The organism is Nocardioides sp. S5 (assembly GCF_017310035.1).
Classification (GTDB): domain Bacteria; phylum Actinomycetota; class Actinomycetes; order Propionibacteriales; family Nocardioidaceae; genus Nocardioides.
The window spans coordinates 3,794,295-3,907,281 of sequence record NZ_CP022296.1 but is presented as its reverse complement, the minus strand read 5'-3'; the positions used below and the strand labels follow the sequence as shown (position 1 = coordinate 3,907,281).

109 protein-coding genes, 1 tRNA gene and 1 riboswitch (1 of these 111 running past the window's edge) are annotated in these 112,987 nt (G+C 71.9%); of the genes, 77 read left to right on the top strand and 33 right to left on the bottom strand.

All coding sequences use genetic code 11. The features are described from left to right. The 15 genes from CFI00_RS19300 to CFI00_RS19230 form a co-directional block, all read left to right on the top strand. Positions 1-327 carry the 3' end of a hypothetical protein gene (locus CFI00_RS19300; protein WP_207082595.1) on the top strand. 366 nt of this gene lie to the left of the window's left edge, so the window shows 327 of its 693 coding nt (coding positions 367-693); the start codon falls outside the window, past its left edge; it ends in the stop codon at positions 325-327. Between the two features lie 132 nt (positions 328-459). Then, positions 460-1,302, top strand: coding sequence for a glycosyltransferase (locus CFI00_RS19295; RefSeq protein ID WP_207082594.1), 843 nt, complete (start codon positions 460-462; stop codon positions 1,300-1,302). Continuing rightward, positions 1,299-1,928, top strand: a complete 630-nt coding sequence (locus CFI00_RS19290) for an acyltransferase (RefSeq protein WP_207082593.1) — start codon at positions 1,299-1,301, stop codon at positions 1,926-1,928. Before CFI00_RS19295 ends, CFI00_RS19290 begins: the two co-directional genes overlap by 4 nt. Beyond that, positions 1,925-2,995 carry a Gfo/Idh/MocA family oxidoreductase gene (locus CFI00_RS19285; RefSeq protein ID WP_207082592.1) on the top strand — a complete coding sequence of 357 codons (1,071 nt, stop codon included), beginning with the start codon at positions 1,925-1,927 and terminating at the stop codon, positions 2,993-2,995. The genes CFI00_RS19290 and CFI00_RS19285 overlap by 4 nt, the downstream gene beginning before the upstream one ends. Further along, positions 2,992-3,993 (top strand): NAD-dependent epimerase/dehydratase family protein, encoded by a 1,002-nt coding sequence (locus tag CFI00_RS19280; RefSeq protein ID WP_207082591.1) that lies wholly within the window; start codon positions 2,992-2,994, stop codon positions 3,991-3,993. The genes CFI00_RS19285 and CFI00_RS19280 overlap by 4 nt, the downstream gene beginning before the upstream one ends. Further along, positions 3,990-5,141 (top strand): DegT/DnrJ/EryC1/StrS family aminotransferase, encoded by a 1,152-nt coding sequence (locus tag CFI00_RS19275; protein ID WP_242532512.1) that lies wholly within the window; start codon positions 3,990-3,992, stop codon positions 5,139-5,141. Before CFI00_RS19280 ends, CFI00_RS19275 begins: the two co-directional genes overlap by 4 nt. Then, on the top strand, positions 5,129-5,782 hold the full coding sequence (locus CFI00_RS19270; RefSeq protein ID WP_242532511.1) for a NeuD/PglB/VioB family sugar acetyltransferase: 654 nt from the start codon (positions 5,129-5,131) through the stop codon (positions 5,780-5,782). Before CFI00_RS19275 ends, CFI00_RS19270 begins: the two co-directional genes overlap by 13 nt. Then, a complete protein-coding gene (locus tag CFI00_RS19265; RefSeq protein ID WP_207082590.1) occupies positions 5,779-6,936 on the top strand; it encodes a DegT/DnrJ/EryC1/StrS family aminotransferase in 1,158 nt (385 codons plus the stop codon). Before CFI00_RS19270 ends, CFI00_RS19265 begins: the two co-directional genes overlap by 4 nt. Then, positions 6,933-7,946, top strand: a complete 1,014-nt coding sequence (locus tag CFI00_RS19260; protein WP_207082589.1) for a glycosyltransferase — start codon at positions 6,933-6,935, stop codon at positions 7,944-7,946. The genes CFI00_RS19265 and CFI00_RS19260 overlap by 4 nt, the downstream gene beginning before the upstream one ends. 103 nt (positions 7,947-8,049) lie before the next feature. Then, positions 8,050-12,831 (top strand): DUF4082 domain-containing protein, encoded by a 4,782-nt coding sequence (locus tag CFI00_RS19255; protein ID WP_242532510.1) that lies wholly within the window; start codon positions 8,050-8,052, stop codon positions 12,829-12,831. Between the two features lie 134 nt (positions 12,832-12,965). Continuing rightward, positions 12,966-14,018 carry a glycosyltransferase gene (locus tag CFI00_RS19250; RefSeq protein ID WP_207082588.1) on the top strand — a complete coding sequence of 351 codons (1,053 nt, stop codon included), beginning with the start codon at positions 12,966-12,968 and terminating at the stop codon, positions 14,016-14,018. Continuing rightward, positions 14,015-15,514 (top strand): oligosaccharide flippase family protein, encoded by a 1,500-nt coding sequence (locus tag CFI00_RS19245; RefSeq protein WP_207082587.1) that lies wholly within the window; start codon positions 14,015-14,017, stop codon positions 15,512-15,514. The genes CFI00_RS19250 and CFI00_RS19245 overlap by 4 nt, the downstream gene beginning before the upstream one ends. Continuing rightward, the gene (locus CFI00_RS19240) at positions 15,501-16,334 is read left to right on the top strand and encodes a hypothetical protein (protein WP_207082586.1); all 834 of its coding nucleotides are present in this window, start codon (positions 15,501-15,503) and stop codon (positions 16,332-16,334) included. The genes CFI00_RS19245 and CFI00_RS19240 overlap by 14 nt, the downstream gene beginning before the upstream one ends. 62 nt (positions 16,335-16,396) lie before the next feature. Next, positions 16,397-17,809 (top strand): O-antigen ligase family protein, encoded by a 1,413-nt coding sequence (locus CFI00_RS19235; protein WP_207082585.1) that lies wholly within the window; start codon positions 16,397-16,399, stop codon positions 17,807-17,809. Next, positions 17,806-18,738, top strand: a complete 933-nt coding sequence (locus CFI00_RS19230) for a glycosyltransferase family 2 protein (RefSeq protein WP_207082584.1) — start codon at positions 17,806-17,808, stop codon at positions 18,736-18,738. Before CFI00_RS19235 ends, CFI00_RS19230 begins: the two co-directional genes overlap by 4 nt. Here the strand turns inward: CFI00_RS19230 and CFI00_RS19225 are convergent. Next, entirely contained in the window at positions 18,722-19,396 is a 675-nt protein-coding gene (locus CFI00_RS19225) for a polysaccharide deacetylase family protein (protein ID WP_207082583.1), read from the bottom strand. The two genes, CFI00_RS19230 and CFI00_RS19225, sit on opposite strands and share 17 nt — an antisense overlap. A gap of 120 nt (positions 19,397-19,516) precedes the next feature. On the opposite strand from CFI00_RS19225, the gene CFI00_RS19220 reads away from it, so the two are divergent. The 8 genes from CFI00_RS19220 to CFI00_RS19185 all read left to right on the top strand — a co-directional run bounded on the left by CFI00_RS19220 (position 19,517) and on the right by CFI00_RS19185 (position 28,268). Then, the gene (locus CFI00_RS19220; protein WP_207082582.1) at positions 19,517-20,374 is read left to right on the top strand and encodes a hypothetical protein; all 858 of its coding nucleotides are present in this window, start codon (positions 19,517-19,519) and stop codon (positions 20,372-20,374) included. Between the two features lie 40 nt (positions 20,375-20,414). Further along, positions 20,415-22,007, top strand: coding sequence for an acyl-CoA ligase (AMP-forming), exosortase A system-associated (locus tag CFI00_RS19215; protein ID WP_207082581.1), 1,593 nt, complete (start codon positions 20,415-20,417; stop codon positions 22,005-22,007). Then, a complete protein-coding gene (locus CFI00_RS19210) occupies positions 22,004-23,224 on the top strand; it encodes a pyridoxal-dependent decarboxylase, exosortase A system-associated (protein ID WP_242532509.1) in 1,221 nt (406 codons plus the stop codon). Before CFI00_RS19215 ends, CFI00_RS19210 begins: the two co-directional genes overlap by 4 nt. A 51-nt stretch (positions 23,225-23,275) precedes the next feature. Continuing rightward, positions 23,276-23,542 carry a phosphopantetheine-binding protein gene (locus CFI00_RS19205; protein WP_207082580.1) on the top strand — a complete coding sequence of 89 codons (267 nt, stop codon included), beginning with the start codon at positions 23,276-23,278 and terminating at the stop codon, positions 23,540-23,542. A 25-nt stretch (positions 23,543-23,567) separates the two neighbouring features. Next, positions 23,568-24,275 (top strand): hypothetical protein, encoded by a 708-nt coding sequence (locus tag CFI00_RS19200; protein WP_207082579.1) that lies wholly within the window; start codon positions 23,568-23,570, stop codon positions 24,273-24,275. 243 nt (positions 24,276-24,518) lie between these two features. Further along, positions 24,519-25,961, top strand: coding sequence for a DUF4082 domain-containing protein (locus tag CFI00_RS19195; RefSeq protein ID WP_207082578.1), 1,443 nt, complete (start codon positions 24,519-24,521; stop codon positions 25,959-25,961). Then, on the top strand, positions 25,961-26,902 hold the full coding sequence (locus tag CFI00_RS19190) for a hypothetical protein (protein ID WP_207082577.1): 942 nt from the start codon (positions 25,961-25,963) through the stop codon (positions 26,900-26,902). The genes CFI00_RS19195 and CFI00_RS19190 overlap by 1 nt, the downstream gene beginning before the upstream one ends. Positions 26,903-27,005: 103 nt before the next feature. Continuing rightward, positions 27,006-28,268: a glycosyltransferase family 1 protein gene (locus tag CFI00_RS19185; RefSeq protein ID WP_207082576.1), complete on the top strand. Its 1,263-nt coding sequence runs from the start codon at positions 27,006-27,008 to the stop codon at positions 28,266-28,268. A 105-nt stretch (positions 28,269-28,373) separates the two neighbouring features. Here the strand turns inward: CFI00_RS19185 and CFI00_RS19180 are convergent, their stop codons facing one another. The 8 genes from CFI00_RS19180 to CFI00_RS19145 all read right to left on the bottom strand — a co-directional run bounded on the left by CFI00_RS19180 (position 28,374) and on the right by CFI00_RS19145 (position 37,734). After that, positions 28,374-29,186, bottom strand: coding sequence for a 2OG-Fe(II) oxygenase (locus tag CFI00_RS19180; RefSeq protein ID WP_207082575.1), 813 nt, complete (start codon positions 29,184-29,186; stop codon positions 28,374-28,376). Between the two features lie 152 nt (positions 29,187-29,338). Beyond that, positions 29,339-30,355, bottom strand: a complete 1,017-nt coding sequence (locus tag CFI00_RS19175; RefSeq protein ID WP_207082574.1) for a PD40 domain-containing protein — start codon at positions 30,353-30,355, stop codon at positions 29,339-29,341. A gap of 7 nt (positions 30,356-30,362) precedes the next feature. Further along, complete coding sequence (locus CFI00_RS19170) at positions 30,363-31,622, bottom strand: MFS transporter (RefSeq protein WP_207082573.1); 1,260 nt, start codon at positions 31,620-31,622, stop codon at positions 30,363-30,365. 3 nt (positions 31,623-31,625) lie between these two features. Beyond that, positions 31,626-32,390, bottom strand: a complete 765-nt coding sequence (locus CFI00_RS19165; RefSeq protein WP_207082572.1) for a hypothetical protein — start codon at positions 32,388-32,390, stop codon at positions 31,626-31,628. Positions 32,391-32,444: 54 nt separating this feature from the next. After that, positions 32,445-33,752, bottom strand: a complete 1,308-nt coding sequence (locus CFI00_RS19160) for an exopolysaccharide biosynthesis polyprenyl glycosylphosphotransferase (protein WP_207082571.1) — start codon at positions 33,750-33,752, stop codon at positions 32,445-32,447. Between the two features lie 643 nt (positions 33,753-34,395). Continuing rightward, entirely contained in the window at positions 34,396-36,150 is a 1,755-nt protein-coding gene (locus CFI00_RS19155) for an asparagine synthase-related protein (RefSeq protein WP_207082570.1), read from the bottom strand. Next, a complete protein-coding gene (locus CFI00_RS19150; RefSeq protein WP_207082569.1) occupies positions 36,147-36,833 on the bottom strand; it encodes a response regulator transcription factor in 687 nt (228 codons plus the stop codon). Before CFI00_RS19150 ends, CFI00_RS19155 begins: the two co-directional genes overlap by 4 nt. After that, positions 36,808-37,734, bottom strand: a complete 927-nt coding sequence (locus tag CFI00_RS19145) for a HAMP domain-containing sensor histidine kinase (RefSeq protein ID WP_207082568.1) — start codon at positions 37,732-37,734, stop codon at positions 36,808-36,810. The genes CFI00_RS19150 and CFI00_RS19145 overlap by 26 nt, the downstream gene beginning before the upstream one ends. A 446-nt stretch (positions 37,735-38,180) precedes the next feature. Between CFI00_RS19145 and CFI00_RS19140 the strand changes: the two genes are divergently transcribed. Together CFI00_RS19140 and CFI00_RS19135 are read left to right on the top strand one after the other, a co-directional pair. Next, positions 38,181-38,972 carry a LuxR C-terminal-related transcriptional regulator gene (locus tag CFI00_RS19140; RefSeq protein ID WP_207082567.1) on the top strand — a complete coding sequence of 264 codons (792 nt, stop codon included), beginning with the start codon at positions 38,181-38,183 and terminating at the stop codon, positions 38,970-38,972. Positions 38,973-38,981: 9 nt separating this feature from the next. Then, positions 38,982-39,752, top strand: a complete 771-nt coding sequence (locus CFI00_RS19135; protein ID WP_207082566.1) for a 3'(2'),5'-bisphosphate nucleotidase CysQ — start codon at positions 38,982-38,984, stop codon at positions 39,750-39,752. Between the two features lie 12 nt (positions 39,753-39,764). On the opposite strand, the gene CFI00_RS19130 is transcribed toward CFI00_RS19135, so the two are convergent. Further along, positions 39,765-40,079, bottom strand: coding sequence for a multidrug efflux SMR transporter (locus CFI00_RS19130; protein ID WP_207082565.1), 315 nt, complete (start codon positions 40,077-40,079; stop codon positions 39,765-39,767). 12 nt (positions 40,080-40,091) lie between these two features. Continuing rightward, positions 40,092-40,157: riboswitch (guanidine-III (ykkC-III) riboswitch) on the bottom strand. A gap of 17 nt (positions 40,158-40,174) precedes the next feature. Between CFI00_RS19130 and CFI00_RS19125 the strand changes: the two genes are divergently transcribed. After that, entirely contained in the window at positions 40,175-40,585 is a 411-nt protein-coding gene (locus tag CFI00_RS19125; RefSeq protein ID WP_207082564.1) for a VOC family protein, read from the top strand. 4 nt (positions 40,586-40,589) lie between these two features. On the opposite strand, the gene CFI00_RS19120 is transcribed toward CFI00_RS19125, so the two are convergent. Both CFI00_RS19120 and CFI00_RS19115 read right to left on the bottom strand, forming a co-directional pair. After that, positions 40,590-41,264: a hypothetical protein gene (locus tag CFI00_RS19120; RefSeq protein WP_207082563.1), complete on the bottom strand. Its 675-nt coding sequence runs from the start codon at positions 41,262-41,264 to the stop codon at positions 40,590-40,592. Positions 41,265-41,370: 106 nt separating this feature from the next. Then, positions 41,371-42,069 (bottom strand): hypothetical protein, encoded by a 699-nt coding sequence (locus CFI00_RS19115; protein WP_207082562.1) that lies wholly within the window; start codon positions 42,067-42,069, stop codon positions 41,371-41,373. A 274-nt stretch (positions 42,070-42,343) separates the two neighbouring features. On the opposite strand from CFI00_RS19115, the gene mfd reads away from it, so the two are divergent. From mfd to CFI00_RS19045, 15 genes are all read left to right on the top strand, one after another. Beyond that, positions 42,344-45,850 (top strand): transcription-repair coupling factor, encoded by a 3,507-nt coding sequence (gene mfd / locus CFI00_RS19110; protein WP_242532908.1) that lies wholly within the window; start codon positions 42,344-42,346, stop codon positions 45,848-45,850. 4 nt (positions 45,851-45,854) lie between these two features. Further along, positions 45,855-46,547 carry a hypothetical protein gene (locus tag CFI00_RS19105; RefSeq protein WP_207082561.1) on the top strand — a complete coding sequence of 231 codons (693 nt, stop codon included), beginning with the start codon at positions 45,855-45,857 and terminating at the stop codon, positions 46,545-46,547. A gap of 13 nt (positions 46,548-46,560) precedes the next feature. Then, the gene (locus CFI00_RS19100) at positions 46,561-46,983 is read left to right on the top strand and encodes a MazG nucleotide pyrophosphohydrolase domain-containing protein (RefSeq protein WP_207082560.1); all 423 of its coding nucleotides are present in this window, start codon (positions 46,561-46,563) and stop codon (positions 46,981-46,983) included. A 30-nt stretch (positions 46,984-47,013) separates the two neighbouring features. Then, positions 47,014-48,324, top strand: coding sequence for a reprolysin-like metallopeptidase (locus tag CFI00_RS19095; protein ID WP_207082559.1), 1,311 nt, complete (start codon positions 47,014-47,016; stop codon positions 48,322-48,324). 80 nt (positions 48,325-48,404) lie between these two features. Then, on the top strand, positions 48,405-49,682 hold the full coding sequence (gene eno / locus CFI00_RS19090) for a phosphopyruvate hydratase (RefSeq protein ID WP_207082558.1): 1,278 nt from the start codon (positions 48,405-48,407) through the stop codon (positions 49,680-49,682). Between the two features lie 18 nt (positions 49,683-49,700). Then, on the top strand, positions 49,701-50,306 hold the full coding sequence (locus CFI00_RS19085; protein WP_207082557.1) for a septum formation initiator family protein: 606 nt from the start codon (positions 49,701-49,703) through the stop codon (positions 50,304-50,306). Between the two features lie 56 nt (positions 50,307-50,362). Further along, a complete protein-coding gene (locus CFI00_RS19080) occupies positions 50,363-50,878 on the top strand; it encodes a DUF501 domain-containing protein (RefSeq protein WP_207085620.1) in 516 nt (171 codons plus the stop codon). 130 nt (positions 50,879-51,008) lie between these two features. Beyond that, complete coding sequence (locus CFI00_RS19075; protein WP_207082556.1) at positions 51,009-51,929, top strand: Ppx/GppA phosphatase family protein; 921 nt, start codon at positions 51,009-51,011, stop codon at positions 51,927-51,929. Continuing rightward, positions 51,926-52,738 carry a uracil-DNA glycosylase gene (locus CFI00_RS19070; RefSeq protein WP_207082555.1) on the top strand — a complete coding sequence of 271 codons (813 nt, stop codon included), beginning with the start codon at positions 51,926-51,928 and terminating at the stop codon, positions 52,736-52,738. Before CFI00_RS19075 ends, CFI00_RS19070 begins: the two co-directional genes overlap by 4 nt. A 4-nt stretch (positions 52,739-52,742) precedes the next feature. Further along, the gene (locus CFI00_RS19065; protein WP_207082554.1) at positions 52,743-53,261 is read left to right on the top strand and encodes an ACT domain-containing protein; all 519 of its coding nucleotides are present in this window, start codon (positions 52,743-52,745) and stop codon (positions 53,259-53,261) included. 9 nt (positions 53,262-53,270) lie between these two features. Then, positions 53,271-53,828, top strand: coding sequence for a peptide deformylase (gene def, locus CFI00_RS19060; RefSeq protein ID WP_207082553.1), 558 nt, complete (start codon positions 53,271-53,273; stop codon positions 53,826-53,828). An 18-nt stretch (positions 53,829-53,846) separates the two neighbouring features. Beyond that, positions 53,847-53,920: transfer RNA gene (locus tag CFI00_RS19055), tRNA-Leu, on the top strand. A gap of 32 nt (positions 53,921-53,952) precedes the next feature. Next, positions 53,953-54,405: a transporter substrate-binding domain-containing protein gene (locus CFI00_RS19050; RefSeq protein ID WP_242532508.1), complete on the top strand. Its 453-nt coding sequence runs from the start codon at positions 53,953-53,955 to the stop codon at positions 54,403-54,405. A 9-nt stretch (positions 54,406-54,414) separates the two neighbouring features. After that, positions 54,415-54,840 carry a hypothetical protein gene (locus tag CFI00_RS23715; protein ID WP_242532507.1) on the top strand — a complete coding sequence of 142 codons (426 nt, stop codon included), beginning with the start codon at positions 54,415-54,417 and terminating at the stop codon, positions 54,838-54,840. 81 nt (positions 54,841-54,921) lie between these two features. After that, a complete protein-coding gene (locus tag CFI00_RS19045) occupies positions 54,922-56,382 on the top strand; it encodes a hypothetical protein (protein ID WP_207082552.1) in 1,461 nt (486 codons plus the stop codon). 20 nt (positions 56,383-56,402) lie between these two features. Here the strand turns inward: CFI00_RS19045 and CFI00_RS19040 are convergent, their stop codons facing one another. Then, positions 56,403-56,774 carry an SdpI family protein gene (locus CFI00_RS19040; protein WP_207082551.1) on the bottom strand — a complete coding sequence of 124 codons (372 nt, stop codon included), beginning with the start codon at positions 56,772-56,774 and terminating at the stop codon, positions 56,403-56,405. Positions 56,775-56,983: 209 nt separating this feature from the next. On the opposite strand from CFI00_RS19040, the gene CFI00_RS19035 reads away from it, so the two are divergent. Beyond that, positions 56,984-57,868 carry a Bax inhibitor-1/YccA family protein gene (locus tag CFI00_RS19035; protein ID WP_207082550.1) on the top strand — a complete coding sequence of 295 codons (885 nt, stop codon included), beginning with the start codon at positions 56,984-56,986 and terminating at the stop codon, positions 57,866-57,868. An 80-nt stretch (positions 57,869-57,948) separates the two neighbouring features. Here the strand turns inward: CFI00_RS19035 and CFI00_RS19030 are convergent, their stop codons facing one another. Next, the gene (locus tag CFI00_RS19030; RefSeq protein ID WP_207082549.1) at positions 57,949-58,977 is read right to left on the bottom strand and encodes an SGNH/GDSL hydrolase family protein; all 1,029 of its coding nucleotides are present in this window, start codon (positions 58,975-58,977) and stop codon (positions 57,949-57,951) included. Positions 58,978-59,039: 62 nt separating this feature from the next. Between CFI00_RS19030 and CFI00_RS19025 the strand changes: the two genes are divergently transcribed. The 5 genes from CFI00_RS19025 to CFI00_RS19005 are packed head-to-tail and all read left to right on the top strand — an operon-like array spanning position 59,040 to position 63,324. After that, the gene (locus CFI00_RS19025; protein WP_207082548.1) at positions 59,040-60,449 is read left to right on the top strand and encodes a cystathionine beta-synthase; all 1,410 of its coding nucleotides are present in this window, start codon (positions 59,040-59,042) and stop codon (positions 60,447-60,449) included. After that, positions 60,446-60,859 (top strand): hypothetical protein, encoded by a 414-nt coding sequence (locus CFI00_RS19020; protein ID WP_207082547.1) that lies wholly within the window; start codon positions 60,446-60,448, stop codon positions 60,857-60,859. The genes CFI00_RS19025 and CFI00_RS19020 overlap by 4 nt, the downstream gene beginning before the upstream one ends. A 1-nt stretch (position 60,860) precedes the next feature. Continuing rightward, a complete protein-coding gene (locus CFI00_RS19015; RefSeq protein WP_207082546.1) occupies positions 60,861-61,640 on the top strand; it encodes a TSUP family transporter in 780 nt (259 codons plus the stop codon). A 35-nt stretch (positions 61,641-61,675) separates the two neighbouring features. Next, positions 61,676-62,689 (top strand): YihY/virulence factor BrkB family protein, encoded by a 1,014-nt coding sequence (locus CFI00_RS19010; protein ID WP_207082545.1) that lies wholly within the window; start codon positions 61,676-61,678, stop codon positions 62,687-62,689. Next, positions 62,686-63,324, top strand: coding sequence for a YigZ family protein (locus tag CFI00_RS19005; protein ID WP_207082544.1), 639 nt, complete (start codon positions 62,686-62,688; stop codon positions 63,322-63,324). The genes CFI00_RS19010 and CFI00_RS19005 overlap by 4 nt, the downstream gene beginning before the upstream one ends. On the opposite strand, the gene CFI00_RS19000 is transcribed toward CFI00_RS19005, so the two are convergent. Continuing rightward, positions 63,317-63,667 carry a YchJ family metal-binding protein gene (locus tag CFI00_RS19000; protein WP_242532506.1) on the bottom strand — a complete coding sequence of 117 codons (351 nt, stop codon included), beginning with the start codon at positions 63,665-63,667 and terminating at the stop codon, positions 63,317-63,319. The two genes, CFI00_RS19005 and CFI00_RS19000, sit on opposite strands and share 8 nt — an antisense overlap. A 98-nt stretch (positions 63,668-63,765) precedes the next feature. Here CFI00_RS19000 and CFI00_RS18995 point away from each other — a divergent pair, with 98 nt between their 5' ends. From CFI00_RS18995 to CFI00_RS18985, 3 genes are all read left to right on the top strand, one after another. Then, positions 63,766-64,302: a DUF664 domain-containing protein gene (locus CFI00_RS18995; RefSeq protein ID WP_207082543.1), complete on the top strand. Its 537-nt coding sequence runs from the start codon at positions 63,766-63,768 to the stop codon at positions 64,300-64,302. A gap of 62 nt (positions 64,303-64,364) precedes the next feature. Beyond that, entirely contained in the window at positions 64,365-65,024 is a 660-nt protein-coding gene (locus CFI00_RS18990) for a response regulator transcription factor (protein ID WP_207082542.1), read from the top strand. Positions 65,025-65,105: 81 nt separating this feature from the next. After that, positions 65,106-65,693, top strand: coding sequence for a hypothetical protein (locus CFI00_RS18985; RefSeq protein ID WP_242532505.1), 588 nt, complete (start codon positions 65,106-65,108; stop codon positions 65,691-65,693). Between the two features lie 81 nt (positions 65,694-65,774). On the opposite strand, the gene CFI00_RS18980 is transcribed toward CFI00_RS18985, so the two are convergent. Together CFI00_RS18980 and CFI00_RS18975 are read right to left on the bottom strand one after the other, a co-directional pair. Beyond that, positions 65,775-67,349 (bottom strand): GAF domain-containing sensor histidine kinase, encoded by a 1,575-nt coding sequence (locus tag CFI00_RS18980; protein WP_207082541.1) that lies wholly within the window; start codon positions 67,347-67,349, stop codon positions 65,775-65,777. A 39-nt stretch (positions 67,350-67,388) separates the two neighbouring features. Beyond that, on the bottom strand, positions 67,389-67,832 hold the full coding sequence (locus CFI00_RS18975) for a pyridoxamine 5'-phosphate oxidase family protein (protein ID WP_207082540.1): 444 nt from the start codon (positions 67,830-67,832) through the stop codon (positions 67,389-67,391). A gap of 159 nt (positions 67,833-67,991) precedes the next feature. Between CFI00_RS18975 and CFI00_RS18970 the strand changes: the two genes are divergently transcribed. From CFI00_RS18970 to CFI00_RS18960, 3 genes are read left to right on the top strand one after another with little or no spacing between them, the layout of a single operon-like run. Next, a complete protein-coding gene (locus CFI00_RS18970; protein WP_207085617.1) occupies positions 67,992-69,416 on the top strand; it encodes a sigma 54-interacting transcriptional regulator in 1,425 nt (474 codons plus the stop codon). Further along, positions 69,409-69,945: a GNAT family N-acetyltransferase gene (locus CFI00_RS18965; protein WP_207082539.1), complete on the top strand. Its 537-nt coding sequence runs from the start codon at positions 69,409-69,411 to the stop codon at positions 69,943-69,945. The genes CFI00_RS18970 and CFI00_RS18965 overlap by 8 nt, the downstream gene beginning before the upstream one ends. Further along, positions 69,942-71,936: a VWA domain-containing protein gene (locus tag CFI00_RS18960; RefSeq protein ID WP_207082538.1), complete on the top strand. Its 1,995-nt coding sequence runs from the start codon at positions 69,942-69,944 to the stop codon at positions 71,934-71,936. The genes CFI00_RS18965 and CFI00_RS18960 overlap by 4 nt, the downstream gene beginning before the upstream one ends. Here the strand turns inward: CFI00_RS18960 and CFI00_RS18955 are convergent. Together CFI00_RS18955 and CFI00_RS18950 are read right to left on the bottom strand one after the other, a co-directional pair. Next, positions 71,933-72,349, bottom strand: a complete 417-nt coding sequence (locus tag CFI00_RS18955) for a nuclear transport factor 2 family protein (protein WP_207082537.1) — start codon at positions 72,347-72,349, stop codon at positions 71,933-71,935. The two genes, CFI00_RS18960 and CFI00_RS18955, sit on opposite strands and share 4 nt — an antisense overlap. A 210-nt stretch (positions 72,350-72,559) precedes the next feature. After that, complete coding sequence (locus tag CFI00_RS18950) at positions 72,560-73,909, bottom strand: AarF/ABC1/UbiB kinase family protein (protein ID WP_207082536.1); 1,350 nt, start codon at positions 73,907-73,909, stop codon at positions 72,560-72,562. A gap of 105 nt (positions 73,910-74,014) precedes the next feature. Between CFI00_RS18950 and CFI00_RS18945 the strand changes: the two genes are divergently transcribed. Together CFI00_RS18945 and CFI00_RS18940 are read left to right on the top strand one after the other, a co-directional pair. After that, a complete protein-coding gene (locus tag CFI00_RS18945) occupies positions 74,015-75,487 on the top strand; it encodes a S8 family serine peptidase (RefSeq protein ID WP_242532504.1) in 1,473 nt (490 codons plus the stop codon). Between the two features lie 134 nt (positions 75,488-75,621). Continuing rightward, positions 75,622-75,906: a DUF1905 domain-containing protein gene (locus CFI00_RS18940; protein WP_207082535.1), complete on the top strand. Its 285-nt coding sequence runs from the start codon at positions 75,622-75,624 to the stop codon at positions 75,904-75,906. Here CFI00_RS18940 and CFI00_RS18935 read toward each other — a convergent pair whose 3' ends face one another. Continuing rightward, positions 75,907-76,635: a CDP-alcohol phosphatidyltransferase family protein gene (locus CFI00_RS18935; protein ID WP_242532503.1), complete on the bottom strand. Its 729-nt coding sequence runs from the start codon at positions 76,633-76,635 to the stop codon at positions 75,907-75,909. It abuts the gene before it with no gap. Positions 76,636-76,779: 144 nt separating this feature from the next. Here CFI00_RS18935 and CFI00_RS18930 point away from each other — a divergent pair, with 144 nt between their 5' ends. After that, positions 76,780-77,328 carry a hypothetical protein gene (locus tag CFI00_RS18930; protein WP_207082534.1) on the top strand — a complete coding sequence of 183 codons (549 nt, stop codon included), beginning with the start codon at positions 76,780-76,782 and terminating at the stop codon, positions 77,326-77,328. Positions 77,329-77,343: 15 nt separating this feature from the next. Here CFI00_RS18930 and CFI00_RS18925 read toward each other — a convergent pair whose 3' ends face one another. Then, the gene (locus CFI00_RS18925; RefSeq protein WP_207082533.1) at positions 77,344-77,685 is read right to left on the bottom strand and encodes a YciI family protein; all 342 of its coding nucleotides are present in this window, start codon (positions 77,683-77,685) and stop codon (positions 77,344-77,346) included. A gap of 79 nt (positions 77,686-77,764) precedes the next feature. Then, positions 77,765-78,415: a peptide-methionine (S)-S-oxide reductase MsrA gene (gene msrA, locus CFI00_RS18920; RefSeq protein ID WP_207082532.1), complete on the bottom strand. Its 651-nt coding sequence runs from the start codon at positions 78,413-78,415 to the stop codon at positions 77,765-77,767. Positions 78,416-78,567: 152 nt separating this feature from the next. Between msrA and CFI00_RS18915 the strand changes: the two genes are divergently transcribed. From CFI00_RS18915 to ilvA, 6 genes are all read left to right on the top strand, one after another. After that, positions 78,568-79,344 carry a hypothetical protein gene (locus CFI00_RS18915; protein ID WP_207082531.1) on the top strand — a complete coding sequence of 259 codons (777 nt, stop codon included), beginning with the start codon at positions 78,568-78,570 and terminating at the stop codon, positions 79,342-79,344. 98 nt (positions 79,345-79,442) lie between these two features. Next, positions 79,443-80,603: a cystathionine gamma-synthase gene (locus tag CFI00_RS18910; protein ID WP_207082530.1), complete on the top strand. Its 1,161-nt coding sequence runs from the start codon at positions 79,443-79,445 to the stop codon at positions 80,601-80,603. Between the two features lie 5 nt (positions 80,604-80,608). Continuing rightward, positions 80,609-80,932: a DUF202 domain-containing protein gene (locus tag CFI00_RS18905; RefSeq protein WP_207082529.1), complete on the top strand. Its 324-nt coding sequence runs from the start codon at positions 80,609-80,611 to the stop codon at positions 80,930-80,932. After that, the gene (locus CFI00_RS18900) at positions 80,929-82,341 is read left to right on the top strand and encodes a glutamate mutase L (protein ID WP_207082528.1); all 1,413 of its coding nucleotides are present in this window, start codon (positions 80,929-80,931) and stop codon (positions 82,339-82,341) included. Before CFI00_RS18905 ends, CFI00_RS18900 begins: the two co-directional genes overlap by 4 nt. 5 nt (positions 82,342-82,346) lie before the next feature. Then, a complete protein-coding gene (locus CFI00_RS18895; protein WP_242532502.1) occupies positions 82,347-83,744 on the top strand; it encodes an AI-2E family transporter in 1,398 nt (465 codons plus the stop codon). Then, entirely contained in the window at positions 83,741-84,949 is a 1,209-nt protein-coding gene (gene ilvA, locus CFI00_RS18890) for a threonine ammonia-lyase (RefSeq protein WP_207082526.1), read from the top strand. Before CFI00_RS18895 ends, ilvA begins: the two co-directional genes overlap by 4 nt. A 163-nt stretch (positions 84,950-85,112) precedes the next feature. Here ilvA and greA read toward each other — a convergent pair whose 3' ends face one another. Both greA and CFI00_RS18880 read right to left on the bottom strand, forming a co-directional pair. After that, on the bottom strand, positions 85,113-85,604 hold the full coding sequence (gene greA / locus CFI00_RS18885; RefSeq protein WP_207082525.1) for a transcription elongation factor GreA: 492 nt from the start codon (positions 85,602-85,604) through the stop codon (positions 85,113-85,115). 175 nt (positions 85,605-85,779) lie between these two features. Beyond that, a complete protein-coding gene (locus tag CFI00_RS18880; protein WP_207082524.1) occupies positions 85,780-86,169 on the bottom strand; it encodes a DUF4307 domain-containing protein in 390 nt (129 codons plus the stop codon). 38 nt (positions 86,170-86,207) lie between these two features. Between CFI00_RS18880 and mca the strand changes: the two genes are divergently transcribed. Next, complete coding sequence (gene mca, locus CFI00_RS18875) at positions 86,208-87,107, top strand: mycothiol conjugate amidase Mca (protein ID WP_207082523.1); 900 nt, start codon at positions 86,208-86,210, stop codon at positions 87,105-87,107. 23 nt (positions 87,108-87,130) lie between these two features. Continuing rightward, the gene (locus CFI00_RS18870) at positions 87,131-87,364 is read left to right on the top strand and encodes a hypothetical protein (RefSeq protein ID WP_207082522.1); all 234 of its coding nucleotides are present in this window, start codon (positions 87,131-87,133) and stop codon (positions 87,362-87,364) included. Here the strand turns inward: CFI00_RS18870 and CFI00_RS18865 are convergent. From CFI00_RS18865 to CFI00_RS18850, 4 genes are read right to left on the bottom strand one after another with little or no spacing between them, the layout of a single operon-like run. Beyond that, the gene (locus CFI00_RS18865; RefSeq protein ID WP_207082521.1) at positions 87,361-87,981 is read right to left on the bottom strand and encodes a class I SAM-dependent methyltransferase; all 621 of its coding nucleotides are present in this window, start codon (positions 87,979-87,981) and stop codon (positions 87,361-87,363) included. The genes CFI00_RS18870 and CFI00_RS18865 overlap by 4 nt on opposite strands. A 35-nt stretch (positions 87,982-88,016) precedes the next feature. Further along, complete coding sequence (locus CFI00_RS18860) at positions 88,017-90,143, bottom strand: alpha-galactosidase (protein ID WP_207082520.1); 2,127 nt, start codon at positions 90,141-90,143, stop codon at positions 88,017-88,019. Further along, positions 90,140-90,955 carry a DeoR/GlpR family DNA-binding transcription regulator gene (locus CFI00_RS18855; protein WP_207082519.1) on the bottom strand — a complete coding sequence of 272 codons (816 nt, stop codon included), beginning with the start codon at positions 90,953-90,955 and terminating at the stop codon, positions 90,140-90,142. Before CFI00_RS18855 ends, CFI00_RS18860 begins: the two co-directional genes overlap by 4 nt. Next, entirely contained in the window at positions 90,955-92,970 is a 2,016-nt protein-coding gene (locus CFI00_RS18850; RefSeq protein WP_207082518.1) for a beta-galactosidase, read from the bottom strand. Before CFI00_RS18850 ends, CFI00_RS18855 begins: the two co-directional genes overlap by 1 nt. 166 nt (positions 92,971-93,136) lie before the next feature. Between CFI00_RS18850 and CFI00_RS18845 the strand changes: the two genes are divergently transcribed. The 3 genes from CFI00_RS18845 to CFI00_RS18835 are packed head-to-tail and all read left to right on the top strand — an operon-like array spanning position 93,137 to position 96,342. Next, a complete protein-coding gene (locus CFI00_RS18845; RefSeq protein WP_207082517.1) occupies positions 93,137-94,462 on the top strand; it encodes an ABC transporter substrate-binding protein in 1,326 nt (441 codons plus the stop codon). 3 nt (positions 94,463-94,465) lie between these two features. Then, positions 94,466-95,401 carry a sugar ABC transporter permease gene (locus CFI00_RS18840; protein ID WP_207082516.1) on the top strand — a complete coding sequence of 312 codons (936 nt, stop codon included), beginning with the start codon at positions 94,466-94,468 and terminating at the stop codon, positions 95,399-95,401. Then, on the top strand, positions 95,398-96,342 hold the full coding sequence (locus CFI00_RS18835; protein ID WP_207082515.1) for a carbohydrate ABC transporter permease: 945 nt from the start codon (positions 95,398-95,400) through the stop codon (positions 96,340-96,342). Before CFI00_RS18840 ends, CFI00_RS18835 begins: the two co-directional genes overlap by 4 nt. On the opposite strand, the gene nagA is transcribed toward CFI00_RS18835, so the two are convergent. After that, positions 96,317-97,462: an N-acetylglucosamine-6-phosphate deacetylase gene (gene nagA, locus CFI00_RS18830; protein ID WP_207082514.1), complete on the bottom strand. Its 1,146-nt coding sequence runs from the start codon at positions 97,460-97,462 to the stop codon at positions 96,317-96,319. The two genes, CFI00_RS18835 and nagA, sit on opposite strands and share 26 nt — an antisense overlap. Then, on the bottom strand, positions 97,462-98,451 hold the full coding sequence (locus CFI00_RS18825) for a YihY/virulence factor BrkB family protein (protein WP_207082513.1): 990 nt from the start codon (positions 98,449-98,451) through the stop codon (positions 97,462-97,464). The genes nagA and CFI00_RS18825 overlap by 1 nt, the downstream gene beginning before the upstream one ends. A gap of 211 nt (positions 98,452-98,662) precedes the next feature. Between CFI00_RS18825 and CFI00_RS18820 the strand changes: the two genes are divergently transcribed. Genes CFI00_RS18820 through CFI00_RS18790 form a run of 7 tightly spaced genes read left to right on the top strand, consistent with a single transcriptional unit; the run spans position 98,663 to position 107,187 of the window. Beyond that, the gene (locus tag CFI00_RS18820) at positions 98,663-99,946 is read left to right on the top strand and encodes an extracellular solute-binding protein (protein ID WP_207082512.1); all 1,284 of its coding nucleotides are present in this window, start codon (positions 98,663-98,665) and stop codon (positions 99,944-99,946) included. 40 nt (positions 99,947-99,986) lie between these two features. Then, positions 99,987-100,982 carry a sugar ABC transporter permease gene (locus tag CFI00_RS18815; protein WP_242532501.1) on the top strand — a complete coding sequence of 332 codons (996 nt, stop codon included), beginning with the start codon at positions 99,987-99,989 and terminating at the stop codon, positions 100,980-100,982. Further along, positions 100,979-101,818, top strand: coding sequence for a carbohydrate ABC transporter permease (locus tag CFI00_RS18810; protein ID WP_207082511.1), 840 nt, complete (start codon positions 100,979-100,981; stop codon positions 101,816-101,818). Before CFI00_RS18815 ends, CFI00_RS18810 begins: the two co-directional genes overlap by 4 nt. A gap of 14 nt (positions 101,819-101,832) precedes the next feature. After that, the gene (locus tag CFI00_RS18805; protein ID WP_207082510.1) at positions 101,833-102,900 is read left to right on the top strand and encodes a LacI family DNA-binding transcriptional regulator; all 1,068 of its coding nucleotides are present in this window, start codon (positions 101,833-101,835) and stop codon (positions 102,898-102,900) included. Continuing rightward, positions 102,897-105,239 carry a glycoside hydrolase family 3 N-terminal domain-containing protein gene (locus CFI00_RS18800; RefSeq protein ID WP_242532500.1) on the top strand — a complete coding sequence of 781 codons (2,343 nt, stop codon included), beginning with the start codon at positions 102,897-102,899 and terminating at the stop codon, positions 105,237-105,239. Before CFI00_RS18805 ends, CFI00_RS18800 begins: the two co-directional genes overlap by 4 nt. Next, positions 105,236-105,919, top strand: coding sequence for a polysaccharide deacetylase family protein (locus tag CFI00_RS18795; RefSeq protein ID WP_207082509.1), 684 nt, complete (start codon positions 105,236-105,238; stop codon positions 105,917-105,919). The genes CFI00_RS18800 and CFI00_RS18795 overlap by 4 nt, the downstream gene beginning before the upstream one ends. Then, positions 105,916-107,187: an FAD-binding protein gene (locus CFI00_RS18790; protein ID WP_207082508.1), complete on the top strand. Its 1,272-nt coding sequence runs from the start codon at positions 105,916-105,918 to the stop codon at positions 107,185-107,187. The genes CFI00_RS18795 and CFI00_RS18790 overlap by 4 nt, the downstream gene beginning before the upstream one ends. A 1-nt stretch (position 107,188) precedes the next feature. Here CFI00_RS18790 and CFI00_RS18785 read toward each other — a convergent pair whose 3' ends face one another. After that, positions 107,189-108,322, bottom strand: coding sequence for a glycosyltransferase (locus CFI00_RS18785; protein WP_207082507.1), 1,134 nt, complete (start codon positions 108,320-108,322; stop codon positions 107,189-107,191). Between the two features lie 51 nt (positions 108,323-108,373). Here CFI00_RS18785 and CFI00_RS18780 point away from each other — a divergent pair, with 51 nt between their 5' ends. Then, positions 108,374-109,318: a DUF1353 domain-containing protein gene (locus CFI00_RS18780; protein ID WP_207082506.1), complete on the top strand. Its 945-nt coding sequence runs from the start codon at positions 108,374-108,376 to the stop codon at positions 109,316-109,318. On the opposite strand, the gene CFI00_RS18775 is transcribed toward CFI00_RS18780, so the two are convergent. Together CFI00_RS18775 and CFI00_RS18770 are read right to left on the bottom strand one after the other, a co-directional pair. Further along, on the bottom strand, positions 109,305-109,697 hold the full coding sequence (locus CFI00_RS18775; protein ID WP_207082505.1) for a hypothetical protein: 393 nt from the start codon (positions 109,695-109,697) through the stop codon (positions 109,305-109,307). The two genes, CFI00_RS18780 and CFI00_RS18775, sit on opposite strands and share 14 nt — an antisense overlap. Before the next feature lie 96 nt (positions 109,698-109,793). Then, positions 109,794-110,519, bottom strand: a complete 726-nt coding sequence (locus tag CFI00_RS18770; protein WP_207082504.1) for a hemolysin III family protein — start codon at positions 110,517-110,519, stop codon at positions 109,794-109,796. A 95-nt stretch (positions 110,520-110,614) separates the two neighbouring features. Between CFI00_RS18770 and CFI00_RS18765 the strand changes: the two genes are divergently transcribed. Together CFI00_RS18765 and CFI00_RS18760 are read left to right on the top strand one after the other, a co-directional pair. Beyond that, entirely contained in the window at positions 110,615-111,394 is a 780-nt protein-coding gene (locus CFI00_RS18765) for an isoprenyl transferase (RefSeq protein WP_207082503.1), read from the top strand. A 218-nt stretch (positions 111,395-111,612) separates the two neighbouring features. Continuing rightward, positions 111,613-112,953: a PhoH family protein gene (locus CFI00_RS18760; protein ID WP_207082502.1), complete on the top strand. Its 1,341-nt coding sequence runs from the start codon at positions 111,613-111,615 to the stop codon at positions 112,951-112,953. Positions 112,954-112,987 lie beyond the last annotated feature (34 nt).

Sequence of the window (112,987 nt, the reverse complement as noted above, 5' to 3'; positions counted from 1 at the left end):
GCGTGGTCCGGCCGTCGCATCGATCACCTGATCGCCATCGACTGGACCACGTTCGTCCAGCTGGCCGACGTCAACGCCGTCGACCCCTCCTACGTCTACGGATCCGGGCCCGCCGCACAGCACGACTTCCTGCGCCGCGTCATGGAGGGAACCCTGCACGCCGAGCTGCGAAGGCAGCCGCTCGACCTGCTGCAGGTGCTCAGCACCACCGCCGACGGGACGGCTGTCGACGACGAGTGGTCGGTCGTGGCACTCGACGCGGTCCTGCTGTCACTGCGCAACCTGAGGTCCCACGAGATCACGTTCTCGATGGCTCGTCCGCGATGACATCCGGACCCGGCTCGACCCTGCTCACCAATATTGGCGAAAGGGTCCGACGGGCGTCCGCGCAGCCATCCGCGATCCCCAAGATCTGATCGTGTCGGTCGTCCGACCGGTACACGACTTGGGGGAGTGGGGATGGCGGTTGCCAGCGTCATCATTCCGGCGCACAACGAGGCAGCGGGCATCGGCCGCAACCTCCGTGCTCTCCGTCGGGGCACTCGCGACGAAGACCTCGATGTGGTCGTCGTCTGCAACGGGTGCACCGACCGCACGGCCGAGGTCGCCCGTCACGCAGACCCGCTGGCCAGGGTCATCGAGATCGATCAGCCATCAAAGGCCGAGGCCGTCCGGGTGGGGAACGCCACGTCGGACGTGTTCCCGCGGGTGCACCTCGACGCGGACATCGAGCTGACCGGCAGCGACGTCATGCAGCTGCTCGAGCCGATCATGCGCGACGACGTCCTCGCCACCGCACCCCACCGCGACGTGCCCCGCGCCGGCTGCTCCTGCTGGGTGCGTTGGTACTACGACGTCTGGGAGTCCCTCCCGCAGGTCGAGTCGGGCCTCTTCGGCCGCGGCGTGGTCGTGCTCTCCGAACAGGCGCAGGCCCGCATCACCGCGCTGCCCCGGATGATGAGCGACGACCTCGGCATGTCCGACTCGTTCACCGGTGCCGAGCGCCGCGTCGTCCCGGGGGCCGTCGCCGTGGTCCGCCCGCCGCGCACCCTGGGCGACCTGCTGCGCCGTCGCATCCGGATCGCCACGGGCAACGCCCAGGCCGGCGAGCTCGGCCTGCGGCGTGAGTCCTCGCGCACCACTGCTGCCACCCTCCTGGGCCTCACGGCTCGGCGCCCCGCGCTGGTCCTCCGCCTCCCCGTCTTCCTGGGTGTCCACGCGGCCGCGCGGATCGGTGCTCGACGTGCGCTGCGGTCCGGCGACTTCACCACCTGGCAACGAGACGAAAGCTCACGCTCATGACCACGCTGAACAGCTCGAGGGCCACCCGCGGGACCGGCACCGTCGTTGCCGCAACCGCCACGATCGAGGACGACGCCGAGGTGGGTCCCGGCGCCCAGGTCTGGGACCAGTCAGTCGTCCGTGCCGGAGCCCACGTCGGTGCCGACACCATCGTGGGCCGCAACGTCTACATCGGGCCGGGGGCTCGGCTCGGCGAGCGGTGCAAGGTGCAGAACCAAGCACTGATCTACGAGCCCGCCGTCCTGGAGGACGGCGTCTTCGTCGGTCCGGCTGTAGTGCTCACGAACGACACGTATCCGCGTGCGGTCACACCGGAAGGTCGCCTCAAGGGAGCGCAGGACTGGGAACCCGTCGGGGTCACCGTCCGCGAGGGAGCCTCGATCGGCGCCCGCGCGGTCTGCGTCGCGCCGGTCATCATCGGCCGCTGGGCATCCGTGGGTGCAGGAGCCGTGGTGACGCGCGACGTCCCCGACCACGCACTCGTCGTCGGCGCTCCGGCACGTCGCGTCGGCTGGGTCGGGCGCAGCGGTGTCCCGCTCGTGTCCGACACGCACGACCGATGGATCTGCCCGGCCTCGGGCGAGGTCTACACAGAGCTCGAAGGACGACTGGAGGAAGCTCGATGAGCGACAACCTGGGCATCGCCGTCATCGGCGCCGGCTACTGGGGCCCCAACCTGGTGCGGAACTTCGGCGGGTCGACGGACTGGGACCTGGCGATGGTGTGCGACCTCGACCTCGACCGCGCTCGCAAGGTCGCCGGTCCGCACGTCGCCGTCACCGACAGCCTGCAGCGGGTGCTGGACGACCCGTCCATCGACGCGGTGGCCATCGCGACCCCGGCGCGCACCCACCACGGGCTTGCCCTCGAGGCGCTGCGTGCGGGCAAGCACGTGCTGGTGGAGAAGCCGCTGGCTGACAGCGTGGCGCGTGGACGTGCCATGGTCGAGCTGGCCGAGCAGCAGGGCCTGGTGCTGATGACCGACCACACCTACTGCTACACGCCCGTGGTGCAGAAGATGCGCGACCTCGTGGTCAGCGGGGAGCTCGGCCAGGTGCACTTCATCGACTCGGTGCGGATCAACCTCGGCCTCATCCAGCCGGACATCGACGTCCTGTGGGACCTCGCTCCCCACGACCTCGCGATCCTCGACTTCGTCCTGCCCGGCGGGCTCCCTACGGCCGGCATCGGCGCGACCGGCGCCGACCCCATCGGCGCCGGTCGCGCCTGTGTCGGCCACCTGACCCTCCCGCTGCCCGACGACGGGCTGGCGCACGTTCATGTCAACTGGCTAAGCCCGACGAAGATTCGCCAGATGGTGATCGGTGGCTCTCGCCGCACGCTCGTGTGGGACGACCTCAACCCCCAGCAGCGCCTCAGCGTCTTCGACCGTGGCGTCGACCTGGCTCGTACGTCGGTGGCCGGTTCGGACCGCGCTGCCTCGACGGTTTCCTACCGTCTGGGCGACACCTGGTCGCCTGCCCTGCCCGAGCGAGAGGCGCTGGGCTCGATGGTCACCGAGTTCGCAGCCGCGATCCACGAGGGTCGTCCAGCACTGACCAACGGCCACTCCGGGCTGCGGGTCCTCGAGGTGCTCGAACAGGCGTCCCTGCGGCTCGCCGAGCAGGCGGTGTCGCCGCCCCCGGTGCCGCGGCAGGCCGCGTACGAGCGGGTCCTGGAGGTCAGCCGATGACCACACTGACCGGGTCGACGGTGCTCGTCACCGGCGGCGCCGGCACCATCGGCTCCACGCTCGTCGACCAGCTGCTCGACGCCGGCGTCTCCCGGGTGCGGGTCCTCGACAACATGGTCCGCGGACGCGAGCACAACCTCGAGGACGCCCTCGTGCGTGGGGGCATCGAGCTGGTCCGCGGCGACATCCGTGACCGTGACCTCGTCCACGACCTCACCCGCGGCTGTGACCTGGTCTTCCACCAGGCGGCCATCCGGATCACCCAGTGTGCGGAGGAGCCCCGTCTCGCGCTCGAGGTCCTCGTGGACGGCACCTTCAACGTGATCGAGGCGGCCTCCTCGCGGGGCGTCGACAAGGTGGTCGCCGCCTCGTCCGCGTCCGTCTACGGACTGGCCGAGCAGTTCCCGACGCCGGAGTCGCAGCACCCCTACGACAACGACACCTTCTACGGCGCCGCGAAGACCTTCAACGAAGGCATGTTGCGCAGCTTCCGAGCGATGCACGGCCTGGACTACGTCGCGCTGCGCTACTTCAACGTCTACGGACCGCGGATGGACGTCCACGGGCTCTACACCGAGGTGCTCGTGCGGTGGATGGAGCGGATCGACGACGGTCGGGCGCCGCTCATCTTCGGCGACGGCCTGCAGACCATGGACTTCGTCTTCACCACCGACATCGCGCGGGCCAACGTGCTGGCGGCCTCGTCGACGGTCGTCGAAGGCGTCTACAACGTGGCGCGGGGTGAGGAGACCAGTCTGCTCGCGCTGGCGCAGGCACTGCTGAGGGTGATGGGCTCCGACCTCCCCGTCGAGCACGGTCCGGAGCGGGGTGTCAACGGTGTCGTACGACGCCTCGCCGACATCGGCGCCGCCGAGCGGGACCTCGGTTTCGTCGCCCAGACCGGTCTCGAGGACGGGCTCCGCGCCCTCGTGGAGTGGTGGCGTCCGCAGCGCGAGGAGATCGCCGCAGGACGTCTCGTGACGGCGGTCGCGAGATGAGCCTCGACCAGCAGCTGACGCGCATCAACGTGATGCAGCCGTGGCTCGGCGAGGAGGAGGTGGCCGCCGTCGCGGAGGTCATCCGCTCCGGCTGGGTCGCGCAGGGGCCGCGGGTGGCGGCGTTCGAGGACGCCTTCGCCCGATCGCAGCAGGCCACGCACGCAGTGGCGGTCAGCAACTGCACCACTGCGTTGCACCTCGCGCTCGTCGTCGCCGGGATCGGCCCCGACGACGAGGTGGTCGTCCCGTCCTTCTCCTTCGTGGCCACCGCCAACGCACCGACCTACGTCGGCGCCACGCCCGTCTTCGCCGATGTGGACGCCCACACAGGCAACCTCACCCCCGCCACGATCGCCACGGTGGTCACCGCGCGGACCCGCGCGGTGATCGCCGTGGACCAGGGCGGGGTGCCTCTCGACCTGCGAGCCGTCCGCAGCTGGTGCGACCCGCGCGGCATCACCGTCATCGAGGATGCCGCATGCGCGGCGGGCTCCACCGCGCACGGACGTCCCGTAGGTGCGGGTGCCGAGATCGCCGCCTGGTCGTTCCACCCCCGCAAGCTGCTCACCACGGGGGAGGGGGGCATGCTCACCACGTCGCGGGACGACTGGGCGGAGCGCGCCCGGCGGCTGCGGGAGCATGCGATGTCCGTCTCGGCCGCGGACCGGCACGCCAGTGTGCTGGCGCCGCCGGAGTCCTATGCCGAGGTCGGCTTCAACTTCAGGATGACCGACCTGCAGGCCGCGGTCGGCCTCGTCCAGCTCGGCCGCCTCCCGGCGATGGTCGCCCGGCGCCGCGAGGTCGCTGCGACGTACGCAGCGGTGGTCGCCGACCTGCCGGGACTGCGTATCGTCGCCGACCCCGCCTGGGGCACCACCAACTTCCAGTCGTGCTGGGTTGAGGTCCTGGACGAGCACCCGCTGGACCGCGAGGAGCTGATGGTCCACCTGGCGGAGGCCGGCATCTCCGCGCGCCGCGGCATCATGGCGGCCCACCGACAGCCCGCCCACTCCCACCGGTCCCATGCGCCGCTGCCGGTCACCGAGCGGTTGAACGACCGCACGTTGATCCTGCCCCTCTTCCACCAGATGACCGACGGTGAGCAGGCGCGCGTGTGCGACGCGCTCACCACGGCGTGGCGACCGTGAGCGGGCTGCTGCTCGTCGGCGCGAGCGGCCTGGCCAGGGAGGTCACGGCCGTGGCCGTGCTGCTGCACGACCCGGGTCCGGTCAGCGTCGTCGACGACAACCCCGCCACGTGGGGCACGCTGCACGGGCTCACCCCGGTCCTCGGGTCGGTCGACCTCGTCCCGGACGTGGTCGACCACGACGTGGTGCTGACGCTCGGCAAAGGACGCGTGCGGCGCCGGGTTGCCGTGCGACTCGACATGTTCGGGCTGGCGCCGGAGCGCTACACCTCGCTCGTCCACCCCCGCGTCGTGCTGCCGGGCAGCTGCTCGATCGGGGTCGGCTCGATCGCCCTCGACGGAGTGGTGCTGACCGCCGACGTCGAGGTCGGCCGCCACGTGGTGCTGATGCCCCACACAACGCTGACCCACGGCTGCCGGGTCCACGACTTCGCGACGCTCTGCGCCGGCGTCTCGCTCGGGGGTGGCGTCGAGGTCGGTGAGGCCGCCTACGTGGGCATGAACGCCGCCATCCGCGAGGGCGTACGCATCGGTGCCGACGCCACCATCGGGATGGGCGCCGTCGTCCTCCACGACGTCCCCGCAGGAGAGACCTGGGTGGGCGTTCCTGCCCGACCCGTCCGGACAGGAGTCACCGCATGAGCACCAGCACCACCCCACCCCAGGTCCCCTTCGTCGACCTCGCTTCGCAACACGCGGAGATCGCCGACGAGATCGAGGCAGGGATCGCCGCGGTCTTCGCCACCACCGCGTTCGTCGACGGCCCCCCGGTCGCCGCCTTCGAGCAGCAGTACGCCGACTTCGTCGGGGTCGACCACTGCGTCGGGGTCGCCAACGGCACCGACGCCATCGAGCTGGCGTTGCGCGCCGCCGGCGTCCGTCCGGGCGGCGAGGTCATCGTCCCGGCCAACACGTTCATCGCGACGGCGGAGGCGGCCTCGCGCATCGGTGCCGTGCCGGTGCCGGTCGATGTGGACGACGAACGCCTGTTGATCGACCCCACGCAGGTCGAGGCCGCGATCAATGACCGGACCCAGGCCGTGGCCGCCGTCCACCTGTTCGGCCAGCTCGCCCCGATGCAACGACTCGCCGCCATCTGCCGCGACGCCGGCGTCGCCCTGGTCGAGGACGCCGCCCAGTCCCAGGGCGCGCGCACCGGGGGCCTCGGGGCCGGGGCGATCGGCACCGTCGGTGCCACGAGCTTCTACCCCGGCAAGAACCTCGGTGCGGCCGGCGACGCGGGCGCCGTGACCACCAACGACGCGACCATCGCGGCCGAGATCCGTCGGCTGCGCAGCCACGGCTCGTCCGTGCGCTACGTCCACGACGTGGTCGGGATGAACTCCCGCCTCGACACCATCCAGGCCGTCTACCTCCGGGCCAAGCTCGACCGCTTGGAGAAGTGGAACGAGCTCCGCGTGCGTGCGGCTGCCCGGTATGACCGCCTCCTCGCCGGCGTGGAGGGCGTACGCCGCCCGCTGCTCGGCGTGGAGGGGCAGCACGTGTGGCACCTCTACGTCGTCCGCGTCGCCGAGCGGGACCGCGTCCTGGCCGAGCTCGGCCGGGCGGGGATCGGTGCGGGCATCCACTACCCCTACCCGGTGCACCTGACCGGCGCCTACGCGGACCTGGGGATGGGTCGCGGGACGGCTCCCGTGGCCGAGGCCGCAGCCGGGGAGATCCTCTCACTCCCGATGCACCCCCACCTCACCGAGGCCATGCAGGACCGTGTCGTCGAGGTGCTGGCAAGCGCGGTCGAGGGCACCGAGTACAACGTGGAGAGGGGGCAGGAGTGACCACCCTGCTCGTCGCCAACGACGGCGGCCACCTGATGCAGCTGCACACGCTGCGTCCGCGCCTCGGCGTGGGCGAGGACGTCGTGTGGGTCACCGTCCGGACGCCGCAGTCGGAGTCGATGCTCATCGGCGAGAGGGTGCACTGGATGGCACCGTGCCCGCCCCGCGACACCGCCGCGGTGGCGCGCAACGCCGTCACCGCCCGGCGGCTCTTCGGCGAGCACGACGTGCATCTCGTGGTCAGCACCGGCGCCGCGCTGGCGCTCGCGGTGCTGCCCCAGGCGCGGCTGCGCGGGATCGAGACGGTCTACATCGAGAGCGCGACCCGTCGCGACCAGCCGTCCCTGTCGGGACGGATCATGGCGGCGATGCCGGGCATCACCACCTTCAGCCAGTCGAGCGACCTGGCCCGAGGCGGGTGGACCTACCTCGCCTCGCCCTGGGACCTGTACGACGTCACCCCGACGGCCCCGCGGCCGGTCCGGTCGATGGTGGTCAGCCTCGGCACGCAGTCCGACTACGGCTTCCGGCGGCTCCTCGAGCGTCTGGTCCCCTTGGTGCCGCAGGACGCCGAGGTGCTCTGGCAGACCGGGGGCACCGACACGGCCGGCCTCGGCATCGAGGGCAGGGAACGGGTGCCCGCCGAGGAGATGCGGACGTCGATCCGCGACTCCGACGTCGTTGTCGCGCACGCCGGCACCGGCATCGCGTTGATGGCGCTGGAGAACGGCAAGTTCCCGATCCTGGTGCCGCGACGGGCCAAGCACGGCGAGCACGTCGACGACCACCAGCTGACCATCGCGCTCGACCTGGCGCTGCGCGACCTCTGCATCTCGCGCGACGCCGATAGCCTCAAGCAGCGCGACCTCGTGGCCGCCGCGAGCCGTACGGTCACCAAGGTCTCCGACCCGCCGCCGCTCCACATCAGCGGGTTGCGGATCCCGCGCCAGCGCGCGCGACACGCCCCGGGTGGGGCGGCTGCTGGCGTCGCGTCCGTGGCCAAGCTCTGAGGCCCGCACGAGCGCGCACTCAAATTGGGGATATCAGGTCCATCGCTGCCCACTGGGGACGCCGCGTCAAGAAGATCAGCATCGGGTGCCCTGGGAGGGCGCCATGAAGGGTTGGGAAGACATGGTGGTTGCGGGCGATCGCAAGCGGGGTCTCGGGCGTGCGTGGATGTTGAAGCTCGTGGTGCTCGCGCTCGTCGCAGCACTCAACGCGCTGGTGGGTCCCGTGGCGCTGGGCGGTCCCACCTCCGCCACCGCAGCCGATCCCTGCGCCCCCGGCGGCAACAAGATCGCGTGCGAGAACTCCAAGCCCGGCACGGACCCCGCCGTGTGGGACGCGATCTGGGGTGCCGGCGACGAGTCCATCCAGGGCTTCTCCACCGATATCTCGGTCAACGTCGGCCAGCGGGTCGACTTCAAGATCGACACCGACGCGTCGGCGTACACGATCGACATCTACCGCATCGGCTACTACCAGGGCGACGGCGCTCGCAAGATCACCTCGATCGCCCCCTCCGCCTCGCTCCCGCAGAACCAGCCCAACTGCATTAACGACGTGACGACCGAGACGCTCGACTGCGGCAACTGGGCCGTCTCGGCCTCCTGGAACGTGCCGTCAACCGCCGTGTCGGGCGTCTACCTCGCCCACCTCAAGCGCAGCAACGGCGACGCCAGCCACATCACCTTCGTCGTGCGTGACGACGCGAGCACCTCCGACGTGGTGTTCCAGACGTCTGACCCCACCTGGGTCGCCTACAACACCTACGGCGGCTCGAACTTCTACTGGGGCGGCGCGAACGGTCGCGCGTACAAGGTGTCCTACAACCGCCCGATGCTCACGCGCGGCGGCGTCGGGGGGCGCGACTTCTTCTTCTCCAACGAGTACCCGATGGTGCGCTTCCTCGAGCGCAACGGCTACGACGTCTCCTACCTGGCGGGCGTCGACACAGACCGCCGCGGACACCTGATCAAGAATCACAAGGTCTTCCTCTCGGTGGGCCACGACGAGTACTGGAGCGGCGCTCAGCGGGCCAACGTCGAGGCTGCCCGTGACGCCGGGGTGAACCTGCAATTCCTCAGTGGCAACGAGGTCTACTGGCGCACGCGGTACGAGCCGTCGCTCGACGCCAGCCGCACTGCGTACCGGACCCTGGTCAGCTACAAGGAGACCTGGGACCGGAGGAAGTCCGACCCGACCTCGGAGTGGACCGGCACGTGGCGCGACCCGCGCTTCGCGCCACCTTCCCAGGGTGGTGGCCGCCCGGAGAACGGGCTGACCGGAACGATGTACCAGGCCAACTACAGCGACCTCCCCGTCACGGTGAGCGCCGAGGAGGGCAAGTACCGCCTGTGGCGCCACACCTCGCTGGCGAGCCTGTCCGCAGGCCAGAAGCAGGAGCTGGCACCGCACACCGTGGGATACGAGTCCAACGAGGACATCGACAATGGGCACAGACCGGCGGGCCTCGTGCGCCTGTCGACCACGGTGGGCCCGACCCCGGAGTACCTGCGGGACTACGGCAACAAGGTCACGCCCGGCACGACGACGCACAACGTCACCCTCTACCGGGCACCGAGCGGTGCCCTGGTGTTCAGCGCCGGGTCGGTGCAATGGACGTGGGGCCTGGACGCGGAGCACGACACGCCGTACGTCGCCGAACCTGCCGACATCCGGATGCAGCAGGCGCAGGTCAACCTCCTCGCCGACATGGACGCCCAGCCGAGCACCTTGATGGCGGGTCTGGTCGCGGCCACCAAGTCGGCGGACACCACCGGGCCCTCGGTGACCATCGCGTCACCCAGCGCCGCCGCAACGATCGCCAACGGGTCGCAGCGCACCGTCACCGGCACGGCGACGGACACCGGCGGCGGCCGTGTCGCGGGTGTCGAGGTGTCGACCAACGGCGGTGACACGTGGCACCGCGCGACGGGAACGACCTCGTGGACCTACACATACGCGCAGAAGGGCATGGGCGGCGTGGACCTGCGCGTGCGCGCCACCGACGACAGCGCCAATATCGGGTCGGTGGCCACCCGCACGGTCACGGTCACGTGCCCGTGCTCGATCTTCGGCGCGGAGGTCCCTCCGGTCCCGGCCACCGATGACGGGGGTGCCGTCGAGCTCGGCCTGCGGTTCTCCCCGACCGCCAACGGCTACATCTCCGGCGTCCGCTTCTACAAGGGTACCGGCAACGGTGGCACGCACCAGGGCTCGTTGTGGAGCTCGAGCGGTGAGCTTTTGACCACCGGCACCTTCACCGACGAGAGCGCGACCGGATGGCAGACGCTGAGCTTCACGTCCGCCGTCCCGGTGAGCGCCGACCAGACCTACGTCTCGTCCTACACCGCGCCCCAGGGCCGCTACTCGCTCGAGTCCGACGCGTTCTGGAGCGCACCCCGATCTGCTCCCCCTCTCACGGTAGCCGGGGGGTTCGGGGCCGCGCCGGCCGGCGTGTTCGGGTCGCCCGGACGGTTCCCCGCAGGGAGTCACGAGAGCAGCAACTACTACGTGGACGTGCTCTTCACGACCGTGGACACCTCGCCGCTGGTGGCGACGAGCCAGTGGCCCCTCGCCGGGTCGAGCAGCGTGCCCAGCAGTACCGCCGTCAAGGCGACCTTCTCCAAGCCGGTCACGGCCGGCTCGGCGTCGCTGGTGCTCAAGGACGCCCTCGGCCAGACCGTCGCGGGCTCCACGTCGTACGACGCGACCACCCGCACAGTGACCTTCACGCCCACCGCACCCCTCGCGGGGTTCGTCGACCACACGGCGACGATCTCGGCCACCGACAGCCTCGGGCAGCAGGTGAGCACGGGCAAGACCTGGTCATTCCGGACCGCGAAGCCCGCAGCGGCGCCCGGCGTCTGCCCGTGCACGCTCTACGACGACGCCACGCAGCCCACCCTCCTCGAGGACGCCGACCGGTCACCGGTGACGCTCGGCACCCGGTTCAGTGCGACTGTCGACGGAACCGTGACCGCGATCCGGTTCTACAAGGGCCCTTCCAACACCGGCACCCACACCGGCACGCTGTGGTCTGCGAACGGCACCCAGCTCGCCACCGGCACCTTCAGCGGCGAGACCACGGCAGGCTGGCAGACCCTGGTCTTCGACCAGCCCGTGCCCATCACCCGCAACACGGAGTACGTCGCCTCCTACCGCGCGCCGGGCGGACGCTACTCCGCGACCCCTGGTGGCTTCAGCGGGATGTCACGCGCGCCGCTGGTGGTGGAGAGCAGCTCGGGCGCCTACACCTACGGATCCGGCTACCCCTCGTCCAGCTCGTCGACCAGCTACCTAGTCGACGTCGTCTTCGAGCGGGCACCGGCCCCGCTGACCGTGGTCGGGCAGTCACCCGCTTCCGGAGCAACGATGGTGCGTCGTGCCAGTTCGGTCGTCCTCGAGGTCAGCACGCCGCTGGCCTCCGGCTGGGGCATGTCGGTGACGTCGAGCGGGACGACCGTGCCCGGCAGCACCGCGTTGAGCGACGACGGCACGCGGCTGACGTTCACCCCTTCCGGCCTGCTCCCGGACGGCGCCGTCGTCACCGTCAACGTCACCGGGCTCCGCTCGACCGAGGGCATCACCCTGGCGAACCAGGCATGGAGCTTCACCACCCGCTCCGGCGAGCCGCCAGCCGAGCAGACGCTCTTCAGCAGCCAGCAGCCCGCGCAGGCGGCGGCCGACGACAGCTCGCCGGTGGAGGTCGGGGTGTCGTTCGTGCCCTCGAAGGCCGGGCAGGTCACTGGGATCCGCTTCTTCAAGGGTCCCGGCAACACGGGGACGCACAAGGGGTCGCTGTGGTCCGCGACCGGCACCAAGCTGGCCGGGGTGACCTTCGTAGGCGAGACCGCCTCCGGATGGCAGACCGCGATGCTGGCATCACCGGTCCAGCTCGCCGCCGGCACGACGTACGTCGTGTCCTACCACGCCCCCAACGGCCACTACGCGACTTCGGGCGGGTTCTTCGCCAACGCCTTCACCAGCGGTGACCTGACTGCCCCCGCCGGCACGAACGGCAGGTACCTCTACGGCGGCGGAGGCTTCCCGACGTACTCCTGGAACGCGACGAACTACTGGGTCGACGTCGTCTTCGAGAAGGACCCGAGCGCCGTGACGGTCGCGTCGCGTACGCCGGGGGCGGACGCCACCGGCGTAGCGACCGACGTGACGCCGAGGATGACCTTCTCCGACGCCATCCAGGCCTCGGGCTGGTCGATGACGATGCGTCGAGGCACCACCACGGTGCTGGGATCGGCGGCGCTGTCGTCCGACGGGAAGCAGCTGACGTTCAGGCCGTCCGCCGCGCTGGCGGCCAGCACCACCTACACCGTCGAGGTGACCGAGGTGAGGTCGACCGACGGGATCGCCCTGTCCTCGCAGTCGTGGTCCTTCACGACGGCGGCCGTCACAGCGCCGATCTCGCGGTTGCTCGACGGCGAGACGCCCGCGATCCACGCCCAAGACTCCGACCCGATCGAGCTCGGCATGGCCTTCACCCCCTCGACCGCCGGGGTGGTGACCGGCGTGCGCTTCTGGAAGGGCACCGGCAACACGGGCACCCACACGGGGTCGCTGTGGAGCAGTGACGGCACCCGGGTGGGGACGGTCACGTTCACCGACGAGACCACCGACGGTTGGCAGGCAGCCGACTTCTCCAGCCCCGTCCCCGTCGCCGCGGGCCAGACCTACGTCGTTTCCTACTACTCGCCCACCGGACGGTTCTCGGCGACGGGCGCCTACTTCGCGAGCCTGCGGACGGTGGGGCCGCTCACGGCCCCGGCGGGCAACAACGGCCTCTACCGCTACGGCGCGGGAGGCGGGTTCCCGACCGGCTCGTGGAACTCCACGAACTACTTCGTGGACGTGCTGTTCCGGGCTGGCGGCTGAGGGCCCACCCAATTTGGGGATATGCGAGGCAACCGGGCGCAGGAGTGGCACGGGCGCGACGACGATGGCGGCGGCGAGGGGTCCATGCCCTCGCCCAGGGGACAGCACACAGGGGACAAGGGGAGGGCGAAGCCATGCGGTTGCACAGGCCCACGCCGTTCTACGGCGCGCCGCGCGTGTCGGTCGTCATCCCCTGCTACCGCTACGGCGGCTACCTCCCGGACGCCGTCGCCAGCGTGCTCGACCAGGACGGCCTTGACGTCGACGTGCTGGTCGTCGACGACGCGTCGCCCGACGACAGTGCCGAGGTCGCCCGCAGGCTCGCAGCCACGGATCCCCGGGTCTCGGTGCTGGTGCACGAGCGCAACGCCGGGCACATCCAGACCTACAACGACGGTCTGTCCCGGGCGACCGGTGACTACGTGGTGCTGCTGTCGGCCGACGACCTGCTCCCGCGCAACTCGCTGACTCGCGCAGTCGCCCTGATGGAGGCGCACCCCCGCGTCGGGCTCGTCTACGGGTACGCCCGCTCGTTCACCGACGAGCCCGAGGCCGTGCCCGACACGACGCGGAGCTGGACGGTGTGGCAGGGGCACGACTGGCTGCGCCGCACCGCGCGGTCCGGCCGGTGCTTCCTGGCCAGCCCGGAGGCCGTCATGCGCCGCGAGGCGCTCGCAGAGACCGACCTCTACGACCCTCGGCTCCCGCACTCCGGTGACTTCGACATGTGGATGCGCACCGCAGCGCGCTGGGACGTGGGCCGGGTCAACGGGCCGATCCAGGCGCACTACCGTGTCCACGCCGCCAACATGCACCTCACTTCGTACGCGGGATGGCTCACCGACCTCGAGGCGAGGCGGCTCACCTTCGACATCCTCTTCGAGGAGCGGGCGCCCGACGTCCCGGCCGTGACGGCGCTGAGCCCCGTCGCCCACCGTGCGCTCGCGCGCGAGGCCCTGCGCCGGGCCAGACACGCCGCCCGCGAGCAGGGCTCCGCGGACGCGGCCGAGGCCTACGTGGGTTTCGCTCGTGAGACCTGGCAGGCGATCACCTCGACGGCTGGGTGGCACGCCACCCGCCTCACGCTCACCGGCGGCAACCACGCGCGCGCCGCCGCCGCCCGACGGCAGGCCACGCGCGTCCACGACCACCTGGCGTGGCGACGCGAGCGGCGGTGGGGAGTGTGAGCCTCGCGGAGGGTGGGACGGGCACGGCGACGCAGGCCGACAAGGCGCAGCAGGTCGCCAGGGGCCTGGGGTGGAGCCTGGTCAGCAGCATCGCGCTCCGCATGGGCAACCTGCTGCTGAGCATCGTCATCGCCCGCCTGGTGGCCCCTGAGGCCTACGGCGTGTTTGCGGTGTCGCTCACCGTGTGGACCGTGTTGAGCGCGCTGTCCGAGTTCGGTCTGGGTGCTGACCTGGTCCGGGCCCGTGACCCCGAGCGTCGGGCGCCGACCGTGGCGACCCTCGGCGGCGTGATCGGCCTGGTCGCGGCGCTGGCGATGGCCTTCGGAGCGAGCCCGATCGCGGCTGCCTTCCGCAGTCCTGAGTCTGACGAGGTCCTCGTCGTGATGGCGCTCGCGCCTGCCCTGTTCGGCCTCACCATAGTTCCGGCGGCGTTGCTGCAGCGGGCCTACCGGCAGCGCGCGTTGTTCGCGGTGAACGGTGCAGGGCTCCTCGTCTCGGCGACCACGATCATCGCCCTGACGCTCGCCGACGTCGGTCCGGTCGCCCTGGCGTGGGGCCAGGTCGCCAGCCAGGCGGTGGTGCTCCTCGGGCTGCACGTCGCCTGTCGGTGGCGTCCCCGTTTCGGGTTCGACAGCGCCATCGCGCGGGAGTCGTTGGCATTCTCTGCCCCGCTCGCGGTCGCCAACCTCGTGTCGTGGTTGTTGATCACGCTCGACAACCTCATCGTGTCGCGCGAGCTCTCACCGGTCGCCCTGGGTGTCTACGTGCTGGCCTTCAACGTCTCGTCGTGGCCGATGTCGGCCGTGGGCCAGGCCGTCCGGGTGGTGGCACTGCCGGCCTTCTCGGACACCGAGTCGGTCCGGCAGCGCAACGACGGCCTGGTCCGCTGCATGGGGCCGGTCGTGCTGGTCGCCGCTTTCATGGGACTGGGGCTCGCGACGCTCGCCGAACCGGTCGTGGCCGTCCTCTTCGGGGACCGCTGGAGCGCGGCCGCGACCGCGCTGACCGGACTCGCGGTCTTCGGTGCCACCCGGGTGGTGCTCGACCTGTTTGCGACCTTCCTCATCGCGGCCGGTGCGACCAGGCAGGTCCTCGTCGTGCAGGTCGTGTGGCTCGCGGCGATGGTGCCGTCGATGGTGCTCGCCGTGCGGCAGTGGGGACTCGTGGGTGCGGGGTGGGCCCACGTTGCGGTGACGGTCCTCGTGGTGCTCCCGGCCTACGGCCACTACCTGCACAAGGCGGGGGTCGACGTCGTCCGCCTCGCCCGGGGGAGCGCCGTCCCGCTGCTCGCCTGCATCCCGGCCACTGCGGCGTGCTGGTGGATCGGCTCCTCCGCCCTACCGGCACCGGCGGCCCTGCTGCTCGGCAGCGCAGCCGCACTGCTCCTGTACCTGGCTCCCCTTGCCCCGTGGTGCCGGAAGCGCCTGGGCGAGCTGCGCAACCTGCCCGCTGTTGTCTACCACGTTGAGGGAGTGACCGACCGTGTACCTCGTTGATGCTCTGACCGTCCTCGTGCGGCGGTGGTACATCGTGCTCGCCGGCGTCCTGGTCCTGGCCGGAGGTGCGGCGGTGGTGGTGAAGTACGTCCCGACCACCTACCAGGCCTCGGGGCAGATGGTGCTGCTCCTCCCGCCGGGCGCCTCGGGTACGGGAAGGCCCGTCAGCCCCTGGCTCAACCTCCAGACCGGTCTCACCACTGCGGCGTCGCTGGTCTCGGGCTCCGCCTCGACCAAGGACGTCGAGGAGGCGATGAAGGACCAGGGCCACGACGCGGAATACGCCATCGCCGTGGTGCCGGGCGCTGGTCCGGTCATCAGCATCACGGCCAAGGACAGCGACCCGGCTCTCGCGACCGCCACACGGGACGCCCTGATGGCCTGGGTGGACCGTGAGCTGCAGCGGATCCAGGTCGAGGTCGACGTCCCTCAGGCGCAATACATCAGCGCCACCAGGTCCAGCGTCAGCAGCACGGCCGAGGCCCTGCCCGGCAGCAAGCTGCGTGCGCTGGCGGCGCTCGGCGCCGTGGTGGGCCTGCTGACCCTGGCGCTCACCTTCGGCATCGACCGGCTGCTGTCACGGCGCCCGGCGCGGCGTGCGCCCCGTCCGGACGTCGACACGGAAGACGACACCGGCCAGGATGTGACCGACGGGTCGATGCCGGATCCGGGGACCGGCGACGACGCGCCGGACAGCGTGGGTCGGGACGGTCTGGTGCTCCGGTTCCACTCCAAGCGGCCGACTCCCGCCGAGCAGCGCGAGCCGGCCGGCGCCCAGACCAGCCTCAACGGGACGCCACGGCTTGGGTCAGACGGGTGAAGGTGCGGCGCGCGCGCCGAGAACGCGGCGCGACCGACCCGACCCGGAGGGGTCACCCCCCGTTGCGCCTGCCCGCGTGCGGGTTCGTCGCCCTCTACGCGGTGCTGCTGCTGTGCATCCCCTCGCAGCTGGTCTTCCGCCCCCTGGGCGCCCCGGGCACGCCCGCCAACATGCTGGGCATGTGCGCGCTGGCGTGGTGGCTGGCAGCGACGATCGGTGGCCTCAACCCCGTCAAGCGGTTCACGCCCACGCGCATCGCTGTCGGCCTGCTCGCCGCGACCGTGCTCGCAAGTTACGCGAGCGGGATGGTGCAAGGCTGGTACGCACCGCCGGACGTCCGTCAGGCCACGGACGAGTTCTGGACCCTGGTGCCTCCGAGCGTCGGTGAGACCACGGGGGTCATGATCAGTGCCGCCGACCGAGGGCTGCTGTCGTTCGCGGGATGGATGGGAATCGTCCTGATGACGGCTGAGGGGCTGCGGTCCTGGCGCGACGTCGAGCTGGTGGTCGAGTGGCTGGTCTGGCTCGGCGCCTTCGTCGGCGCCATCGGCATCCTGCAGTTCACCACCGGGCTCAACATCGCCTCCTTCTTCACCATCCCGGGGCTGAGCGCCAACTCCGACTTCGGGGGCGTGGACTCCCGGTCCGTCCTCAATCGTGTGTCCGCGACGGCGGTTCACCCGATCGAGTACGGGGTCGTGCTGGGGGGACTGCTCCCGCTGGCGGCGCACCGGATGATCCACCGTTGGGGCCGCCCCCTCGCCGCACTGCCTGCGCTCGTCATCTTCGTTGGGTGCTTCATGTCCGTGTCGCGGTCGGCGGTGCTCGTGGTCGGCGTGGCGTTCATCGTGCTGCTCGTCGGGTGGCCCGCGCGGTGGCGGATCAACGCCCTGTTGACCATGCCGTTCGCCATCGTGGGCCTCCGGCTGGCGATCCCCGGGCTCGTGGGCACGCTGATCTCGTTGTTCAAGAACCTCGCCAACGACCCGAGCATCAGCGGACGCACCAGCGACTACGGCGTCGTCTTCGGAGTCATGGCGGACAATCCGCTCCTCGGCCGCGGGTTGTTCACCTTCGTCCCGCGCTACTACCGGATCGTCGACAACCAGTACCTCATGTTCGCCGTCGAGCTCGGTGTCATCGGCCTGGTGGCCGTGCTGCTCTTCCTGGGTGGGGCGTTCTTCCAGGCAGTGGCTGCTCGTCGGAGGGCGTTGCAGACGTCCTCGCAGTACCTGAGCCTGGCCGTGTCCGCCTCGCTCCTCGGCATCATGGTCAGCTTCGTCACCTTCGACGCCCTCGCCTACCCGATGGCATCCGGACTGACGATGACGCTGGTCGGCCTCGCCGGGGCGTGCTGGCGGCTCAGCACGGTCGAGGACCCCGACAGCCCCTACCGGCCGCACGACCTCCGCACGGCCGGTGACCGCCCGGGTTTGCGCTCGATGTCCCCCGTCCACGCGAGGGGCGTCGCGTGAGCGAGCACGTAGTCGTCGTGGTCGTCACGTTCGGCAGTGCCGACGTGGTCCCGGGCCTCGTCGCCTCCCTCGGGCCGGGGATGGGTGAGGTGCCCTGGCACCTCGTGGTCGCCGACAACGCGTCCACGGACGACACCCTCGCCGTCGTGCGTCGGGTGGCGCCGGATGCCACGGTCCTCGACCTCCCCGACAACCGTGGCTACGCCGCGGGAATCAACGCCGCCGTGGCTGCGGCCCCACCCCACTCGGCCGTCCTCGTGCTCAACCCGGACGTCCGGCTGCAGCCCGAGTGTGTTCCGACCCTGCTCGCCGCCATGCGACGAACCCGGGCCGGCATCGTCGTGCCACGGCTGCAGGACGCCCGCGGCGAGCTGATCCACTCGATGCGTCGGGAGCCTACGGTCCTGCGCACGCTCGGCGACGCGTTCCTCGGCGCCACCCGGGCGGGGCGCCGACCGCTGCTCGGTGAAGTGGTCACCGATCCGCGTGCCTACGAGCACGAGCAGGACGTCGACTGGGCCGAGGGGTCCACCCAGCTCGTCGACGCCGAGTGCTGGCAGACGTGCGGAGCCTGGGACGAGGGCTACTTCCTGTACTCCGAGGAGACGGAGTTCCATCTGCGAGCAGGAGACCGGGGCCTGGCCGTCCGGTACGTACCGTCAGCCGGGGCGGTCCACCTCGAGGGCGCATCGGCGACGTCGACCCGGCTGTGGCCCCTGCTGGTGGCCAACCGATGGCGACTCTTCCGCGCCCGGCACGGCGCTGCCCACAGCGCCGCTTTCTGGGCAGCGCTGCTCGCCCGCGAGGGCAGCCGCGCCGTGCTGGGACACGTGACGTGCCGGCGCGCCGCACGCGTCCTCCTGCGGCCGTCGCTGATGCGCGCGCCGCGTGGCCCGGAGTGGCTCGACGCGGTCAGCGCCAGCGCTTGACCGTGCCCACCAGGGAACGCTCCGCGCGGCGCCCGAGGTGCTGGCGGCGGAGCATGCCGGACCGGACGCTGTCCGCGGTGTCGCCGTCGCGCACGGAGAACCGTGGCTGGAGCCAGTCCCCCTCCTGGGCCCAGCGGCGGTCGCTCGTGTGGACGGCGGTGTAGCGCAGCCGCCGCAGGCGGTCGAGCAGCTCTCGGTCATAGCGACCGAGCGGGAGCGCGGCTTCGTCCACCGGTCTGCCCACCACGTCGGCGAGGACCCTCCTGGCGTGCTCGAGCTCTCGCCGCCGGCCACCGGGGTCCAGGCCCCGCCACGGTCGGTGGTCCATGCCGTGCGTGCCGATGGCCATGCCCGCGGTTGCGAGCGACTTCACGTCCGCGTCCGACAGGCTGCCCGGCCGATCGAGTCGTCCGGCGAGCACGAAGAACGTGGCCCGCAGGTCTCGCTCGACGAGGGCAGGAAGGCCGAGCTGCACGTCGGAGGCGTTGCCGTCGTCGAAGCTGATGTGCACCTGTGGCTCCTCGGCTAGCACGTCGAGGATCTCGAGGAAGACGTCGTGGGCCACCCAGTAGGGCGCCTCACCCGGCTCGAGCGAGCGGGCGGGCGTGCCGATGCCGTGGAAGCACACGTTGATGCGCGTCCGTCCCCCCGCAGTCATGCCGCAGACGCTAGGACCGGTGCCCGTCGAGCGCGGCGGCCGTGGAGGGCGATACCCCAAATGGGGGTAACCCGGGCCCAGTGCGGCGGTGGGCAACGGTCTCGCAGGATGCTCGACGTCATGGGGGACTCGACCGTCGTGGTTGCGCCTACCACCGCGGCAGACGTGCCGGACGTGGCGGCGTACCTGCACCGCGCGCTGAACAGCCGGCTCACTGCCGAGCAGTGGGCACGGTCGATGGTGCCGTCGTGGTCGTGCGACGCGCCCAACCACGGTTTCCACCTGCGTGACGGTGGGGCGGTCGTGGGTGCGGCGCTGGCGTTCTACGCGGACCGCACCGTGGCCGGTCGGCCCGAGATGGTGTGCAACCTCGCGGCGTGGTGCGTTGACGACGAGCACCGGTCGCACGGCCTGAGGTTGCTGCGCGCGCTCCTGGGCCAGCGCGGCTACACCTTCACGGACCTCTCGCCGAGCGGCAACGTGGTGGCGCTCAACGAGCGGCTAAAGTTCCAGCACCTCGACACGTCGACCACGCTGGCTCTGAACGTGCCGCTGCCGCCACGCGGAGTGCGGGCGATCACCGATCCGGACCGGATCGCGGACCGCCTCTCCGGCAGGCAGCGCCGGATCTTCGACGACCACCGCGAGGCGGGCGCTTCCCGCCACGTCGTGCTCGACGTCGACGGCGTCCCGCTGTACGTCCTCTACCGGAGGGACCGCCGCAAGGGCCTGCCGGTCTTCGCCTCGCTTCTGCACGTGTCCCGCCCGGAGCTGCTGCCGCGGGCCTGGGCCCGGCTGTCCGGCCACCTGCTCGCGCACGGGGCCGTGGCCACGCTGGTGGAGGAGCGTGTGACCGGTTGGGCACCACCGGGCGCGCGGCTCGTCGCTCGTCCCCGCCCCAAGATGTTCCGCAGCGACGACCTCGTGGCCGATGACATCGACTACCTCTACAGCGAGCTCACGTGCGTGGCCTGGTGAGCGCTGGAAGGAAAGACGCGCAGATGAGAGGGAACCGACGATGAGGACGCGCGTGCACCACCTCCTCGAGCAAGCGGTCACGCTCCACGCCAGCCGTCCGGCCCTGACGGCTGGGGAGACGACACTCACCTACGAGCACGCGTGGCGCGACGTACGGGCCGTCGCCGCGGGCCTGGTCCGGCTCGGCGTCAGTCCCGGTGACCGGGTCGCGGTGTTCCTGGACAAGCGCATCGAGACGGTGTGCAGCCTGCTCGCCGCGTCCGTGGCGGACGCGGTCTTCGTGCCGGTCAACCCGGTCTTCAAGCCTCGCCAGGTCACGCACGTGGTCGCGGACAGCGGTGCTGCAGTCCTGGTAACCACGGGGCGCCGCTGGGCGACCCTGGCCGACTCGCTCGTGGGGACCGGGCTCCGCCACGTCGTCCTGGTCGACGACGACGTGCCGGCCGCCCCCGGTCCGGTGGCCGTGCACAGCTACGCCACGCTGTCGGGCCACGACCCGCTCCATGCCCCCACACCCCGACCCCCGGACGGTGACCTGGCGGCCATCCTCTACACGTCGGGCAGCACGGGGTCGCCCAAGGGCGTCGTGCTGAGCCACCGCAACCTGCTGGTCGGGGCGGAGAGTGTCAGCACCTATCTCGGCAACACCGCCGACGACGTGGTGCTGGCAGCGCTGCCGCTGAGCTTCGACGCAGGTCTCAGCCAGGTCACCACCGCGATGGCCGTGGGCGCCCACGTCGTCCTGGCGAACTACCTGGTCGCCCGCGAACTCGTCGCCCTTTGCGCGCGTCACCGGGTCACCGGACTGACCTGCGTGCCACCCCTGTGGATCCAGCTCGTCGACCAGCAGTGGCCCGCGGAGGCGACCCGATCGTTGCGCTACTTCGCCAACACCGGCGGCAAGATGCCGGCCGCCACGCTGGGGCGCTTGCGACGCGTCTTCCCTTCGGCCGCACCCTTCCTCATGTACGGGCTCACCGAGGCCTTCCGCTCGACCTACCTCGACCCAGCCGAGGTGGACCGACGCCCCGACTCCATCGGCAAGGCCATCCCCAACGCCGAGATCCTCGTGCTGCGCCCGGACGGCACCGAGTGCGGGCCCGGCGAGGAGGGCGAGCTGGTCCACCGCGGACCTCTGGTCGCCCTCGGCTACTGGAACGACCCCGAGCGCACCGCGCAACGATTCCGTCCCCTGCCCGGCGCGGCCGACTGGCAGACGCCCGAGCTGGCCGTGTGGTCCGGTGACACGGTCGTCGCCGACGACGAGGGGTTCCTCTACTTCGTCGGCCGGAGCGACGAGATGATCAAGACCTCGGGCTACCGGGTGAGCCCCACCGAGATCGAGGAGGCGGCCTACCAGACAGGGTTGGTCCGAGACGCCGTCGCGCTCGGCGTGCCGGAGGAGGGACTCGGCCACCGGATCGTCCTCGCAGTCGCCGGGGACGGGGTCGACACGGCCGTCCTGCTCAAGGCGCTGCGCCGCGACCTGCCCCTCTTCATGGTCCCTGCCGAGGTCGTCGTGCGCGCGGAGCTGCCGCGCTCGCCGAACGGCAAGTTCGACCGCGTGGGGCTCGCGCGGGAGGTGGCCGGGATGTCGATGGACCGCACGGAGCGGGAGGGCGTGGCGTCGTGATCGCGGAGGAGCACGCCAGCGTCTTCATGCGCTCGGGGGACCGGTTGGAGGTCGGCGGGGTCGCCCTCGAGCGGCTGGCAGCGCGCGTCGGCTCGACGCCGTTCTTCGCCTACGACCGCGCAGCCATCTCCCGGCGTGTTGCCGAGGTCCGAGAGGCGCTGCCGGACGACCTCGACCTCGGCTACGCCGTCAAGGCGAACCCCATGCCGGCCGTGGTCCAGCACCTGGCCGGCCTGGTCGACACGCTCGACGTCGCCTCCGCCGGTGAGATGGCGGTCGCCTTGGACACCGGCACCTCGGCCGAGCGGATCACCTTCGCCGGACCGGGCAAGACGACCGACGAGTTGAGGCGCGCGGTCGCCGCGGGCGCACTCGTCGAGGTGGAGTCGGAGGGCGAGGCACGTCGGCTCGTCGACGCCGGGCGCGAGCTCGGACTCACGCCGCGTGCCGCAGTACGGGTCAACCCGGACTTCGCGGTGAAGGGGTCGGGCATGCGCATGGGTGGTGGCCCGCAGCAGTTCGGCGTGGACGCCGAAGCGGTCCCGGACCTGATGGACCTGATGGCCGGTCTGGAGCTGCCCCTCGAGGGGTTCCACGTCTTTGCAGGCTCGCAGAACCTGCACGCCCCGATCCTGGTCGAGGCGCAGAAGCGCACGGTGGACCTCGTGCTGGACCTGGCCAAGCGTTCGCCCGAGCCGATCCGCTACGTCAACCTCGGCGGCGGCTTCGGCATCCCCTACTTCGAGAAGGACGAGCCCCTCGACCTGGCCGCGGTCGGCGCGAACCTCGAACGTCTGTGCGCCGAGCGGCTACGCCCCGTCCTCGGCGACGTCCGGATCGGGGTGGAGCTGGGTCGCTACCTCGTGGGCGAGTCGGGCCTCTACGTCACGCGGGTCGTCGACCGGAAGGTGTCGCGAGGCACGACGTACGCCGTCGTTGACGGCGGCATGCACCACCAGCTCGCCGCCTCCGGGAACTTCGGGCAGGTGATCCGTCGCAACTACCCGCTCGCGGCCGACGTCGTGGGCCGGGACGCCGAGGAGGTGACGGTGGTGGGCTGCCTCTGCACGCCCCTGGACCTGCTCGGCGACCGGCTGCGGCTCCCGCGCGTGGAGGTGGGCGACCTGGTCGTCGTGTTCCAGGCCGGCGCCTACGGTCTCAGCGCCAGCCCGACGGCGTTCCTGGGTCACCCCGCGCCGACCGAGGTCCTCGTGTGAGTGCTCGAGCAGACAGACCCGATGACAGAACCAGCACCCCGTGGAGGAACCGTGCAGACCACCCAGCATGACGTCAGCGCCGTGATCGATGTGCTCGTCAGCACGCTAGGGATCGAGGACCAGGCCCAGAGCCTCGACGCCTCGACGCCCCTCTTCGGCGAGCTCCCCGAGCTCGACTCGCTCGGCGTGGTCGAGCTGGCCGCAGCGCTCGAGGAGCGATTCGACATCGAGGTCGCCGACGACGACGTCACCGGTGACGTCTTCCAGACGGTCGGGAGCCTGGCCGGGTTCGTCGCCCAGAAGCGGACCGAGCGATGACCGGGGCGAGCGCGGGACGGCGGCGATGACAGCCGCTGGAGGCGTCGCGGGCCGCCTCAGGCACACGCTGGTCGATGCCCCGGGGTCTGCCGGTGCCCGGATGCGCGCACGCCGGTGGCAGCTGGTCGAGCGGGCGTTCCCCGACCTCGCGACCATGTCGGTCCTCGACCTCGGCGGGACGGTCGAGTGGTGGCGACGTGCGCCCGTCCGTCCCAAGGACGTCACTGTGCTGAACCTCTTCGAGCCCGGCGAGTCGGACGAGCCGTCCGTCCACCCGGTCCGTGGCGACGCCTGCGCCGCTACGCAGGCCCTGGCAACGGCCGGTGCAGCGACGTCGTACGACGTGGTGTTCTCCAACTCCCTGCTCGAGCACGTCGGTGGTCATGCCCAGCGCGTGGCGCTGGCCCGGGAGATCCGGTCGTTGGCCCCGTGTCACTGGGTCCAGACGCCCTACCGCTACTTCCCCCTGGAACCGCACTGGCTCTTCCCGGGGCTGCAGTTCCTGCCGATGCCGGCACGGGCGCGCCTTGCTGCCGCATGGCCGCTGGCACACAGTCGCCCGGACTCGTTGGAGGACTCGATGGCGGAGGTGCAGTGGACCGAGCTGGTCGGCGTCGCCGAACTGCGCTCGTACTTCCCTGACTCAGCCGTTCACCACGAGCGCATCGGCGGACTGACGAAGTCGATCATCGCCATCGCCGGGAGCCGTTCGTTCCCGGCGGGCCGTGACTGAACGCGGCGAGCAGCGAGTTACCCAGATTGGGGGAACCCGAGCGGGTGACCTGCGCAGATGCCGCGGTCTCCCGGCCGGGACGGCGCGTGTGGCGCGGCAGACATTTTGTGCGTGACGGAGCCCGTGGCCATAGTGACCCGACTGGACACCCCCTACAGCCAGAGGTCGTACACGCATGCCCCCCACCCCCACGAGCGCCCCCCCGTACCCGCCCCCGATCGGCAGCGGCGCGGTCTGCTGGGTGTGTCGGCCGCAGCCCTGGTGGCCGCCTTCGGACTCGGTGCCGCCGCGCTGACGCCGCTGTCGGCAGCCCCCGCCGACGCTGTCGACACCACCCGTGCCCGCGCCGACGAGGTCGGGCTGTTCGCCGACACCGAGCCTCGCCGTGCCGTCACGAGCCGTGGCCGCCGCCCTGTCGAGGTGGGCCTTCAGTTCCGGTCCAGAGCGACCGGCGTCGTGACGGGCGCGCAGGTCTACAAGACCGCCCGGGGCAAGGGCGCGACGCCACGACGTGCCTCGCTGTGGAACGCTCGCGGCGAGCGGCTCGCCGCGGCTCGGCTCACCCCCCGTCGAGGTGCGGGCTGGGTGAGTGTCCGCTTCCCGACTGCCGTCGCGATCAAGGCCAACCGCACCTACACCGTCTCGGTGTTCGCACCGAAGGGCAGGACCGCCATCACGAAGGGCGGCCTCCGCAAGCCGAAGCAGCGCGGACCGCTCACCGCTGGCGGCAAGCTTGGCGGCGTCCACGCCTACAGCACCTCTTCCAGGTTCCCGCGCAGGGCCGCTCAGGACTCCAACCACTGGGTGGACGTCCTGTTCCGGCGGTCGGGTAACGCCCCGACCCCGATGCCCACCCCGACTGCCACCCCGACTGCCACCCCGACGACCAACGAGGGTGCCTTTCCCACGCAGGACACCACGGGCGTTCCCGCCGGTTGGTCCCCCACGCAGGTCGTGGACGGCGCCTACCGCATCACCACGCCCGGAGCGGTCGTCGAGGACCTCCGCGTCAGCGGCAGCATCGAGGTCGCGGCCCCGAACGTGACGATCCGCCGCGTGGAGGTCATCGGAGGATCGATCGACAACTTCGTCGGTCCGACGTGCCAAGGTGGACTGCTCGTCGAGGACACCACGATCCGGCGCGGGACCGGCACGACCCGCGCCACCGATCCGCCGGCACTGGGCGCGGGCGGCTACACCGCCAGGCGCGTCGAGATCGACGGGAAGCCCGAAGGCTTCCGCGTCGGCGGGCGTGCCTCAGGCTGCGGCCCCGTCGTGATCGAGAGCTCGTGGGCCCGCGTCGTGCGACCCGACGAGTGCGGCGACTGGCACGGGGACGGGATCCAGGGGTACGACGGCCCGGCGCTCACGGTTCGACAGACCAGCCTGATCCTCGACGAGACGGGCTGTGGCGGCACCGCGCCGTTCTTCTACCCGCACAGCCAGGGGAACACCAGCGTCGACATCGACGGACTCCTCGTCGACGGCGGAGGCTACGCGTTCCGGCTCGGGATGCCCGGATCGGTCCGCAACCTGGCGATCGTCGACAAGAGCTGGTATTACGGTCCGATCAACGTCAAGTGCTCGGCCGTGGGCGAGTGGCAGGCAGACGTCGTCACCGTTGCCGCCGACGGAGTGGCCACGCCGGTTCGCGCCGTGGGCTGCACGACGGAGGAGGGAAACTGATGCGGCGGTTACTGGCCATGACCTGCGGCCTGGTCCTGGGTGGTGCCCTGCTGTCGACCGCCTCCGCCGAGGCGATCGCGACGCGCGCGTCCGCGACGACCAGTGCTGACGTCGACGTGTCGAGCGGGCACCGGTCGGCGAAGCGCGCCGCGGCGTTCCCCACCGCACGCAACACGGGCGTTCCCCGCGGGTGGAGCCCGCGTCGCACCGTCAACGGTGACTACGTGGTGCGCCGAGCAGGTACCGTCGTGAAGGACCTGCGCATCAACGGCGACCTGGTCATCGCCGCCCCGAACGTGACGGTCGAACGCACCGACGTGGTGGGCGGCCAGATCAACAATTGGGCGGGCTCGGTGTGCCAGTCCGGGCTGAAGGTGCGTCGTACGACCATCCGCCGGGCTCCGGGGCAGACCACTTCCGGCGACGAGCCGACCTTCAACGCCGGGGGCTACCGGGCCTACCGCGTCCGCATCGACGGACTGCCCGAGGGGTTCAGGGTCGGTGGCAAGGACGAGTGCGGTCCGGTCGTCATCCAGCGCTCCTACGCGACCGTGGTGTCTCCAGATGTCTGCGGCGACTGGCACGGCGACGCGCTGCAGGGATACGACGGTGGCCACCTCACGCTGAGGACAAGCAGGCTGGAGCTCGTGGAGCGGGACTCGTGTGGTGGCACCGCGCCGTTCTTCTACCCCGCCGACCAGGGCAACACCCGCGTCGACATCGACGGGCTCCTCGTGGAAGGTGGCGGCTACTCGTTCCGCCTGGGCACGCCCGGCCGGGTCACGGGTCTCAAGGTGGTCCGTGGCGGGTACTTCTACGGCCCCATCGACGTCAAGTGCTCCGTTCTCGACGAGTGGCAGGCCGAGATCGTCCGGTTGGACAAGGCCGGCCAGCCCGTCACCCTGCGGCGCCAGCGCTGCAACACCGAAGGTGGGCAGTAGACCCCTGCGCACCGGCGGCCTAGCCCCAATTGGGTAAGGCCAGCGTCGTCGACCGCGGTGAGCGCCGAGGCTCGTTAACGTCCCCTGTGATGGGGGGTCCTACATGAAGCGGCACGACGTCACCGCGGTCGAACGCGTCCGGCAGACCCGGCGCTTGATCGAGCGTGAGGGAACCGCCGGCGTGGTGCGGCGCGTCCGTTCCCGCGGCGCCCAGCTCGTGGCCCCGTCTACGGGCACGCCCCTGCCCGTAGAGCAGGCGGACCTGGTGGGCGCCTCCCGGGTGCTTTCCAGCGGGCTCCCGCTTCCGGGGCCGGCCCACGTGACGCCGGGGGAGCCGCTCCGCGTCGCCTGGGTGGACGTCCCGCCCAGCAAGGGTTCGGGCGGGCAGACGACGATCTACCGGATGATCGAGCACCTCGAGCGCAACGGCGTCGAGTGCACGATGTATCTCATGGACCACCACGGGTGGGACCTGGAGACACACCGTCGCACGATTGTCACCTGGTGGCCCGGCGTGCGGGCCGAGGTCCGCGACCTGGCCGACGGCATCGAGGACGCCCACGTCGTGATGGCCACGTGCTGGGAGAGCGCCTACCCGGTCCTTGCCTCACCGGCCCTGGGGGCGCGCATGTACTTCGTCCAGGACTACGAGCCGATGTTCTACCCGGCGGGCTCGCTGGCAATGCTGGCCGAGGCGACCTACGACTTCGGCTTCCGCGCGATCACCGCTGGCAGGTGGCTCTCCGAGCGTCTGGCACGCGAGCACGGCATGATCGCCGACCACTTCGACTTCGGCTGCGACCTCACCCACTACCGGATCGACCAGTCGCCGGGCGCGGCGGCCAGACGGACCGGCGTCGCCTACTACTGCCGACCATCCACGCCTCGGCGTGCGCACGAGCTCGCGCTCGTGGCCCTGGGGGTCTTCGCAGAGCAGCACCCGGACGTCGACATCCATCTCTACGGGGAGGCCGTCCCCGACCCGGGCTTCGAGGCCACGCACCACGGACTGCTGACGCCTGCGGACCTCGGCGAGCTCTACAACACCTGCATCGCAGGACTGACGCTCTCGGCGACCAACGTCTCCCTCGTGCCGCACGAGATGCTGGCTGCCGGGTGCATCCCGGTCGTCAACGAGGGCGAGCACAGCCGTCTGGTGCTGGACAACGACCACGTGCGTTACGCCTCGCCCTTCGGCCTAGCCGCCGCCCTCGGTGACCTCGTGTCGGCCTCCGACCAGGAGCGGGCTTCGCGGGCGCAGGCCGCGGCGGCCAGCGTGACGTCGCGCAGCTGGGATGGCGCCGGGGACCAGGTGCTCGCAGCGATCCGCGGCAGCGTGGCGTCGTACGCACCCAGCATCAGCTGACCACCATCCCCACCCGGTTCGAGCGGCTGCCGCCCGGACGCGGCAGGTCGGCTGCTGCCCCCCGCTTGTCTGCGCAGGAGGACAGCCGACCTTCGCGCGTGTCCGTCAGTCGTTGCGCTTGCGGGACCGTGCCAGGTCGACCAGGGCCGGAGGCAGCCAGCGCTTCGCGATCTGGCGCGCGTTGCTGTTCCACTCCTCACCCGGCCGCTGCCGGAAGATGGTGGTGTGCTCGCTGTTCTGCTCGTGCTTGGGGCGGTCGCTGGTGTAGTAGTACAGGGCCATCGACCGGCGAGCGCGGTCGGACGGGCACGTCAGCGGGTCCGGGTGACCGTGGTTGGCCGTGTCGAGCGTGGCGAACACCAGCAGCCTGTTGAAGACGGGCAGCACCTTCTCCACGCACCGGGCCATGTCGTTGTCCCAGATCTGCAGGTGGCCGCCGTAGCTCTCCTCCCAGTCCTTGTTGAGATAGAGGATGGCGTTGAGCCGGCGCTCGAGGTCAAGGCGCGTGTGCCGGTTGAAGTCGGCGTGCACCTTGAGGAATCCTCCGGGCCTGATCTGGTGAAGGCCACCACCGAAGTAGTGCGGGTCTGGGATCAGCGCGTCGATGCCGGTGAGGCGCTCCATGAAGTCCACGAAGGGACCGGAGTTGAACTCTGCGAGCAGGTGCCGCGTCGCCGGTCCCATCTGCTCGGTGTCGGCGAGGGCGAGCTTCACCTCGCGCGAGTTGTCGTAGGTGTCCCAGTCGGGCTGCTCAGGAGCCGGGAACTCGCTCAGCACCCCTTCAAGGACGTCGGGCGGCAGGAAGTCGTCGAACACCACGTGCGGGAACGGGTCCGCCGCGAGGAACTCCTCACGGTGGGCGTCTGCCAGCGGAAAGAGTTGTTCGCGCCGGAAGGTGAAGGTCTGGTCGACAAGCATGGAACGTTTCCCCTCTCGAAGTTCAGGTCGACCGTCCCCCTGACATGATCAGCGGATCGACCTACGTCACGAGCCAGTCTTGTCGGCAGCGGTGGGGGCCAGCGCGCGGTCTCCGCCATTTCCCCCAATTGGTGGAGAGGCAGGCAGGTCGGTCAGCGCACGACCGTGGGCGACCACGCCTGCTCGATGAGCAGCTCGGGCTCGGCATCAGCATCCGCGTCGACCGACCATACGTCGGTCACGCCGGGCTGGTCGGCGCGGGGAAGCCCGTAGAGGATGGTGTCGTCGTCGAGCCACTCCACCTGGTCGTCGAGACCGCGCGGACCCCGCTCCAGCAACGTCCGCTCGCCGGTGGCCAGGTCCTGCACGGCGATCTGCCACACCACGGCTCGCCCCGGGTCCACGTCGACCTTGAAGGCAACCCGGGAGCCGTCCGGTGACAGGGCAGGGCACTCGGCGTCTGCGGACACCGACGTCAGGGTCCGTTCGGTGAGGTTGCCTTCCACCAGCCAGGTGCGGCCGCCGGTCGCTGCTGTCGCGTAGAAGGTCTCGTTGTCCGCGAACGTCACGCCCCAGATGTTGCGGTCGACCGGGTTGACCGCGCGGCCGTCGAGAACGAGGTCGAACTTCTCCAGGTTGCCCCAGCGGGTGCCGCCACCGAACTCGTGCACCTCCGTGGCGGTGGAGAAGCCGGTCGACATGTAGGAGTGGCCGCTCACGAACACGGTCGTGGCGACCAGCGTCCCGTCCGGGGACAGCCGGGTCCGGCTGGGCACGCCCGGAAGGGGGGTGGACGCGACCTCGTTCCAGTCCGCGTCGAGTTCCTGCACCTCGAAGGACGTCGCGACGCCGGGGTCGGTGATGAGGCAGGACACGCCTTCGGCCCTGGCCGCCACCCGGTCGCAGGCCGCGCCGGTGAACGCGCGGGCGCCGCCCGGGTCATCCAGCGGGACCACGGCGACGGTGCCGTACTCGTTGTCCAAACCGGTGTGGCGGAAGACGATCCTTGGTTCGTCGACCACGGACATCACGGGAGTCTGGGGGGCCTCGGGCTCTGCGCTCCGCTGGGCACGAACCTCGCGCCCCTCAGTGACCGCATAGACGCCGGCAGCGACGACCAGGGCGACCACGACCACGACGAACGCCAGGAGTCGTACGCGCGCGGTCACGACCGGCTCACGGCGTGACCACCGCATGATCGAGGCGGGCGATCCGCGTGGCCGCGAGGAGCACAGCCCCCGCAAGGAGAGCGGCCACGGTCATCATGGCGGCTCCTGGGCCCAGCAGGTACCACAGCATCCCGAAGCCTGCGGAAGCGAACATCCGGGTCAGCGCGACCACTGTCTGCGCAGCGGCGATGCCGCTGGTGCGTGCCTGCACGGGGACGAGCCTACCGGCGAGAGCGGCGACCACGCCGTCCGTCGCGGCGTAGAAGGTGCCGAGAAGGAGCAGCGTCCCGACGGTTGCTGCGGCCATCGACGTGGGCAGCACCGAGCACAGGTAGGCGCCGACCAGCGCAAGGTGGCCCATGACCAGGATCCGGGCCCGTCCGACACGGTCGGCCAGCCGGCCCACCGGCACGGCGAGCAGCAGGTAGGCGAGGTTGGTGCCGACGTAGAACAGCGGGAACCAGTAGACGTTGACGTCACCGTGGTCGAGGAGCGCGAGGTAGATGAAGCCGTCGCCCACCGTCAGCAGGCCGAGCAGGCCGCACACGGCGAGCAGTGGACGCAGCCGGCGGTCGGTCAGGTCGCGCCACCGGAACGGAGGGGGAGTCGGTCCGGTCTTCTCCGCCTCTTCTCGGCGGGTGCGTATGTCGGGCCCGAGGAGGCCGAGCAGGGCGACTCCCGCGAGGGCGAAGGCGAGCGAGACGACGAGGACCACGGAGTAGCCGCCCGGCACGAGCCACAGCAGAACAAAGGCGATCAGCGGCCCGAGCGCGGCCCCGATCGTGTCGAGCATCCGGTGCACCCCGAACGCACGACCGAGGTGCTCGGTGGGTGTCGACGAGCTGATCATCGCGTCGCGCGGAGCCGTACGGATGCCCTTGCCGATGCGGTCGGTGGTCACGACGGCCGCGATTCCGGCCGCACCCGAGGCGAACAGGAGGAACACCCGGGCCACCGCGGACAGCCCGTAACCGAGGAACGCCACCCACTTGGGTCGGTCGGTGGCGTCGGAGAGCCAACCGCCGCCGAGGCGGACCAGGGCACTGACGCCTTGGTAGAGACCGTCGATGAGGCCGTACGCCACTGGCGTGAGGCCGACGACCATCGTGAGGTAGAGCGGCAGGATGGCCGAGACGGACTCGGACGAGACGTCGGTGAGCAGCGACACGAGGCCGAGGACGATGACCACCCGGCCCACAGGAGAGCGGGTCGATCGGGGGGACGTGAGCTCGTCGTGGACCGGCCGGTCGCGCAGACTGATGTACATCTGTCAGTCGTCCTCCGCGCGCAGGCTCGCGTGGACGACGTACGTCGTGCGCGACCCGCGGGTCGAGACGGTGAGGGTGACGACGCTGCGTCCACGTCGGAAGGCTGCCGCCCACGAGCCGGGAGCGGCGACTGGCGCCGCCTGCTCGAGCAGCCCTCGTCGTGTCCACCTGGTCCGGTAGCCCAGCAGCACCGCGTCGGGTGACCGTGAGCTGGAGCCGGTCAGTCCCGCCTGTAGCCGGTGGCCGGACGGTGACACGCTGCTGGACTCCACAGCGGTGCCCGGCGTCGGCCGGAGCACGGCGGGGAAGCCCACGACCAGGCGGCCACGTGCGCTCGCCGGGCGAGGGAGGGGAGCGCTGACGAGGGGCGCGGTGCTGGCGGGCTCGAGCAGCTCGGACAGGCTGGCCACCTCCTCCTCGGGCACCTCGGGCATCTCGAGGCCCGCACCGGAGTCTGCACCGCCGCCGCCGCCGTCACCGTCGCCGTTGTCGCTCCCGTCGCTCCCGTCGTTGCCTCCGGCATCGCCCGCATCGCCGTCGTCGCCGACGGAAGACCCGCTCGGAGAGGCTCGGGGGTCGTCTGCCGGCGTGGCGCCGTCGTGGGAGGGGCTCGTCGTGGCTGTCGTATCTCCCGACGCCCGGGTGTTCGGGGTCTCGTCCGCCGGCCGGGGTGACACGCCGCTGCAGGCCGTGAGCACGGTGCCCGCCACGACGGACGCCGTCAACAGGCTGAGGGTGCGCCGCAGGAGGGTGCTGGTCGTCGTCATGGTTGAGCGCCCCCTGCAGCCGGGCTGCACGCGGTGCAGCGGATGGCGGGCGAGTCAGTACGCACCGCGGTGCCCCAGCACGGCCCGGACGGTGCGGACCAGGATGGAGAGGTCGAGGCCGAGCGACCAGTTGTCGACGTACCTGAGGTCGAGGCGCACGGACTCTTCCCAGCTCAGGTCCGACCGTCCGGACACCTGCCAGAGGCCGGTGACGCCGGGCTTGACGACGAGGCGCCGGTGGGGGTCCACGTCGTAGCGGGCCACCTCGCCGGGCAGGGCCGGTCGCGGTCCGACGAGGGACATGTCGCCGCGCACGACGTTCCACAGCTGGGGCAGCTCGTCGAGGGAGTACTTGCGGAGCACCCGACCGATCGGCGTGACCCGGGGGTCGAGCTGGATCTTGAAGAGCACGGCGTCCTTCTCGTTGCTCCCGTTGAGCGCGATGCGCTGCGCCTCGGCGTCCACGCCCATCGAGCGCAGCTTCAGCATCGTGAAGGGCACCCCGTCGCGTCCGATGCGCTGCTGCCGGAAGAGGGCGGCGCCCGGGGTCTCGAGGCGGATCGCCAGTGCGAGGGCGGCGAGCAGCGGCAGGGCGAGGACGATGGCGACCAGGGCGGCCCAGCGTTCCAGGACGTCCTTGAGGAGTCGCCGCGGACCGTCGAGGACGGGTCCGCTGACGTGCAGGACGTCGAGCCCCGCCCCGGACAGCACCCGGGTTCGTTGCGGCCCGACGTCCAGGAGCCCGGTGCCGACACACAGCTCAGCGCCGATGCCGGCCAACGCCCAGTGGAGGCGACGCATCTCGACCGGCGTGGGGCGTGCGCTCGGCAGGACCACCAGGGCGTCGGCTTGGTGCTCGTCCGCAGCCCGGACCGCGGACTCGAGGCCGTCGTAGGCTGGAAGCTCATTGCTGGTGTTCCGCGAGCCCGGGGTCAGACAGACCGCCACCACCTCGTGGATCCCGGCCGCGTCGAGCTCGGCCACCGCGGCGCGTACGTCGGAGTCCTCCCCGGCGAGCACCAGCCGCGGGCGCGAGCGGCGTACGTCGACGAGGTGGTGGACACCGCTCGCCACGGCGAAGGCGACCACCAGCTGCGCGAGCGGGACCAGGTCGATGGTGGTGAGGAAGGGCGAGGCGGCGAGGGCCAGGATCGACCCGCGCACCCCAGCTCCGAGGATGGCGCGCACGCGGCCGGCGCGGCTCTCGCCGAGCGCTCCGCGTCGGTAGTGGCCTGTCGCGAGCAGGAGCACCGGCCAGGCGAGGGCGGCTGCACCCGCCGCGCCGGTCGACAGCGCACCTGAGGTGGCCCAGCTGGCAGCCAGCCCGGCCGCCAGGAGCGCATCGACGCCCAGTGATCGCACGCTGACGTTGTGGCCACGGGTTCCCGCAGGGGAGACGGGCCGGCACGGTTCGACCGAAGCAGTGCGTGGCGGGTCTGCGTCGTCCCTGGGACCGCCCCGGGGAGGCAGGAGGTCGACAGGGTGGTGCGACGGGCGACCCGGTACCGACTCCCGGGGCCTGGGAACGGTCGTGACCGACTCGAGGCCGAGCCTGGCGGTCCCCAACGAGATCTGCGTCATCGCTTCCCAACCTCTTGCGAGGTGCCCCCCGGTGGTCACCCTGTGCTGACAGTGCTTGCGAGCCTAGGGAGATGGCACCTTCGGCTCATGCCGCAAATCAACGAAAGGCCTGCACGGGGCGATCTCGGGTGCGGCTGGGGACACGCGGGCGGCTGCGGACACGCGTGCGGCTACGGACACGGGGGAGTTACCCAGTACGTGGGATTGGCCCGACCCCGTCCGGGGCCCTACCCTCGAAGAGGTGCACCACGCTGGTTCGCGACGCTGATTCTCCCAGCAGATGGTCTGTGTGACCGAGTTGATGGCGAGTGGCCCCACACCTCGCCAGGGACGACGAAGCGCACCGGCGGCGGCGGTCGAGGCTCCCCCTCCTCGGCCGCCGCAGTACGTCACGAGGTCCGGACGAGGCCCCGGTGCCGCGCCGTCATGTCCCACGTGGGCGTGGTACGGACGGAGGGTCGGAGAAGAAGGTCTGGTGCCAGATCTCGAGGGACACGAGCGCCCAGATGCGCTCCTGCTCGTGCCCTCCGTGCTCGTGGCGATGCAGGAGCTCACGCAGCATCGTGGGGTCGAAGGTCGCCGCTACCCACGAGTCGGACGCGGTGAGGTGCTCCCGAATGTTGTCGCGATGGCCGGCGTACCACCATGACCCGGCGCCTCGCTCCGGCACCCGACGCTCGATGATCTCGTCTGGCAGCAGGGTGCGGGCGGCCTCCCGCAGGACCCAGGAGGGGCACCCCGCGCGCGACCTCGCCGACGTCGGCAAGCGGAACGCGAGGTCGACCAAACGGTGGTCGAGCAGGGGCAGGCGCACCTCCAGCGACGCCGCCGCAGACATCCGGTCGAGTCGTTGGAGGGCGTCGTCGGGAAAGGTGTGGCGCAGGCCGTGGCGCAGCCCGGGGTCGGCGTCGACGTCGTCGACGCCGACGACCGGTGCCGTTCGCCGCTCAGGAGTGGGCGCGTGGCCGAGGAGCCGTCGGCGCTCGGCCGCGGAGAAGGTGGCGCCGAGGCGGCGCTCGACGCGCTGGGCCAAGCTCGAGCGCACCGGTGAAGGCAGGCCGTTCAGCACGGACGAGCGCCTCGCGAGCCCTGCCAGTCGGTGTCGCGGCTGGCCGCCGAAGAGCTCGTCGGCTCCCTCCGCGCACAGGAGCGCCGAGACGTGCCGGCCCGCCGCTCGGGCGAGGACGTACGTGGCGAGGTCCGCCGCGTGGGAAAGGGGTGTGTCGCGGTGCCATGTGAGAGGGCCCCAGAGATCCTTCAGGTCGTCACGATGCAGTCGGACGACGTGGTGGCGGGTGCCGAGCAGACTGCTGAGTCGACCGGTTCGGGCCTGCTCGTCCGGGTCTTCGTCGCCGAACGCCACCGTGTAGGTGTGCACCGGCTCCTCGCCGCACAGCTGTTGGGCCTGGGCGGTGAGCAGGCTGCTGGCGAGCCCCCCGGTCAGGTTGACCCCGGTCGGGACGCCCGGGTCGAGCGCGGACCCGACCGCCACGCGTACGCCGTCGCGGACGGCCTCGATCGCGTCGTCCGCCTCCCATGTGCCGCCAGGGTCGGTCTCCGGCGCGGACCACCAGGCGACCTCCTCGAGGTGGCCGCCCGACATGATCGCAAGTCGGTGGGCCGGGCGCACCGTCTTGACGCCCTCGAAGAGGGTGTCGGGGGCCGGCACCACGCGGAAGGCCAGGTAGGCGTCGAGGCTGCGGTGGTCGACCTCCGGGGCGGCCCCGACCGTGAGCAGCGCCTTGACCTCCGAGGCGAACGCGATGCCGCCCGGGAGGTGCCGGTAGTGCAGCGGGAGCACACCGAGGCGGTCGCGCACCAGGTACGTGGTGTTGGCGCGCAGGTCGTGCGCGACGAGGCTGAACGCTCCCTGCAGCCGATCGACGAAGCTGATGCCCTCCACGGCGAGGCCGGCCGCCACCACCTCGCCCGGGTCGTCGGTGCGGAAGCGGTGGTTCAGGTGGGACCGCAGCCGGACGAGATGGTGGATGCGGCCGTCGAGCACCACCACCCAGCGCCCGTCGACCGAGTGCACCGGACCGGACAGCCCGACGCCGGGGCCGACCCACGCCTCGAAGCCGTCGGTCCCGCGGTGCTCCTGCGCCGCGGCCATCCGGTCGAGGACGTCGCGGGTGGGCCCGGAGGGGGAGAACGAGCGGACGCCGCTCAGCCCGCTCACGCGCCCTGCCTCCACCGGATCTGGTTGGCCATCCCGACCGCCGCCAGCTGCGACGACACCTCGAGCTTGTTGAGGATCGACTTCACCTGCGTGCGCACCGTCGCCTCGGAGACGACGCTGTCCTGGGAGATGGCGCGCACGGTGCGCCCCTCGATGAGCGCGCCGAGCACCTGGCGCTCGCGCGGGGTGAGCCGGTCTAGCCGCCGGCGGATGTCCTCGTCGGCACGGCTCTGCTGCGACCACGCGTCCAGGAGCGACTCCAGCTCCTCCCGCGTCACCACGGGCAGGCCCTGGTGCAGCCGGCGCACGGTCGAGAGGGCTTGCTGGAGCGCCCCGCTCTTGGTGAGCACCTTGCGCGCCCCCAGCCGCATGCACTCGCCCCATCGGCCGATGTCCTGCGACGCCGTGACCACGACGACGTTGACGTGCGCCCGGGCCAGGGGGGCCACGAGGTTGACGCCGTCGCCGAAGCGGCCGAGGTCGAGGTCGAGGATCACGGTGCGGGGGTTGGCGCGCAGCGCCATCGACCGCAAGGTCGCCATGGACCCACCCTCCTCGGGCAGCTCGAGGCGGCGTACGTCGTACTGCTCCAGCGACAGCGCGAGCTCGAGCGCCTCCGCGAAGAGCACGTGGTCGTCGAGGATCAGGACGCGGTGCTCAGCCCGAGATGCGCCAGGCGCCATGGAAGTCCTCCCGGGGGACGTGATTCTCGGGTGAGCGGCGTGCCGAGGGCAGTGAGATGACGAAAGCCGACCCCGGGCCCCGGGCCTCGGCGAGGCGCAGCGTGCCGCCGTCCTCGGCCATGAGGCGCTGGGCGACGTGCAGCCCGATCCCCTGGCCGGGGGAGTCCGTGCCGCGGTTGCCCCAGTCGAAGATCCGCTCGCGCTGGTCCTCGGGGATGCCGCGCCCGTTGTCCGAGACCGTGATGTCCACCGTCTCCTCGTCGCGACGCACCACCTCGACCAGGCTGGTGTCGCAGCCGCCGTGGGTGGCGGCGTTGTCCATGAGGATGTTGACCACCTCAGCGAGGGAGTCGTAGCGCGCCCGCACGGTGCCGCCGCTGGTGTGGAGCTCGACGTGGCGGCCCTTCAGCCGCTGGAGGTCCAGGATCAGGCGCAGCGTCTCGTCGAGGTCGAGGTCGGTGGTGGCGCCGTGCTCACCCGCGAGCAGGCGCTGCATGCGCAGGAGCTCGCGGTGCACCGACCCGCAGAGGTGGCGGCGCGCCTCGTCGGGGATGTCGGCGTTGTCGAGCAGCGCGGAACCGTTGACCAGGCCGGCCACCGTGCTGCGCAGCTCGTGCAGCCGCTCGCTCTGGTCGCGGCTGCTGGCCTGCACGGCGAGGTCGATCTCGGCCGCCATGCGAGCCTCGAGCTGGTCGCCGACACCCGCGTCGCGCTGGAGACCCGCATGGCGTCGCCAGGTCACCACGGCGGCGCAGATGGCGCCGATGATGAAGGCCACGCTGACGACGCCGTCGCCGAGCGACGACAGCGTCCGGACGACCGGCCAGACGTACCACTCGTGGGCGTCTCGTGTGCCGAGCCAGATGAGGACCGCGAACGAGGCCGCCGTGGCGACCTGCATCCCGACCCTGTGACGTACGTTCTCCCTGAACGGCCTGTGCATGGCCATCCCCCCTGTGCGTGAAGCGTTTCCCCGAGCTCCCTGTGGTGCATGTCCGACGGCTCTCCCGTGCTGCCGGACCAGGAACACCCGCTGAGCAGGTGCCCGGGATCAGTGAAACCACCTTCTCCCGGGGCGATCCAGCGAGTGTGTGGCGCGTACCTCAAATGGGGCAACGGCGGTCTGGTCCGCCTGGTTCAGGGCTCCTGCAGTCTTGGTCAAGTCCTGTCCCACTGTCCTCCCAGCAGGGCGCTAGCCCGCGACAAGAATTGAGGCAAGTCGTCGTGGCCCGCGGACCGTCGAGGCAGGCGCTCCACGTCCCCAATTCGGTGCACCTTGCGCCCGTGAACGCCCGTCACCCGCTCAGCACGGCAAGGGTTTGTCCCATCTCGGCCCGAGGAGGAGGGATGGACGGTCCACCGTCCGGCATCGGCACCGGCGCCGGAGCAGCACCTGCCCCTGACGACCGCGCGACCACGTGGATCGTCTCGCCGCACCTGCTGGTGGCGCAGGCGGTGGCCGCGGCCCTCACCTCCGCAGGCGCCGCAGTGGCCGTCCGGCCGTGGGAGACGGTGGCGCGCAATGCCTGGGAGGGTCGGGACACCGGCATCACGCGCTACATCGTGGCGATCTTCGAGGGCGAGGACAGCCTGACCGTCGTGGAGGAGATCAGTCGGCTGGTGGCGGTCGGTGACGTGCGCGTGGCGGTGGTGGCCCCCGGACAGACGGCGATCTGGTGGGGCGGCCTCCTCGAGGGAGGGGCCGTCGACGTGGTCACCGGGGCGACCTCGATCAGTCAGTTGCTCGAGGTCGTCGAGCGGCTCACCACGGGCGACCTGCTGATGGACCCCGCCCGGCGTCTGGCCCTGCGAGCGGCGTGGGTGCAGGCCCTTGACAGCCGTCGCGTGCTCATCGCGCTGATGCGGACGCTGTCGCCGCAGCAGATGCGGGTGCTCGAGCTGCTCGCCGCGGGTCAACGCGTCGTCGAGGTGGCGGCGCTCATGGACGTCAGCGTCGGCACCGTCCGCAGCCACGTGAAGGCGCTGCGGGCCAAGCTCGGGGCCAGGACGCAGCTCGAGGCGGTGGCGATGCTCCGCCAGGTCTACGACGCCGGGGGAACCGCCGACCTGGTGCCCCGCCCGCGCCGGGCCCCGCTGGCCCTGCAGGGGAGGCCACGGGTCACGGCACCGCATCGATAGGGTTCGCGCATGATCGATCCCACCACGCTCGACGACCACGCCTTCGCCGTCTGGGCGGCCGAGCGAGCCGGCGCCGTGCTGCTCGACGTACGCGCCGGAGCCGCCGCGGACGGTCTGGAGGGCAAGGCCCTCAAGGACGCCGGCGACGCCGCCGCGCAGGCTGAGCTCGACCGCCTCCTCACCGCGCACCGACCCGACGACGCGGTGCTGTCGGAGGAGGCGGCCGACGACAAGTCGCGGCTCACGGCCCCGCGGGTCTGGATCATCGACCCCCTCGACGGCACCCGAGAGTTCTCCGAGCCCCCGCGCGACGACTGGGCCGTCCACGTCGCGCTGTGGGCCGACGGCGACCTCGTCGCCGGCGCCGTCGCGCAGCCGGCGCTGGGGGAGACCTTCAGCACCGGGCGCCCCAGCGTGGTGCCGCCCCGCACCTCGCAGCGCCCGCGCATCGCGGTCTCGCGCAGCCGTCCGCCGGCCTTCGTGGAGGCGCTGGCCGCCGAGCTCGACGCCGAGCTGGTCCCGATGGGCAGCGCCGGGGTGAAGGTGATGAGCGTGGTGCGCGACGTCGCCGACGCCTACGTCCACGCCGGTGGTCAGTACCAGTGGGACAACGCCGCTCCCGTCGCGGTCGCCCGCGCCGCCGGCCTCCACTGCAGCCGCGTCGACGGCTCACCGTTGGTCTACAACGAGGACGACACCTCGCTGCCGGACCTCATCGTGTGCCGTCCCGAGCTGGCCGAGCAGATCGTCGACTTCGTCCGCCGCCACGGAACGGAGTAGGCACCCGGGCTCTCAGTGCACGAGCTTGAGGCCCACGATGCACGCCACGAGCCCGGTCAGCAGCAGCGCCTTCACGACCGAGAACGACTCGGTGCCGGTGACCATGGCGACCACCACCGTCAGCACCGCGCCGATCCCGACCCAGACGGCGTACGACGTGCCGACGGGCAGCGTCCGCATGGCGTAGCCCAGGCCGCCCATGCTGAGCACCAGCGCCACCAGGAAGGTGGCGGTCGGCACCGGACGGGTGAGGCCCTCGGAGCGACCGAGGGCGGTGGCCCACACCGCCTCCAGGACGCCTGAGAGCACGAGCACGAACCACGACATGACCATCTCCTCGACGGCCGTCTTGTCGCTCTCCGGGTACGGCTCCCTCGTCCGGTCGCCCACGTCGCGGGGCGAGCCGAGACTACCGTGGCGCCATGACCTCCTTCGTCGCCCACACCACCGTCGACTGCCACCGCGCCTACGAGCTCTCCGAGTGGTGGAAGCAGGTGCTGGGCTACGTCGACGTCGAGGGGGACCCGAACGAGCCCGGTCACGAGGAGTGCATGGTCGTGGACCCGGGGACCGGCCACGCGATCCTGTTCATCGAGGTGCCCGACGCCGAGCTGCCGGCCAAGAGGGTCCACTTCGACCTACGCCCGCGCACGGGCACCCGCGACGAGGAGGTCGAGCGGGTGCGCGCCCTCGGCGCGGTGCAGGTGGACGACCAGCGCGACGTGCACGGCCCGGGCGCCGGGTGGGTCGTCCTCACCGACCCGGAGGGCAACCAGTTCTGCGTGCTGCGCTCGCAGGGCGAGATCGACGCGGCAGCAACCGCGACGCCGTGACGGCTCAGAAGACGCTGGTCTCGTAGCCGAACGCGGCGCCGCGGAAGCGCTTGTCGCCGCGCACGCTGATGATCCAGTACCACGTGCCGCTGCGCCGGGGGAGCCGGAAGGAGTAGCGCCCGCGGCGGTCGGTGCGCACCACCCGGACGAGCTCGTAGCCCGCCTCCTGGTCGCGGCTGGCCCGGATCCGCACCGGCTTCCTCCGGTAGCGCGGCGTCACCCGGCCCTCGAGCTCGAAGCCGGCCGACGGGTGCGTGATGCGGCGCTTGACCGCGACGGTGAAGGGCGCGGACTCGCTCGGGGCGTAGCGGTCGCCCTTGGCGGTGTCGGTCTCGGTGCCACCGCCGTAGGCGACCTTGTAGGTGGTCGTCATCCGGGGAGCCACGTCGAGGAAGTCCTCGCCGGGCAAGGAGCTGGTGGCCACGGCGACCCAGTCCGTCGTGCCCGCACGGCGGGCGTAGAGGGTGGAGGTGCCGACCAGCGGCGAGGACCCGGTCGCGCTGTCGACCTGGAGGCCGACGTCGATCTGCTCGCCGAACTCGACGAGGTCCGCGCTCGGCTCGGCGGTCGTGGTGGTGGACCAGGTCTCGCGTGCCTCGGCGGGCGCGGCGACGGCCAGCGGGGTGGCGCCGAGCAGGCTGGCGGCGACGACGCCGGTGACGAGACGACTGGTGCGCATGGGGTGATCCTCTCCCGCGTCGGGAGAGAAGTCGACCGGGCACCCGGTCGTCGGTGACGACCCGGTGCCCGGTCGGCTCAGGAGTGGAGCAGCGACCCGCTGGTGGTCAGCGGATCGTGACGCGCGGGGCCGCGGAGCGGTAGCGGATGGTCGAGCCCTCGAACGTGGCGGTCGCGAACTCGGTGTTGCCCTTGACCAGGAAGCGCCAGTAGGTGCGCTTGCGGGTCGCGGGGAGCGTGGTCTGGAACTTGCTCTTCTTGTTGGTCTTGAGGGTGCGGAACTTCTTCCACTTCTTCCCGACCTTCTTCTGGATCAGGACCTTCTTCTTCTTGTAGTCCGGCGAGATCTTGCCCTTGACGAAGGTGCCGCGCGGGTTCTTGATCGTCATCTTGCGGGCGGTCGAGATCGAGAAGATCGGGGACTCGCTCGGCAGGTAGACGTCACCGGTGCCGTCGGTGCCACCGGGGTAGACGACCTTGTACTGGGCGTTCGCCACGGCGGTGAGGTTGGTGAAGTAGAGGTAGCTGACGCCCTCGTCGATCGACACGGCCTCCCACGCGGTGGAGCCGGCGCGCATCATGTAGAGCGTGGCGCTGCCGGGCGCGTAGGCGTTGTTGGGGTCGGTCGTGGTGACGGCGGCGTCGAAGAAGATCCGGTCGCCGTAGGTGTACTCGACCTGGGCCGAGCTGAGCGAGGTCGCGGTGACGACCGTGACGGCGGCCTGGGCCGGAGCCGAGATCGCGATGGGCGTGATGCCGAGCAGGCCGGCGGTGACCGTGCCGGCCACGAGACGAGTGATGCGCATGTCCCCGTTGTTTCCCTTCAAGGTGGACGTTCGATGTCGTCCGACGCTCGGGCGCCGGACGCTGTGGTGCCTGCTACCCCCGTGACGCGTGGGACAAACCCCTGATCGAGGCCGTCGTGACCGCCTCTTTCCCCGTGAGTCCCCCGCGAGCCCGTGTCGGGCAGCCCCCGTAGACTTTCACCCTCCCCCCACCCGCTCGATCGTGGGGGCTCTCACGCGCGCTCTCGAAGGGATCCCGGTGCCGTCCACGCCCCTGCTCGCCGTCGCCCGGCGGCTGGTCGCCGCCCCTACCCTGGGCGGTGCGCTGGCCGACGCCGCGGTGCAGCCCGCACTCGACCTCACCGGCCCCGCCGCCGTGCGCCCCTACGTCGTCCACGGCCTGGTCGAGCGCGGTCGGACGGTCCTCGCGGTCACCGCCACGTCGCGCGAGGCCGAGGACCTGGTCGAGGAGCTGGGTGACCTCGTCGACCCCGACACGGTGGCCTACTACCCGAGCTGGGAGACGCTCCCGCACGAGCGGCTGAGCCCGCGCAGCGACACCGTCGGGCGACGCCTCGCGGTGCTGCGCAGGCTGCGCCACCCCGGCACCGACGCTGCCAACGGTCCGCTGAAGGTCGTCGTCGCCCCGATCCGCAGCCTGCTCCAACCACAGGTCCCCGGCCTGGCCGACATCGAGCCGGTCGAGCTGGCCCCGGGCGAGGCCCGGGCCATGGAGGACGTGGTCCGCGGCCTGGCCGAGGCGGCGTACACCCGCGTCGACATGGTCGAGCGGCGCGGCGAGTTCGCGGTGCGCGGCGGCATCGTCGACGTCTTCCCGCCCACCGAGGAGCACCCGCTGCGCGTGGAGTTCTGGGGCGACGACGTCGAGGAGATCCGGGCCTTCTCCGTCGCCGACCAGCGCACCCTCGAGACGGTGCCGCGGCTCTGGGCGCCGCCGTGCCGTGAGCTGCTGCTCACCGATGACGTACGCCGTCGCGCCGCCGAGCTCGGCCGGGCGCACCCGCAGCTGCTCGAGCTCACCGACAAGATGGCCGCCGGCATCGCCGTCGAGGGCATGGAGTCCCTCGCCCCGGTCCTGGTCGAGGAGATGGAGCTCCTGGTCGACCTCATGCCGGCCGGCACCACCGTGCTGGTGCTCGACCCCGAGCGCGCCCGCAGCCGCGCGCACGACCTGGTCGCGACGAGCGAGGAGTTCCTCGGTGCGTCGTGGGCCGCTGCGGCCGGTGGCGGCACGGCCCCGATCGACCTCGGCGCCGCGTCCTACCGCGAGATCGCCGACGTGCGCCAGCACGCCCTTGCGCTGGGCCACGCGTGGTGGGCGGTGAGTCCCTTCGGCATTGAGGCCGAGGACGACGACGGCTCGCTCACGCTTCCGATCAACGGCGCCGAGGCCTACCGCGGCGACCTCGAGCAGGCGATCGCCGACATCCGCGGCTGGCTCGAGGAGTCGAGCGACGTCGTGGTGGTCCACGCCGGCCACGGTCCGGCGCAGCGCTTCGTCGAGCTGCTCGGCGAGCACGACATCGCCGCCCGGCTGGTGGAGGAGGGCGACACCGCGGGCCCCGGCGTCGTCACGGTGACCTGCGGCCACGTCGTGCACGGCCTCGTCGACGACGAGGCGCGCATCTCGGTGGTGACCGGCGACGACCTGTCGGGCCAGAAGACCTCGACGCGCGACATGCGTCGGATGCCGACGCGGCGCAAGAAGCAGATCGACCCACTCGAGCTCAAGGCCGGCGACTACGTCGTCCACGAGCAGCACGGCGTGGGCCGCTTCGTGGAGATGAAGCAGCGCGAGATCGGGGGCGCGGTGCGCGAGTACCTCGTCCTCGAGTACGGCCCCAGCAAGCGCGGCGGCCCCAACGACATGCTCTACGTCCCGGCCGACACCCTGGACCAGGTCACCCGCTACGTCGGCGGCGAGAACCCGAGCCTCGACCGCCTCGGCGGCGGCGACTGGACCAAGCGCAAGAACAAGGCGCGCCGCGCGGTCCGCGAGATCGCTGCCGAGCTGATCAAGCTCTACGCCGCCCGCCAGGCCACCAAGGGCCACGCCTACGGCCCCGACACCCCGTGGCAGCGCGAGCTCGAGGACGCGTTCCCCTTCACCGAGACCGTCGACCAGCTGACGACCGTCGACGAGGTCAAGGCCGACATGCGCCAGGTCGTCCCGATGGACCGGCTCGTCTGCGGCGACGTCGGCTACGGCAAGACCGAGATCGCGGTCCGCGCGGCCTTCAAGGCGGTGCAGGACGGCAAGCAGGTGGCGTTGCTGGTGCCGACGACGCTGCTCGTCACCCAGCACATGTCGACCTTCGCCGAGCGGATGTCGGGCTTCCCGGTCGTCATCAAGGGCCTCTCGCGGTTCCAGACCGACAAGGAGGCCAAGGAGGTCATCGCCGGTCTCGAGGACGGCTCGGTCGACATCGTCGTCGGCACCCACCGCCTGCTCAACCCCGACATCAAGATGAAGGACCTCGGCCTCATCATCGTCGACGAGGAGCAGCGCTTCGGTGTCGAGCACAAGGAGCAGATGAAGCGGATGCGCACGTCCGTCGACGTGCTGTCGATGAGCGCGACGCCGATCCCGCGCACCCTGGAGATGGCGGTCACCGGCATCCGGGAGATGTCCACCATCACCACGCCCCCGGAGGAGCGGCACCCGGTCCTGACCTATGTCGGTGCCTACGAGGACCGCCAGGTCGTCGCAGCCGTACGCCGTGAGCTGCTGCGCGAGGGCCAGGTCTTCTACATCCACAACCGGGTGCAGTCGATCGAGAAGGCCGCCGCACGGATCCGCGAGCTGGTGCCCGAGGCGCGCGTGGCCACCGCGCACGGCCAGATGGGCGAGCACGCCCTGGAGCAGGTCATGCTCGACTTCTGGGAGAAGCGCTTCGACGTGCTGGTCTGCACGACCATCGTCGAGAGCGGCCTCGACGTCTCCAACGCCAACACGATGATCATCGAGCGCTCCGACACCCTCGGTCTCTCCCAGCTCCACCAGCTGCGCGGTCGCGTCGGCCGCTCCCGCGAGCGCGCCTACGCCTACTTCCTCTATCCCTCGGAGAAGCCGCTCACCGAGACCGCCCACGAGCGCCTCGCGACCCTGGCCCAGCACTCCGACCTCGGCGGCGGCATGGCGATCGCCATGAAGGACCTCGAGATCCGCGGCGCCGGCAACCTGCTCGGCGGCGAGCAGTCCGGCCACATCGCCGACGTCGGCTTCGACCTCTACGTCCGCCTCGTGGGCGAGGCCGTCGCCGACTTCAAGGGCGGCGGCGAGGACGACCAGCTCCAGGAGGTGCGCATCGAGCTGCCGGTCGACGCCCACCTGCCCCACGACTACATCCCGAGCGAGCGCCTGCGCCTGGAGATCTACAAGCGCCTGGCGGAGGTGCGCACCGACGCCGACGTCGACGAGGTGCGCGCCGAGCTGGTCGACCGCTACGGCAACCCGCCCGAGGTGGTGGAGTCGCTGCTGGTCGTCGCCCGCTTCCGGGCGCGGTGCCGCCAGGTCGGCGTCAAGGAGGTCACGGTGGCCGGCAAGTACGTCCGGTTCGCGCCGGTCGACCTGCCCGAGTCCCGCGTCGTACGCCTCCAGCGGCTGCATCCGCGCAGCATCGTCAAGGCTCCGATCAGTACGATCCTGGTGCCGCGGCCGCAGACCAGCGGCTTCCCCGTGACCCCGGTGTCGGGTGTGGCCCTGCTTGAATGGGCCCGCGGCGTGATCGACGACGTGATCGACGTGCCGGCCCCGGCAAGCGCAACGACCAAGGAGTGACCCCGTGAGCAAGACCCGCCTGATGACGGCCGTGCCCACCTGGCTGGCCGTGGGCCTGTCCGGCGTGCTGCTGACCGGCTGCGGCAGCGCCTCCCCGGGGGTGGCGGTCAAGGTCGGAGACCGGGAGCTCACGGTCCGCGAGGTCGACGCGGCGGCGGCGGAGATGTGCACCGCGCTCGGCGAGCAGTTCGCCGCGCAGAACACCGTCCTGCCGATGAGCTTCGTGCGCCAGGGCACCGTCCAGCTGATGACGCTGCGCGCCCAGGCGATGGAGATCGCCGAGGAGTACGGCGTCGAGCCGGGCTCGGGCTACGCCAATGACCTGGCGCAGCGCAGCCGTACGGCCGCGACGATGCCGGAGGAGGCGCAGGACACCTACGTCGAGCTCACCTCGGCCAACGCGCTCGCGACCGACATCGTGAACCAGGTCGGCGAGATCGTCCTCGAGGACCGTGGTGTCACCGAGCCGACCACCGACGAGGTCACCCAGGCCGGGGTCGACGTGTTCAACCAGTGGCCGGACGCCAACGGCATCGAGATCGACCCGCGCTACGGCCTCGAGAGCGTCGACGGCGTGCTGACCCCGATCGACACCAACACCTCCGTCGCGGTCGGCGAGACGGCGAAGGCCGGCCTGTCGACCGAGCCCGACCCCGCCTTCGCGCGGACGCTGCCGCTGACCCACCGCTGCGGCTGAGCAGGCCGTCGTCGTGACGGAGCCCGCCGGGCAGGACTCGCCGCTGGAGGCCTTCGCCGACCAGATGCGCCTCCTGCGGCGCGAGTGCGCCTGGAAGCGCGAGCAGACCCACACCTCGCTCGTCCCTTTCGTCCGCGAGGAGGCCGAGGAGGTGGTCGAGGCCATCGAGTCCGGCGACCCCGCGGCGCTCTGCGACGAGCTCGGCGACCTGCTCCTGCAGGTGGTCATCCACGCGGTGATCGCCGAGGAGGCGGGCCACTTCACGCTCGACGACGTCGCCCGCGGTGTCATCGCCAAGATGGAGCGCCGCAACCCGCATGTCTTCGGCGACGCCGTAGCGGCCGACGCGGCCGAGGTGCTGACCCTCTGGAATGCGGCCAAGGCCGCCGAGAAAGCAGCTGCTGCCCAGCGAGACGGGGAGGCCGGGGAGGTTTGAGGCGCGGGCCGGAGCGGTAGGTGCCCCTGCATGAGTCGACTCGCCGCCGCCCGACGCCGTCCTGCCCTCGCCCTGGGGCTGCTCGCGCTCGTCGCGTCGGCGCTGGCCGGCGCGGCCACCGCCACGCCGGCCGAGGCACGGCCGGGGGAGCGGGCCGGGGCCGCGGCACCGGTGCGACCGCTGCTCTCCGGGGTGGCCACCACCGCCCGCGTGAGCGGCGAGCGGGCGGGGCTGTCGGGGCGACACCAGCTCGTCGAGCTCGACGCCGACGTGCTGCCGCGGGTGGCCGACGGGCAGCGCCTCGCGCTCCCGGGGACGTCGGGCAGCACCGTCGTACGCATCGGCGACGTCGAGACAGCGCCGGGCTTCACCGCCTGGAGCGGCCGGGTGCCCGGTGAGGACCTCGCCTCGTTCACGCTGGTCGAGGTCGACGGCACCTTCCGCGGCTCGCTCGTCTCGCCCGACGGCCTGTGGTCGCTCACCGGTGCGGGCGGCGACCGCTACTGGTGGACCGAGCTGCGGGACCGTGAGGGCCTCGACGGCGACGACTCCGCGGGCGTCGTCGCGTCTGCGCGTACGCGTACGGCCGAGGTCACTCCGCGCACCGCGGCCGGCGCCGGCGACCGCCGTGCGCGTCGGGTGAGGATCGGCGTGATGTTCGGCTACACCGCCGGCGCCAAGGCGGAGGCCGGGAGCAAGGAGGCGCTGAAGGCGGCGGCCGTCCTGGTGGTCGCGCAGACCAACGAGGCGCTGTCCAACTCCGGCGTCAGGGCCACCTTCCGCTACCGCGGCCTGGTCAAGGCGCGGGGCAAGGAGAGCGCCGACGCGGTCAAGGACGCCTTCCGCGTCGGTCGCCCGCGCGACGGCCACTTCGACAACCTCCAGCGGGTGCGTCGGAAGAAGGGCGGCGACATCGTCCACCTGCTCACGACCGGCCCGACCAGCGGCATCTGCGGGGGCGGGCTGATCCCGCTCACGCCGCGGCGGGCGACGCCGCTGGCCGGCGCCTCGGTGACCCGCGTGGGGTGCCTGCCCTACCTCGTGGCCACCCACGAGATCGGCCACAACCTTGGCGCCGACCACTTCTCCTACCCCGGCGTCACCCGTGCCTCGCGCGTCCCCTACGCCCGCGGCTTCGCCAACCCGGCCGGCAACTACATCTCGGTGATGGGCTACTACGACCCGTGCGTCGACGCGGGCAACTACTCCTGCGTGCGGATCCCGTGGTTCTCCAGCCCCACGAACACCTACGGCGGACAGCCGCTGGCCGACAACGACAGGACCGACAACACACGGGTGATCAAGCAGACCGCGCCGCGGGTGGCGCGCTACGTGCGCTGACCCGGACACCCCACGACGCCGGGCACCGACGTGGCTAGGCTGACGGCTGTCCCACGACGTCCCTCCTCAGGAGCTCTCCCATGTCGATCATCGCTGCAGTAGGCGCCCGCGAGATTCTCGATTCGCGCGGCAACCCCACCGTCGAGGTGGAGGTCCTCCTCGAGGACGGCGCGTTCGGTCGCGCGGCGGTGCCCAGCGGTGCCTCCACCGGCGCCTTCGAGGCCGTCGAGCTGCGCGACGGCGGCAAGCGCTACCTCGGCAAGGGCGTGCAGAAGGCCGTGGACGCCGTCGGTGACACCATCGCCGGGGCCGTCGTCGGCCTCGACGCCGACGACCAGCGCCTGCTCGACCAGGTCATGCTCGACCTCGACGGCACCGACAACAAGGCCAAGCTCGGCGCCAACGCGATCCTCGGTGTCTCCCTCGCCACCGCGAAGGCCGCGGCCGAGTCCGCCGGCCTCCCGCTCTTCCGCTACGTGGGCGGCCCCAACGCCCACCTGCTGCCGGTGCCGATGATGAACATCCTCAACGGCGGCTCGCACGCCGACTCCAACGTCGACGTCCAGGAGTTCATGATCGCGCCGATCGGCGCCCCGACCTTCCGCGAGGCGCTCCAGCAGGGTGCGGAGGTCTACCACGCGCTCAAGTCGGTGCTGAAGAAGAAAGGCCTGTCCACCGGCCTCGGCGACGAGGGCGGCTTCGCGCCCAACCTCGACAGCAACCGCGCCGCGCTCGACCTGATCGCTGAGGCGGTCAAGGCTGCCGGCTTCACGCTCGGCAAGGACATCGCGCTCGCGATGGACGTCGCGGCCAGCGAGTTCCACGACAAGGGCAAGTACACCTTCGAGGGAAAGAAGCTGAAGAGCGACGACATGGTCGCCTACTACACCGAGCTCGTCGCGGCCTACCCGATCGTCTCCATCGAGGACCCGCTCGACGAGGAGGACTGGGACGGCTGGAAGGCCATCACCGACAGCCTCGGCGCGCAGACCCAGATCGTCGGCGACGACCTGTTCGTCACCAACGTCCAGCGCCTCCAGCGCGGCATCGACGGCGGCCAGGCCAACGCGATGCTCGTCAAGGTCAACCAGATCGGCTCGCTCACCGAGACCCTCGACGCCGTCGAGCTCGCCCACCGTGCGGGCTTCCGCAACATGATGAGCCACCGCTCCGGCGAGACCGAGGACACCACCATCGCCGACCTCGCGGTCGCCACCAACTGCGGTCAGATCAAGACCGGCGCGCCGGCCCGCTCGGACCGCGTGGCGAAGTACAACCAGCTCCTCCGCATCGAGGACGAGCTCGGTGACGCAGCTCGCTACGCCGGTCGGGGTGCCTTCCCGCGATTCGGGGCCTGAGCAGGCAGACTGGGGCGCATGCCTTCCCAGCGCCGATCTCCGCGCAACGGGCCGGGCAGTGGACCGCGCAGCTCGCACCCCGGTGTCCGCGGCTCCCGGCCGCGGACGGGCGTGCGTACGCCTCAGGTCCGGTCCGACGCGCGCACCGACCCCGCGTCCACCCAGGTGCGACCCGTTGCGGGCACGCGTCGTCCCCGGTTCACCGGGCGTGCGGCGGTGCTCGTGCTGGTGCTGGCCGTGCTCACGGTGTCCTACGCCTCGTCGCTGCGCGCCTACCTCCAGCAGCGCTCCCACATCGGTGACCTGAAGGCGCAGATCGCCGAGCGCGAGGCCAGCATCGACCAGCTCGAGCGCGAGAAGCGTCGCTGGGACGACCCGGCGTACGTCAAGGCGCAGGCGCGGGCGCGCTTCGGCTACCTGATGCCCGGCGAGTCCGGCTTCGAGGTCATCGGCGCCGACGGCAGGCCGCTCGAGGCCCAGGCGAGCCTCAACGACCCCGACGAGGTGATCCGCACGGTGCCGAAGGCCTGGTGGACCGCCGCGTGGGAGTCGGTCGAGCTCGCCGGCAACCCACCCCCGCCGGACCAGGAGCCGGCCGACCTGATCGACGGGACCCGACAGTGACCCACAAGGACGTCCCCCCGCACGAGCCGGGCGTGGTCCACCGCGACAACCCCCGCATCGACGCCGCCGACGAGGCCGCCATCCAGGCGCAGCTCAAGCGTCGTCCCCGTGGCATCGACTCGGTCGGCCACCGCTGCCCCTGCGGCAATCCCGACGTCGTCACGACCGAGCCGCGGCTGCCCGACGGCACGCCGTTCCCGACGACCTTCTACCTCACCTGCCCGCGCGCGGCCTCGCGCATCGGCACGCTCGAGGGCACCCACGTGATGAAGGAGATGGAGGAGCGCCTCGGCGCCGACGAGGAGCTCGCAGCGGCCTACCGCGGGGCCCACGAGCGCTACCTCGAGCTCCGTGCCGAGGTCGGCGAGCGGGCCGGGCTCGACGTCCCGGAGATCGACGGCATCTCCGCCGGTGGCATGCCCGACCGGGTCAAGTGCCTGCACGTCCTGGCCGGCCAGTCGCTGGCCATGGGTCGTGGCGTGAACCCGCTGGGCGACGAGGTGCTCGACGCCCTCGGCGAGTGGTGGGCGTCGGGGCCCTGCGTGCAGCGCCCGGACTCATCCCCGCGCTGACCGGGCACTTCCTCGCGCTGCGAGGCGCTGACCGGGCACTTCCTTTCGTCCGGGCTTGCCCTCCATGGCAAGCAAGTGCCCGTTCGAGCCTTCTGTCCGCCACGAAGTGCCCGGTCGGCACAATGGGCGCATGAGCACCGTCGCGGCCATCGACTGCGGGACCAACTCGATCAAGGTCCTGGTGGGCGACGTGCGCGCCGACGGCACGCTCGACGTGGTGCTGCGCGACTCCCGCGTCGTACGCCTCGGCCAGGACGTCGACCGGACCGGGGTGCTGGCCGACGAGGCGCTCGAGCGAACGTTCGCCGCGGTCGACGAGTTCGGCGCGGTGATCCGCGAGCACGGCGTGGACCCCGCCCGGGTGCGCTTCTGCGCCACCTCCGCGAGCCGCGACGCGAGCAACGCCGACGTCTTCCGGGAGGGCGTACGCCGTCGCCTGGGTGTCGAGCCCGAGGTGCTGTCGGGCGACGAGGAGGCCGCGCTGGTCTTCGCCGGTGCCATCGCGGCACAGGACCCGCTGCCGGCCGAGCCGGTGCTCGTGGTCGACATCGGCGGTGGGTCGACCGAGCTGGTGCTGGGGGAGGGGAGCGCGCGGCAGGCCACCTCGATGGACATCGGGTCGGTCCGCCTCCACGAGCGCCACCTGCACGGCGATCCGCCCACCCGGGCCGAGGTCGCCGCGTGCGTCGCGGACATCGACCGCCACCTCGACGACTGCGGCGTCGACCTCGGCCGCACCCGCACCGCCATCGGCACCTCCGGGACCATCAAGACGATCGCCTGCGGGGTCCTCGCCCTGGGGTCCTACGACCGCGACGCCTTCGACGGCGCGGTGCTCTCCAACGACCACACGATGGCGCACGTCGACCGGCTGCTGGCGATGACGGTCGAGGAGCGGCGAGGCCTGCCCTTCATGCACCCCGGACGCGCCGACGTGATCGGGGCCGGCGCGCTGATCTGGAGCCGCATCCTGGCGCGGGTGCCGGTGCCGGAGCACCTGGTCTCCGAGGCCGACATCCTGCACGGCATGGCTGCCGCCATCGGCCGATGATGCTCCCGCACCCGCTGACGGGGGAGGAGTTCACCAGCCCCGTCGAGCCCGGCACCGGCTGGCCCGACGACCCGGCCGCGCCCCGCACGACGGTCGCGCGCGACGCCGACGACGTACGCCGTCTCGCGCGGACCGACGACCTGGCCGAGCTCGACGCCCGGGTGAGCGTCTGCGCGGCCTGCCCCCGGCTGGTGCAGTGGCGCGAGGACGTGGCGGTGGTGAAGCGGGCGTCGTTCGCCGACCAGCCCTACTGGGGTCGGCCGATCCCGGGTTGGGGCGATCCGGACCCGTCGTTGCTGATCGTCGGGCTCGCACCGGCCGCCAACGGCGGCAACCGCACCGGCCGCATCTTCACCGGCGACCCGAGCGCCGACTGGCTCTTCGCCAGCCTGCACCGCACCGGCTGGGCGAGCCGGCCCACCAGCGAGCACGCCGGCGACGGGCAGCGCCTCCTCGACGCACGGATGATCGCGACCGTTCGCTGCGCCCCACCCGAGAACAAGCCGACGGCGCTCGAGCGCGACACCTGCGCCCCGTGGATCGCCGCCGAGCTGGCGCTGCTGCCGAGCGTGCGGGCGGTGGTCGCGCTGGGCTCCTTCGGCTGGGACGGCGCCCTTCGCTCGCTGGTCGCAGCAGGAGCGCCTGCGCCGGAACGCCGCCCGAAGTTCGGCCACGGCGTCGAGGTCGCGCTGGGCGCCGTGACCCTCGTCGGCTGCTACCACCCGTCCCCGCACAACACCTACACCGGACGCCTCACCCGCGAGATGACGGACGAGGTCTTCGAGCGGGCGCGGGCGCTGACACAATGACGCCGTGACCCTCCACGCCATCACCGTCCTCGGCCACGACCGTCCCGGCATCATCGCCGAGACCACCGACAGGCTCGCCGGCCTCGGTCTCAACCTCGAGGACTCCACGATGACGCTGCTGCGCGGCCACTTCGCGATGACCCTCATCTGCGCCGGTGATGCCGGCGCCGAGGCCATCGAGTCGGCCCTCGCCCCGCTGGCCGCGGACGGCAGCCTCACGGTGACGGTGCGCGAGGTGCCGGCGGAGGAGACAGCGAGCGCCGACGGCACGTCGTGGATCCTGTCCGTCCACGGCGGCGACCGCCCTGGCATCGTGTCCGCGGTCGTCGCGGTGATCGCGGGCGTCGGCGGCAACATCACCGACCTCACCACGCGCCTGGCCGGCGACCTCTACCTCCTCGTCGCCGAGGTCGACCTGCCGGCGGACGCGGACGCCTCCGCCGTGGAGCGCGACCTCACCGAGGTCGCCGCGGACCTCGGCGTCGGCGTGACGTTGCGCGCCGCCGAGACCGACGAGCTCTGAGCCGCGCCGATGACCGCCAACCCCCGGGTCCGTGACTGGACCGAGGCCGAGCTCGACGTGCCCGGTGAGCTCCTCGAGGTCGTCCGGGCCCCCGCGCCGGTGCTGTCCACCGTCGGCGAGCGCGTCGACCCCACCGCCCCCGAGGTCGTCCGGCTCGCCGCCGACCTCGTCGCCACGATGCGGGTCTCGCCCGGCTGCGTCGGTCTGGCCGCACCGCAGGTCGGGGTGGGCGTGAAGGTCTTCTGCGTCGACGTCTCCGAGCACCCCAAGACCCGCGAGCACCACGGCACCTTCGTGCTCTGCAACGCCGAGGTCGTCTCCGGCAGCCGCAACGAGAAGGCCCGTGAGGGCTGCATGTCGGTCCCGGACTTCACCGGAGACGTCAAGCGCCCCAGCCGCATCGTCGTACGCGGCCAGCTGCCCGGCACCGGCGAGGAGGTCGAGCTCGAGGCGGAGGCCTTCGAGGCGCGCGCGCTCCAGCACGAGATCGACCACTGCGACGGCCTGCTCTTCCTCGACCGCGCTGCCGGGGCGCACGCGGTCTACGCTCGCAAGACCTACCTCTAGGGCGTCGCCCGGAGGCCAGCCCCGGTATCCCAACCGGTAGAGGAAGCGGTCTTAAAAACCGCACAGTCTGGGTTCGAACCCCAGCCGGGGCACAGGGTCGGTGGGCCCGACTAGGGTCGCCGGAATGGCCGCCACCCTGCAGGAGATCGCCTCCGACCTCGCGCCCACGGGCGTCCTCCGCGCCTCGATCAGCCTGGGCAACCCGGTGCTGGCGCAGGGCACCGCTGCCGACCCGTCGGGCGTCACGGTCGACCTCGCGCGCGAGATCGGCCGGCGCCTGGGCCTGCCGGTCGAGCTCTCCTGCTTCGACGCGGCTCGCCGCTCCTACGAGGCGATGGTGGCCGGCGACGCCGACATCTGCTTCCTGGCGATCGAGCCCGCGCGGGAGGCCGAGGTCGCGTTCACCCCCGCCTACGTTGTGATCGAAGGCGTGTTCGCGGTCCTCACGGACTCCCTCGTGCAGGCGCCGGCCGACGTCGACCGCCCGGGCGTGCGCATCGGCGTCAAGCGTGGCTCGGCGTACGACCTCTACCTCACCCGCACCCTCCGGCACGCCGAGATCGTGCGGGGCGAGTAGGGCTCGACGGTGTTCCTCGACAAGGGCCTGGACGTCGCGGCCGGCATCCGGCAGCCCCTCACCGCCACCGTCGCGTCCGGGCCCCCCGTCGACCTCCTCGACCAGCTCGAGGCCCTGGAGCGGATCAAGGCCGCAGCCGCGGCCGCCCACGTCCGCCACCTCGACCACGTCCAGCGTGACGCCGACGGTGGGCGCACCACTGCCGTCAACGGCCAGGGGCTCTGCGAGCGCTGCAACTACGTCAAGGAGAGCCCCGGCTGGACGTCCTGGGTGCCGACTCTTCCTCCCGGCGCCCGCCACGAGGTCCAGGGCGTCACCGAGCACCTCCGGATCACCAGGTCGACCTCGCCACCCCTCCCGGGTGGGCCTGCGGGAGCCCCCGACTACTCACCGGCCGAGCGCCAGCTCGCCAGCAGCTTCACCCTCGCGTCCTAGTGCGCGTTCGCCTCGCGAGAGGCGCGAGCCGGTCCGTGGTTCGACGACCGGAGAAGCGGCCGATACGTCATCATCGGGGCCATGAGCATGCGCACCCGCCGAGCGGTCACTGCGGGGTGCGCCCTTCTGGTCGTCGCCCTGGCGGGGTGCGGCACCGACACCTCCAACAGCCCCGCCGATGGAGGGGCCGATGGGAGGGCGGTCCCTGTCGTCCTTCCCGGCACTCCGGACAACGCGGTGCCGTCCGTCTTCGGGCACACCCGGGGGTCGGCCGGCCTCCTGCTCGCGGAGCAGGGGCTGGATGTGCGCTTCGGCGAGCAGGTCAGCTGTGCCCCGGCCGGTCGGCCAGTGGGGACCGAGCCCGCCGCCGGGACCGCGGTGTCTCCCGGGGATGCCGTCACGGTCCTGTTGTCCTACCAGGCTGCCACCACCGACTGCGCAGGTGACTTCCGGCAGCCGTGGCTGTTCGTCGACTTCGCCACGGGTCGGGGCCCGTCCCCGCGTTTCGCCGACGAGGTGAACCTCTTCGTGGACGGCGTGCGGACTGCGACGGTGTCCGGCGCGGACGCGGCCCGTGGCGGTTGGGGAGAGGGCTCCGCGTTGGACATCCTCCGTCGCGGCAGCGAGCAGGTGTTGCGCGTCGGGGACACCTACCGCATGCCCGAGCTGCAGGTGATCGCAGGGACTCCGCCCGACACCTGGTGCGGAGTCGCGCGGCCGCAGGAGCTCGCCGACCGCGAGGCGCTGACTCTCAGCGTGGCCTTCGCGGAGACCGCCACGAAGACGCGCTGTCCGGCCCGGGTGGCGTTGTACGACACCGCCGGGGCGATCGACGCCGTGGTCGCCTGGTCGGAGAGTGCGCGCGGCAGTCGGCCGGAGCCGGTCCCCGACGTGGTCGGCCTGTCCCTCGCGCAGGCGCGAGACGACGTCACTGCCGCTGGCTACCCCAGCCTGCTCGAGGAGCTCGAGACGTGTCATCCGCGCCGTGGGGTCGTGGAGCAGGCGCCGACCCAGCGGGCCGTGGACGAGGACGGTGATGACGACCCCAGCTGGTACGGGGCGGTCACCCTGGTCGTGGAGGTGCCGCACACGGTGCGCGACTGTGACCGCCTCGACGCGGCCGCGCACGGGTTCCTGCGCTTCGCACGCGGTGGACCCCCTCCGGCGTGGGCCCCGGAGGTCCAGCAGCTGCTCGGCCACGCCCTGTGGGACACGGTCGCCGCGAGCGCCGCCGACGATCCGGCCACGTGGGCCCTCTGCTCCACGGGCTCGCCGGAGGACTGTGCGGTCTCGCCCTTGCTCGTCGCCGCACGCGACGGTGAGGTCGAGACCGATGAGTTCAGCGACGTGACCCGATTCCCCGACGGTGAGACGTGCGAGCTCATCGACCTCGGTGGTCTGCCCAGCGGCCTTCTCGTCGAGCGACAGATCGTGTTGTACCCGGCCGAGCTGCAGTCCTGTGACGACGACTGGTCGATCTGGCTCTGGATCGACGAAGGGGGACGCATCACCACGGTCAACCTCCTCGTGCCCGAGGCCTGACCTGACGCGTGCTGCACACCTCAGCCGCGGCTGGCGCCCCGCGCAGCCCGGTTCGCCGTACGCGTCACCAGCACGGCGCCGAGCAGGACCGTGGCGTAGCCGAGGGCGAAGAGCCCGATCGTGACCGGGTGCGGTTGCTCGCCCTGGGGCAGCAGCGCCGAGGCCGCCAGCGCGACGGCGAACCCGACGACCACCCGCGCCGTCGCGCGGGCCGGCCCGGCCGCGGCGCGGTGGCCGGCAGCCCAGGCGAGGTCCGAGGCGCGCGTGGCCGACGTACGGATCCCGACCAGCCCGTTGCGCGGCAGATCACCTCGTCCACCGGCCCGCGCGACGAACCACATCGCCGCGGCCACCGTCACCAGCCCCCACGCACCGACCAGTGCCAGCACCATCGCCCCGTCCCCCTCAGTCCGTCGGCGTACCGCGCCCAGTCTCGCAGCAGGAGCGACCGACCTGAGAAGTTCCTGTGGTGGGAACAGCGGGCCCGTGGTGCACGTTTGACCTGGTGTCACCCCGGCTAGAGTGGTGTGACGCGACAGGTGCCGTCACCGCGACGGCGTCGGAGCCCCGGACACGCAGGGGCGGCCTCCAAGGAGAGACCATGAAGAGCAGCAATCCCATTTTCAACCGTTCCGAGGAGTTCAACCGCTCCTCGAACGCCTACGGCAACCAGACGTACGCCGGTGGGGGCGCCGCCTACCCCGGCTACGGCGAGACCTCGACCGACCCCGCCACCTGGGGCACCGGCACGCCCGGCCAGGTCGACCAGGGCCGGATGACGGTCGACTCCGTCGTGCAGAAGACCGCCATCTCGATCGCCCTGGTGTTCGCGACCGCGTTCGCCACGTGGTGGTTCATCGGCGACATGACCACGACGGACTCGCTCGGCAACACGATCGTCGACAACGACGCCTTCGCCCTCGCGTCCACGCTGTCCGTCATCGGTGCCGGTGGTGCGTTCATCCTGTCGCTGGTCAACTCGTTCAAGAAGGTCATCAGCCCGGCGCTGGTCATGGCGTTCGCGGCGGTCGAGGGTGTGGCCCTCGGCGCGATCAGCAAGTTCTTCGACGCCCAGTTCGGTGACGGCATCGTGACGCAGGCCGTGCTCGGCACGTTCGCGGCCTTCGCCGGCACGCTCGCGGCCTACAAGTTCTTCGACATCAAGGTCGGCCAGAAGTTCCGCACCTTCGTGATCGCCGGCATGTTCGGCATGGTGGGCCTCGGCCTGCTGTCGCTGGTGCTCAGCTTCTTCGGCATCAGCACCGGCCTCTTCGGCTTCGGTGCCCTCGGCCTGCTGATGGCCGTCGCCGGCCTCGTGCTCGGTGTCTTCATGCTGATCCTCGACTTCGACTTCGTCGAGAACGGCGTCGCCGCCGGTCTGCCGGAGCGCGAGTCGTGGCGTGCGGCCTTCGGCCTCACGGTCAGCCTGGTGTGGATCTACACCAACCTGCTCCGCATCCTCGCGATCATCCGCGGTGGCGACTGATCACTGATCGACCTGCCTGATCCGCCGGCCCGCCCGAGTCCTCTCGGGCGGGCCGGCGGCATTTCAGGAGGGGTCGGACCTCAGGCGTCCTGCTGGACGGCCTCGTCCTCGTGCTCGCCCGGGGACTCCGCGTCCGTGGACGGGCGGCGGCGGCGGTGGCGCAGCTCGACCCAGCGTCCGCGCAGGCCGCGCTGGTTGCCACCGACCTCGGTGCCGTCGACCTCGGTGCCGGGCGTACGCGCGGCGCGCACGGCCGCAGCCGCCACGGGGAGGATGCCCTCGCGACGCAGGGGCTCGGGCTGTGCCTCGTCCTCGGGGAGCAGGTCGAGGGCCGCGAGGCAGGAGGGGACCAGCACGGCCGCGAGCTGCTCGTAGCCGTCGGCCGAGGGGTGGAAGCGGTCCGGGCCGAACAGCACGGCGGGCGCGGCCTCGAACTCCGGGCCGAGGACGTCGCCGAGGGAGACCGTGCGACCGCCGTTCTCCACCACGGTGATCGTCTGGGCGGCCGCCAGCCGGCGCGACCACTCGCGGGCCACCTGCTTGAGCGGCGGTGGGATCGGCCGGATGGTGCCGAGGTCGGGGCAGGTGCCGACCACGACGTGGATGCCCTCCTCACGCAGGCGGCGTACGCCCTCGGCGAGGTGGCGCACGGACGCGGAGGGCAGCACGGTGTGGGTGACGTCGTTGGCCCCGATGAGCACGACGGCGAGGTCGGGGTGGGTCGCGATCGCGGTGTCGACCTGGTCGGCGAGCGCACTCGACATGGCACCGACGACGGCGAACGAGCGCAGGTGGACCCGTCGGTGGGCCTGGGCGGCGATGCCGCTGGCCAGGTGGGCGCCCGGGGTCTCCTCGACCCGCTCGACGCCGTAGCCGGCCGCGCTGGAGTCGCCGAGCAGGGCGATCCGGATGGCCGGGCCGGGGCGTCCGCGGCCGTACCAGCCGGTCGCGTCGGGCGGCGGGCCGTCGCCGATCACGCCGATCACCTTGCGCGCGAACCTCGCCTCGGCGACCAGGACGCCGTAGAGCCCGGCCCCGAGCACGGACAGTCCGCCCCCGCCCAGGGCGGCGGCCGACGCCAGCTTGCGTGCTGCTCCAGTTGCCCCCACGCCCACGATGCTACGCAAGCGGCGTTGCGCGCTCCGGATCGGTGGATGGGTAGCCTGAGCAGGTGCAGTACGCGAACTCCGTCCTCGACCTCATCGGCAACACCCCGCTGGTCCGGCTCAGCCGCACCCTCGACCTCGCAGAGGGGGGTGACGCGACCGCCGTGGGAGGCCCGCTGGTGCTCGCCAAGGTCGAGTACCTCAACCCCGGCGGGTCGGTGAAGGACCGCATCGCGACGCGGATGATCGAGGCGGCCGAGGCCTCGGGCGCGCTCCAGCCCGGCGGCACGATCGTCGAGCCCACCTCCGGCAACACCGGTGTCGGCCTGGCGATGGTGGCGCAGCAGAAGGGCTACAAGTGCGTCTTCGTCTGCCCCGACAAGGTCAGCGTCGACAAGCGCAACGTCCTCAAGGCCTACGGCGCCGAGGTCGTGGTCTGCCCGACCGCCGTCGCGCCGGAGCACCCGGACTCCTACTACAACGTCAGCGACCGGCTCGCCTCTGCGCCCGGAGCCTGGAAGCCCGACCAGTACTCCAACCCGCACAACCCGCGCTCGCACTACGAGACCACCGGCCCGGAGATCTGGGAGCAGACCGAGGGGCGCATCACCCACTTCGTGTGCGGGATGGGCACCGGCGGCACGATCAGCGGCGTCGGTCGCTACCTCAAGGAGAAGAACCCCGACATCCAGGTGATCGGCGCCGACCCGGCTGGCTCGGTCTACTCCGGTGGCACCGGTCGCCCCTACCTCGTCGAGGGCGTGGGCGAGGACTTCTGGCCCGACACCTACGACCGTGGGGTCGCGGACCGCGTCATCGAGGTCTCCGACGCCGACTCCTTCGCGTTCACCCGCCGCCTGGCCCGTGAGGAGGCGCTGCTCGTGGGTGGCTCGTGCGGCATGGCCGCCTGGGCCGCGCGCCAGGTGGCGCAGGAGCTCGCCGGCACCCCGGAGGGCGAGTCCGCGGTCATCGTGGTGCTGCTGCCCGACTCGGGCCGCGGCTACCTCACCAAGATCTTCAACGACGAGTGGCTCGCGCAGTACGGCTTCGCCACCGGCGCCGGCGGCGACTCGCGCACCGTCGGCGAGGTGCTGCGCGGCAAGTCCGGCCAGCTGCCCGACCTGGTGCACACGCACCCCGGCGAGACCATCGCCGAGGCGGTCCACATCCTGCAGGAGTACGGCGTCTCGCAGATGCCCGTCGTGCGCGCCGAGCCGCCGATCGTGGCCGCCGAGGTCGCCGGGTCGGTGTCCGAGCGGACGTTGCTCGACGCGCTGTTCACCGGCACCGCCAAGATGACCGACCAGGTGGAGGACCACATGTCCGCGCCCCTGCCGACCGTCGGCTCGACCGAGTCGGCCGCCGACGCCGTCTCCCTGCTGGAGAAGGCCGACGCCGTCCTGGTCCACGAGGACGGCAAGCCCATCGGGGTGCTCACCCGCCAGGACCTCCTCACCTTCGTGGCGGCGTCGTGACGCGCCTGACGCGGGCGCTGCTCGCCCTCACCTGCCTCGGCGCCCTCGCGGCGTGCGGCGACGACGTGAACACCAGCACCGACCCGGTCGAGGTCGAGGTCGGCGAGGCCTTCGAGTGGAACGGCTTCACCGTCGACGACGGCTGGGAGATCAACGGCATTGACCGCGCGGTCAACATGGAGGAGGTGACCACCCCCGAGGTCAAGGGCACGATCACCAACACCCTCGAGGAGGAGCGGACGGCCATCTTCGAGATGGTGTTCTCCGCCGACGGGGAGCCCGTCGCGACGCTGAGCTGCTCGGCCGCGAGCATGGTCACCGACCAGTCCCAGCAGTTCCTGTGCCCGGGCCTGGGCGCCGTCATGCCGGAGGAGTACGACGCCGTGGTCGTCCAGGAGCTCGTGCGCTGACGTGGGGGACCTCTCGGGCGAGGTCATCAGCTTCCTGGTCCTCGCGGCCCTGGTGGCTGGCTTCGTCGACGCCGTGGTCGGCGGCGGCGGACTGGTCCAGCTCCCCGCCCTGCTCGTCGGCCTGCCGGGGGCCTCGGTCGTGCAGATCGCGGCCACCAACAAGCTGGCGTCCTTCTGCGGCACGTCGATCAGCGCGGCGACGTACGTCCGGCGCATCCGCCCCGACCCGCGGACGTTCCTGCCGCTGATGGGTGCGGCCTTCGCCGGCTCGGCGGGCGGGGCGCTGGTGGCCTCGCTGCTGCCGCGCAGCGCCTTCGACCCGATCATCCTGGCCGTGCTGGTGCTCGTCGGCGGCTACGTCTGGTTCCGCCCCAGCGTCGGCGAGCTCACCAGCCTGCGCTTCGCCGGCGGCCAGCACCTGACCGTCGTCGTGCTCACCGGCCTGACGATCGGCTTCTACGACGGCGCCATCGGGCCCGGCACCGGCTCGTTCCTCGTCTTCGCCCTCGTCGGCCTGCTCGGTTACAACTTCCTCGAGGCCTCGGCCAAGGCCAAGCTCGCCAACTGGGCGACCAACCTGGCCGCGCTGGTCGTCTTCGTCCCGCAGGGCGCAGTCATCTGGGAGCTGGCCCTGCCGATGGCGGCGGCCAACATCACCGGCGGCTACCTCGGAGCGAGGCTGGCGATGGCGCGCGGCGCGAAGTTCGTCCGCGCGTTCTTCCTCGTCGTCGTCGCCGGCTTCGTGGTGCGGCTCGGCGGGCAGCTGCTCGGCTGGTGGTGACCGGGCGCCGCTCACCCAGGCGGTAGCCTCCCCTCGTGGGAGCCGTGGGGTCAGTCGACGCGTTCCAGCGCCGCCACCCTGTCCTCGGCTTCCCCCTCGCGGTGGTCTACAAGTACTTCGACGACCAGGGTCCCTACCTCGCGGCGGCGCTGACCTACTACGCCTTCATCGCGATCTTCCCGCTGATGCTGCTCGGCACGTCGATCCTCGGCATCATCCTGCGCGGCGAGCCCAACTGGCAGGAGTCCATCCTCGACTCCGCGCTCGCCCAGTTCCCGATCATCGGCGACGAGCTCGGTCGCCCCGAGGGACTCCAGGGTTCGTTCGCCGGTGTCGCGGTCGGTGGGCTTGCCGCCCTCTACGGCGCGCTGGGGCTCGGCCAGGCGCTGCAGAACACCCAGCACGTGGCCTGGTCCGTCCCGCGCAACAGCCGTCCCAACCCGTTCTACGCCCGGGTCAAGACGCTGTTGCTGCTCCTGACCGCCGGCCTGTCGCTGCTCGCCGTCACGATCGTCTCCACCATCGCCAGCACCACCGACGTGTTCACCGAGGTCATCGGCGGCGGCCTCAAGGCCCTGCTCCCGGTGCTGACGGTGCTGGTCGTCGGCACCGGGCTCAGCTACCTGTTCCGCTTCGCCGCGACCGGCCAGCACTCGTTCTGGCGTGCCGCGCCCGGCGGCTTCACCCTCGCGGTGCTGTGGCAGCTGCTCCAGCTCGGCGGCGCCGCCTACGTCGACCGCGTCCTGGTCAACACCTCGTCGATGACCAGCACCTTCGGACTGGTCCTCGGCCTCATCGGCTTCCTCTGGATCGGGGCGGTGATGGCGGTGCTCGCGACCGAGATCAACGTGGTGCTCGCGCGGCGGCTGTGGCCCCGGGCCCTGCTCACGCCCTTCACCGACAACGTGCAGCTCACCGACGCCGACCGCGAGGCGTACGCCCTCTATGCCCGCATGCAGCGCCACAAGGGCTTCGAGAAGGTGGTCGTGCGCTGGGAGCCGGGGCCGTCCGAGCGGGAGCCGGACGAGCGGTCCGACAAGCCGGCGTGACGACCTACGTCACCGTCGCCCGCGACGCGACCGGCGAGGTGGAGGACCGCGGCTCGCGCTTCCTGTGCACGCTGCGCCGCGTCGCCGAGGAGGACGAGGCCCGTGCGCTCGTGGCGTCGCTGCGTCGCGAGCACTGGGACGCCCGCCACCACTGCTCGGCCTTCGTGCTCGGTCCGGGCGGCGCGGTCCAGCGCTCCTCCGACGACGGTGAGCCCGCCGGCACGGCCGGTGCGCCGATGCTCGACGTGCTCCGCGGTGCCGGGGTCAGTGACGTCGCGGCCGTGGTCACCCGGTGGTTCGGCGGGACGCTGCTCGGCGCCGGAGGACTGGTGCGGGCCTACGGGGACGCCGTACGCGCTGCGCTGGCCGAGGCGGGCACGCTGCGACGTGCGCTGTTCACCGAGCTCGCGCTCGACCTCGACCACGCCGACGCCGGGCGGGTGGAGGGCGAGCTGAGGTCGCGGGGCGTGACGGTGCTCGAGACGGCGTACGACGCCCGGGTCCGGCTGCTGCTCGCCGCGCCCGCCGACGAGGTGGTCCGCGTGGTGGAGATGGTCGCCGCCGCCACCGGCGGCGCGTCGGTGCCCGAGCCCGTGGGCGAGCGCTGGGTGGACCTGGACGCAGGCGCTAGCTGACCTCGCCGTCGACGTAGACCCACCGGCCGGCGCGCTGCTCGAACCGGCTCACCTCGTGCATCGAGCCGCCGTCGAAGGACGCGACGAACTCCACCGTGTCGCCCTCGGCGGCGAGGACCCGGAGCCCGGTCCACCTCGTCGCGGGATCGGGCGTGACGTCGTCGGGGCGGGTGCGCGGGTGCCAGGTCCGGAAGAGGTGGTCGGCGTCGTTGCAGATGTTGGCGGTGTAGCGCGAGCGCATCAGCTGCTCGGGAGAGCTCGCCTGCGAGGTGTTGGCCAGCAGCGGTCCGCAGCAGGCGTCGTACGCCTCGCCGGTGCCGCACGGACAGGGGGTGGTCAGCACGGAGGCGAGCCTATCCTCGCCGCCGACGAGCCGGCGGCCCTGCGACCCGGCCTGCAATCCGATGGCCGTGCCGGCCGCACGCGGATACCGTGCGGCGCATGACGATCGAGCGGCCCGACCCGCCCCACAGCGCCGACGAGGTCGGGATGCTGCGCGGCTTCCTCGACCACTACCGCGCGACGATCCGGCTCCAGGCAGCGGGCCTGGACGACGCGCAGCTCGACCAGCGGCTCGCGCCGAGCGACCTGACGCTCGGCGGGATGCTCAAGCACCTCGCCTTCGTCGAGGACTACTGGTTCTCCTACAACCTCGCCGGCCACGAGCCGTCCCCGCCGTGGGACACCGCACCCTGGGACGACGACCCGGACTGGGACTGGCACAGCGCGTCGGGTGAGGCCCACGCCGAGCTGGACGCGCTGCTCGCCGCCGCGATCGTGCACTCGGACGCGTGCCTCGACGCGGTGCTGGCCGAGGACCCGGACCTGGGCCGTCCGGTCGCACGACCGCGCGACCCGGCCAGGGGCCCGACCGTCACCGTGCGGTGGGTCCTGGTGCACATGCTCGAGGAGTACGCCCGCCACGCCGGCCACGCGGACCTGGTCCGCCAGTCGATCGACGGCGCGACGGACGTCTGAGGCCTCAGGTCTGCCGTGCCGATGTCCCCATGGCGGCGCGACCTTCTGGTGGAATGTCCCCCATGCCCGAAACGATCCGCGTCTACCTCCTCGACGACCACGACGTCGTACGACAGGGGCTCAGGTTCCTGCTCGAGCAGCAGGACGACATCGAGGTGGTCGGTGAGTCCGCCAGCGCCACCGAGGCCACGGCGCGGATCCCCGCGCTCCGACCCCACGTGGCGGTCCTCGACGCCCGCCTGCCCGACGGCTCCGGCATCGAGGTGTGCCGCGCGGTGCGGGCCGTGGACCCGACGATCAACGCCCTCATCCTCACCTCGTACGACGACGACGAGGCGCTCTTCGCCGCGATCATGGCCGGCGCCTCGGGCTACGTCCTCAAGGAGATCCGCAGCTCCGACCTGGTCACCGCGGTGCGCCACGTGGCGTCGGGCAGGTCGCTCATCGACCCCGCGATGACCGCGACCGTCCTCGAGCGGATCCGCAGCGGCCCCAGCACCCCCGACGAGCTGGCATCGCTGACCGACCAGGAGCGGATCCTGCTCGGCCACATCGCCGAGGGCTTGACCAACCGGCAGATCGCCGAGCAGATGTTCCTCGCCGAGAAGACGGTCAAGAACTACGTCTCCAGCATCCTGGCCAAGCTCGGCCTCGAGCGGCGCACCCAGGCAGCGGTGCTGGCCTCCAAGCTGCTGGGGGACCAAGGTCCCTCCGGACGGTGACCGGAGACCCTGCTGCGCGCCTGCGCCCCACGCGACTCTGGTGGTGACCCAGAAAACACACCACAGAAGGAGGGGATGACGATGAGCGTCATCCACCGTCGCAGCGACGAGACAGATGCAGTTCAGGTTCCGGCCCACCACGACCAGAACCCCTGGTTCGACCGGGCCCTGGCCACCCTGCGGATCGCCTTCGGGATCACCTTCCTGTGGGCCTTCCTCGACAAGACCTTCGCGCTGGGCTTCCACACCGGCTACGACCAGGAGGGCAACCTCGACCGGTTCGGGGACGCGGCCTGGATCAACGGCGGCAGCCCCACCGAGGGATTCCTCAGCTTCGCGATCCCGGAGAACAACCCCTTCAAGGGCTTCTTCAACGGCCTCGCCGGCAGCGCCGTGGTCGACTGGCTGTTCATGCTCGGCCTGCTCGGCATCGGTGTCACCCTCCTCCTCGGGGTGGGCATGCGGATCGGCACCGCGGCAGGCGCGCTGATGTACGCGTTCATGTACGCCGCCGCGCTCCCGCTGGAGAACAACCCGGTCGTCGACGACCACCTCGTCGGCATCATCGTGATGGCGGTGCTCGCGCTCGGCGCGGCCGGCACCACGTGGGGGCTGGGTCACTGGTGGAACCGCACCGAGGTGGTCGAGAACCACCCCGTCCTGCGGTGACAGCAGGCCCCCAGGGGCCCGGTGCCTCCCCGGCGCCGGGCCCTTCGGCATGTCCAGGTCCAGCTCAGACCTGTGCCTTCATCAGCCCAGCGGGACGTGCCAGACCAGGACGGTCCCGCGCTCGCCCAGCCGTGAGATCTCCAGCGTGCCGCCGAGGTCGGCGGCGCGCCGGCGCGCGTTGCGCAGCCCGCTCTCGGTGACGTCCTCGGGCAGGCCGACGCCATCGTCGGCGACCCGCAGCTCGAGCTGCTCGGAGGTCACCGAGACGTCCACCTGGGCGCTGTCGGCCAGCGCGTGACGGGCCACGTTGGAGATCGCCTCGCGCAGCACCGCGAGCAGCTGGGTGCCGATGGCAGGCGGCACGACGGTGTCGACGGGACCGGACGTGCGCACGACCGGCGCGAAGCCCAGCACCGGGACGTACTCCTTGACCAGGCGGCGCACGGACGCGCGCAGCGAGTCGCCGCGGCGGTCCTGGAGCTCGAAGATCGTGCCGCGGATCGCCTTGATCGTGTCGTCCAGCTCGGCCACGGAGCTGTCCAGCCGCTCGGTGACGGCGCCGTCGCCCGCCATCGCGGCGACGCCCTGGAGCTGGAGCCCGGTCGCGAACAGCCGCTGGATGACGACGTCGTGCAGGTCGCGGGCGATCCGCTCCCGGTCGGAGATGAGCGCCAGCTCCTGGCGGTCGGCCAGCGCCTGGGTGCGGTCGAGGGAGAGCGCGACCTGGTCGGCGAAGCCGGCGAAGAGGTCGCGGTCCTGCACGTCGAGCAGCCCGGCACCGGGCTGCGCCACCGCGACCAGTGCGGTCACCGGCGCGAGGTGGGAGCGCAGCGGCACCACCACCACGGGCACCCCGTCGACGGTGCTGGTGTGCACCGGACCGCCGGCGTCCGGCGCCGCGACGACCCGGGCACGGGCGAGGAGCTCCTCGACCCGGTCGGTGTCGGCGTCAGGGGCCACGCTCACGGTGTCGTGCTCGGGGCCGCGCGAGGACCACAGGGCCACTGCGCGTGCGTGCGACACCTGCCGCGCGGTGGAGACGATCTGGTCGAGGGCAGAGGGGAGGTCGACCGGCGGCTGGAGCAGCTCGGACAGCTCGGCGGACGCCTCCAGCCACTGGCGCCGGCGCTCGCTCAGCGCGAACGATCGGGCGTTGCTGATGACGTAGCCGGCGGTGCGCGCCAGCTCCTCCACGAGCTGCTCGTCGGCCTCGGTGAACGGACCGTCGCCGGTCTTCTCGGTGAGGTAGAGGTTGCCGAAGACCGTGCCGCGGATGCGCACCGGCATGCCGAGGAAGGACGTCATCGGCGGGTGGTTCGGCGGGAAGCCGACCGACGAGGGGTGCGCCGACAGGTCGGCCAGGCGCAGGCCCGACGGGTCGTCGATGATGACGCCCAGGATCCCGCGCCCGCGCGGCAGGTCGCCGATCAGCGCGCGGGTCCGCTCGTCGAGGCCGGTGGTGACGAACTCGACCAGGTCGCCGGTGCTGCCCAGCACGCCGAGGGCGCCGTAGCGCGCCCCGGTCAGCGCCGTGGCCGCTTCGACGATGCGGGTCAGCACGCTGGCCAGGTCGAGGTCGCTGGAGATCGCCGTGACGGCCTCCAGCAGCAGGCGGCCGTCGGCTCCGAGGTCAGGGGTCTGGTGATGATCCGTCACGGACCCAGTCTGTCCCCCCGCGGCGTGCGGTGTCAGTCGTCAGGCGAAACGCCGCACGGGCAGGTGCTCCCACGGGTCCCAGCCACCGCCGAGCTGGCGACCGGTGATCTCGGTCCACGGGATGCGTACGACGAGGTGGCGCTGGCCCGCCGCCCACGGCCGCGGCTGCCACGTGCGGGCGATCTCCGCGAGCTCGTCCTGGTCGTCGACGAACGAGGCCCGACCGCGCACCACGACGCTCCAGCCGCGCTTGAGCTCGTAGTCGAACTGGTCGACCTCGAAGCACAGCAACGCGTCGCGGCCGTAGGTCCCGAGCAGGCTGTACGCGCTGGTGCGCAGCAGGATCGACTCGCCGTCGACGGCGTAGTTCACCGGGACGATGTGCGGACCTGTGGGCGTGACCATGGCCACCCGGCCGGCGACGCCGGCGGTGAGCAGACGCGCACAGTCCTCCCGGGAAAGGTCGTGGGTCGTGGTGGTCATCGGGCCTCCTTCAGCTGGACCTCCAGCCTCGCCCGAACAGGGGACAGCGGGCAGGGTCGAAGGTCCCGAGGGGGCAGGGGCCGGAGTCCGTCGTGGTGCTGCCTGCTTCGAGCGCGCTCGACGTTGACCCGCCGGTCTAGCGTGGAGGACGTGACCGACCTGCAGCAGACCCAGAGTGATCAGACGCAGAGCCACCAGACGCAGCCCCCCGCAGCCAGCACCCTCGGCGAGCTCCGCGCGAGCGGCCACCAGCTGAAGCCGCTGCGCCAGGAGATCCGCGACAACCTCCTCGCGCGCCTGCGGGCCGGCGAGGACCCGTGGCCGGGGCTGCACGGCTTCGCCGACTCGGTGATCCCGCAGGTCGAGCGCGCGCTGCTCGCCGGCCACGACATCGTGCTCCTCGGTGAGCGCGGCCAGGGCAAGACCCGGCTGCTGCGCTCGCTGGTCGGTCTGCTCGACGAGTGGAGCCCGGTCATCTCCGGGTCCGAGCTCGGCGAGCACCCCTACGACCCGATCTCGGTGACGTCGCAGCAGGCCGTGGCGACCTACGGCGACGACCTGCGCGTCTCGTGGCGCCACCGCGACGAGAGGTACGCCGAGAAGCTGGCGACGCCGGACACCTCGGTCGCCGACCTGATCGGCGACGTCGACCCGATGAAGGTCGCGGAGGGGCGCCACCTCGGCGACCCGGAGACCATCCACTTCGGCCTCATCCCGCGCAGCCACCGCGGCATCGTCGCCATCAACGAGCTGCCCGACCTCGCCGAGCGGATCCAGGTCGCGATGCTCAACGTGATGGAGGAGCGCGACATCCAGATCCGCGGCTACGTCCTGCGGCTGCCGCTCGACGTGCTCGTGGTGGCCAGCGCCAACCCGGAGGACTACACCAACCGCGGCCGCATCATCACCCCGCTCAAGGACCGCTTCGGCGCCGAGATCCGCACGCACTACCCGCGCGAGATCGAGGAGGAGATCGCCGTCGTGCGGCAGGAGGCCGAGCTCGTCGCCGAGGTCCCGGCCTACCTGCTCGAGGTGCTGGCCCGCTTCACCCGCAAGCTGCGCGAGTCGCAGGCCGTCGACCAACGCTCCGGCGTCAGCGCCCGGTTCGCGATCGCCGGCGCGGAGACCATCGCGGCGGCGGCGCTGCACCGCGCGACCACCCAGGGCGAGGACGAGGCGGTGGCCCGCGTGGTCGATCTCGAGACCGCGGTCGACGTGCTCGGCGGCAAGATCGAGTTCGAGACCGGCGAGGAAGGTCGCGAGACCGAGATCCTCACCCACCTGCTGCGCACCGCGGTCGCGGAGACCGTCCGCGCACACCTCGCCGGCATCGACCTGCGCCTGCTCGTCGACGCCATCGAGGCCGGCGCGATGGTCAGCACGGGCGCCAGGGTCGGCGCCCGCGACTTCCTCGCCGGCCTGCCGGTGCTGGGGGAGTCCGAGCTCTACGACGAGGTGTGCGACCGGCTCGGTGCCACCAACGACGGCGAGCGTGCGGCCGCCCTGGAGCTCGCGCTCGAGGGGCTCTACCTCGCCCGCAGGATCGGCAAGGACACCGAGGCCGGGGAGACCGTCTATGGCTGAGTCCGCCACGGCTGGGCCCGCGGTCCGCCTGCGCGCCGGCACGGTCGCGGACATCCCGGCCTTCCGCGCGCTCGGCGAGGCGGTGGTGCCGGTGACCTACGGCCCCATCGACGCGGCGTACGCCCAGCGGATGCTCGACGAGTGGTGGATCCCCGAGGTCTTCGAGAAGTCCCTGGAGCGCAACACCCACCTCGTCGCCGAGCGCGACGGCGAGGTCGTCGCGCTGGCCAACCTCGGCCGCCTCGCTCGTTCGTACCGCGAGTTCCCGCACGTGACCGGCGACCGCGAGGTGATGTGGAAGCTCTACGTCCACCCCGACCACCAGGGTCTGGGCATCGGCAGCCGCCTGCTCGCCGAAGTCGAGGCGCTCGTCGAGGGCGACGAGCTGTGGCTCGAGGTCGTCGACGGCAACGACCAGGCGTACGACTTCTACCTCGCCCGCGGCTTCGTCGAGGTCGAGCGGGTCAGCGACGGCCGCTGGCCCGACGACGTCTGGCTCCGCAAGAGCCTGGAGCGGACCGACCGATGAGCCGGTTCACGAAGTACGACGGCGGCGACCCGCTCGCCCCGCCCGTCGACCTCGCCGAGGCGCTGGACGCGATCGGCCAGGACGTGATGGCCGGCTACTCGCCCGAGCACGCGATGCGCGAGTTCCTGCGCCGCGGCAGCAGCGACCAGGCGGGCCTCGACGAGCTCGCCCGGCGGGTGGCGGAGAAGCGACGCGAGATCCTCCAGCGCAACAACCTCGACGGGACCATGCGCGAGGTGCGCGAGCTGCTCGACAAGGCGGTGCTGGCCGAGCGCGGGCAGCTCGCCCGCGACACCACGATGGACGACGGCGACCGGGCCTTCCGCGAGGTGGTGCTCGACAACCTGTCGCCGTCGACGGCGGCCGCGGTGAGCGAGCTGGCGTCGTACGACTGGCAGTCCTCGCAGGCGCGTGAGGCGTACGGAGAGATCAAGGACCTGCTCGGCCGTGAGCTGCTGGACCAGCGCTTCGCCGGCATGAAGCAGGCCCTCGAGGGCGCGACCGACGAGGACCGCGCCGCCGTCAACGAGATGCTGTCCGACCTCAACGACCTGCTCGAGAAGCACGCCGCAGGGGGCGTCACCGACGAGGAGTTCGGTGACTTCATGGACAAGCACGGGGACTTCTTTCCCGAGAATCCCCGTGACATGGACGAGCTGCTCGACTCCCTCGCTCAGCGCGCGGCCGCCGCCCAGCGGATGATGAACTCGATGACGCCCGAGCAGCGTCAGGAGCTCATGGAGCTCTCGCAGCAGGCCTTCGGCTCGCCACAGCTGATGGAGCAGCTCGCGCGCATGGACGCCAACCTCCAGGCGCTCCGGCCCGGTGAGGACTGGTCGGGCTCGGAGAGCTTCGAGGGTGACCAGGGGATGGGCCTCGGCGACGGGACCGGTGCGCTCCAGGACCTCGCCCAGCTCGACGCGCTGGCCGACCAGCTCGCCCAGTCGCACCGCGGCGCGCGGCTCGACGACGTCGACCTCGACGCGCTCGCCCAGCAGCTCGGCGCCGACGCGGCCGTGTCGGCCAGGACCCTGCAGGACCTCGAGCGGGCGCTGCGCGACAGCGGCTACCTCAAGCGCGGTTCCGACGGTGAGCTGCGCCTGTCGCCGCGCGCGATGCGCCAGCTCGGCAAGGCGCTGCTGCGCGACGTGGCGGAGCGGATGAGCGGACGCTCCGGCGCCCGCGAGACGCGTACGACCGGGCTCGCCGGCGAGCCGTCCGGCGCGAGCCGGCGGTGGGAGTTCGGGGACACCGAGCCGTGGGACGTGCCGCGCACCATCACCAACGCGGTGCTGCGGCAGCACGGCAGCTCGCCGGTGCGGATCCAGGTCGACGACATCGAGGTCGTCGAGACCGAGGCGCGCACCCAGGCGGCCGTCGCCCTCCTGGTCGACACGTCCTTCTCGATGGCGATGGACGGGCGCTGGGTGCCGATGAAGCGCACCGCGCTCGCCCTGCACCAGCTCGTACGCTCCCGCTTCCGCGGCGACGACCTCCAGCTGATCGCCTTCGGTCGCCACGCCCAGGTGATGGAGATCGAGGAGCTGACCGGTCTCGACGCGCGCTGGGACAAGGGCACCAACCTCCACCACGGGCTGCTGCTGGCCAACCGCTTCTTCCGCAAGCACCCCAACGCCCAGCCCGTGCTGCTGGTCGTCACCGACGGCGAGCCCACCGCCCACCTCGAGGCCGACGGCGAGGTGTGGTTCTCCTACCCGCCGCACCCGCTGACGATCTCCCACGCGGTGCGCGAGCTCGATGCGGCCTCCCGGCTGGGGGCGCAGGTGACCTTCTTCCGCCTGGGCGAGGACCCCGGTCTGGCCCGCTTCATCGACTCGATGGCGCGTCGGGTCGGCGGTCGGATGGTGAGCCCCGAGCTCGACGACCTCGGTGCCGCGGTCGTCGGGTCCTACCTCGGCTCGCGCGGGCCTGCGTCGTCGTACCGCGACCACTTCGGCGACTGGGGCGGCGGGCGCGGGTTCTGGGTCTAGCGACCCGCGGCCTCGAGCATCCGCAGCAGCTCGGCGCCCATGTGCTCGATCACGGCCTGGAGCGCCTTGGCGGGGCGCACCATCACGGTGAAGTCGACGATCTGCCCGTCGGCGTCCCACGTGATCATGTCGATGCCGGAGACGTCGAGGCCGCCGACCTCGGTGCGGAACTGCAGCACCGCCGAGTCCTCGCCCAGCCACTCGCGCTCGTAGGTCAGCTCCGGGCCGAGGACGGTGAAGGCGGCGGTGAGGTAGCCGACGACGGTGTCGCGCCCGACCTGCGGGGTGTGGACCGCCGGGCTGCGGAAGACCGCGTCCTCGGCGATCAGGCCCGGCAGGCCGGCCGGGTCGCGGGTCTCGACGACGGCGTGCCAGCGGGCCAGGGCCTGCTCGGCCGGGGTGGCTGTGTCCATGGCGCCATCGTGCCATCGTCGGGGCCCGGCGTCGGGCACTGCGCGGTCACCGTGGTGCGCCTCCCGCACCACGGTGACCGCACAGCGGTCGGGTTCCCCGGGTAGCCGGGGAACCCGACAGCGGGACCCCGCCGCCCGACGGCGAGTAGTCCACCGGGAGTGGTCGTCGGCCGAGCCTCGGGACGACCACTTCCCGGTGGACTACCGGGGTCAGTCGGTCCCGAACCCCGGCAGCGACTCCTCGAGGATCTCGCGGAAGGGCGCGGTCGCCCCCAGCTGGCTGAGCAGTCCGATGGCGCCGATCCAGGTCCGGTGGATGAGGAGGTAGGACGTGGGGAGGTTGAGCTTCATCGCGAGCGTGAACTCCTCCGAGCGGGGGTCGTTGACCCGCTCGAACTGCTCGCGCATCCACTCCCTCGTGAAGGTGAAGCGCTCCTGCGCGGCCGGTTCGACGAAGGGCGCGAGGTAGTCCATCACCTGGCGTGCGTCGACCTCGATGCGGTCCTTGATGAAGCCCTCGGCGCGCAGCCCGGCCACGAGCGACTCCTCGTCGGCGTCGAGCGCGATCCGCATGAGCCGACCTGTGGCCGGTGGCATGCCGCCGTCCTCGAGGCGGGCCACGGCGCCGAAGTCGAGCACGCCCAGCCGCCCGAGGCCGCCGTCGGGACCGGGCAGGATCCGGAAGTTGCCGGGGTGCGGGTCAGCGTGGAGCATCCCGGTGAGCCGGGGGCCCTCGAAGAGGAACCGCACGAACAGCTCGCCGTAGTGGTCGCGCTCCTCCTGCGTCCCCTCCCGGATGACGTGGGCGAGCGAGTGGGCGGAGTCCATCCACTCGGTCACCAGCACCTCGCCACCGACGGCGACCACCGGCGGGACGGAGATGTCCGGGTGCCCCTCGAACGCCTCGGCGTACGCCGACTGCGCCTCCGCCTCGAGGTGGTAGTCGAGCTCGTCGGCCGCGCGCGCCTGCAGCTCGGCCACGAGCGGCTTGATGTCGAGCCCGGGGAAGACGGGGGCGACCCCGCGGGCCAGCCTCGAGATCTGGCGCAGGTCGCTCATCAACGCCTCGCCGGCGCCGGGGTACTGCACCTTGACCGCGACCTCGCGCTCCTCGCCCGTCGTGTGGTCGAGCCACCGGCCGCGGTGGACCTGGCCGATGGAAGCGGCGGCCGTGGGCGCGCCGTCGAGCCACACGAGGCGCTCGGCCCAGTCGGCGCCGAGGTGGGTGGCGAGCTGCTGGCGCACGGTCGCGGTCGGCATCGGCGGGGCGGAGTCCTGCAGCGCAGTGAGGTGCTCGCGGTAGGGGGCAGCGACGTCCTCCGGCAGCGCGGCCTCGAGGACGCTCAGCGCCTGGCCGAACTTCATCGCCCCGCCCTTGAGCTCGCCCAGCGTGCGGAAGAGCTGCTCGGCCGTGCGCTGCTGCACCTCGGTGAGCACCGACTCCGCGGACCTGCCGCCCAGCCGCTTGCCGAAGCCCATGGCCTGTCGTCCGGCGTAGCCCAGTGGGAGGGCTGCGAGCCGGGCGGTGCGCGCGGCGGCCTTGCGGGGGAGCTCGGTCATGGGCCCATTGTCGTCGGTGCGCCAAACCCGTGCGGCCGTACGCCGTGACCCGGGCCACGGTGCCTCGTTGTCGGAGCAACCACACTCCAACCTCGGGAGGACCCCGTGCGTCACAAGCCCCTCCTCGCCTGCGCGGCGAGCGTCCTCGCCGCCTCGGCGACCTTCGCCGTCGGCGGCACCGCCTCGGCAGCCGACCCGGCCGGCGCGACGACGACCCCGGCCAACGTGTCCGACTTCCTCGCCCGCCAGCTGACGACCCTGTCCGGCCGGACGACCGTGATGGTGCACGGCACCTCGCTCACCGCGGCACGCGACGCCGTCGTGGCCGCGGGCATGGCGAAGAAGGGCGAGTTCGCGTCGATCGGCGTGGTCATCGCCAATGCGACCAAGAGCCAGGTCCAGGCCGTGCGCAGCGCACCCGGCGTGACGTACGTCGAGGGCGGGGCACAGCCGATCGAGTTCTTCCAGGAGACCTCCAACACCGCCACCCGCGGCGCCGAGGCGGCCACCACGCTGACCGGCGCCGACGGCACCGCCCTGACCGGCAGGGGCGTCAGCGTCGCGGTGATCGACTCCGGCGTCGACCCGACCCACCCCTACTTCCGGGAGGCCGACGGCTCGAGCGCCGTCGTCGCCAACCTCAAGGCGCTGTGCGAGCCCCTGACCGAGACCTGCTCGGTCCAGCGGCTCCCCAACGTCATCGACACCGACACCCTCTCCGTCGGCGGCCACGGCACCCACGTCAGCGGCATCGTCGCCGGCCGGCCGACCACGCTGACCGACGGCGGCAAGCTCCAGGGCGCCGCACCCGGCGCCAAGCTGGTGTCCGTCTCCACCGGCGCGGGCATCGTCATCCTCGGCGCCGACTCCGCCCTCAACTGGGTCCTGGAGAACCACGAGGCGCCGTGCGGCGCCGGCGTCCCCGCGACGACCTGCCCGCCCATCAAGGTCACCAACAACTCGTACGGCCCCACCGGCGGCGGGGAGTTCGACCCGGAGTCCGCGACCGTGAAGCTCCAGCGTGCGCTGGCGGCCGAGGGCGTCGTGACCGTCTGGGCGGCAGGCAACGACGGCGGCGACGGCTCGACCAGCCTGACCAACCCGCCCGGCCAGGACCCGACCGGCGGCATCCTCTCGGTCGCCTCCTACTACGACCAGGACACCGGCACCCGCGAGGGCGTCGTCTCCGAGTACAGCTCGCGCGGCCTGTCGTCCGACGCCTCCACCTGGCCGGACATCTCGGCGCCGGGGGAGAACATCACCTCCTCGTGCCGGCTCTACCTCGCCATCTGCTCGACCGGCCTCGACTTCCGCAACGGTCCGGGCGCGCTCGACCTCGGCACGTTCAACACCATCAGCGGCACCTCGATGGCAGCCCCGCACATCGCGGGCATCGTCGCCCAGCTGTTCCAGGCCGACCCGTCCGCGACGCCGGCCGAGATCGAGCAGGCGCTGAAGGTCTCGGCGCACAAGTACGCCGACGGCGCGGCCTACGAGGCCGGCCCGCTCGGCACCACGTCGTACGACAAGGGCTACGGCCTGGTCGATGTCGTGGCCGCCGTCGCAGCCCTCGGGTGACCCACCGGGGCTGACCACAGACCCTCTCCAGGGGGAGGGACACTGCGCAACAGGGGCGCGGTGGACCTGCGGGCGGGAGTTCTCGGACTCCCGCCCGCGTCTGCCATTTGGTTGAGTGGCACCGGGAGGCGGACATGGAGATCGAGTTCAGCGGCGAGGTGGTCGAGTGGCGCGGACCCGCGCCCTTCCACTTCGTACGCCTGCCGCTGGACGCGGCCGACCTCGTCGACGAGGTGAAGGCCGAGGTCGTCTACTGGGGCGTGGTGCCAGTGCGCGCCCGCATCGGGGACACCGGGTTCACCACGTCGATGTTCCCCCGCGAGGAGACGTGGTTCCTCCCCGTGAAGGACGCCGTACGCCGTGCCGAGGGTGTCGGCCTCGGCGACGTGGTCGACGTACGCCTCTCCGTCGGCAGGTAGTCAGGTGCCTGCGGGGACAGCGCGGCTGCGACGCGTCGTCAGGTGGAGGCTGAGCGCGACGTAGTAGACGACGTAGGCCACCGAGATCGCCAGCCACACGGGACTGGGGTCGGGGAGCTGGACCAGGAGCACGGCGTAGCTCGCCAGCCACAGGCAGGTCAGCGCGAGCGTCGTCCTCTGCAGCATCGTGGTGCGCGAGGGGTAGACGTAGCCGACGGGCACGAAGACGAGCACCGCGCACACCAGCAGCACGACGGCGACGGTGGCGGGCCGGAGGTCGAGCACCACGACGTAGAACGCGGCGATGTTCCAGTAGCTGGGGAAGCCGAGGAACAGGTGGTCCTCGGTCTTCGCGTCGACCCGGCAGAACTGGTAGGCCGAGGCGAGCAGCGGGATCGCCGCGAGCACGGTCGCCGAGGTCCCGTCGCCGAGGTAGCCCGCGCTCCACAGCAGGAGCATCGGCATGAAGGCGTAGGTGATGTAGTCGACGATGTTGTCCAGGAGCGCGCCGTCGAACGACGGGACGTACCGCTTGACCTGCACCCAGCGCGCGAGCATGCCGTCGGTGCCGTCGACGACCATCGCGACGAGGAACAGCCAGAGCGCGCGGACGGTGTCGCCCTCCATGACGGCGACGAACATCAGGAAGGCCAGGACGACCCCGGAGGCCGTGTAGGCGTGGACCAGCCAGGCGGCGACGGTGTGACGGTACGGCGATGGGGCGGGCACGCGACTCCTCGGTCGGACGGGTCCTGCTGCGCAACCGGATCATGTCAGGCGGACGAAGGATCAGAGGCAACCTCCGGCGGCGTGGACGCGTCCTCACTGTGCACCCCGGCTCGCGGGGGCACCTGTGAGAACGGAACAAGCACCATGCGCACCACCATCCTCGGCTCCGCCACCCTGGCGCTCGCCGCCACCCTCGCCCTGACCCAGCTCGCCCCGGCCAGCGCCGACAGCATCGGCGTCAAGGACCCGAAGGACCTCGCCCACGGCGCCGACCTCCGGTCGGTGCAGGTCGAGCACAAGGCCCGCAACATCGTCGTCACGACGACCCACACCGACCTGCGCGAGTCCTTCCGCTCCGGCTCGTCCGGCGCGGTCTACCTCGACACCGACCCCGCCGACCCCGGCCCGGAGCACGTCTTCGCCGGCGGCTACTTCGTCGGCACGGACTACCAGCTGGTCGAGGTCGACGGCTTCTCCAACGCCTCGTGGGGCGAACCCGTCGAGGGGTCGTACGCGATGCGGATCGACTACGACCGCGAGCAGGTGCGGATGCGGATCTCCCGCGCGGCGCTCGGCTCGCCCGACGAGGTCCGCGTCGCGGTGAAGGTCGCGGGCTCGCGCCCCGACGGCAGCAACACGCGACGCGACTGGCTCGGCGAGCCGCGCAGCTTCACCGAGTGGGTCGCGCGGTGAGCGTGGTCCGGGTCGTCACATGACGACCCGGACCTCCTGAGGCCACCCGCACCCCTCGGCGACCCGGGCCGCCCACATCTTCGCGGTGTCGACGTCGGGGACCTCGATGACCGTGATCCCGCCGAGCTGCTCGGTCGTCTCGGTGTAGGGCCCGTCGGTGACGACCATCGTCCCGCTGGTCCCGTCGGCGCTGAAGGCGTGGTCCATGTCCTCCACGAGCCCGCCCGCGAAGACGAGGACGCCTGCCTCCTCCATCTCGCGGACCACGGCCGTGGACGGCTCGACCCGGCTCCGGAACCACTCCTCGTCGTGGTCCCCGACCCACTGCTGGTGGAAGTAGATGGCGTACCGGGTCATGGGACCTCCTCCGTCGGGGCCGCCGCGTGCGGCCTGTCACCACTGTGACGGACGAGGACCCCGGAGATCGACAGCCCGGTCAGGCGGTCTCGGGGAACTTCACTCCCGTGTTGGCGTGGCAGCGGTAGCCGAAGGGGTTCTTGGCCAGGTACTGCTGGTGGGCGTCCTCGGCGTAGAAGTACGGCGTCTGGCTCGACGGGCGGATCTCCGTGGTGATCTCGCCGAGGCCGCGGCGTGCGAGCTCCTCGCCGTACACCTTGGTCAGCTCGCGGGCGGTCTGCTCCTGCTCGGGGGTCGTCCAGTAGATCGCGGAGCGGTACTGGGTGCCGACGTCGTTGCCCTGGCGCATGCCCTGGGTCGGGTCGTGGATCTCGAAGAACTTCTTGAGCAGGTCGGCGTAGGACACGACCGTCGGGTCGAAGACCACACGGATCGCCTCGGTGTGGCCGGTGCGGCCGCTGCACACCTCCTCGTAGGTCGGGTGCGGCGTGCTGCCGCCGGCGTAGCCGACCGACGTGGACCACACGCCGGGCAGCTGCCAATAGATCTCCTCCGCGCCCCAGAAGCAGCCGAGGCCGAGGATCGCGACCTCGTGGCCGGCGGGCGCCTCGTCGGTGACCACCGGCGTGTGCAGGACGACGTGCTCCCCGAGGCTCCACATCGACTCCGCGCGACCCGGCAGGGCCTGGTCGGGGGTGGGCAGGGTGCTGGGCTTGCCGAATCCGAACATGGCCCCATCCTCCCTCGGCGGACAAGTCCTCCGCGACGAGGCGCGGGCATCGGTGAAATTACGCGGTCTAGTCGTCGTACTGCCACCGATGCGCGGGGCGACGGGCAGGAGGACGGTGGTCCCAACAGCTCGTCTCGTGGAAAGGAACGCCCATGTCGTCTCGTCGATCGGCGCGGAGGGCCCTCGTCGCCCTCCTGGTCGGGGTCCTGGTCGGTGGAGGCCTGATGGCCGTCACGCCCGCCGGTGCCCAGGTCAGCAGCGCAGTGGCCACCAGCTGGAAGAAGATCTGGAAGAAGAACCTCAAGCCCCTCGCGGACAAGCGCTACTACACCAAGGCGCAGAGCAACGCGAAGTACCAGCCGAAGGGGTCCTACGAGACCGCCGGCTCGGGCTACACCAAGGCCGAGAGCGACGCGAAGTACGCCGGCGCCGGGTCGTCGTACACCAAGGCCGAGACCGACGCGAAGTACGTTCCCGTCCCGACCACCTACCGCGGTTCCTTCCTTGCCCATTCCTATGTACCGGGGGCGGGCGCGTACGCCACGGCGGACATCGCCTTTCCGGTCCAGCTGAAGGTCGCGCCAACTGTCCACGTGATCGACACCGGGGTGGTGCCCGCCGGTTGCTCGGGCAACGCTGCCACGCCGGGTGCCTTGCCGGGCAACCTGTGCATCTTCGTCGCTGGCAAGCAGAACGTGAGCGGCTACTACACGTGCAAGGGAGCTGGCGCGAACTGCGTTCTCGGCGCGACCGGCACCGCCGACCCGTGGGGTCTGACGATGTACGCCGTCTCGGCCGCGGCTGGTCGTGCCCAGGCCTACGGCAGCTGGGCACTCAACCCCGGCGGCGCGGCCGGTGTCTCGACCACACGGCCCGACGGCGGCTCGCTCACCACGCCGGACCGGGGGTCACCCGCCAGCGTCGAGTAGGGACGGACCTCGCTCGGCCGGCAAACGGCCGCCGCGCCGGGGGGCACGGCGGCCGTTCCGCTGTCCGCAGCGGGGCCCGCGGGGTCTACGCTCGCGGTGTGAGCCAGGAACATGCCAACAAGTCCGGGTTCGAGACGCGTGCGATCCACGCCGGCTACGAGCCCGACGCGATGACCGGGGCGGTCAACCCGCCCATCTACGCCAGCAGCACCTACAAGCAGGACGGTGTCGGCGGCCTCCGCGGCGGCTACGAGTACAGCCGCTCGGCCAACCCCACGCGTACGGCGCTCGAGGGGGCGCTCGCGGCCGTCGAGGACGGCGAGAAGGGGTTCGCCTTCGCCTCCGGCCTCGCCGCCGAGGACGCCATCATCCGGGCGCTCACCGCTCCCGGCGACCATGTCGTGATCCCGGACGACGCCTACGGCGGCACGTTCCGCCTCTTCGACAAGGTCGCGAGGCTCTGGGGCACCGCCCACACCCCCGCGCCCGTTGCCGACACCGATGCCGTCGCCGCGGCGATCGAGCCCGGACGCACGAAGCTGGTGTGGGTCGAGACGCCCACCAACCCGATGCTCACCATCGGCGACATCGAGGCGCTGGCGGCGGCGGCCCACGACGCCGGTGCGCTGCTGGTCGTCGACAACACCTTCGCCTCGCCCTACCTCCAGCAGCCGCTGACGCTCGGCGCCGACGTGGTGGTCCACTCCACCACCAAGTACGTCGGCGGGCACAGCGACGTGGTGGGCGGCGCGGTCGTGGTCCGTGACCTCGACCTCGCCGAGAAGATCGGCTTCCACCAGAACGCCATGGGCGCGGTGGCCGGGCCCTTCGACGCCTTCCTCACCCACCGGGGCCTCAAGACGCTCGGCGTCCGCATGGACCGCCACTGCGACAACGCGGAGCGGGTCGTGGAGTTCCTCGACGGCGACCCTCGGGTCACCGAGGTCATCTACCCCGGCCTCGCCGCCCACCCGGGCCACGACGTCGCCGCGCGCCAGATGAAGCGCTTCGGCGGGATGATCTCCTTCCGCGTCGCCGGCGGCGAGCAGCAGGCCCTCGCGGTCTGCGAGCGCGCGGAGGTCTTCACCCTCGGCGAGTCGCTCGGCGGCGTCGAGTCGCTCATCGAGCACCCCGGGCGGATGACCCACGCCAGCGTGGCCGGCACGGACCTCGAGGTCCCGGCCGACCTCATCCGGCTCAGCGTCGGCATCGAGAGCATCGAGGACCTCGTCGCCGACCTCGACCGGTCGCTGGGCTGAGCCCGGTGGCCACTCCCGTCGAGCCCGACATCCGTTTCTCGCTCGCCAACGAGCGGACCTTCCTGGCCTACGAGCGCACCGCCGTCGGCCTGGTCGCCGCCTCCCTGGCGGTCTTCCACCTGCTCGAGCCGTCGTGGTCGCAGCGCCTGCTGGGCCTGCTGCTCCTCGCCTCCGCGGCCGTGGCGGCCGCCGGGGGCTGGCTGCGCTTCCGGCAGGCGGACCGCGCGATCCGTGCCGGCCACGACCTGCCCGCCGGCACCACGGTCCACCTGATGGCCCTCGCCGTCCTGGTCGTCGTCGTGGCCGCCGGCATCTCGGTGGTGGTGTGAGCACCGCAGCGACGTCCGTGGTCTGCGTCGACTTCGGTTCGACCTTCACCAAGGCCGCCCTGGTCGACCTGGCGACCGGCGACCTGCTCGCGTCGGCCAGCCACCCGACCACCCTCCCGGACGCGGCGGGGGATGGCGACGTGCTCGACGGGTACGACGCCTGCATGCGCGCACTCACCGAGCAGGACCCCCGCGCCCCCGAGTCCGACGTGCTGGCCTGCTCCAGCGCCGGCGGCGGGCTGCGCATCGCGGTCGTCGGCAACGAGGAGCTCGTGACCGCCGAGGCCGGGCGCCGCGTCGCGCTGTCCAGCGGCGGCAAGGTGGTGCTGGTGCTCCATGGGGGCCTCGACGCCGACAAGCTCGTCGCGCTCCGGCAGGCCGAGCCCGACGTCGTCCTGCTCGTCGGCGGCACCGACGGCGGCAACGCCGAGGTGCTCGAGGGCGATGCGGCCTTCCTCTCCGCGGCCCCGTGGGCGGGGCCGGTGGTGGTGGCCGGCAACGTCGACTCCCAGCCGCTGGTCGCCGAGCTGCTCGCGGAGTCGCAGACGCCGTACGTCCTCGCCGACAACGTCGTCCCGCGCATCGGTGTGCTCGCCCCCGACAGTGCCCGGCGTGCGATCCGCGAGATCTTCCTCAGCCACGTCATCGGCGGCAAGCACCTCAGCAGCCGCACCGACTCCCGCGGCCGTGCCTTCACCGACCTGGTGCGCGGTGCCACCCCGGACGTCGTGCTCACCGGCGTCGAGCTGCTCGCGCGCGGGCTCGACGACGAGCACCCCGGTGCGGGCGACGTGGTCGTCGTCGACGTCGGCGGCGCCACGACAGACGTGCACAGCGTGGTCGAGCTCGACCCGGAGGAGAGCCGGCTCGCCCGCGAGGTGGTCGCGACGACGCCCGTGACCCGCACCGTCGAGGGGGACCTCGGGATGCGCTGGTCGGCGATCTCGACGGTGGAGGCCGCGGGCCGCGACGACCTGCACGTCGCCGCCGTACGCCGCCGCGAGCAGCCCGACCTCCTCCCCGCCGACGCCCACGAGCGCGACGCCGACCTCGAGATCGCGGCCGCTGCGGTGCGGATCGCGCTGGAGCGCCACGCCGGACGCAGCAAGGTCGTGGTGAGCCCCGAGGGCCGCGTCGTCGAGCGCAGCGGCAAGGACCTGCGCGAGGTCGACCTGCTGGTCGGCTCCGGTGGCGTGCTGCGCCACGGCGGCCCTGACGCCGTACGCCGCGTGCTGCTGCCCGCGACCGGCGACGCCTTCGAGGGCGGCTGGCAGCTCCCGCGCGACCCGGAGGTCGTCGTCGACCGCGACTACGTGCTGGCCGCCGCCGGGCTGCTCGCCGAGCAGCACCCCCTCGCGGCGCACCGGCTGGTGCGCCGCCTCGCCACGGCGGGGGATCGCCTACCGTGAGCGGCGTGAGCGACCAGCCGTCCGGACGCGACGGGACCGAGGAGAGCGACGAGTCGCGGCGCCGTCGGCTCTTCGCCGCCCTGGGCCGCGGTGACGACGAGGACGGCCTGACCGAGCGGATCGTCGCGCAGTGGGTCCAGGCCCGCGCCGAGCGCCGCAGCGAGCCGGCCTTCACGACCGGCCCCTCCAACTTCAGCCGCGCCCAGGTGCCGTGGGGCCTCGACCTCGCCGCCGCCTGGTCGTGGCGCCTCATCGTCATCGTGGTCGCCACCCTCGGGCTGCTGTGGACGATGCGCTACTTCGCCGTCATCACGCTGCCGCTCGCGATCTCGCTGCTCATCGCCGCCCTCGCGGTGCCCGTGGTCAGCGCACTGCGCCGCATCGGCCTGCCGCGCGGGCCCTCGGCCGGGATCGTGATGGTCCTGGGCATCGGCACCGTCGCGCTCCTGCTCACCTTCGTCGGCCAGCAGGTCGCCCAGGGCGCCAGCGACCTCGCCGACTCGGTCGTCACCGGCCTCGACCAGGTGCGCGACTGGCTGCGCAGCGGACCGCTCGACGTCTCCGAGTCCCAGCTCGACGGCTACATCAAGGAGATCCAGAGCGCCGTCACCGACAGCACCGGCACCGACGGCGTCGTCACCCGCGTCACCGAGGTGGGCACCGCGGTCGGGCACGTGGTGGCCGGGTTCTTCATCGTGCTGTTCTCCACCTACTTCTTCCTCGCCGACGGCGACCGCATCTGGTCGTGGATCGTGCGGCTGGCACCCCGCGCCGCCCGCGAGCGCGTCGACGCCTCGGGCCGGGTGGCGTGGGTCTCGCTCACGCAGTTCGTCCGCGCGACGGTGCTGGTGGCGATGGCCGACGCGATCGGCATCATGGCCGTCGCCTGGTTCCTCGACGTGCCCTTCGTGGTCGCCATCGGCGTGCTGGTCTTCCTCGGCGCCTTCGTCCCGATGATCGGCGCGACCATCGCCGGCAGTGTCGCGATCCTCGTCGCGCTCGTCGACCAGGGCCCGCTGACCGCGCTCTTCATGCTGATCGGCGTCATCGTCGTCCAGCAGATCGAGGGCCACATCCTCCAGCCCTTCCTGATGGGTCGCTTCGTCTCCCTCCACCCGCTGGGGGTGATCGTGGCGATCGGCTGCGGCGTGCTGGTGGCCGGCATCGCGGGCGCGCTCATCGCCGTACCCCTCGCCGCGGCCGCCAACGCCGTCGCGCAGCACCTCGCGACCTACACCGGCGTCGGCGACGAAGCCGACGAGGCGCTCCTGGACGACCTCGCCACCGACGGGATCCCACCCGACGCGGTGCCAGACAACGACAGCCCGGTCGGGGAGTCCGCCGAGCGCGACAACCACCCCGACCTCCAGCCCGACCTCCAGCCGCACAAGGACCCGTCATGACCGAGCAGGTGACCCTGGCCGACATCGTGGCCGCGCGTGAGCTCCTCGAGGGCGTCACCGTCACCACGCCGATGGAGGAGTCGCGCTGGCTCTCCGCGCTCGTCGGCGGCCGGGTGTCGCTGAAGTGCGAGAACCTCCAGCGCACCGGGTCCTTCAAGTCGCGCGGCGCCTACGTCCGCATCGCCGGACTCTCCGCCGACGAGCGCGCGCACGGCGTGGTGGCGGCCTCCGCGGGCAACCACGCGCAGGGCGTCGCCCTCGCCGCGACCACGCTCGGCATCCCCTCCACCGTCTTCATGCCGGAGGGGGCGCCCATCCCCAAGGAGAAGGCGACCCGCGGCTACGGCGCCGACGTCGTCTTCCACGGCCGCTACCTCGAGGACTCGCTCGCCGCGGCGCGCGCCTTCGCCGAGGAGACCGGGGCGGTGCTGATCCACCCCTTCGACCACGTCGACATCGTCGCCGGCCAGGGCACGCTCGGCCTCGAGGTGCTCGAGCAGGCGCCCGACGTACGCACCGTGCTGGTGCCGACCGGCGGCGGCGGGCTGCTGGCCGGGGTCGCGATCGCGATCAAGGCGCTGCGACCCGACGTACGCGTGGTGGGGGTCCAGGCCGAGGGTGCCGCCGCCTACCCCGGCTCGCTCGCCGCGGGGGAGCCGGTGGCGTTGGAGTCGATGCAGACGATGGCCGACGGCATCGCGGTCGGTCGCCCCGGCGACATCACCTTCGCGGCCGTGCGCGACCACGTCGACGAGGTCGTGACGGTCTCCGAGGAGTCGCTCTCCCGCGCGCTCCTCGCCCTCATCGAGCGCGCCAAGCAGGTGGTCGAGCCTGCCGGCGCGGCCGCCGTCGCGGCGCTGCTGGACAACCCGACCGGTTTCGAGACGCCGGCCGTCGCGGTGCTGTCGGGCGGCAACATCGACCCGCTGCTGCTGAGCAAGGTGATCCGGCACGGCCTCGCCGCCGCGGGTCGCTACCTCTACCTCCGCGTGTGCATCCCCGACCTCCCCGGCGGGCTCGCATCCCTGCTCGCCGAGGTCGGCGCCGAGGGCGCCAACGTGCTCGAGGTCGCCCACGAGCGGATCTCCCCGTCGCTGACCCTCAACGAGGTCGAGGTGCGGATCCAGCTCGAGACCCGCGGCGAGGCGCACGCCGAGCACCTGAAGTCCCGGCTGCGCGAGCGGGGCTACCGCCTCGCCGACTGAGCGGTGAGTGACGCAGGTTCTGCGCGGGTGACGTCAAGCGGTCGGAACCTGCCGCACACACCGCTCGTACGCCCAAATGCCGTGGAGCGGTGAGTGTTGCAGGTTCTGTGGTTCCAGAACCTGTCTCACTCACCGCTCCGAGGAGTGGCGGCAGCGGTGACGCTCAGGCCTTGTAGGGCTCCGCGTCGACGATCGTCACGCTCAGCTCCTTGCCGGTGGGCGCGGTGTAGGACACCTTGTCGCCCTTGGACTTGCCGTTGATCGCGGCGCCCATCGCCGACTCGGGCGAGTAGACGTCGAGGGTGTCGCCCTCGGAGAGGTTCTCGCGGGCGCCGAGGAGGAACTTCTCGGTGTCGCCGCCACCGAAGTCGACGGTGACGACCATGCCGGGCTCGACGACACCGTCGTCGGGAGGCGTCTCGCCCACCTCGGCACGCCGCAGCATGTCCTCGAGCTGGCGGATCCGGGCCTCCTGCTTGCCCTGGTCGTCCTTGGCGGCGTGGTAGCCGCTGTTCTCCTTCAGGTCGCCCTCGTCGCGCGCGGCGGCGATCTTCTCGATGATCTCCTGGCGCTTGGGGCCCTTGAGGTCGTCGAGCTCGGCCTGCAGCTTGTCGTAGGCCTCCTGGGTCAGCCAGATGGTGCCCTGGTCGGTCATGTCGTTGCTCCTGCTTCGCGTCGGACCACGTGCGGGTGTGCCTCAGCGGCCCCGCACCGGGTCGGTTGGTGTCATCCGTCCGATCGGAGTCGGCGCGGCGACTGAGATCGGCCAGCGCACCCGGACGGGCAGAACGATCAGGTTAGCAAGTCGGGCGCGAAAGCGCAGGCCGACGTCAGCGCGGGCGCGGCTGGCCGGGTGCGGTGCAGCCGAGCTTCTCCACGCTCGTGGCCCGCCGCTCGGTGCGGATGACCACCTCGTTGACGCCTGCGACGGGGGAGAACTCGAGCTCGCCGACGGCCGTCTTGTCCTCCGCCAGCGCCCGCAGGCGGCAGCTGGCGTCGACGCCGTCGTCGAGCTGCACGTCGAGGCGGGCGGCCACCTCGTAGTCGCTGGTGACTTCGAACGTCACCAGCTCGGACGTCGCCGCCGGGGTGCTGTGGAACCAGGCCGTCCAGCCGAGCCAGCCGAGGCCGACCACGGCGAGGGCCACCGCGAGGGTGATGGTCACCGGTCGCCGCCACCGGGCGGGAGCGCCGTAGCGGTCGGCGAGGTCGGTGGTCACGCGTCCAAGCCTAAGCGGCGCCTCCTAGACTCACGCCCATGGCCCAACCCCCTGCCGCAAAGCCCCGCACCGGGCTCCGGCTGATGCACGTCCACGCCCACCCCGACGACGAGTCGAGCAAGGGCGCCGCGTCGACGGCGAAGTACGTCGCCGAGGGCGTCGACGTCCACGTCGCCACCTGCACCGGCGGCGAGCGCGGGTCGGTGCTCAACGCCAAGATGGACCGCCCCGAGGTGTGGGAGAACATCACCGAGATCCGGCGCGAGGAGATGCACCGCGCCCGCGACATCCTCGGCATCCGCCAGGACTGGCTCGGCTTCGTCGACTCCGGCTGGCCCGAGGGCGACCCCAGGCCCCCGCTGCCGGAGGGCTGCTTCGCGCTCGTCCCGCTCGAGCAGGCCACCGAGCGCCTGGTGCGGCTGATCCGCGACTTCCGCCCCCACGTGCTGACGACGTACGACGAGCGCGGTGGCTACCCGCACCCCGACCACATCCGCTGCCACGAGGTCTCCGTCGCCGCCTACCACGCGGCCGGGGCCCCCGAGCGGTTCCCCGACGCGGGGGAGCCGTGGCAGCCGCTGAAGCTCTACTACCACCACGGCTGGAGCTGGGCGAAGACCAACGCCCTGCACGAGGCGATGCTCGCCCACGACCTCGAGTCGCCCTACACCGAGCGCCTGGCCAGCTGGGAGCGCGAGCCCGAGTGGGACGACCGCATCACCACCCGGGTGCCGTGCGGTGACTTCTTCGGCGTCCGCGACCAGGCGCTGCTGGCCCACGCCACCCAGATCGACCCCGACGGCATGTGGTTCGCGATCCCGCGTGAGATCCAGCAGAAGGTCTGGCCGACCGAGGACTACGAGCTCGTGCACTCCCAGGTCGAGAGCGCCCTGCCGGAGGACGACCTGTTCGCCGGCATCCCGACGCCCGCGCCCTAGGCGGTCGGTGGGAGACTGGAGCCATGCTCGACCTGATGCTCATCCTGCTGGTGGACGACCCGACGCCCGAGCCCACCGAGGTCAAGGCCGGCCCGCTGGCCTTCGCGATCTGGATCTTCATGATCCTCGCCGTGGTGGCGATCGGCTTCTTCCTCGTCCGGCAGCTGCGCAGGGCGCAGGCCAACAAGGACGCCGGGATGTTCGGTGACGAGCCGGTCGACCGCTCCGCCACCCCGAGCGACTCCGAGGACCGTTAGGCCTGCTCGGGGGCCCGGACCACCCGCACCAGGCAGTCCCAGGCCGTACGCCGCTCGGTGCCGCCGTGCTCGTCGGCCGCGCTGACCTCCCGCGCCACCCGCTCCGCGCGCACCACCTCGACCTCGATCCCCTCGAGGTCGGCCAGCACGTCCTCGGCGCTCATCAGCACCGCCGGGTCCTGCGGGCCACCGGTGCCCTCGGCGAGGTTGGTCGAGTCGTGCGCCACCAGCAGCAGGGTGCCGCCCGGCGCCAGCATCGTCGCGGCACCGCGCACCGCGCGGCGACGGTCGTCGGCCGGCACCTGGAAGTAGGCCATCACGACGAGGTCGACGGGTGCGGGCGGCTGCCACGTCGTGGCGTCGGCGCGGACCCACGTGACGTCGAGGCCGTCGGCGAGCCGGGCCCCCTTGTCGAGCGCCACCTGCGAGAAGTCGACGGCGGTCGCCGACCAGCCGCGCGAGGCGAGCCAGATGGCGTTGCGCCCCTCGCCGGCGGCGAGGTCGACCGCCGTGCCGGGCGGCAGGTCGGCGAGCTCGGTGGCGACGAACTGGTTGGGCTCGCGCGACCAGACCAGCTCGCTGGCGGAGTAGCGCTGGTCCCAGGCGTCGGCGTCCATGTCCGACAGCCTAGGCCGGTCCGCGGGACCTCGGCTCAGGCGACGGCCACCAGACGCAGCACCCGCGCCTCCTCGGGGTCGAGGACGGGGAGCGCGACGCCCACAGTGGCCAGCACGCGCCCGCCGAGCTCCGCACCGCGCGCCGCCCAGGTCCCGCTGAGGTCCGCGCCGCCCGGCGTGGGCGGCAGCTCCTCGGAGAGCCGGTAGGTGCGGTCGGGGTCGAGCCCGGTGAGCAGCAGCGGCGCCGGGTGCTGGGTCTCGGTCGCCGCGACCGTCGCGACGACGTACCACGCCTCCGATCGGTCCGCGGCCACCACGCCCGTCACCAGCACGGCGGGGTCCGGGTGGTCGGGGTGCACCAGGGAGCCGGTGCCGATGAGCGGTCGGACCTGCTTGTGCAGGTCGATCCATTCGGCCAGCTCGGCGAGCGTCGCCTCGTCGAGGCGGGACATGTCCCACTCGATGCCGAAGGAGTGGAGCAGCGCCGTCGCCGCGCGGTAGCGCAGTGCGTGGGTGCGCCCGGTGGTGTGCGAGGTCGGTCCACCCACGTGCGAGCCCATCAGCTCCGGCGGCACCAGCAGCGAGGTCCAGCGCTGGAGGTGCTGGCGCTCGAGCGGGTCGATGGTGTCGCTGGGCCAGATCCGGTCGGTGCGGGTGAGCACCTCGGCGTCGACGCGACCGCCGCCGGAGGAGCACGACTCGATCTCCAGCTCCGGGTGCGCGTCGCGCAGCTCGTCGAGGAGCCGGTAGGCGGCGAGCGTCTGCCCGTGCACCGCCGGACGGCCGGCGTGCGTGACGTCGGTGAGGTCGCGGTTGTGGTCCCACTTGAGGTAGGCGATGTCGAGGTCGTCGAGCAGGGCGAGCAGGGCGTCGCGCAGGTCGTCGTACGCCGCCTCGTCCTGGAGGTCGAGCACCTGCTGCTGGCGCCACGACGGTGGCACCTCCGACCGTCCGCGCAGCACCCGCTCGGGGTGCCGCCGAGCGGTCTCGGAGTCGAGGTTGACCATCTCCGGCTCGACCCACAGGCCGAACTCCATGCCGCGCCCGGTGACGTGCTCCACCAGCGGCGCCAGGCCGTGGGGCCAGACCTCTGCGTCGACCTGCCAGTCGCCGAGGCCTGCGGTGTCGTCGCGGCGGCCGAGGAACCAGCCGTCGTCCAGCACGAAGCGCTCGACCCCGACCCCGGCCGCGGCGTCGGCCAGCTCGGCGATCCGCTCGAGGGAGTGGTCGAAGTAGACCGCCTCCCACGAGTTGGCGATGACGGGGCGCTCGGTGCGCGCCCGCGGCGTCACCGCGCGCAGGTGGGCGTGGAGGCGGTGGCTCATCGTGTCGAGACCGGCACCCGACCAGGAGCCCAGCAGCCACGGCGAGCGGTAGGTCTCACCCGGCGCCAGCACCACCTCGCCCGGCTCGAGCAGCTCGCCACCGCCGACGAGGCAGTCGCCCTCGGGCGCGCGCTCGGCGTAGTGGGTGTGGTTGCCGCTCCACGCGGTGTGCACCGCCCAGACCTCGCCCGAGCCGAAGGTGAAGCCGGGCGTCCCGGCGACCATCAGCAGGGTGGCGTCGTGGCCGGTGCGGCCGTGGCGGGCATCGCGGCGGTGGGTGCCCTGCACCCAGCGGTGCCGCTGGGGGGTGCGCTCCTTGCACCAGCGACCCGTGAGGTCGAGCAGCTCGGTGGCGTGCGCGGCGACGGGCAGCGCGGTGAGGGCCGAGGCGAGGTGGAGGTCGCCGTCGGCGGTGTTGGTGACGGAGGTGCGGGCGTGGAGCAGCCCGGCGTCGTCGAGCCCTAGCTGGAGCGTCACCGACCAGCCGGCCTCGTCGTCCTCCGACGTGGCGGTGATGGCGGCGTCGCCGACGAGGACCTCCCAGTCCACGAGACTCGGGGCGGCGGCGCGCGCACTGCCACCGACCCGGTGGCCCGACAGCGCGGGCGTGCCGGAGAACCCGCGCGTCACGTCGGGCACCACGCCGGTGCGGCGCGGGACGTCGTACGACGAGCGCGAGACGCCGGGGCGGCGGGCCGCGGTCAGCGCGGTGAGGGCTCGGCCGTCGAGGTCACCGAGGGCGGCGCCCCAGTGGACGACGGAGGGGATGCCGGCGTCGTCGCGCGCCAGGACGACGCTGACGCCGCCGCGGGTCAGGTGGACGGGATCGCGGCTCATGCGTCGTGCTCCTCCTCGAACGTGTCGTCGTCATCGTCGACCGGGTCGACCACGACCAGCTCGCCGACGTGGTCGGCGAGGGCTCCGCTGGCCTGTGCGGAGAGGCCGGAGTCGGTGACCAGCACCGCGGCCTCGGACAGCGCGGCCATGCTGCTCAGCCCGACCACGCCCCACTTGCTGGAGTCGGCGCAGACGATGAGGCGGCGCGAGCGCTCGATCATCGCGCGGTTGGTCTCCGACTCGAGCAGGTTGGGGGTGCTGAAGCCGGCGCGCACGTCCATGCCGTGCACGCCCATGAAGAAGGCGTCGACGTGCAGGCTGCGCAGCGACGACACCGCCACCGGCCCCACGAGCGCGTCCGACGGCGTGCGGAGGCCGCCGGTGAGCAGCACCGACGTGGTCGCCTCGCCCGTGCGGTGCAGCACGTCGGCCACCCACACCGAGTTGGTGACCACGGTGAGGTGGGGGATGCGGGCGATGTGCTCGGTGAGGGCGTGGGTGGTGGTGCCGGCGGAGACGGCGATCGCCATGCCGGTGTGGACCAGCTCGGCCGCCGCGGCGGCGATGGCCTCCTTCTCCCGCCGGCGCTGCACCGACTTGGCGGCGAAGCCCGGCTCGGACGACGAGGGCTCGGCCACCGCCAGCGCGCCGCCGTGCACCTTCTCCAGGAGGCCGTCGCGGTGCAGCGCCACGAGGTCGCGCCGCACCGTCATGTCGGAGACGCCCAGCAGCTCGACGAGGTCGGTGACGCGCACCGTCCCGTCGCGGCTGAGCTCGGTGAGGATGCGGCCCCGGCGCTGGGCGGCGAGCATCAGGCCCCCTGGTCCCCGGCGGGCTCGCGCACCACCGCGACTCCTCCGGCGGGCACGACGAGGTCGCCCTCGACCGCCCGCCCCGTCACCAGCTCCTGGCCGTGGACCGGCACCGGGGCCTCGGCATCGCCGTGGTTGATCACGAACAGCCAGCTCGCGTCGTCGCCGACGCGTCGCGTCACCTCGACGTCGACGGCGGCGCCCGGCAGCTGCTCCAGGCCCGTCTCGGCGACCAGACGCTCGACGAGGCGGTCGGTGCCGGCCGGGTCGAGGCGGGTCGCGACGTACCACGCGGTCCCGCTGCCCGCCTCGCGGCGGGTGATCGCCGGCAGCCCGGCGGCGGGCCCGTCGGCGTACGTCGCCACGGCCTCGGCGCCGGCGAGCTCGAGGTCCTCGGTCCAGGTGTCGGCGCCGACCGTGTCGCCGAGTCCCTCGACGTGCACCGACTCGCCGGTCAGCAGCGGCAGGAACTCGGTCGTGCGCACGCCGAGCAGGTCGCGGAACGCGCCCGGGTAGCCGCCGAGGCGGATGTGGTCATGCTCGTCGACGATGCCGCTGAAGTAGGTCACGACCACGGTCGCCCCCGACTCCGCGGCCGCCTCGATCGACGCGACGGTCTCGTCGCTGACGAGGTAGAGGGTGGGCACCACGACGAGGCGGTACGCCGACAGGTCGGCGCTGGGGTGGACCACGTCGACGCCCACGCCCGCGGCCGACAGCGCCCGGTGCAGGTCCTCGGCGCGGTCTCGGTAGCGCACGTCGACGCTGGGATGGGAGTCGAGCTCGCAGCCCCACCACGCCTCGTAGTCGAACAGGATCGCGGCCTCGTTGCGCGAAGTGCTGCCGGTGACGTCCTCGACCGCGTCGAGGACGCGCGAGAGCTCGACCACCTCGCGCCACTGGCGGGTGTCGGTGCCGGCGTGGGGGAGCAGCCCGGAGTGGAACTTCTCGGCCCCGGCGCGCGAGGCGCGCCACTGGAAGAACAGCACCGCGTCCGCGCCGTGGGCGACGTGGGAGAGGCTGTTGCGGATCATCTCGCCGGGCTTCTTCGCGCGGTTGCGCGGCTGCCAGTTGACCGCGCTGGTGGAGTGCTCCATGAGCAGCCACGGCCTGCCGTCCGCGGTGCCCCTGGTGAGGTCGGCGCTGAAGGCGAGCTCGCGGTGCGCGTCGCCCTCCGCGGCGATCACGTAGTGGTCGTTGGAGACCACGTCGAGCTCGCGGCCCCAGCGCAGGTAGTCCATCTCCATCGTCTGGCGCATCACCATGAAGTTCGTCGTCACCGGGACGCCGGGGGACAGGCGGTGCAGCACGTCGCGCTCGACGACGAAGTTGTCGAGGAGCTGGTCGGAGGAGAAGCGCAGGAAGTCCAGCTGCTGGGTGGGGTTGGCGTGCGTGGGGGCCACCCGCGGGGGGAGCACCTGCTCGAAGTCGTCGTAGCGCTGCGACCAGAACGCCGTGCCCCACGCGTCGTTGAGGCGCGCCACGTCGTCGTCGTAGCGGGCGCGCAGCCAGGTGCGGAACGCCGCCGCGCTCACGTCGCAGTAGCACCGCGCGTTGTGGCAGCCGATCTCGTTGGACACGTGCCACAGCGCGAGGGCCGGGTGGTCCCTGTAGCGCTCGGCGAGCGCGGTGCAGAGCGCGAGGGCGTGCTCGCGGTAGACCGGCGAGCTGGGGCAGAAGGCCTGGCGGCCGCCCGGGGACAGCGTGCGCCCGTCCTGGGTCACCGGCAGCATCTCCGGGTGGCGGTGCGTCAGCCACGGCGGCGGGGAGGCGGTGGCGGTGGCGAGGTCGACACGGATGCCCGCGGCGTGCAGCTCGTCCATCTGCGCGTCCAGCCACGCGAAGTCCCACGTGTCGGCGGTGGGCTGGAGCCACGCCCACGAGAAGACGCCGAGGGTGACCAGGTCGACCCCGGCCTCGCGCATGAGGTCGCGGTCCTCGACGTGGGCGTCGCGGGACCACTGCTCGGGGTTGTAGTCGCCGCCGAAGGCCAAGGGGGGCAGGGAAGTCGGCATGGCAGCACTGTGTCGACCCTCACACGCGAAAGTCAACGTCTGATCGCCCAAAAAGGTTCGGAAATGTTGGAACTGGTGCGAATTCTCTCCCGTGTGACCCTTGACGGGGGTGTGCTGGTCGTCACATGCTGTCCATCCCTGTTTGGTTTTGTCTCAGGAGGCACTCGTGTCGCTTTCCCGTTCCAGCGCCATCCCCCGCTCGGCGCTCACCACCATGGCCGCATCACGCCGCTCCGTCCTGCGGGGCATGGCGCTGAGCGGCCTGGCGGTCGGCGGGGCCAACCTGCTCGCCGCCTGCGGTGGCGAGTCCGGACCCGCCACCGGCTCCGGGGCCACGGTGAAGTTCGGCATCAACGAGGCCGAGGGTGTGGGCGCCGCCTACGACCGCCTCAAGGCGATCGCCGACGCCTACGCGAAGGAGAGCGGCACCGAGGTCGCGCTCAACGCCGTCGACCACAACACGTTCCAGGAGAGCATCAACACCTACCTCCAGGGCACCCCTGACGACGTCTTCACCTGGTTCGCCGGCTTCCGGATGTCACAGTTCGCCGAGAACGGGCTGATCACCGACCTGAGCGACCAGTGGCCCATCGACGGCCTCGGCGACTCCTTCAAGCAGGCCGCCACCGCCTCGGACGGCAAGCAGTACTTCGTGCCGATCAGCTACTACCCGTGGGCGGTGTTCTACCGGAAGTCCGTCTTCGAGAAGAACGGCTGGGCGCCGCCGGAGACCAACGACGACTTCATGGCCCTCATGGACGACATGCAGGGCAAGGGCGTCACCCCGTTCGCCTTCGGCGACAAGGACGGCTGGCCCGCGATGGGCACCTTCGACATCCTCAACATGCGCCTCAACGGCTTCGACTTCCACATGAGCCTGATGGCCGGCGACGAGCAGTGGGACGGCGACGAGGTCAAGCTGGTCTTCGACACCTGGCGCCAGCTGCTGCCCTACCACCAGGAGGACCCGCTGGGCCGCACCTGGCAGGAGGCCGCGACCGCGATGGGCAAGGGCGAGTGCGGCATGTACCTCCTCGGCACCTTCGTCGTCGACGCCCTCGGCGAGAACGGTGAGGACCTCGACTTCTTCACCTTCCCCGAGCTCGACTCCTCCATCGGCTCCGACGCCCTCGACGCCCCGATCGACGGCTTCTGCGTGTCGTCGGCCGGCCAGAACGTGGAGGCCGGCAAGGCGATGGCGAAGTGGCTCGGCAGCGCGGCTGCGGCCGACGCCGGCAACAACGCCGCGGACGCCCCCTTCATCGCCGCCAACGAAAATGCCAGCACCTCGACCTACAGCGACCTGCAGAAGAAGTCGGCCGAGGTCGTGGGCGCGGCGGCCAACATCGCGCAGTTCATGGACCGCGACACCAACGCCGACTTCGCCAACACGGTGATGATCCCCTCGATCCAGGACTTCCTGAAGAACCCCGACGACATCGACGGGATCACGGCCAGCATCCAGGAGCAGGCCGCCTCGATCTTCGGCTGAGCCATGGCACACATCGACGAGGCGCCGCCCCGGGAGCAGACGAGCGCACCGCCCCAGGGCCGGGAGAAGAAGCTCCCGGGGCGGGACCGGTTCACCGTCATCACGATGGTGGCGATCCCGCTGTTCCTGGTGCTCGCACTGGTCTGGGTCCCGGCGCTGCTCTCGGTGGTGCTGTCCTTCGGCAAGTGGAACGGCTTCGGCGACCTCGACACCATCGAGTGGGTCGGCCTCCAGAACTACGAGGACATCGTCACCATCTACCCGGCCTTCTGGCCCGCGATCCGGCACAACCTCATCTGGTTGGCGTTCCTGTTCTTCCTGCCGACCCTGTTCGGGATGTTCCTCGCGGTCCTGCTCGACCGTGAGGTGCGCGGCAGCCGGATCTACCAGACCGCGTTCTACATGCCGGTCGTGCTGTCACTGGCCCTCATCGGCTTCATCTGGCAGCTCTTCTACTCCCGTGACCAGGGCCTGATCAACGACGTCTTCGGCTCGCAGGTCGACTGGTACGGCGACCCCGACGTCAACCTGTGGGCGGTGCTGGTCGCCACGGCCTGGCGCCACACCGGCTACATCATGCTGATCTACCTGGCCGGCCTGAAGGGTGTCGACGCCAGCCTCCGCGAGGCCGCGGCGGTCGACGGCGCGAGCGAGGTGAAGACGTTCTTCCACGTGATCTTCCCGGTGATGCGGCCGATCAACATGGTCGTGATCGTCATCGTCGTCATCGAGTCGCTGCGTGCCTTCGACCTGGTGTGGGTGGTCAACAAGGGGCGCAACGGCCTCGAGCTGATCGGTGCCCTGGTGGCGCAGAACGTCATCGGCGAGGCGACGAGGTACGGCTTCGGGTCGGCGCTCGCGGTGATCATGATGCTGATCTCGTCGATCTTCATCACCATCTACCTGCGCAACGTCTTCCGTGAGGAGCGTCGAGGATGACCACCCAGGCAGTCCCGCCCACGACGGGCCCGACCCCGTCGACGGACGCCGCGCGCTCCACCCCGCCCAGGCGCGTCGAGGGCGGCGTGATGAGCAAGCCCCGCGGCGTCGTGGTCACCGTGATCATCGCGCTCCTGGCCCTGGCCTGGCTGTTCCCGTTGCTGTGGGCGCTGATCAACTCGTTCCGCGAGTACGAGTACACCCAGGTCAACGGCTACCTCTCCTTCGGCGGGTGGACCACGTCCAACTACGAGGAGGCGTGGTCGCGCGGCAACTTCGGGCTCCACATGCGCAACTCGCTGCTCATCACGATCCCGGCCGTGCTCCTGACGCTGTGGCTGTCGTCGATGGTCGCCTTCGTGCTCGCCCGGTTCAGCTACCGCTTCAACCTGACGCTGCTCGGGGTCTTCCTCGCTGCCAACCTGCTCCCTCCGCAGGCGCTGCTGATCCCGGTGTTCCGGATGTTCCGCGAGATCCCGCTCCCGCTGTTCATGAGCGACTCCGGCTCGATGCTCAACAGCTTCTGGGCGCTGATCCTGGTCAACACCGCGTTCCAGATGGGGTTCTGCACCTTCGTGCTCAGCAACTACATGAAGACGCTGCCGCACGAGATCTACGAGTCCGCCGAGCTCGACGGCGCCAGCGTGTGGCGTCAGTACTGGCAGCTCACGATGCCACTCGTACGCCCCGCGCTGGCGGCCCTGGCCACCTTGCAGGTGACGTGGGTCTACAACGAGTTCTTCTGGGCGACGGTGCTCATCCAGCAGGGCAACAAGCTGCCGGTGACCTCGGCGCTCAACAACCTGCGCGGGCAGTTCTTCACCGACACCAACCTCGTCGCGGCCGGCTCGATCATCGTCGCGCTGCCGGTGCTGGTGGTGTTCTTCGCCCTGCAGAAGCAGTTCGTCTCGGGGCTCACGCTCGGGTCGACCAAGGGCTGAGCCAGACCCCGGCCCGCATCACGCGCCCGACCTCGAGGTCCTCGTCGAGGACCACGAGGTCGGCGCGGCGGCCGGCGTCCAGCGCACCGACGTCGTCCAGGCCCCACGCGCGGGCGGGCGCCGTGCTGGCGGCGTGCACCACCTCGAGCAGGGGCAGGCCGACGGTGCGCACGGCGTGGCGGACTGCCGCGTCCAGGGTGAGCGTCGAGCCGGCGAGCACCCCGGCCCCGGGACCGTCGGCGAGCCGGGCCACGCCGTCGCGGACCTCCACAGGCGCGGTGCCGAGGCGGTGATCGCCGTCGCCCAGGCCGGCCGCCGCCATCGCGTCGGAGACGAGGAGGCACCGTCCCGGCTTCGCGGCGAAGACCGCGCGCAGCACCGACGGGTGCAGGTGCACGCCGTCGGCGACCAGCTCGACGTCGACCGGCGCCTCGAGCAGCGCGCCGACCGGCCCGGGGTCGCGGTGGTGCAGGGCGGGCATGGCGTTGAAGAGGTGGGTGCCGACGCGCGCGCCTGCGTCGATCGCGGCCCGCACGACGTCGTACGACGCATCGGTGTGGCCGATGGCGACGACCACGCCGGCGTCGACGAGGCGGCGTACGGCGTCGAGACCCCCGGCCAGCTCGGGGGCGATCGTGACCATCCGGACGGTCCCCTCGCCCGCGGTGAGCAGCGCGTCGACGCTCGCCGCGTCCGGCGCGGTGAGCAGGTCGCGGCGGTGGGCGCCCGCCCCGCGGGGACTCAGCCACGGCCCCTCGAGGTGCAGCCCGGCGAGCCGGCCGTCCCGGACGAGCAGGGCGAGCTCCCGCGCCGCCCCGCCCGTCCGGTCCGGAGAGTCTGTCACCAGGCTGGCCGCCATGGTCGTCGTCCCCCGGGCGAGGTGGGTCGCCACGACGGTCTCCGCGGCCTCGGCGGTGCCGGCGTCGAACGACGCGCCACCGCCGCCGTGGACGTGGAGGTCGACGAAGCCGGGCACGACCGTGGCCGCACCGAGGTCGAGGTCCGGAGGGCTCGGCGGTGCACCCTCCCCGACCTCGACGATGCGCTCGCCGTCGACCTGCAGCCAGCCCGGCGCGAGGACCCGCGCGGGGGTCATCACCGCTGCCGCCGCGAGGAGCATCAGTCGACGGCGCCGTCGCCGACGGTCCGCGCGTGCGGTCGGCCGGGGTCGTCGAGGGCCGGGGTGGTCTCGCCGGCTCGCAGCGCCTCGAGCTGCGCGCAGACCGCAGTGCCGTAGAAGAACGCGACCGACGACAGCAGCGCCCACAGCAGCAGGGCGAAGATGCCGGCCAGCGGGCCGTAGACGCTGCCGAACGACCCGCTCAGCGAGACGTACGCCGCCAGCCCGGCGGTCGCGACGGCGGTGAGTGCCACCGCGATGCCCGAGCCGAGGGCCAGCCAGGAGAGGGCGGGTTGCCGGCGTCGCGGGGCGTGGTCGAGCAGCACCGCGATGGCGAACACCAGCAGGCCGAGGCCGAGCGGCCAGCGGAGGATGTTCCACCACAGGACGGAGCGCTCGGACCAGCCGTAGTTCTCGGCCATCGCGTCGCCCAGCGCGTTGCCCCCGACGATCATCACGAACCCGATGCCGACCGGCACCGCGAGCACGGCCGTCAGCACGGCGGCGCGGCCGTACTTGTGCAGCGCCTTGCGGTCACGCCGGATGCCGTAGATGCGGTTGGCACCACGCTCGACCTGGGCGAAGGCGGTCGTCATCGAGAGCAGGGCGAAGCCGAGGCCGAGGACCAGCGCCACCTCGCCCGCGGTCTCGGAGGTGTCGGAGTCGTCCACCGCGGTGGCCAGCGCGTCGCCGTCGCCGGAGCCGGGGGAGAGGGCGTCGACCACGTGAGCCACGACGGCAGCCGGGCGCTCCTCGTCGATGTCGGAGGCGAGACCGGTCAGCGCGAGCATGAACGGCACGACCGCCAGGCACGCCTGGAGCGCGAGCGCGCGGGAGTTGGTGAAGCCGTCGCCGTAGCGGAACCGGACGAAGGACTCGACCGCGATCTTGCGCAGGCCGTGGTGGCGGGCCAGGTGCCAGGCGTCCTCGGCGTCGAGCTCGTCACCGTCCATCTCGGTGGTGACGGGCACGGTGCGCGCGGTGGTCATGGCGGCAGACTAGGGGTTCCGCCGGCTCCTGCTGCGCGTCGGGTGCAGGTGCGGGGTCGGACGTAGTGGCGGGTCGCCTCGGGAACTGCGGCAGCGATTTGCACGGACGGAAATCGTTATCGACATCGATTGACAAGGCCGCGGCGAGTGATGCACGCTGCCTGCGTGTGACCTACGTCATAGGGACGGTGGGCGGAGAGGATCGATCGACATGCGGAAGCAGACACGGGTCGCGGCGCTGGCCTTGCTGTGCGCCGGGACGACGCTGACAGCAGCGTGCGGCAGTGACGACACCGCCGGTGGCGGCGACGGGAACACCGTCACGTGGTGGCACAACTCCAACAACGAGCCCGGCAAGGGCTACTACGAGCAGGTCGCGGCCGACTTCGAGGCCGACAACCCAGGCGTCACGGTCGAGGTGACCGCCATGGCGCACGAGGACATGGTGGACAAGCTCGCGGCGGCCTTCCAGAGCGGGGACCTTCCAGACCTCTACATGGAACGTGGTGGCGGCGAGCTCGCCGCGCACGTCGATGCCGGGCTGACCCGCGACCTCACCGAGGACGCCGCCGAAGAGATCGAGGCCATCGGCGGCTCCGTCGCCGGGTGGCAGGTCGACGACCGCACCTACGCCCTGCCGTTCTCCCTCGGCGTGGTCGGCGTCTGGTACAACACCGCGGAGTTCGAGGAGGCTGGCGTCACGCCGCCCACCACGATGACGGAATGGGAGCAGGTCAACGACGACCTCAAGTCCGCCGGCATCGCGCCGCTCTCCCTCGGCGCCGGTGACAAGTGGCCCGCCGCCCACTACTGGTACTACGCGGCCGTGCGCACCTGCAGCCAGGACGTGCTGACCCAGGCGGTGTCGGACCTCGACTTCTCCGACCCGTGCTTCGTCGAGGCAGGCGAGGTGGTCGAGGACTTCATCGGGACCGAGCCCTTCAACAAGGGCTTCCTCGCCACCCCGGCGCAGGAGGGGGCGACCTCCGCCTCCGGCCTGCTGGCGACGGGCAAGGTGGCCAGCGAGATGCAGGGCCACTGGGAGCCGGGTGTCATGCAGGGCCTGACCGACGACGGTGAGGGCCTGGGTGACCGGACCGGCTGGTTCCCGTTCCCCGAGGTCGAGGGTGGAGCCGGCGACCCGACGGCTGCCCTCGGTGGCGGCGACGCCTGGGCGGTGTCCGAAGGCGCACCCGACACGGCTGTCGACCTGGTCAAGTACCTCCTCAGTGAGGACGTGCAGCGCGGTTTCGCGGAGAACGACATGGGATTGCCGACGGTGCCTGCGGCGACCGACGCGGTGAGCGACCCCGTCCTCGCCGACCTGATCGAGGTCCGCGACAGCGCGCCCTACGTCCAGCTCTACTTCGACACCGCGTTCGGTGAGTCGATCGGAGGTGCGATGAACGACGAGATCGCCCTCATGTTCGCGGGCGAGTCGACGCCGCAGGACATCGTCGACGCGATGCAGCAGGCCGCTGACCAGCAGGGCTGAGCAGGGCCGACCGCCCGCTCCTGACCACGCGAGAGAAGCCGTGAGCCTGACTCCACCGATCGTCGCCCCCGACCAGGGCGTCGGCGACCCCGCCCCGGGGGTACGACCCGACGAGCTGTCCTCGCGTCGTCGCCCCCGGGCGGTGCGCCGCACCACCGGGCGCGAGCGCCTGGAGATCCTGGTCTTCGTCCTGCCCGCCCTGGTGCTGATGGCGTTGTTCGTCGGGTGGCCGGTGCTGTCGGCGGTGCGGATGTCGCTCTACCGGTGGCGCGGTTTCGGTCCGATGGATGACTTCGTCGGGCTGGACAACTACCGGCGGGTCCTCACCGACGACGTGTTCACCCAGGCGGTGACGCACAACCTGACCATCGTCGTGCTCAGCATCCTCATCCAGCTGCCCCTGGGGCTCGGGGCCGCGCTCCTGCTCAACCGAAGGATGCGTGGCCGCGGGGTGGTTCGCACGCTCATCTTCGTCCCGTACGTGCTGGCCGAGGTGATCGCGGGCGTCATCTGGTTCCAGCTGCTGATCCCCGAGACGGGTGTGGTCGACGGCCTCCTGGGCGGTGTCGGGGTCGCCGCACCCGACCAGGGCTTCCTGGGCACCCCCGGCCTGGCCCTGGGGACGGTGATGGCCGTCCTCACGTGGAAGTACCTCGGGCTGGCGATCCTGCTGTTCCTCGCCGGGTTGCAGTCGGTCCCGGAGGAGGTCTACGAGGCAGCCCAGCTCGACGGTGCCTCGTGGTGGCAGACCCAGTGGCGGGTGGTGGTGCCGTTGCTCGGTCCGACGATCCGTACGTGGTGCTTCCTGTCGATGATCGGCTCGCTCCAGCTCTTCGACATGGTCTGGGTGCTCACCGGTGGTGGTCCTGCCAACGCGACGACGACCATGGCGACCTACCTGATCACCCAGGGCACCCAGCGCGGCAACTACGGCATCGCCGGAGCCGCCTCCGTCGTGCTCTTCGTCATCGGCGTGGTGATGGCCGCGCTCTACCAGCGACTCGTGCTCCGGCGCGACACCCGGATCGAGAGGTGAGCACCGTGTCCGACCGGGCTCGTGGAGGAGGCAACCCCGCCGTCTACGTGATCGCGCTCGCCGTCGTCGCGCTGAGCGTCGGCCCGGTGCTCTACGGCGCGCTCAACGGCTTCCGGTCCAACGAGCAGCTGGCGAGCAACCCGGCCGGCCTGCCGGACCCGTGGCGGCTCGACAACTACAGCTCCGTCCTCACCAGCGGCGAGTTCTGGCGCTACGCGACGAACTCGATGGCGGTGGCGGCGCTGACCACCCTCGTCGCGGTCGGCGCCGGAGTGATGGCGGCGTACCCGCTGGCCCGGTACGACTTCCGGTTCCGCGAGCCCGTCTTCATGGTCTTCGTGCTCGGGCTCCTCTTCCCGCTGGCAACCGCGATCATCCCCCTGTCCATCTTCGTGAGTCGCGACCTCCAGCTGTCCAACACCTGGTGGGGAGTGGCGCTGCCCCAGGCAGCCTTCGCGCTCCCGGTGACGGTGGTCATCCTGCGACCGTTCCTGATGGCGCTGCCGCGGGAGCTCGAGGAGGCGGCTCTCATCGACGGCTCGTCGCGCATCGGCGTCTTCTGGCGGATCGCGCTCCCGCTCAGCCGGCCCGCGCTGATCACCGTGGGGGTGCTGGCGTTCGTCGGGTCGTGGAACTCCTACCTGCTGCCCCTGCTGCTCCTCCAGGGGGAGATGCGCACCCTGCCGCTCGGCGTCGCCGACTACTCGACCCAGTACTCGGCCGACACAGCCGGCGTGCTGGCCTTCACCACGGTGGCGACGCTGCCGGCGCTCATACTCTTCCTAGCCCTGCAGGGACGGATCGTGAATGGTCTGCAAGGCGCGGTGAAGGGCTGATGAGGATGGTGGAGATGACTGGTCATCGCGACGGGGTCGACGACCTGGCGGCCCTGACGGGACCGCGGTCGAACCGGCGCGTGACGATGCAGCAGGTCGCCGTCGAGGCGGGCGTGTCCGTCTCGACGGTGTCCAAGGTGATCAACGGTCGGTACGGCATCTCGGTGGCCACCGCCGCGCACGTCAGCGGCGTGATCGAGAGGCTCGGCTACGAGACGAGCCTGGTGGCCCGCAGCCTGCGCAACCAGCGCACCAACGTGGTCGGCGTGCTGGTGGCGGACTTCGAGCCGTTCAGCACCGAGGTCCTCAAGGGCGCCGCCGACGCGATCCGCGGATCAGGCTTCGAGCTGGTCGCCTACTCGGCCGGTGGCCGTGTCGACGAGCACGTCGGCTGGGAGCGGCGCTACCTCTCCCGTCTGATGGGCACCCTGGTCGACGGTGCCGTCCTGGTGACGCCGACCGTCACCGACGTCGACAGCGACGGGCCGGTCGTCGCCATCGATCCCCACACGGGAAGCACCACGATCCCCACCGTCACGGCCCACAACCTGCAGGGCGCTCACGCCGGGGTCCGGCACCTGCTCGACCTCGGGCACACCCACATCGCGATGGTGACCGGCCGCGTCGACCTGATCTCGGCCCAGCTGCGCGAGCAGGGCTTCCGTGACGCCCTTGCCGAGGCCGGCGTCCCCGTCGACGAGTCGCTCGTCGTGCACGGCGCGTTCGAGGCCGACGTGGCCCGCGAGGCGGCGTACGAGCTGCTGCGCCGGCCGGACCGGCCGACGGCCATCTTCGCTGCGAGCGACCAGATGGCCCTCGCCGTGCTCGAGGTGGCCCGTGAGCTCGACATCGACGTGCCGACCGACCTCTCCCTGGTGGGGTTCGACAACATCCCGGAGTCCGCCCTGTCGGAGCCCCCGCTCACGACGGTCGAGCAGCCCATCCGCGAGATGGGTCGCACCGCCGTCGCGCTGCTCATCGAGCTGATCGCGGGCGTCGAGCCCACGGACCTGCATCGCACGCTCGGCACCGACCTGGTGCTGCGTCGTTCCACCCGAGCCCCCGGAGGTATCCCGTCGTGACCGTCCCGTCCTCATCGTCCGAGCGTCCCGAGCCCTGGCGTGACACGACAGTGGCCGTCGACGACCGGGTCGACGACCTGCTGGGACGGATGACGCGTGTCGAGAAGGTCGCGCAGCTGTCGGGGGTCTGGTTGCTCGCTGCCGACGCGGGCGAGATGGCCCCGATGCTCCACGAGTCGGCACCCGAGCTCGCCTGGGAGGACCTCGTCGCGGACGGGCTCGGACAGCTGACCCGCCCCTTCGGCACGTCGCCGGTCGAGGTCGAGCACGGGCTCGCCATCCTCGCCGAGCGGCAGGACCAGGTCCGCCGCGCCAATCGGTTCGGCATCCCGGCGCAGGTCCACGAGGAGTGCCTGACGGGGCTGAACGCCTGGGGCGCGACGATCTACCCCACGCCGGTCAGCTGGGCGGCGGCGTTCGACCCGGCTCTCGTCGAGCGCATGGGAGAGCAGATCGGCACGCTGATGGCCCGGCTCGGAATCCACCAGGGACTGGCCCCGGTGCTCGACGTGGCCCGCGACCTCCGGTGGGGCCGGGTCGAGGAGACGATGGGCGAGGACCCCTTCCTGGCCGGGGTGATGGCCTCGGCCTACGTGCGTGGCCTGCAGTCCGCCGGCGTCGTGGCCACGCTGAAGCACTTCCTGGGCTACTCCGCGTCCCGCGGCGGCCGCAACCTGGCCCCGGTCAGCATGGGCATGCGGGAGCTCCACGACGTGATGCTCCCGCCGTTCGAGATGGCCCTGCGAGCCGGTGCCCGCTCGGTGATGAACGCCTACACCGACATCGACGGCGTGCCCTCGGCGGCCGACTCGCACCTGCTCACCACCTTGCTGCGCGACACCCTCGGCTTCGAGGGCACCGTCGCGGCCGACTACTTCTCCGTGGCGTTCCTGCACTCGCTCCACGCGATGGCCGCCGACCTCGGACAGGCAGCGGGGCTCGCCCTCGAGGCCGGGATCGACGTCGAGCTGCCGACGGTCGACGCCTACGGCGCGCCGCTGCTGGAGGCGATGGCCGACGGACGCGTCGACGAGAAGGTCGTCGACCGTGCGCTGCGGCGCGTGCTGCGCCAGAAGTGCGAGCTCGGCCTGCTCGACCCGGACTGGGCCCCCGTCGCTGTGGGGCCCGTCGACCTGGACCCGCCGGAGGCCCGGGCGCTGGCGCTCGACATGGCTCGCCGCTCGGTCGTGCTCCTGGCCAACGACGGCGCCCTCCCGCTGCCCGCGGGCAGCAGGGTCGCGCTGGTCGGCCCCAACGCCGACACCGGCGAGGCGATGCTCGGCTGCTACTCGTTCCCGATGCACGTCCTGCCGCACCACGCCGGCACCGAGCCGGGGCTGGCGATCCCCACGGTGCGCGAGGTGCTCGCAGCGTCGTACGACGTGGTGCACGAGCGCGGCTGTGCGGTCGGCGTCCCCGGGCGCCCGGGTGACGAGGCGACCGATCCGGAGGCCGCGCTCGAGGCGGCCGTGGCGGCTGCCGCCGGCGCCGACGTGTGCGTCGCGGTGCTGGGTGACCGCGCAGGGCTCTTCGGCAACGGCACCTCCGGCGAGGGGTGCGACGCAGCCGACCTTCGCCTGCCCGGTCGGCAGGAGGAGCTGCTCGAGCGGCTGCTCGCGACGGGCACGCCGGTCGTCGCTGTGCTGCTGGTGGGCCGTCCGTACGACCTCAGCAGGTATGCCGACCGGCTCGCCGCCGTCGTGTGCGGGTTCTTCCTCGGCGAGGAGGGTGCCACCGCCGTCGGCGAGGTGCTCGCCGGGACGACCAACCCCTCGGGTCGCCTGCCCGTCAGCTTCCCCTCGGCCGGCTCCGCGCAGCCGTCGACGTACCTCGGCTCGGCCCTGGCGCACCGCACGGAGGTGTCCACGCTCGACCCGACGTCCCTGTTCCCCTTCGGGCACGGGCGGGGGTACGCCGAAGCCACTTGGGACGGCATCGAGCTGGTCTCCGGGCGGAGCTGGGCCACCGACGGTGAGACGCACCTGCGGGTCGAGCTGTCCAACGGGACCGACCGGGAGGTCTCGGAGGTCGTGCAGGTCTACCTCCACGACCGCGCCGCGTCGGTCGTGCGCCCGGTGCAGCGCCTGGTCGCGGCAGTGCGGGTGGACCTGGCTGCCGGTGCGCGGAGCCGGGTGGACCTCCGGCTGCACGCCGACCTCACCTCGTTCACCGGTCGTGACCACGCGCGGATCGTCGAGCCCGGCGCCGTCGAGCTCAGGGTCGGCCGGTCGAGCGCCGACCACGAGGCGGTGCTGGAGCTCGAGCTCGTCGGCTCGGAGAGGTGCGCGGGTCCTGACCGGGTGCTGGAGCCCGGGATCGTGGTCGAGATGGTGGCGTGACCCACGGTCCCTGGCCCGGCGGTGCCGTGGACCCGACCGCGAGACCGGTCGAGCGGGCCCGTGGCACCGGACGGGTCGCGGCCCTCACCTTCGACGACGGTCCTTCCGCCCACACGGGGCGGCTGCTCGACCTGCTCGCCGCGCTGGGCGTGCGCGCCACCTTCTGCGTGGTCGGGCGCAACGTGCTCGCACCTGGCGGCGCGGCGCTGGTGCGGCGCATCGTCGCGGAGGGACATGTCCTGGGCAACCACTCGGTCGACTTCGCAGACCTCGGCCGCGCGTCGGTGTCCGAGGTGGAGGCGGTGCTGCTCGCGAACCTGCGGATCATCCGCTCGGCGCTCGGCGACCCACGCGCCCCGGTCCCGTACTTCCGTGCTCCCAACGCGAGCTTCGGCTGCACCGGTGAGGTGGCCGCGGCGCTCGGCATGCAGCCGCTCGGACTCGGCAACGTGATCCACGACTGGGACGACCACGCCGACCGCAGCGTCGCGACGCTCTCGCGTCACCTGCGCGACGCCATCACCCCGGGGTCGATCGTCCTCGCTCACGACGGCGGGGGCGACCGTGCCGCGACGGTCGACGCCGTGGCCGCAGTCCTCCCTGAGAAGATCGAGGCAGGCTTCACCTTCACGCTGCCGGTCGGTGGCACCTGCCAGCCCCACCTCGAGGAGCACCTGTGAGCACGCCCGACCACCGCCGCCGGGCCAACTGGGCCGGGAACCTGACGTACTCCGCCCGGGAGCTCGTCCGCCCCGGGAGCGTCGCCGAGCTGCAGGACGTGGTCGCGGCCGCGGCCGCCGCCGGCGACCGGGTGCGGGCACTCGGCTCCCGGCACTCCTTCTCGAGCGTGGCCGACACCGACGGGGTGCACGTCAGCACCCGCGACCTCGACCTGTTCGTCGAGCTCGAGGGCGCCGACGGCGAGGTCGCGGTCGTGCCCGGCGCGATGACGTACGCGGAGGTCGCTCCCGTGCTGCACGCCCGCGGCCGTGCGCTGCACAACCTCGGCTCGCTGCCGCACATCAGCGTGGCGGGCGCCTGCGCGACCGGCACCCACGGGTCCGGCGACGACCTCGGATCCCTGGCGACGGCCGTGGTCGCGGTCGAGCTCGTGACCGCCTCGGGCGAGCTGGTGCGCCTCGACCCCGCGCACGCCGACTTCCGCGGTGCGGTGGTCGCGCTCGGCGCGCTGGGCGTGGTGACCCGCCTGTGGCTGCGCACCGAGCCGACCTACGAGGTCCGCCAGCGGGTGTGGGAGGGGCTGCCGGCGACCGAGGTGGCCGAGCAGCTGCTCGCCGTGCTGGGCAGCGGCACCAGCGTGAGCGTCTTCACCGACCTGTCCGACCCGGCCACGGTCTCTTCGGTGTGGGTCAAGGAGAGGCTCGACCGCCCGGGCACGCTGGCGCCGTGCCTGGCCTCGCGCGCCCCGGCCACCCGCGAGCTGCACCCGGTCCCGGGGGTGGACCCGTCCGCCGCCTCCCCCCAGCAAGGGAGGCCGGGGCCGTGGCACGAACGCCTGCCGCACTTCCGCGCCTCGCACCTGCCCAGCGTGGGGGAGGAGCTCCAGAGCGAGCTCTTCCTGCCCCGGGAGGCCGCCCCGCACCTGCTGCCCGCGCTCGCGAGCATCCGCGACGTCGTCGCCCCCGCGCTGCTCGTCCACGAGATCCGGTCCGCCGCCTCGGACGAGCTGTGGCTCAGCCCGCTGCGTGGTCGTGACTCGGTCATGGCGCACTTCACCTGGCGGCCCGAGCCCGAGCTGGTGATGCCGGCGCTGCGCGCCGTGGAGGACGCACTGGCGCCCTGGGAGCCGCGCGCGCACTGGGGCAAGATCACGGCCACCCCCGAGCTGCGCGCACCGGCCGGGGCGTACGACCTGGCCGCCTTCGAGGCCCTTCGCCGGCGTCTCGACCCGGGCGGCGTGTTCCGCAACGACCTGCTGCCGCGCTGAGTCAGCCGGCGGCGTCCTCCAGCGCCGCCACGGCCGAGGTGAGGTCCGGCAGAGCGCGTACCTCGTCGGCCACCGCGGCGCAGCGGGCGCGCATCGCGTCGTCCCGCAGCGCCGTGTCCACCTGCTCGGCGATGGCCTCCGGGGTGGCGCCGGCCGCGTCCAGCGACGTCGCGAGACCGAGCTCGCCCGCGCGGACGGCGTTGTGCGGCTGGTCGGCGCCGAGCGGCAGCAGGACCGACGGGAGGCCGTGGGCGAGTGCGGAGAGAAGACTGCCCGAACCGCCGTGGGAGACCACCAGGTCGACCTCGGGCAGCACCTGGGACTGGGGGACGAAGGGCACCACGCGGACGTGCGGGGGCTGCGCGCCGAGGTCAGCGGGGTCGAGTCCGCGGCCGATCGTGACGATCGCGTCGGCGTCGAGCTCGGCCAGCCCGTCGAGGAGGCGCTCGAAGAGGTCTCCGGACGTCTTGTTGAAGATGGTGCCGAGCGTGACGTAGACGCGGGGCCTGCTGCTCGTGCGGCGCGACCGCACCACGTCGCCCGACCGGTAGTGGGTGGGTTCGAGGCGCAGCGGCGCGTGGGGGCTGCGGAAGGCGGGAGGCGCGTCGGACAGGACAAGGCCGGAGGTCAGCCGGCGCAGGCCGGGGTCGGCGTCCAGCCCGTGCTCCATGCGTACGGCGTCCAGCTCCGGGGCCACGAGCTCGGGACGCAGCAACAGGCCGGAGGCGAGCACGAGATGGGTCGCGACCGGCACGCCGGCCAGCTCGGCGGCGACGGTCGTGCCGAGGTCGGTCTCGTCACGCAGCACCAGGTCCGGTCCGAAGTCCTCGATGACCGGCGGGACGGCCCCGGCCATGCGTCGTGCGCCCCGGCTGGCGAAGTTCTGCGCGAACTCCACCTCGCTCGCCGCGGCCCCCATCACTGCCAACGGTGCAGGGTCGCGGCTCACGGCCGCCCCGTGGTGGGACGTCTCGCTGGTGGCGTACGCCGCGAAGCCCTCGTCCTCGATCCGCGGCACCAGGCCGCCGGACCCGGCGATCGCCACGTCGTGACCGGCGTCCCGCGCGGCGTGGGCCACGGGCAGGAGCGGGGTGAGGTGCCCGAGGCCACCGACGAAGGTGCAGAGGATGCGCATGGTGGCGCCACCCTACGGACGGATGTCGGTGCGCCGCGCCACACTGGGGACATGCAGTCTCGGGAGCGCGTCAGCCGGATGGCCGACCAGGTGCAGGCCCAGGTCAGCCGGTTCTACGACGGCGGCACGCTGCCCCGGGACGGCGTTCCGGGGCAGCCGGCCGACCCCGCCGAGGAGATGCGGATCGTCCTCGAGCGCCACGCCGAGGAGGGCGTCGAGACGTTCTCGCTCGAGCGCCGGCTGGCCTACCGCGACCGCCACCTCGGCGAGCTGCTGGTGCCGGCCGACGCGTCGTTCCGCACCGACCTGACCTCCGTGCCGGTGATCTTCACGTGGCTGGTGCCCAAGACCGGAGCCCACCTGCCGGCGGCGCTGCTGCACGACGCGCTGGTGGCCGGTCGCGACGACTCGACGTCGTACGTCTCCAGCGACGGGCGCACGGTCGACCGGGTCGAGGCCGACCGGGTCTTCCGCGACGCGATGGCCGACACCGGCACCGGGGTGGTCCGGCGCTGGATCGTGTGGACCGCGGTCACGGTCGCCACGATCTTCGTCGGCCGTGCCGTGCCGTGGTCGCGGGCGCGTCACTGGTCCTACCGGGTGGCGGCCGCCGTCACGATCGTGACCATCCTCTGGCTCGGCTGGAGCGCCACCAGCGACCTGTTCGACCGGTCGTGGGCCGGTGCCGTGGACGTGCCGTGGATGGGGGACCGGCCGTGGTGGCAGGAGCTCCTCGGCGGGCTGTCGGGGGCAATCGTGCTGCCGCTCGCGCTGAGCCTGCTGTGGGGGCGGCTGCGGATGGCCGGCGCCATCGCCGGGGTCATGCTCGCGGTCCTGCTCCACGTGACGGTCGGGGTGGCCGTCATCGGGGCGACCTACCTCGCGCTCGAGCGGCTCGCCCGCCGCTCCGCACTCCTGGCGTGGGCGCTGGCCGCGGTGGTCGTGGTCGGGGCGATCGCGGTGTTCGCCACCCTCGCCGTTGTCAGCCCGGACTGACACCGATCTCGGCGAGCCAGCGCGCGGCGAAGGTGTCGCGCGGGAGGTCCTGGGTCAGCAGGTCGACCCCGGTGTGGAGGGCGAAGGCCACCAGTCCGAGGGCGGTCGCGGTCACCAGCACGCCGTTGACGTTGCGCGGGAAGCGGCCCGGGACGGTGCGCACGCGCTGCCACCCGCCGACCAGGCCGGAGGTGACGATCGCCGACACCACACTGGCGAAGGCGGCGCCGACGACGGTGCCGAGCAGGCCGATCTGGCTGCTCAGGATCGCGGCCGTGGCAGCGGCCACGGCGCCGGCCACGAGCTGGGGCAGGGACAGGTCGAGGAAGGGCTTGCGGGCGTCCGCGGCGTCGGGCTCGGTCATCTCGGGCTGGGTCATCTCACAGGTTCAGGTCGGCGACAGGGCGTACCCCTGTACGACGCCCGCGACCCGCCGATCGTTTCCGATCGTGAGCGACCTCACCCGTGTGACGGCTCAGCGCAGGGAGTACGTCGCCAGCGAGACGCCGACGTAGTGCGCGGCGAACGCCAGGACGGTGAAGGAGTGGAAGACCTCGTGGAAGCCGAACCAGCGCGGTGAGGGGTTCGGGCGCTTGAGGCCGTAGACCACGCCACCGAGCGTGTAGAGGATGCCGCCCGCGGCGACCAGCACCAGGGTGGCGATGGCGACGCCGCTGCTGAAGCGGTCGGCGCCCTCCATGAACTGGGGGATGAAGAAGACCGCCGCCCAGCCGAGGGCGATGTACATCGGGGTGTAGAGCCAGCGCGGTGCGTCGGTCCAGAACACGCGGAAGATCACGCCCGCGATCGCGGCCACCCAGACCACGACCAGCAGCGTCGTGCGCGCGGTTCCGTCGAGGAACAGCAGCGCGTACGGCGTGTAGGTGCCGGCGATGAGCACGAAGATGTTGGCGTGGTCGAAGCGCCGCAGGAACGCCCACGTGCGCGGGGACCAGTTGCCGCGGTGGTAGATCGCGGACACGGTGAAGACGAGCAGGGCCGACAGGGCGAAGGCCAGCGAGCCGATGCGGGTCGACGGGGTGGGCGACAGGGCCACGAGGACGATCCCTGCCGCGAGGGCCAGCGGTGCGGTCCCGGCGTGGAGCCAGCCGCGGAGGTGGGGCTTGACCTCGGCCATCTTGTCGGCCATGACCTCGCCGGCGCGCTCGACGGCGTGCTCGACACGGTCGCGCGGCGTCATGTCGTGGTCTCCATGGGACGAAATTACCCGTTCAGCGGTGACGCGCGCACGCGAGCGACGCGGAGGCCTCCGTCACACGGCGCTACCATCGGTGGGTGGTGAGGCTCAAGGACGCGGTGCGACGGGTGCTCTACCCGGCCTACGAGTCCCGGGTGGTGAAGTTCCTCCCGACCGACCAGATCCCGAAGCACGTCGGCGTCATGCTCGACGGCAACCGGCGCTGGGCCAAGGCCGTCGGCCTCAACACCGCCGAGGGCTACCAGGCCGGGGCCGACAACATCCGCCCGCTCCTGGGCTGGTGCGAGGAGGTCGGGGTCGAGGTCGTCACGCTGTGGCTGCTGTCCAGCGACAACCTCACCAACCGACCGCCCGAGCAGCTCACCGGTCTGCTGACGATCATCGAGGGCGCCGTCGAGTCGCTGGCCGAGGCCGGTCGCTGGCGCATCCACCCGGTGGGGGCCCTGGACCTGCTGCCGCCCGAGACCGCCGCCCGGCTCAAGGCCGCCGAGGAGGCGACCCGCGACATCGAAGGGATCCTGGTCAACGTCGCCGTCGGCTACGGCGGGCGCCGCGAGATCGCCGACGCCGTACGCGCACTGCTCGCCGAGCACGCCACGCGCGGCACCTCGCTGGAGGAGCTCGCCGACCTCATCGACGTCGAGCACATCGCCGAGCACCTCTACACCAAGGGCCAGCCCGACCCGGACCTCGTGATCCGCACCTCGGGCGAGCAGCGCCTGGGCGGCTTCCTGCTGTGGCAGTCGGCGAACTCGGAGTTCTACTTCTGCGAGGCGCTGTGGCCCGACTTCCGCCGCGTCGACTTCCTGCGCGCGATCCGTGCGTACGCCGCGCGCGAGCGCCGCTTCGGCGGCTGACCCGCTGGTCGCCAGACGTCATCCGAGGCGTCACCTCGCGTTCGGGCGTGTCGCCCCGGATCGGCCCGCCGGCGGGCGTACTTTCGCGACATCGGCAGGTGGGGAAGCCTGCTGAACCGGGAGGCAGCCTTGAGCACTCGAATGGGAGCTCTCCGGTCCGTTGAATGACACGGGCCGGGCGAGGAGTGCGCGCGCCGACCCGCAGCAAGGGGTTAGTCGTGGCCAGCAAGTCCTCATCCAGCTCCGCATCGCCCGGCTCCACCAGCGGTGACCGTCAGACCTACGTCCTGGACACCAGCGTCCTGCTCGCCGATCCGGGCGCGCTGACCCGCTTCGCCGAGCACGAGGTCGTGCTCCCCGTGGTGGTGATCACCGAGCTCGAGGGCAAGCGCCACCACCCCGAGCTGGGCTACTTCGCCCGGGCGGCGCTGCGGGCGCTCGACGACCTGCGGGTCGTCAACGGCCGCCTCGACGAGCCGGTCTCGATCGGTTCGCAGGGCGGCAGCCTCCGCGTCGAGCTCAACCACACCGACGCCGCCTCGCTGCCCTCGGGCTTCCGGCTGGGCGACAACGACACCCGGATCCTCGCGGTGGCGCGCAACCTGGCCAACGAGGGCCACCGCGTCACGCTGGTGTCCAAGGACCTGCCGCTGCGGATCAAGGCCTCGGCCGTCGGCCTCGACGCCCAGGAGTACCGCGCCGAGACGATCAGCGACTCCGGCTACACCGGCATGACGGAGCTGGAGGTGCCGGCCGCCGACCTCGACGAGCTCTACGAGGACGGCGTCATCGACCTCGCGGACGCGCGCGACCTGCCGTGCCACAACGGCCTCGTGCTGCTGTCGGAGCGGGGCACGGCCCTGGGCCGGGTCGGCGCCGACAAGCGGGTCCACCTGGTGCGCGGCGACCGCGACGCCTTCGGCATCCACGGCCGCTCGGCCGAGCAGCGGGTGGCGCTGGAGATGCTCCTCGACCCCGAGGTCGGCATCGTCTCCCTCGGCGGGCGCGCCGGCACCGGCAAGTCGGCGATGGCGCTGTGCGCCGGGCTCGAGGCGGTGATGGAGCGTCGCCAGCACAAGAAGGTCGTCGTCTTCCGCCCGCTCTTCGCCGTCGGCGGCCAGGAGCTCGGCTACCTCCCCGGCTCGGAGAACGAGAAGATGTCGCCCTGGGCCCAGGCCGTCTTCGACACCCTGGGCGCGCTCACCGGCAAGGACGTCATCGACGAGGTGATGGACCGCGGGATGCTCGAGGTGCTGCCGCTGACGCACATCCGCGGCCGGTCGCTGCACGACGCCTTCGTCATCGTCGACGAGGCGCAGTCGCTGGAGCGCAACGTGCTGCTGACGGTGCTCTCGCGCATCGGCGCCAACTCCAAGGTCGTGCTCACCCACGACGTCGCGCAGCGCGACAACCTGCGCGTCGGACGCCACGACGGCATCGTGGCGGTGGTCGAGAAGCTCAAGGGCCACCCGCTCTTCGCCCACGTCACGCTCACCCGCTCCGAGCGCTCGCCCATCGCGGCGCTCGTGACGGAGATGCTGGAGGACGTCACGCTCTGAGGGCTGCCCCCTCGAGGGATCCCCGGCTGGCCGG

What these genes read in the sequence shown, in the direction of transcription:
- CFI00_RS19150 (WP_207082569.1), bottom strand. Translation starts at nt 36,833, where the DNA reads ATGGCGCCTGGCGCATCTCGGGCTGAGCACCGCGTCCTGATCCTCGAC.
- CFI00_RS19115 (WP_207082562.1), bottom strand. Translation starts at nt 42,069, where the DNA reads ATGCGCATCACTCGTCTCGTGGCCGGCACGGTCACCGCCGGCCTGCTC.
- CFI00_RS19085 (WP_207082557.1), top strand. Translation starts at nt 49,701, where the DNA reads ATGCCTTCCCAGCGCCGATCTCCGCGCAACGGGCCGGGCAGTGGACCG.
- CFI00_RS19200 (WP_207082579.1), top strand. Translation starts at nt 23,568, where the DNA reads ATGACAGCCGCTGGAGGCGTCGCGGGCCGCCTCAGGCACACGCTGGTC.
- CFI00_RS18805 (WP_207082510.1), top strand. Translation starts at nt 101,833, where the DNA reads ATGACTGGTCATCGCGACGGGGTCGACGACCTGGCGGCCCTGACGGGA.
- CFI00_RS18840 (WP_207082516.1), top strand. Translation starts at nt 94,466, where the DNA reads ATGGCACACATCGACGAGGCGCCGCCCCGGGAGCAGACGAGCGCACCG.
- CFI00_RS19070 (WP_207082555.1), top strand. Translation starts at nt 51,926, where the DNA reads ATGATGCTCCCGCACCCGCTGACGGGGGAGGAGTTCACCAGCCCCGTC.
- CFI00_RS18780 (WP_207082506.1), top strand. Translation starts at nt 108,374, where the DNA reads ATGCAGTCTCGGGAGCGCGTCAGCCGGATGGCCGACCAGGTGCAGGCC.
- CFI00_RS18865 (WP_207082521.1), bottom strand. Translation starts at nt 87,981, where the DNA reads ATGGACGCCGACGCCTGGGACCAGCGCTACTCCGCCAGCGAGCTGGTC.
- CFI00_RS19250 (WP_207082588.1), top strand. Translation starts at nt 12,966, where the DNA reads ATGCGGTTGCACAGGCCCACGCCGTTCTACGGCGCGCCGCGCGTGTCG.
- CFI00_RS19130 (WP_207082565.1), bottom strand. Translation starts at nt 40,079, where the DNA reads ATGTCGTGGTTCGTGCTCGTGCTCTCAGGCGTCCTGGAGGCGGTGTGG.
- CFI00_RS18775 (WP_207082505.1), bottom strand. Translation starts at nt 109,697, where the DNA reads ATGACCCAGCCCGAGATGACCGAGCCCGACGCCGCGGACGCCCGCAAG.
- CFI00_RS19165 (WP_207082572.1), bottom strand. Translation starts at nt 32,390, where the DNA reads ATGACGACGACCAGCACCCTCCTGCGGCGCACCCTCAGCCTGTTGACG.
- CFI00_RS19265 (WP_207082590.1), top strand. Translation starts at nt 5,779, where the DNA reads ATGAGCACCAGCACCACCCCACCCCAGGTCCCCTTCGTCGACCTCGCT.
- CFI00_RS19185 (WP_207082576.1), top strand. Translation starts at nt 27,006, where the DNA reads ATGAAGCGGCACGACGTCACCGCGGTCGAACGCGTCCGGCAGACCCGG.
- CFI00_RS19280 (WP_207082591.1), top strand. Translation starts at nt 2,992, where the DNA reads ATGACCACACTGACCGGGTCGACGGTGCTCGTCACCGGCGGCGCCGGC.
- CFI00_RS19040 (WP_207082551.1), bottom strand. Translation starts at nt 56,774, where the DNA reads ATGGTGCTGGCACTGGTCGGTGCGTGGGGGCTGGTGACGGTGGCCGCG.
- CFI00_RS18870 (WP_207082522.1), top strand. Translation starts at nt 87,131, where the DNA reads ATGCTCGACCTGATGCTCATCCTGCTGGTGGACGACCCGACGCCCGAG.
- CFI00_RS18975 (WP_207082540.1), bottom strand. Translation starts at nt 67,832, where the DNA reads ATGACCACCACGACCCACGACCTTTCCCGGGAGGACTGTGCGCGTCTG.
- CFI00_RS19215 (WP_207082581.1), top strand. Translation starts at nt 20,415, where the DNA reads ATGAGGACGCGCGTGCACCACCTCCTCGAGCAAGCGGTCACGCTCCAC.
- CFI00_RS18785 (WP_207082507.1), bottom strand. Translation starts at nt 108,322, where the DNA reads ATGCGCATCCTCTGCACCTTCGTCGGTGGCCTCGGGCACCTCACCCCG.
- CFI00_RS18985 (WP_242532505.1), top strand. Translation starts at nt 65,106, where the DNA reads ATGAGCGTCATCCACCGTCGCAGCGACGAGACAGATGCAGTTCAGGTT.
- CFI00_RS18940 (WP_207082535.1), top strand. Translation starts at nt 75,622, where the DNA reads ATGGAGATCGAGTTCAGCGGCGAGGTGGTCGAGTGGCGCGGACCCGCG.
- CFI00_RS19050 (WP_242532508.1), top strand. Translation starts at nt 53,953, where the DNA reads ATGGCCGCCACCCTGCAGGAGATCGCCTCCGACCTCGCGCCCACGGGC.
- CFI00_RS19140 (WP_207082567.1), top strand. Translation starts at nt 38,181, where the DNA reads ATGGACGGTCCACCGTCCGGCATCGGCACCGGCGCCGGAGCAGCACCT.
- CFI00_RS18850 (WP_207082518.1), bottom strand. Translation starts at nt 92,970, where the DNA reads ATGCCGACTTCCCTGCCCCCCTTGGCCTTCGGCGGCGACTACAACCCC.
- greA (WP_207082525.1), bottom strand. Translation starts at nt 85,604, where the DNA reads ATGACCGACCAGGGCACCATCTGGCTGACCCAGGAGGCCTACGACAAG.
- CFI00_RS19125 (WP_207082564.1), top strand. Translation starts at nt 40,175, where the DNA reads ATGACCTCCTTCGTCGCCCACACCACCGTCGACTGCCACCGCGCCTAC.
- CFI00_RS18915 (WP_207082531.1), top strand. Translation starts at nt 78,568, where the DNA reads ATGTCGTCTCGTCGATCGGCGCGGAGGGCCCTCGTCGCCCTCCTGGTC.
- CFI00_RS19285 (WP_207082592.1), top strand. Translation starts at nt 1,925, where the DNA reads ATGAGCGACAACCTGGGCATCGCCGTCATCGGCGCCGGCTACTGGGGC.
- CFI00_RS19095 (WP_207082559.1), top strand. Translation starts at nt 47,014, where the DNA reads ATGAGTCGACTCGCCGCCGCCCGACGCCGTCCTGCCCTCGCCCTGGGG.
- CFI00_RS19290 (WP_207082593.1), top strand. Translation starts at nt 1,299, where the DNA reads ATGACCACGCTGAACAGCTCGAGGGCCACCCGCGGGACCGGCACCGTC.
- CFI00_RS18835 (WP_207082515.1), top strand. Translation starts at nt 95,398, where the DNA reads ATGACCACCCAGGCAGTCCCGCCCACGACGGGCCCGACCCCGTCGACG.
- CFI00_RS18965 (WP_207082539.1), top strand. Translation starts at nt 69,409, where the DNA reads ATGGCTGAGTCCGCCACGGCTGGGCCCGCGGTCCGCCTGCGCGCCGGC.
- CFI00_RS19220 (WP_207082582.1), top strand. Translation starts at nt 19,517, where the DNA reads ATGGGGGACTCGACCGTCGTGGTTGCGCCTACCACCGCGGCAGACGTG.
- CFI00_RS19145 (WP_207082568.1), bottom strand. Translation starts at nt 37,734, where the DNA reads ATGCAGGTCGCCACGGCGGCCTCGTTCGCGGTCCTCATCTGGCTCGGC.
- CFI00_RS18770 (WP_207082504.1), bottom strand. Translation starts at nt 110,519, where the DNA reads ATGACGCCGCGCGACCGTGTCGAGCACGCCGTCGAGCGCGCCGGCGAG.
- CFI00_RS18855 (WP_207082519.1), bottom strand. Translation starts at nt 90,955, where the DNA reads ATGCTCGCCGCCCAGCGCCGGGGCCGCATCCTCACCGAGCTCAGCCGC.
- CFI00_RS18990 (WP_207082542.1), top strand. Translation starts at nt 64,365, where the DNA reads ATGCCCGAAACGATCCGCGTCTACCTCCTCGACGACCACGACGTCGTA.
- CFI00_RS19035 (WP_207082550.1), top strand. Translation starts at nt 56,984, where the DNA reads ATGAAGAGCAGCAATCCCATTTTCAACCGTTCCGAGGAGTTCAACCGC.
- CFI00_RS19075 (WP_207082556.1), top strand. Translation starts at nt 51,009, where the DNA reads ATGAGCACCGTCGCGGCCATCGACTGCGGGACCAACTCGATCAAGGTC.
- CFI00_RS19295 (WP_207082594.1), top strand. Translation starts at nt 460, where the DNA reads ATGGCGGTTGCCAGCGTCATCATTCCGGCGCACAACGAGGCAGCGGGC.
- eno (WP_207082558.1), top strand. Translation starts at nt 48,405, where the DNA reads ATGTCGATCATCGCTGCAGTAGGCGCCCGCGAGATTCTCGATTCGCGC.
- mca (WP_207082523.1), top strand. Translation starts at nt 86,208, where the DNA reads ATGGCCCAACCCCCTGCCGCAAAGCCCCGCACCGGGCTCCGGCTGATG.
- def (WP_207082553.1), top strand. Translation starts at nt 53,271, where the DNA reads ATGACCGCCAACCCCCGGGTCCGTGACTGGACCGAGGCCGAGCTCGAC.
- CFI00_RS19135 (WP_207082566.1), top strand. Translation starts at nt 38,982, where the DNA reads ATGATCGATCCCACCACGCTCGACGACCACGCCTTCGCCGTCTGGGCG.
- CFI00_RS19170 (WP_207082573.1), bottom strand. Translation starts at nt 31,622, where the DNA reads ATGTACATCAGTCTGCGCGACCGGCCGGTCCACGACGAGCTCACGTCC.
- CFI00_RS18820 (WP_207082512.1), top strand. Translation starts at nt 98,663, where the DNA reads ATGCGGAAGCAGACACGGGTCGCGGCGCTGGCCTTGCTGTGCGCCGGG.
- CFI00_RS19275 (WP_242532512.1), top strand. Translation starts at nt 3,990, where the DNA reads ATGAGCCTCGACCAGCAGCTGACGCGCATCAACGTGATGCAGCCGTGG.
- CFI00_RS19045 (WP_207082552.1), top strand. Translation starts at nt 54,922, where the DNA reads ATGAGCATGCGCACCCGCCGAGCGGTCACTGCGGGGTGCGCCCTTCTG.
- CFI00_RS19120 (WP_207082563.1), bottom strand. Translation starts at nt 41,264, where the DNA reads ATGCGCACCAGTCGTCTCGTCACCGGCGTCGTCGCCGCCAGCCTGCTC.
- nagA (WP_207082514.1), bottom strand. Translation starts at nt 97,462, where the DNA reads ATGCTCCTCGCGGCGGCAGCGGTGATGACCCCCGCGCGGGTCCTCGCG.
- CFI00_RS18960 (WP_207082538.1), top strand. Translation starts at nt 69,942, where the DNA reads ATGAGCCGGTTCACGAAGTACGACGGCGGCGACCCGCTCGCCCCGCCC.
- CFI00_RS18995 (WP_207082543.1), top strand. Translation starts at nt 63,766, where the DNA reads ATGACGATCGAGCGGCCCGACCCGCCCCACAGCGCCGACGAGGTCGGG.
- CFI00_RS18825 (WP_207082513.1), bottom strand. Translation starts at nt 98,451, where the DNA reads ATGACCACCGCGCGCACCGTGCCCGTCACCACCGAGATGGACGGTGAC.
- ilvA (WP_207082526.1), top strand. Translation starts at nt 83,741, where the DNA reads ATGACCGAGCAGGTGACCCTGGCCGACATCGTGGCCGCGCGTGAGCTC.
- CFI00_RS19225 (WP_207082583.1), bottom strand. Translation starts at nt 19,396, where the DNA reads ATGACTGCGGGGGGACGGACGCGCATCAACGTGTGCTTCCACGGCATC.
- CFI00_RS18955 (WP_207082537.1), bottom strand. Translation starts at nt 72,349, where the DNA reads ATGGACACAGCCACCCCGGCCGAGCAGGCCCTGGCCCGCTGGCACGCC.
- CFI00_RS18950 (WP_207082536.1), bottom strand. Translation starts at nt 73,909, where the DNA reads ATGACCGAGCTCCCCCGCAAGGCCGCCGCGCGCACCGCCCGGCTCGCA.
- CFI00_RS18930 (WP_207082534.1), top strand. Translation starts at nt 76,780, where the DNA reads ATGCGCACCACCATCCTCGGCTCCGCCACCCTGGCGCTCGCCGCCACC.
- CFI00_RS18860 (WP_207082520.1), bottom strand. Translation starts at nt 90,143, where the DNA reads ATGAGCCGCGATCCCGTCCACCTGACCCGCGGCGGCGTCAGCGTCGTC.
- CFI00_RS19255 (WP_242532510.1), top strand. Translation starts at nt 8,050, where the DNA reads ATGAAGGGTTGGGAAGACATGGTGGTTGCGGGCGATCGCAAGCGGGGT.
- CFI00_RS18925 (WP_207082533.1), bottom strand. Translation starts at nt 77,685, where the DNA reads ATGACCCGGTACGCCATCTACTTCCACCAGCAGTGGGTCGGGGACCAC.
- CFI00_RS19180 (WP_207082575.1), bottom strand. Translation starts at nt 29,186, where the DNA reads ATGCTTGTCGACCAGACCTTCACCTTCCGGCGCGAACAACTCTTTCCG.
- CFI00_RS19190 (WP_207082577.1), top strand. Translation starts at nt 25,961, where the DNA reads ATGCGGCGGTTACTGGCCATGACCTGCGGCCTGGTCCTGGGTGGTGCC.
- msrA (WP_207082532.1), bottom strand. Translation starts at nt 78,415, where the DNA reads ATGTTCGGATTCGGCAAGCCCAGCACCCTGCCCACCCCCGACCAGGCC.